The organism is Camelimonas sp. FR25, from assembly GCF_059740505.1.
Map to the genome: position 1 here is coordinate 1 of NZ_JCAWFG010000008.1, position 97,510 is coordinate 97,510.

Consider the following 97,510-nt stretch of genomic DNA (forward strand, 5'->3'; position numbering starts at 1 on the left):
AATCACTCTCCACGATCCTCAACCTTCTCCCACACGCAGGGGAAGGCAGACGATTTAACGAACATCATGGATTATCGCGGGGTGGAGCAGCCGCCCTGTGAAGCGAAGCGGAACAGGTGACCCAACACACCGGGCTGCCGCACAACGTTCCGAAACAAAGTTGACGCGGGGTGGAGCAGCCCGGTAGCTCGTCAGGCTCATAACCTGAAGGTCGTTGGTTCAAATCCAACCCCCGCAACCAGACACAAACCCCGCGCCAAATGGCGGCGGGGTTTTTTGTTGTGTGGGGACGGCCTCACGCGCGCCGGCGCTGCCGCAAGTGCCGTCATTTCCATGGTCGAGCGCCTGTTGGCAGTGCGGCTGCTGGGTTAGAGCCAAAGCGGTGAAGGCGGCGCCCGCCGCCGTAAGACTAGCGGGCGCCGGCGCCGGAACGATCGCCCCGGTCGCCTCCAACGCCAGCGACGAGGGAAGGGCCAAAAACCAGCGATTGGCGATGCTGCAGAGCAATTGCGCTCCGCCGCCGGAGCGCTGGCGTCATGCCGCCTCGCTGTGGGGCTTCTGACCAGGGCGGGCGAACCTGCTATGAGGGGAGACCCTTTGATTCCTCAGTAGCTGGTGATGAACGCGACCGCCCTCGACATTCTCAAGACCGTATATGGTTATGACGCGTTCAGAGGGCCGCAGGAGCGGATCGTTGATCATGTCATGGCTGGCCACAACGCCTTCGTGCTGATGCCGACGGGCGGCGGCAAGTCGCTGTGCTACCAGATCCCTGCGCTGGCCCGGCCCGGCATGGGCGTGGTGGTGTCGCCGCTGCTGGCGCTGATGGCGGACCAGGTCAACGCCCTGCGTCAGGCAGGCGTGCGGGCGGCGGCGCTGAACTCCGATCTGGATTTCGACGCCCGCCGCGCCCTGTGGCGCGACGTCCGCTCCGGCGCGCTTGATCTGCTCTATGCGGCGCCTGAGACGCTGCTGAAGCCGGACGTGCTGGAACTGCTCTCCAGCGTCAAGCTGTCGCTGATCGCCATTGATGAGGCGCACTGTCTGTCGCAGTGGGGGCATGATTTCCGCCCGTCCTACCGGCAGCTTGACGCCATTGTTGATCGTTTCCCCGATACGCCGCGCATGGCGCTGACCGCCACCGCCGACGCGCCGACGCGGGAGGAAATCCTCGCCCATCTCGCCATCGATGACGCGGATGCTTTTGTCGCAGGCTTCGACCGGCCGAACATTCGCTATGCCATCGAAGAAAAGGATAACCCGCGCGCCCAGCTCAAGGCGTTCCTCGCCCGCCATCCGGGCGAAAGCGGCATTGTGTATTGCCTGTCGAAGCGCCGCACCGAAGAGACCGCGGCCTGGCTGCAGGGGCTGGGGTATGACGCGCTGGCCTATCACGCCGGCATGGACAAGGCGGCGCGCGAGGAGAACCAGTCGCGCTTTCAGTTGGGCGAGGCGGTGATCATGGTCGCCACCGTGGCCTTCGGCATGGGCATCGACAAGCCAGACGTGCGCTTCGTCGCCCATATCGATCTGCCGGGCAGCATCGAGGCCTATTACCAGGAAACCGGACGCGCCGGGCGCGATGGCCTGCCTTCAGAAGCGCTGATGCTCTATGGCCATGAAGATATCGCCCTGCGCAGCCGCTTTATCGAAGGCTCGGATGCGCCCGAGCAGCGCAAGCGTATGGAGCGGCAAAAGCTTGACGCGCTGCTTGGGCTGGCCGAGGCGCCCAATTGCCGGCGCCAGGTGCTGCTGTCCTATTTCGGTGATCACTGCGCCCCGTGCGGCAATTGCGACACCTGCGCCGAGCCGCCTGTGCTGTTCGATGGGCTGGTGGCGGCGCAAAAGGCGCTGTCGTGCATCTATCGCACCGGCGAACGCTTCGGGCAGGCCTATATCGTCGACGTGCTGCTCGGTGTCGACAGCGACCGCATCCGGCAGTTCGGCCATGACAGGCTGTCGACCTTTGGCATTGGCGGTGAATTCGACAACCGCACCTGGCGGGCCATCCTGCGCCAGCTGATCGCGCTGCGACTGGTCGACGTGGACCTCGCGGGCCATGGCGGGCTGTCGATCTCGGCGGCGGGTCGCACGTTCTTGCGCGAGAAGCCGGCGCTGATGCTGCGGCGCCCGCCGCCGCCACGCGGCCGGCGCATGAAGGCCACAGGCGCCGCCACGCAGGCCGCGGTCGCCGATGCGGACAATGAGCTGTTCCAGGCGCTGCGCCGCAAGCGCGCCGCCATCGCCCGCGAGCAGAATGTGCCGCCCTATGTGATCTTCCACGACAGGACGCTGATCGAACTGGCCTCGTCGCGCCCCGCCTCGCTGGCCGCCATGGGCAAAACGCCGGGCATTGGCGAGGCCAAGCTGGAGCGCTATGGCGCAGAGTTTCTGGCGGTGATCGCTGAAGTGGGGTGAGCGATGGCGTGGCGGTGGTGCAGTGGGGCAAGGATGCGTTGATCGCACAGCCTGCCTTGACCAGGCGCATGCGCCGCGCCAACGGTGAGTCGGGCGATATGCGGCGCAGCCGCCGGATGGGATTGCGGGGCATGGGCACGGACGACGGCGACACCACTGCAATGACGACGCAGCAGGCCGGGGCCGCCACGCAACTGGCGGCCGGAATCGTGCTGTTTGGTCCGCAGCGTGAGCGGCTGCTGCCGTTGATCGCCGCCATCAGCCCTGATGTCGGCAGGGTGTATCTGTTCGTCAATGGCCGGCTCGACGCCGGGTTGCGGCGTGAACTCGCGGCGCTGGATGGGTCGATTGAGCTCATCGATTCCCCGGTTAATTTTGGCATCGCCACGGCGCTGAATATGCTGACCCTGGCGGCGGCGCTGGCGGGGTTTGAGGCGCTGTTTCTGTTCGACCAGGATTCGCGGCCGTCGCCGGGCATGGCGTGTGGGCTGGCCGAGACGCGGCGGCGGCTGGGGCTGGCGGGGGCGTTTCCTGCCATCGTCGGCCCGCTGATGGTGTCGCCGCAGGGCGAGGCCTATAAGGCGCCGCGGCTGTTCGCCCGCAAGGGTGAGGATGTGACCGCCGGCGCCGTGCCGGTGGATTTTCTCGCCACCTCCGGCTCCCTGCTCGATATCGCGGTGTTCCGCCAGGTCGGGTCCTTCCGCGACGATTATTTTATCGACGCGGTGGATGTGGAGTGGTGCTTTCGCGCCTGGGCGGCGGGGTTCTCGGTGTGGCTCGATCCGCAGCAGACCATGCCGCACACGGTGGGTGAGGGCGAGATCCGGCTCGGCCCGGTGAGCATGCCGCGGCAGAAGTTGTTTCGCATGGCGTCTTACGTGCGCAACAGCGTCTATGGCTTGCGGCTGCGGCATCTGCCGCGCGCCTTTCGGGCGCGCCAGGCGCTGTATCTGCCGGCGCAATGCCTGCTGTACTGGCGCGACCAGGGGTATCGTCTGGCGGTGGCGCGGCGGCTGGCGCAGGCGGCGCTCGATGGGGCCCGCGGCCGGCTCGGGCCGCCCGGCGACGCGCCGGAGCGCTGATCGCTTGCAGCGCCGCGCCGGCGGGGCGTGATGCCTGAGCGCGGCGGAGACGGGACCCTGTCCTGGACGCCTCGGCATCCTGGCGGCCGGGGCCGGCGGCTCAGCGTTTACGGCGGGTGGCTGCAGCGGCAGCGATCTTGCCGCGCAATTCGGCCACGGCGCCGAGCAATATGCGGGCTGCCCCAAGCGGCTGCTTCCACTCGCCCTTTTGACCGCGCAGCGCGGTTTGCGCCACGCGCAGCGGCGTCTGCGCCAGGATAAAGGCGGCGAACAGCGTCCAGGCGGTGGCGGCGCCGAAATGTTTGGCGGCGAAAATGATCTCGCTGCGCCAGAAATAGAATAGCCGCCGGTCCTTGATCTGCGCCGTGGTGCCCTGGGTCTGGTGCCACAGGCGCGCCCCTGCGTAATGCACCACGGGGCGCCCGGCGGCGATGATCCGGCAGCACAGGTCGAGGTCTTCGTAATAGACGAAGAACCGCTCATCGAAGCCGCCAAGGGCGCTGAACAGCGGCCGGTCGATCAGGACGAAGGCGCCCATCACCTGGGCGACGGCGCGGGTGTCGCGATGGTCCCAGTCATGCATGAACAGCGGCGTCACCAGCGAAGGCGCGAGCTTGTCCAGCGCCAGCGCCCGGCCCAGCAGACGTCCGGCTGTCGGCGTAGTGGCGCAGGTGCGCTGCACGGCGCCGCTGTCATCAATCTGCGCAACGCCAACGGCCCCAGGACGCACGCCATCGAACGGCTGCGCGGCAAAGGCCAGCGCCGCCTCTAACGTATCGGGCAGGACGCGGGTGTCGGGGTTGAGGAACAGGAGGTATGGCGCCTCGCCCGCCGCCGCGCCCTGGTTGCAGGCGGCGCCGAAGCCTCGGTTGTCGGCGTTGCGCAGCAAGGTGACGCGCAGCGCCGCCACCGCCTCACAGGCCTGCCATGACCCATCGTGCGAGGCGTTGTCGACCACGATGACATGCAGGGCGTGGGCGATGGAGCTCTGCGCCAGCGCCGCCAGACATTTGCCCAGCAGGGCGCCGGAATTCCAGTTGACGATCACCACATCGAGCTGCGGCTGGCTGGCTGGGCTGGACATGGTTGACCTTTGTGGATGGGCGCAGACGCTGCACGACTTGAAGGCGGCGTCCTGGCTGCATGTGCGTGCGTTCAGGCCCCGGGGGCTGAGCGCATGATGATGCTCTAGCAGATCGGACAAGGGTTGGGCACTTGCCCGTGTTGCTGGGGGCTGACGGTTTTCCTGGGGGCTGACGGTGTTCGTTGGCGGAGGGGGGCGGTAGGTCGGCTTACGGGGCGTGGGTTTTGGACGCGGTGTGGCGAAGACGTGGATGCCCGTGACAAGCACGGGCATGACGGCGAGGGGGGGAGACGGCGGGCGGTGAAGCGGCGGTCAGTGGGGGGCTACGGCGTTGCGTTCGCCTCGATAGCGTCGCCCATCTCCTCCGTCATGCCCGTGCTTGTCACGGGCATCCACGTCTTGCTGCAACCGTTCGCGGGCGACATCGTCGTGCGTCGTGCGTCGTGTGTCGCGCGTCGCCTGGCGCGGGCGTCAAACGAAACTGGCGTCGCAGGGCGCGACGCCAGATGAGCGGACAGACGAGGGCAGAGGCATTGGCGCCCTCAACCGGACGCCCTCGCCGCCACAACCTCAGCGGTTACCGACGACGCCGCGCGCTTTCATGTCGGCGATGCGTTCGGCGGAGAAGCCCCATTCGGCCAGCGCCGCCTCGGTGCCGGCGCCGGGCAGTTCCGGGCCCGTGGGCTTGGCCGGCACGGTCTTGCTGAAGCGCGGGGCGGGGCCGGGCTGGAGGACGCCGTCGATCTCGATGAAGGTGCCGCGCGCCGCCACATGGGGATGAGTGGGCGCTTCGTCCATGCTGAGCACAGGCGAGACGCAGGCGTCGGAGCCTTCGAAGGCTTTTTCCCATTCGGCGCGGGTCTTCTCCTTGATCTTCGCCGTCAGTACGGCGCGCACCGCCGGCCAATTGGCCTTGTCGTCGTCGTCGCCGAGGCTGGCGCGATCGATGCCGAGGATCTGGTAGAATTCGTCGCGGAATTTCTGCTCGATCGGGGCGACGGCGATCAGGCCGCCATCGGCGCATTCATAGACATCATACCAGGGCGCGCCCGAGTCGAGGATATTGTCGCCGCGCTTGTCCGAGTACAGGCCAGCCGCATGCAGGCCGTAGGCCGACAGCATCAGCGAGGCTGCGCCGTCGACCATGGCGGTGTCGACCACCTGGCCTTCGCCGGTGTTTTTGGCCGAGAGGATGGCCGAGACCACGCCAAACGCCAGATACAGCGCGCCGCCGCCATAATCAGCCACCAGGTTCAACGGCGGCGACGGCAGCTGGTCCTTGCGGCCAATGGCGGCCAGCGCGCCGGTCAGGCCGAGGTAGTTCATGTCATGGCCGGCGATTTTCGCTAGCGGGCCTTCCTGGCCCCAGCCGGTCATGCGGCCATAGACCAGCTTCGGGTTGCGGGCGAGGCAGACGTCCGGGCCCAGGCCCAGCCGCTCCATCGTGCCGGGGCGGAAGCCCTCGATCAGCGCGTCGGCCTGTTCGATCAGCTCCAGCGTCGCCTCAATGCCTTCCTTGCTCTTCAGATCGAACGAGGCCGAGTGACGGTTGCGGTTCAGCAGATTGTACTTCGGCGGGCGCGGCACGCCGAGGCCGGTCGGGGCCTGTCGTTCAATGCGAATGACCGTGGCGCCAAGGTCGGCCAGCAGCATCGCCGCCATCGGGGCCGGGCCGATGCCAGCCATTTCCACAACGCGCAAGCCGGCGAGAGGTCCGCTCATGATCTCATATCCTGTGGTTTGGTCCGGAACGCGCCGTCGCGCGGCGGTCCTGGTTTTTTCTCAAGGTCCGGGCGCCCCCATGTCGCCAGCCATGCTGGTCTGGGTGGGGGGCGCCTAAGCGAATGATCAGGCCTCAGCCTGTAAGGCATCGGGCGGACGGTTTGAAGCAGCGCCCGGCGATGGCGTCAGCTGCGCAGCAGCGGCTGCGCCGCCGCGCTCAGAGCGTCGCGCAAATCGGGATGGGCGATGGCGATCATCCGCCGCGCCCGCTCGGCCAGCGACTGGCCTCGCAGTTCGGCGACGCCAAACTCGGTGACGAAGGTGTCGGCGTCGCCGCGCGCTGTGGTCACTGGCCCTGACAGGCTGGGCACAATGCGGCTGACAGCGCCGCCTTTGGCCGTGGCCGGCAGCGCGATGATCGAGCGGCCGCCTGGCGAAGCCATGGCGCCGCGCACGAAATCTACCTGGCCGCCAATGGCGCCGACATAGGCGTCGCCCACCACCTCGGCGTTGACCTGGCCGGTCAAATCGACCTCGACCGCCGAATTGAGCGCCGTGAAATGCGGCAGGCGGGCGAGGGCGGCGAAGCCGTGGGTGTAATCCGGCGTGCGCATCTGCAGCAGCGGATTGTCATGGGCGAAGTCGAACAGGCGGCGCCCGCCGAACAGGCAGCCGGCGATGGAGACGCCCGCATCGAACGGCTTCAGCGCATTGGTGATCACCCCTGCCTCAATCAGATCGACCGTGCGGTCGCTGATCATGCCGGAGTGGAAGCCGAGGTCGCGATGGCCACTGAGCGCCGACAGAATGGCGTCGGGCATGGCGCCGATGCCAATCTCGATCACCGCGCCATCGGGCACGAGGCCAGCGACATGGCCGGCGATGGCCTCTTCGGTCGGCCCGACCCTGGCGGGCGGCAGGATCACCGGCGCCCGGTCATCCGCCACCACCACATCGATGCGCAGATCATCGGGGATCTCGCCGCCATGGGTCCACGGGGCGCTGGCGTTGAGCTGGGCGATCACCACCCTGGCCTGGCGGGCGGCGGCGAGGAGGTAATCGGTGATCATGCCCAGCGACGGGGCGCGGCCCTCTGGCCCCGGCGACAGCTGCAGCAGCACCACATCGGCGCGCTGGTAGCCGCTGGTGAACAGGCCGGGCAGCTGGCTGTAATGGGTGGTCACCGGGTCGAGCCGGCCAACCCGGGCCAGCGCCCCGGCCTGCTGGATGCCGCCATAGCCGGTGAAGCTGAGATTGGGCGCGGCCTCGGGCGCGAAGGTGTGGGAGAACAGCGCCCCCAGAAACACTGTCACCGGGCCAATATCGTCCGATTGCGCGACCAGCGCCTCGCTCAGCGCCGCCGGCTCGCCAGTGCCCTGGCCGACGACCACCACGTCGCCGGGTCGGATCAGCCCCCTGAGGTCAAGTTCGGCGGCGGAGATCGGCGTGGGCAAGGGCATGAACAGGTCCAGACGGCTGGTGTAACGGGTGGGGGCGGAAGGCCGGCGTCAGAGAAGCCGGGCGTTAACGGCGGCGGCGCGGGCGCGGGCCGGGCGCTCGCCGGTGCGCTGCAGATAGGCGTCAATGTCCGGCGTCTTCTCAATGAGACCGAACATGGTCATGACCCCGAGGGCCGATGACCAGATGACATCGGCGGTGGTGTAGCGGTCGCCGAGGATGAACGGGCCCCGTCCGAGCTGGGCCCGCACGGTGGCGACCACCAGATCGGCGTCGCCATAGGGCGACGACATTTTCGCCGTGGGTTCACGCTTCTCCGCCCTGTCCTGCATCGCCGGTTCGAAGCAGGCGGCGTAATAAGTCAGCCAGCGTAGCCATGGGCCGCGAAGCGGATCATGCAGCGCCGGCGTCAGCCCGGCCTCAGCGAACAGATCCGACAGATAGATGCAGATGGCGATCTGTTCGGTGACCACCACGCCGTCCACCGTGATGGTCGGCAATTTGCCCATCGGATTGATGGCGAGAAACGACGGCGCATTCTGCGCGCCCTGGGTGATGTCGATCACCTCAAGCCGATAGGGCGCGCCCAGCTCCTCCAGCAGCTCCAGCGTGGTGGCGGAGCGCGAATGCGGCCAGTGATACAGGACGATCTGCGGCGTGCTGGTCATGGTGAGCCTCCTGATGCTGGGCCTGGTCTGGCTGGGTCATGTTCCGGTCTGGCTGATCGGCGCATGCTCCGGTTTGGCGACACAATGAATGACGTCTGATCAACCGGATGGCCCGCCAATGTGGGGCCACGGGTTCAGTAGGATTTCGGCAATCCAAGCACCTTTTCGGCGATGAAGCACAGGATCAGTTGCGGGCTGATCGGGGCGATGCGCGGGATCATCACCTCGCGCAGATAGCGCTCCACGTGGAAGTCGCGAGCGTAGCCGAAGCCGCCATGGGTCATCACCGCGGTCTGGCAGGCCTTGAAGCCGGCTTCGGCGCCAAGATACTTGGCGCTATTGGCCTCGGCCCCGCAGCTGAGGCCGTTATCATAGCGCCAGGCGGCGTTCATGGTCATCAGCCGCGCCGCCTCCAGCTGCATCCAGCTCTCGGCCAATGGATGCTGGATGGCCTGGTTCTGGCCGATGGGCCGGTCGAACACCACGCGGTCTTTGGCGTAAGCGGTGGCCTTCTCCAGCGCGACAAAGCCCAGGCCAATGGCCTCGGACGCGATCAGGATACGCTCCGGGTTGAGCCCGTGCAGGATATAGTCGAAGCCCTTGCCTTCCTCGCCGATCAGATCATCGGCTGGGACCGGCAGCGCATCGAGGAACACCTGGTTTGAATCGATGGCCTTGCGGCCCATCTTGTCGATCTCGCGGATCTCGATGAAGTCGCGGTTGACGTCGGTGTAAAACAGGCTGAGGCCGTCGGTGGGGCGGCGCACCTCCTCCAGCGGGGTGGTGCGGGCGAGGATCAGCGCCTTCTCCGCCACCTGGGCGGTGGAGATCCAGATTTTCTTGCCCGACAGCAGATAATGGTCGCCCCGTCGCTCGGCGCGGGTTTTCAGCCGCGTGGTGTTGAGGCCGGCGTCGGGCTCGGTCACCATGAAGCAGGCTTTTTCCTCGCCGCGCACCAGCGGCGGCAGCATGCGGCGCTTCTGCGCATCCGTGCCGAACACCACCACCGGGTTGAGGCCGAAGATGTTCATGTGCACCGCCGAAGCGCCGGACATGCCGGCGCCCGACTGGCTGATCGCCTGCATCATGATCGCCGCCTCGGTGATGCCGAGGCCGGAGCCGCCATATTCCTCCGGGATGCAGATGCCCAAAAAGCCCTCATCGGCGAAGGCCTTGTGCAATTCGAACGGGAAGCCGCCGCTGCGGTCCTTCTCCAGCCAGTAGGCGTCATCGAAGCGGGCGGCGATGTCGGTGACCGCGTCGCGGATGGCTTCCTGTTCCGGGGTGAGGGCGAAATCCATTGGCGTCTCCTGTCTGGCGGCGGCGTCGCTTTCTGTACAGGGCCGCCGGACCCCGCGCCCGGCTTGCCGACATCACCTCCGCCTGTCTCGCCACAAGGGCAGGGGCAGAGCCAGGGGTAGGAGTAAGAGCAGGAGGGCTGCTTCAAGTCAGGCGGCGACGCTGACGCATCCGCCGCCTGCAAGGCTCAGGCCCCTCCGGTCAGACCTCGGAGAAGCGGGCCTTGCGCTTTTCCAGAAACGCGGCGACGCCCTCGGCGAATTCCTTGCTGTCGAAGGCGATGGCCTGGGCCATGGCTTCAAAGGCCAGATAATCGTCGACATGCTGATAGGCGTTGTTGAGCATGGTTTTGGTCAGGCCCAGCGACACGGAGGGGCCTTCGGCCAGCTCTTCTGCGAGCCTGATGGCTTCTTCCAGCACCTTGCCATCGGGGATGATGCGCGAGACCAGGCCCATCGACAACGCCTCTTCCGGCTCGACGCGGCGGTTGGTCAGCAGCAGATCGCGGGCGCGGGCCTGGCCGATGGCGCGCGGCAACGTCATGGCCAGCGCCAGATCCGGCACGGCGCCGAGGCCGGGGAAGCCGGCCTTGAAGAACGCCTTGTCAGACGACAGGACGATGTCGCACATCATGGCCAGCGACAGGCCGGCGCCGGCGGCGGCGCCGTTGACAGCGGCTATGACTGGCTTTTCACCCATGAGGATCTTGTCGGTCCAGGAATGCGAGCGCTGCAGGCGGGCGCGAATGGCCGGGCCGCCGCGCTCCTGCATGTCGCGGATGTCGCCGCCGGCGCAGAACGCCTTGCCCGTGCCGGTGATCACCACGGCGCGCACGGCGGGATCGGCCATCACCGCCGGAATATGGGTCTGCAGGCCAGCCTTGATGGCGGGCTGCAGCGCGTTGCGGCTGTCTTCACGATTGAGCCGCACGATGGCGACATGCCCCTTGCGCTCGAGCAGAACCGCGTCGTCCATGGCCTTCCTCCCTCGCTCCGTCGCCGGAGATATCCCTTTTCCGCGTCAGCTACGCCGGCGGGCGCGGGCTATGACCTGAGGTCATTGGCGGCGCCTGAAATCGCCACTGCACAAGCAGGTGAGATTGGCTAGATTGCGCGACTGACTTTGCGAAACTTTATTTCGCATTGGCGCATAAAGCGCAAGCGACCGGCGTGCCCTCGACCCCCATGGGCGATGGGATGGCGACCGCTGGATCACACGGCGCAGACGAGACGACGGGAGCGGACGAGCATCATGACAGGGCTGACCCATGGCATTGTAAGCGGCGCCATCATCCACGACGCCGCCACCTTCGATGAGCGCTTGCGCCGGGCCGCCAGCGCCTTCGCCGCGCTGGGCGTCGGTCGCGACGATTGCGTCGCGGTGATGATGCGCAACGACACGCCGTTTCTGGAGGCCAGCCTCGGGGCCCAGCGGCTCGGGGCCTACGCCGTGCCGGTCAACTGGCACTTCAAGGGCGATGAGGTGCGCTACATTCTCAATGATTGCGGCGCCAAAATCCTCGTCATCCATTCCGATTTGCTGCGGCGTCGGCGACGCGGTTCCGGCCGGCGTCACGGTGATCGAGGTTCCGACATCGCGTGAGATCGCCGAGGCCTGCCGCGTGCCCGCCGACCAGCTGGCGCCGCAGCCAGGGGCCTTGCTGTGGGATGAGGTGCTGGCCCAGCATGCGCCGCAGGAGGGCCCGCCGGCGGCCGCCGCCGACAGCATGATTTACACCTCCGGCACAACCGGCAATCCCAAGGGGGTGCGCCGCCGCCCGGCCAGCGCCGAAGACCGCGTCCAGGTCGAGAAAATGCGCGACCTGGTCTATGGCTTGCAACAGGGCATGCGCACCGCCATCGCCGCGCCGATGTATCACAGCGCCCCCAACGCCTTCTCGCTGCGCGCCTCGCGCCTCGCCGATCTGTTCATCTGCCTGCCGAAGTTCGACCCGGAAGGGCTGCTGGCGCTGATCGACCGCGAGAAGCTGACGCATCTGTGGCTGGTGCCGACCATGTTCGTGCGCATGCTGAAGCTGCCGGAGGCGGTGCGGGTCAAATATGACGTGTCATCGCTAAAATTCGTCATCCACGCCGGCGCGCCATGCCCGCCGGACGTGAAGGAGGCGGTGATCGGCTGGTTCGGCCCGATCATCCATGAATATTACGGCGGCACGGAATCTGGTCCGGTGGTGTTCTGTGACAGCCATGAATGGCTGGCGCACAAGGGCACGGTCGGCAAGCCGATCGACGGCTCGCGGGTTGAGGTGCAGGATGAGCATGGCCGCGCGCTGCCGGCTGGCGAGCGCGGCGAGATCTTCATGCGCATCGGCTTTTATCCGGATTTCACCTATCACAATCTGCCGGAAAAGCGGGCCGAGATCGACCGTGACGGCCTGATCACCTGCGGCGACGTCGGTTATTTCGATGCGGATGGCTTCCTATACATCTGTGATCGCGTGCGCGACATGGTGATCTCCGGCGGCGTCAACATCTATCCGGCGGAGATTGAATCGGTGCTGGCGGCCTTGCCAGGGGTGCGGGATTGCGTGGTGTTCGGCGTGCCGGACGCCGAGATGGGCGAGGCGCTTTTGGCCCTGGTGCAGCCGCTGGATGGGGTGGAGCTGGACCCTGTGGCGCTGCGGGCGGAGCTGAAGCAGCACATCGCCGACTATAAGGTGCCAAAGACCATCGAGATCCGCGCCGAGCTACCGCGCGAGGACAGCGGCAAGATCTTCAAGCGCAAGCTGCGCGAGCCCTATTGGCAGGACGCGGGCCGGGCGGTGTGAGGCAGGTTATGTAGCTGACGCCCGGCGAGGGAGAGATTGCGTGAAAGAAACCATTCTGTGGCAGCGCGTCGAGGGCGCGTTGCTGTTTGCCGCCGCGCTGGCGCTGTATTATCTGGCCGGCTCCGCGATCCCCTGGTGGGCGGCGCTGCTGGTGTTTTTCGCGCCGGATCTCAGCTTCGCCGGCTTTCTCGCCGGTCCAAAGCCGGGGGCCTTCCTCTACAATCTGGTGCATGTCTACGCGCTCGGCGCGGTGATCTATGTCGCCGGGCTGCTGCTGGCCTCGCCTGAGACGGCGGCGGTGGGCGCGCTGCTGCTCGGCCACACTGGCTTCGACCGCATGCTCGGCTATGGCCTCAAGACCCATGCGGGGTTCAAATTCACCCATCTGGGGCGGATCGGGAAGTGATACGGAGAAAAGCGACGGTCAGGTAAGTGATGCGGTTCCGTCGCGAACGACGCCACGGCGTAACCGCATAATCCTGCGATCGCCGATCGTGTATTCGTCCCCGTTGCGCTTGATCGTTACACAGAAAGTTGTGCGGGCTTGGGTCAGTTCGGTGAGAGTCAAGCGAGGCACCTCAACCAAGTGTATTTTATTCTTCTCGGCGGGAACCCCTACCAGAAATAAAACGCTCTTTTCGATGTGTTTGGCGTCAAATTGTGCTGTAAACGTATCACGGAACTTAGTCGGTATTCCGGCAGCTATGTATAAATCTCTTGGTTGCTCCATTTGCTCCGCGTTGCAGATGCCATGCTGTATATATGCCGGCGTCGTGTGGAGAAAACGCGCGAGTCCGATGAGGTTCTTCCCGCGGGGCTGCGCAGTTCCGTCTACCCAACGCTGGATTGATTGGTTGGAAAGTTCAAGGTCGCGCGCCAGGTTGGCCCGGGATTCCTCATATCGAGGGTGCTGCGAAATAAGGACGTTGATACGCGAAGCGACGGCCGCCTTGTCCGAACCAGCCAGCGGCATGTCTGCTGGTCTGTGACCCCCGCGCAGGTAGTCGACATCCATGCCCAGCGCGGTCGCGATTGATTCGAACTGCTTGGCACTCGGTCGCTGCTTTACGTCCTTATCAATCCAACGGCGGACGGTATTTTCATCTGCATTGGCTGCCTTGCTGAGAAAGCTAATAATGGCGGCCTCGCCCTCAATCCCCATTCCTTCGAGGTGCGACACCAAGCGGTCTATGAAGTTGCGGCGCTTTTGATGGTCCATGCGATTTGTTTTTCGTGGTTTGTATAGATAGTGTTAAATTTAATCGACAAGGGCATTGCTTTGTCAACTTATAGAATTGTATTGGTAAGGTATAATTTTTATGCGCCAATTTGATTGACATGTTGCCTGTGCCCCCTCATTTCACTTGTGCGTTGCAAGGCCGACGTCATTGGGGCTGGATGAGCAGAACGATCACTCTGCGATTCCTCATGAAAAAGCCCGCCGGCGTGGCGGGCTTTTCAATTGTTGAGGCAGCTTGCGCTCAGCGACCGCCGAGGGCGCGATAGACCTTTGTGCCGGCGCGGCCGGTTTCCGGCATGCCGAGCTGGCGTTCGACCTGGGCGATGGCGGCGCGGGAGGCGGGGCCGATCTTGCCGTCGGGGGCGCCGCCGATGTCAAAACCCTTGGCGGCCAGCAGCTGCTGCAGGTGCAGGCGCTGGGCGCGCGACAGGCCCGGGTCGTCGGTCGGCCACTTGCCGACGAGGCGCGGGCCGCCGGCCATGCGCTGGGCCAGATAAGAGATGGCCAGCGCGTAGGATTCGGCGCGATTGTAGGCGTAGATGGCGTCGAAGTTGCGATAGACGAGGAAGGCTGGGCCGTTGCGGCCGGCGGGCAGCAGCAGGCCAGCCGGCAGATTGCCGCTGATGGCGCGGCCGTCGGCGCGCTTGACGCCGAGCGCGGCGAATTGCGACACCGGGACGCGATTGGTGCGGCCGGTGGGGCCGGAATAGCCCGACGGCAGGATGACTTCCTGCATCACAGGCTCGCCGCTGCGCCATTTATGGGCGTGCAGATAATTGGCGGTGGAGCCAAGCGCGTCGGCGGTGGACTTGACCAGGTCGCGGCGGCCATCGCCATCCATGTCGACAGCGAGGCGCTGGTAGGTGGTGGGGATGAACTGGGTCTGGCCGAAGGCGCCGGCCCATGAGCCGTAGAGCTCATTCAGCTCCAGATCGCCGCGCTGCACCAGTTTGAGAGCGGCGGTGAGCTCGGACCGCCAGAAGTTGGTGCGGCGACCGCCTTCGCACACCAGCGTCGCCAGAGCGTGCGGCAGATAGCTGGAGCCGGTCTCCCGGCCGAAATCGGTCTCAACGCCCCAGACGCCGGCGATGTAATATCTGTCGACGCCAAAGCGGCGCTCGGCGGCGGCGAGGGCGGAGGCGTGCTTGCGCATCATCGCCTTGCCTTCCTCAACCCGCTGTTCGTCGACGAGGAAGCCGAGATAGTCCCAGATCGGCGTCTTGAACTCGGGCTGCACCTTGGACAGGCGCAGCACCTTCTCATCCGGCGCGCTCTGGTTGAGGGCGGCGTTGACCAGGGCGCTGTTGACGCCCGAGGACACCAGATGGCTCTTCAGCCCGGCCACGCACGACTGGTAATTGGCCTGAGCGCTTCCAACGCCTGCAAGGGCCGTCGCGGCGAATGTCGTGGCCAACAGGGCGGCGGCGCGCTTCATCATGGTCTCCGTATCGTGTGCGAATCAGGTGCTGGCGCCAGTGTGACGGCGAGGGGTTTCCAGAACCTTTCGCACATAAGGCGCGTCAGGGCGCCAGGCGGGCCATTGTCATTCCGAACATGCGCAAACTGTGGTGGCGCGGTAAGCCGGCTCCCGTACCGTTGTCCCGGTAATGGTCGATGGCGTGGCGTAGGTCACGGCGCCGGGCGCAACGTGTCCCTGGTCACCAGCCGGTCCTGCACAGGCGCCTGACCGTTCGCTGCTGCGCTTCGGCGCGCCTGGCCGCGGGCGCCGCAGCGGCGTGGTCGCCGCGGTCCCGTGCTTCACGCAAACGTTACGCCGTGATGTCGCGCTCTGCGCCGTGACGGCGTGTGGCGAAAACGTGGCGTCATATAGGCCGCGCCCAATACAGAGCGGGATCATATGCGTATAAAGCGAAAGCTGAACCATATGATTTGATTGTCTTTTGTGTGCGTTGGGATATCGCGAAAAGTACATGGAAGTTGTTTAAGGATTTTCGCGTGTTTCGTGCAGTGTTTGTCGCGGCGTTCGCCCTGCTGATGGCAGGTTGCGTTACGGTCAATAACAATCTGTCGCCGCAGCAGGTGGCGACGTTCCGGCTGACGGGGGTCGATGTCAGCTATGCCCCGGACGCGGTGATCTGGTGGGGGGACGGTGAGCGCGAGTTCGCTGCAACCAGGGGCGTGGCGCCGCATGACTCTGACAAATTGGCGAAAACGCCGGAGGCCATCGCATATGTGCGGGCGCGGCTGACGGAGAAGATCCACGACGCCGTGCAGCGCAATCTGGCTGGCTATCTTGTGGGCCATACCCCCGTGCGCGTGCATGTGCTGGTGCGCGCCGTGCACATCTCTTCGCCGATCCAGCGCATTCTGGTTGGCGGCGGCCATTTCGTGAAGGGAGACGTAACGGTGGTCGACGCCAGGACCGGGCAGCCGCTGCTGACCTATCCCAATCTCATCGGCAGCGTCATGGCCGGCCAGGGCGTGCTCGGCGCGATGGTCGAGCACGCCGTCGCCGACAAGCCGGTGGACCGGATCACCGAGAGCTTCGGCCTTGGCTATCGCAAATGGCTGTTGCGCCAGTGAGCAGCGTCCGGATTGACGACGGCTTCTGATGACAGGTCGTGAATAGAGCCAGACGGGCGGATCAGTGATCCGCCCGTTGGCGTTTGCGCCCAGGGCCTGGACGCGCCGACCACGCCCGCCTCACGCCGCCTGCCCAGCGCACCAGCCCGAGGCCCAGGCCCATTGGAAATTGTAGCCGCCGAGCCAGCCGGTGACGTCGACGGCTTCACCGATGACAAACAGGCCCGGCACGGCCTTTGCCTGCATGGTCTTCTGGTCGAGGTCGCGGGTGTCGACGCCGCCGAGCATCACCTCCGCCGTGCGATAGCCTTCCGTGCCGTTGGGACGGATCACCCAGGCGTTGACGGCGGCGTCCAGGGCGCGCAGATGCCGGTCGTTGCAATCGGCAAGGCGCTCGGGGCCGGGGTGCAGCTCGATGATGGCCTGGGCGAGACGCTTCGGCAGCAGGGCGGCCAGCGCCGTCTGCGGCGCCTGGCGGCCATTGGCGGCGCGGGCCGCCTTCAGCCCGGCGAAGACATCGACATCGGGCGCCAGCGCCAGGGTGATGCTGTCGCCCTCGCGCCAAAAAGACGATATCTGCAGGATCGCCGGGCCGCTGAGGCCGCGATGGGTGAACAGCAGCGCCTCGCGGAAGCTGGTGGTGCGCGCCCCCTTGCCGCCAGCCGCAGGCGTGTGGCTGACCACCGCCTCCACCGCCACCCCGGCCAGCGGCGCCAGTAATTGCAGCTGCTCCGGCGCAAGCGTGAACGGCACGAGGCCCGGACGCGGCTCGACCACGCCGAGGCCAAAGCGGGCGGCGACGTCGAGGGCAAAGCCGGTGGCGCCCATCTTCGGGATCGGCTTGCCGCCGCTGGCCAGCACCAGCGAGGCGCAGTGCACGGTGATGGCGCCGGTGTCTGGCGCGCGGGGTGCGCCCTTCGCCGCCTTGCCGGCCTGGGCCGGGGTCAGGGTGACGATGAAGCCATCGGCGCTCCGGTCGATCTGGCTCGCGGCCAAGCCGGTGAGTAATTGCGCGCCGTGGCGGCTGAGGCTGCCGGTGAGCATGTCGACGATCTGGCTGGCCGAGCCGTCGCAGAACAATTGCCCCAGGGTCTTTTCATGCCAGGTGATGCCGGCGGCGTCGACCATGGCGACAAAATCGCGCCAGCCATAACGGCGCAGCGCCGAGATGCAGAAGGCCGGATTCTGCGACAGATAGTTTTTGGGCCCGGCGTGCACATTGGTGAAATTGCAGCGCCCGCCGCCGGAAATGCGGATCTTCTCGCCAGGCCGCGCCGCATGGTCGATGACCAGCGTGGCGCGGCCGCGCTTCGCGGTTTCAATGGCGCACATCATGCCCGCGGCGCCGGCGCCGATGACCAGCACATCGACGCGGCGCGGCGCGCCCGCCGGGGTCGGGGCAGGGCGCGTATCGGCGGGCGCTGTGGCGGCGGGACCGGGCAGGCTCACGACATCTTCCTCATCTGGCCCGGCGCCGGCTTGCGGCGTGTGGCGCATGGTGATCTTGCCGATGCGCTCTAGCACGCGCGCCCAGGAAAATCAGGCGCGGCCTGCAGGCGTGGGCGCCGTGGCTGGCATGGGGCGCCGCTCCCGGCATTGTGTTGCGAAAGGCGCGGGGATTGGCGGCATGCTCACGCCGGCGCCAGCTTGAGCGCTGTCGCGCCATCGGCGCAGCCGTTTGGCCGTGGCCGCCGCGCGGCCTGTGAAATTGCGAAACTCTATTTCGCATCCGTTGACCTAGATTTTCGCCCATGCCAATGAATGGGCAAGGTCTGCGCCGTCTGGCAATTGCGCGGCGCCTCATACAGGCGTGGCGCCAGCGGCGGTGATGCAGGCGCAGCATATTGTTTCCCAAGGAGAAACGCTCATGGGTTGTCTTGAGGGTAAGGTCGTTCTGGTCACCGGCGCCGGCCGTGGCATCGGTCGCGAAATCGCCATCCTCGCCGCAAAAGAGGGCGCCAAGGTCGTGGTCAATGACCTCGGCGGCGACTCCGAAGGCGCAGGCGCCGACCTGACCCCGGCCCAGGAAGTGGTGGATGTCATCCGCTCTGCGGGCGGTGAGGCCATCGTCAATGGCGGCTCGGTCGCCAGCGCCGCCGACGCCCAGAAGATGGTGCAGGACGCCGTCGACAAATGGGGCCGCATCGATACCGTCGTGAACAACGCCGGCATTCTGCGCGACCGCATCTTCCACAAGATGAGCGCCGTCGACTTCGAGATGGTGATCCAGGTCCATCTGATGGGCTCGTTCTACACCTCGCACGCCGCCGCCCAGTATTTCCGCCAGCAGAACTCCGGCAGCTTCGTTCACTTCACCTCGACCTCGGGCCTCATCGGCAATTTCGGTCAGGCGAATTATTCGGCCGCCAAGCTCGGCATCGTCGGCCTGTCCAAGTCGATCGCCCTCGACATGGCCCGCTACAATGTCCGCTCCAACTGCATCTCGCCCTTCGCCTGGAGCCGCATGATCGGCACCATTCCGGCGGAAACCGACGCCGAGCGCGAGCGCGTCGAGCGCATGAAGCAGATGGGCCCGGAGAAGGTGGCGCCGCTCGCCGTGTTCCTCGCGTCCGATCTGGCCAAGGACGTCACCGGCCAGATCTTCGCCGTGCGCATGAACGAAGTGTTCCTGATGGGCCAGTCGCGCCCGCTGCGCGGCATGCAGCGCTCGGAAGGCTGGACCCCGCAGTCGCTGGCCGATCACGCCCTGCCGGCGCTGAAGTCCGCCTTCTACCCGCTCGACCGCTCGGCCGACATCTTCGGCTACGACCCGGTCTGATCTGGTTGTCCGATGGCGGCGCAGGCGCTGCCCGCCGCCATCGACGCCCCGGACACGCGGCGGCGACGCGAGCTTAGCTTGCGCCGCGCCTTGATGGGGTCGCCAGGCGGCGGTCGTGCCGCAGCCTGACCAGCCCCGTATCTACATGGGCTTGACCAGAACCCGATGAGCCATGCTCAACTGGTTCTGTAACGCCCACCCAGAGCGCGGGCGGCCCACGCCGCCACAAGCGCCGGCCATAATCGACAGTCATGGGCGTCGCCCGTCGGCGTGCATGACGCCACAGGAGACGCCATGACATCGGAGCCGACTTTCGGGATCCTGTCCTACGGGGCCTATATTCCGCGCCTGCGCCTGCAGCGTAAGGCGATTGCGGAAGCCAATTCCTGGTTCAACGCCGCCCTCAAGGGCCTCGGCAAGGGCGAACGCGCCATGGCCAACTGGGACGAGGACCCGGTGACCATGGCGGTGGAAGCCGCCCGTGACGCCCTGCTTGGCCACGACCGCGCCGCCATCACCGCGGTGACGCTGGCCTCGACCACCTTTCCGTTCCTCGACCGGCTCAACGCCGGCGTGGTGACCGGCGCGCTCAATCTCGACGACAGCACCGCCTCTAACGACGTATCCGGCACGCAGCGCGCCGGCACGACTGCGCTGTTGCAGGCGCTGAACAGCCGGGGCCAGACCCTGGTCGCCGCAGCCGAAAAGCGCGGCGCCAACGCCGCCAGCCCGCTGGAGATGCAGACCGGCGACGGCGCCGCCGCCTTGCTGATCGGCGAGGGCGAGCCGGTGGCGGTGCTGCTGGCGTCCGCCACCCGCTCGGCGGACTTCGTTGACCATTTCCGCACCATCGATTCCGGCACGGATTATGGCTGGGAAGAGCGCTGGGTGCGCGACGCCGGCTACATGACCATCGTGCCGCCCGCCATCAAGGCGGCGCTCGACAAGGCCGGCCTTGGCGGGGCTGACGTCAATCATTTCGTCATGCCGGCGGTGCTGCCCAAGCTGGCCAACGCCATGGCGAAGAAACTCGGCATCGCCGACGCCGCCGTGCGCGACAATCTGGCGGCCAATTGCGGCGACACCGGCTCGGCCCATGCGCTGGTCATGCTGGCCCATGCGCTGGAGCAGGCGAGGGCAGGCGAGCGCATTCTGGTGGTTGGCTTCGGCCAGGGCGTCGACGTGCTGTTGTTTGAGGTGACCGCCGCCAATGACCGCCCGACTGGCCGCCTCGGCGTCAGCGGCGCGCTGGCCCGTCGCCGCGAGGAGAGCAATTACAGCAAGTTCCTCGCCTTCAACGATGTGGTTGAGCTGGAGCGCGGCATGCGCGCCGAGGCCGACAAGCTCACGGCGCTGTCGGCCATGTGGCGTAACCGCGGCGCGGTGACCAGCTTCACCGGCGGCAAATGCGAGACCTGCGGCACGCTGCAATATCCGATCAGCCGCATCTGCGTGAACCCGAACTGCGGCGCGGTGGACACCCAGAAGCCTGAGCCCTTCGCCGAGAAGGCGGGCAGGATCAACTCTTATACCGCAGACCGCCTGACCTATTCGCCCGATCCGCCGGCCTGCTACGGCATGATCCAGTTCGAAGAGGGCGGCCGCTGGATGTTGGATTTCACCGACGTCGACGAGAAGGATCTCGAGGTCGGTCGCAGCATGCGCATGATGTTCCGCGTAAAAGACATTGATAACCAGCGCGGCTTCCGCCGATACTTCTGGAAAGCGGCGCCCGTCGTCGCGGGGAGGACCTGATCATGGCCAAGGGTATTCGCGACAAGGTCGCCATTCTGGGCATGGGCTGCTCGAATTTTGGCGAGCGCTGGGACATGAACGCCGAGGACCTGATGGTCGAGGCCTATGTCGAGGCGCTGGCTGACGCGGGCATCGAGACCAAACAGATCGACGCCGCCTGGCTGGGCACTGGCATTGAGGAGCAGCACGTCGGCAAGTCCGCCGTGCCGCTGGCGGTGGCCTTGCGCCTGCCGTTCATCCCGGTGACCCGCGTCGAAAACTTCTGCGCCTCGGGCACCGAAGCCTTCCGTGGCGCGGTTTACGCCGTCGCCTCGGGCGCCGCCGACATTGCTCTGGCGCTGGGCGTCGAGAAGCTGAAGGACACCGGCTATGGCGGCCTGCCGCAGCGCGGGCGCGGCACGGTCAACAACATGACCTGGCCGAATCTGTCGGCGCCGGGTTCCTTCGCCCAGCTCGCCGCCGCCTATCGCGCCAAGCACGGCTGCACGCCGGAAGACCTGAAGCGCGCCATGGCGCATATTTCGGTGAAGAGCCACGACAATGGTTCGAAGAATCCGAAGGCGCATCTGCGCAACAGGATCGACATCGACACCGTGCTCAACGCGCCGATGATCGCCGAGCCGCTGGGGCTGTACGACTGCTGCGGCGTCTCTGACGGCTCGGCCTGCGCCATCGTCACCACGCCGGAGATCGCCCGCAGCCTCGGCAAGACCGACCTGATCACCGTCAAGGCGCTGCAGCTGTCGGTGTCGAACGGCTCGGAGGCCCAGCACAATTCCTGGGACGGCAGCCACTTCGCCACCACCCGCATCGCCGCCAAGCGCGCCTATGCGGAGGCGGGGATTGAGAAGCCGCGCGAGGAAGTCAGCCTGGTGGAGGTGCATGACTGCTTCTCGATCACCGAGTTGGTGACCATGGAGGATCTGTATCTGTCGCCGGAGGGCGGGGCGATCCGCGATATTCTGGATGGCTTCTATGACGCCAATGGCCAGATCCCCTGCCAGATCGACGGCGGCCTCAAATGCTTCGGCCACCCCATCGGCGCCTCTGGCCTCAGGATGATCTACGAGATGTATCTGCAGATGCTGGGCCGCGCCGGCGAACGCCAGCGTCAGGAAGTCCCGCGCATCGGCATGACCCACAACCTCGGCGGCTTCCCGCACCAGAACGTCTGCTCGATCTCGATCGTCGGTCGTTACGAGGGCTGAGGGGCGGCTCCAGATTCAAGCGAGCAAAAAGGCGGCCAGATGGTCGCCTTTTTTCGTTTGAGCTGGCAACGCGAGGGTCGCTGAGCATCATAGGGCGCTGAAAATAAATGTGCCGCTGATGCGAACCGCCTGCTGGCGAAACAGCCACGCCCGTGCATGATGCCTGAAAGCTTGGGCGGAGCAGGGGGGGCGTATGGCGCCAGAGGACAGAGCGGCGACGGCAGGCGGCTATCTCGCTGATCATGACGCTGCGCAGCATTGCGTTTCAGGTCTGGGAGCAACTGAGGCCTGCGACGTCCTGATCATCGGCGCGGGACCCGCCGGGCTGTTCGCGGCCTGTGAGCTGGTGCGGCATGGGGTGACGCCGCGGATTGTGGAGATGCGAAAGGCGCCGCATCGTGAGGCGCGGGGGACGGCGATCCAGCCGGCGACGCTGGAGCTGTTGCACCGCGCCGGGGTTTTGGAGCGGTTTCTGGAGCGCGGCGCGCCGATCCGGGTGATTGAGGCGCTGGAGCGGGCGCAGGGTCCTGACAGCGATTTTCGGGTCATCGCCAGCTCTTTCCTCGATGACCTCGGCTGTCCGTGGCCGTTCCAAATCAGCCTGCCGCAATATCACACCGAAGAAATCTTGCGCGCCCATCTCGCCAGCCATGGCGTGGCGGTGGAGTTTGGCGTGGAGGTCGACGCCATCACGCCGCAGGACGACGGCCTGCTGGTCAGCGTGCGTCGTGATGGGGCGGCCTCGGTGATCCGAGCGGCGCATGTGCTGGGCGCTGGCGGCGCTCACAGCATCACCCGCCGCTCCATGGCGCAGCCGCTGCAGGGGGCGACCTATGACGGCGCCTATGTGGTCGCCGACGTGCGGCTTGATCTGGCGCGCCCTACGGCCACGGGCGGCATTGTGCTGGGTCCCGATGGGCTGGCGCTGCTGTCGCCGCTGCCTGAGGGACGCTGGCTGATTTTCCTCAATCTGCCTGACGATGAAGCCCGCGCGGCGGCCCTGCCAGACGCAGGCCTCGGCGGCGTCGCGCCATCCAGCGCTGAGCTCGCGGCGCTGCTCGACGCGCGGCTTGGCCGCCCGGGCGGTCTCTCTGACCTGCGCTGGGCCTCGTGCTTCCGCATGCACCGCCGGGTGGCGCCGCGCCTGTCCGACCGGCGACGTTTTCTGCTTGGCGACGCCGGGCATCTGTCCAGCCCGCTCGGCGGCGAGGGCGTTAACGCCGCGCTGATGGACGCCGCCGACATCGCCTGGAAGCTGGCGCTGGTGCTGGGTGGCGAGGCTGATCCGCGCCTGCTCGACAGCTATGCGGTAGAGCGCGGCATGGCCGACGCCCATGTGCTGGCGGTGTCGGACGAGATTCATGACGCGGTGATGGGCCTGATCGCGGCCTTCGCCGCCGGGGAGCGCCCGGAGGTGCCGCCGGAGCCTGCCGATGTCGCCCTGGCCGTGGCGCGCCGCCGCTCCATGCTCGACATCTCACTGGCGGGTAGCCCGCTGATCGCCGCCGCCGATGACTGGCCTGGCCCAAAGCCTGGCGAACGCTTCGCCCAGCGGGAGCGGCTGCAAGGGCGCGCGCATCATGTGCTCGCCTTCGGCCCCCACGCTGGTCTCGCCGCCTTCGCCGATCGCTGGCAGGGGCTGGTGGAGGTGGTCGACGCCGACGCCGGGGGCTTTGACCGCGCCGGGCTTGGCTTGGAGCCAGAGGCCGCGGCGCTGCTCTTGTTGCGGCCAGACGGCTTTATTGGCTTCGCCGCCGCCGGCCAGAGCCTAGCCGCGCTGGAGGCGCACCTGGCCAGCTATCTGATACCGGCGCGGCAGCCCGCGCTGGCCTGATACTGGCCCGTGCGGCGCCTGAGCATGTCTGAATGCGGATGCGTCAGCATGGTCGCATCCTGGTATGAGGCTGCGGAATTAGCCGACTGCCGGCGCTGGAGGGGCGTTGGCTATCGCTGGGGGGGCGATGATGATGGGTTTCTTCAACGCAAATGCGCAGATGCCTGGCCGGCAGGTCAGAACCCCACGGAGATGGCGGCGCCTCGCAGGCGCCTTCGCCGGATGGGCCATACTGGCGCTGGCTTCGCCCGCCCAGGCGCTGGACGGCGTGGTGGTGACGCCGCTGGTTGAGCGCAACCAGACCGCCTCCGGCCAACCCATTGTGCTGCCGCAAAAGGATGTGCGCGTGGTGGTCTCCACCTTTGACATCGCGCCTGGCGCCGTGTTGCCGGTGCACAAGCATCTTTACGCCCGTTATGCGGTGGTGCAGGCTGGCTCGCTGATGGTCACCAACAATCAGACCAATCTCCCGACCATCTATAAGGCGGGGGATTTTGTCGTCGAAATGATCGACGAATGGCACCATGCCCGCAACGTCGGCCCTGATCCGGTGAAACTGCTGGTGATCGACCAGATTGAGGGACAAGGCGGCAACACCATCCTGCATCCATGAGCCTGTGATGTCGAACGTCACGGGCCCGCTTCGGCGTCGATGGCGGGCAGGCTGGCGGCGAGGGATGCAAAGCGAGGCGCGCACAGGCGTGAGGACGGGCCGCAGGCTATCCCCGCGGCTTCAGCTGTGCTGTATGCTCTTCCGGGGCTTGAGCACCGGGGGAACAGGATGACGAGTGTGCAGGGCAGGCTGACAGCCGCAGCCCAGATTTTTATTGCTTCGATGCTGCTGATCACCGTGATGGCGGTGGGCAGCGCGGTGATTGCGCCATTGGCCTTTGCGCTGGTGGTGCTGGCCCTGGTGTGGCCGCTGCAGGCCTTGCTGCAGCGTTTCATGCCCGCCGCGCTGGCGCTGGTGGTGTGCTTCGTCGCCATCGCCCTGGCCTTCACCGCCTTTGGCTATCTGATCGGCTGGGCCTTCAGCCAGGTGGGACGCTGGGTGATCGCCGACGCCGCGCGCTATCAGATGCTGTATGATGACTGGCGCATGTGGCTTGAGGGCCATGGCATCGCAATCGGCATGCTCTCCGCCGACCAGTTCAGCGCCAACCGCCTGATTGGCGTGGTGCGGATGATCGGGGCGCGCCTGAACAGCGCCTTCACCTTCTGGCTGGTCACCTTGCTCTATGTGTTGCTTGGCCTGCTTGAAGTGGAGCCGTTCCGCAGCCGCATTCAGGCGCTGCGCAATCGCGTCGCTGGCCAGGTGCTGCTCGACGGCGTCTCGCAGACCGCCGCCAAATTGCGCCGCTACATGCTGATCCGCACCATTATGAGCGTGGCCACCGGCGTGCTTGTCTGGGCGCTGGCCCGGCTCACCGGCCTGCCGCTGGCGGCGGAATGGGGCTTTATCGCCTTTGCGCTCAACTACATCCCGGTGATCGGCCCGCTGATCGCCACCTGCTTCCCCACCTTCTTCGCCATGACGCATTTCGACACCTGGCAGGGCGTGTTCGGGTTGTTTATCGCGCTCAATCTGATCCAGTTCGTCGTCGGCAGCTATATCGAGCCGCGCGTCTCCGGCTCGGCGCTGGCGGTGTCGCCGGTGCTGGTGCTGTTCTCGGTGTTCCTGTGGGGCGCCTTGTGGGGCATTGTCGGGGCGTTCATGGGCGTGCCGATCACTATCGCCGTCCTGACCTTCTGCGCCGCCCATCCGGCCACGCGCTGGCTGGCCGAGCTGTTTGGCGCAGCGGAAGCGGACAAGGCGGCGCCCGCCGCCTGATCCGCGTGTGACTGTCACGCAGATCGCCAGCCGGACCGCACCCGGCGCGGCTTATACCAGAACCCGATGAGCGTGATAGATCGGGTTCTGGCCAAGCCCGTGCGGCGCTTGAGCATTGCAGGATGCGGATGCGTCAGCATCTTCGCATCCTGGTATTATTGGCTTGTGCCTGACAGAGGCCAGGCGCCGACGGCAGGCCGCCATGGCCGATCAATTGCTCGCCTGGCGGTCGAAGTGATCGGGCAGACGGAAGCCGTCATAGAACCGGTCGGCGCGAATGGTTTGCTGGAATTCCGCCGAGCGATAGGCCTCGGCGATGTCCTTCGCCCAGGGCGCCTCCACGTTCCGCGCCTTCACCGCCACCACATTAACGTAAGGCAGCGTCATCTTTTCCAGCGCCAGCGCGTCGGTCAGCTTCAGGTCGCTGTAAATGGCGAAATTGCCCTGAATGGCGGCCAGTTCGACATCCGCCAGGGCGCGCGGCGCCTAGGCGGCTTCCAGCGGCACAATTTTGACGCCCTTGCTGTTGCGGATGACGTCGAGTTCGGTGACGTCGATGGGGCTGCCAGAGGGCTTGAGCTCGATCCAGCCGAGATCGCGCAGGATCTTGAGCGCCCGCTCCAGATTGACCGGATCACTGGGAACCGCCACCCGGGCGCCGGCCTTCACGGCGTCGGCCGATGTATAGGGCCGCGAATACAGCCCCATGGGCGGCGTCGGCACATGCACGATGCCGGCCAGATCGGTCTTCTGCCGCGCATTATAGGCGTTCAGATAGACAGAGTGCTGCATGACATTGGCGTGGATGTCGCCGGTGAATACGGCGTTATTGGCCTCAAGCCCGGCGCTGAAATTGACGTAAGTAATGCTGTAGCCCTTACGCTTGAGGATGGGCTCGACACCCTTGCGGAAGGTGTCCTCATAGGGTCCGGGCACGAAGCCGATTTTCAGTGTCTTTTCCGGCGTCGCCGGCGAGGGCTGGGCGCGCGCTGCGTCCGGCGGGCTGGCGAGTGAAAGGCCGGCGAGCGTGAGCAGGGTCAGGGCGGCGCGACGAGACATAGGGGTCATGATCTGAAGGTTCCGCTGGTTGCTGGGAGACGCTTCAGTGTAGGCGGCGCAGCGCGGCCAATATTTCCGAAGATCCTGCGCATTTGATTTGCTGATTGCTTTTATCGGGCGCGGCCGGTGGGTTTGTTTCGCGGCGCGCTGCTGTGGCGCCGGCGGATAGGGGCTGCAGGCGCGGCGTAATACCGACGCCTGATCCGCATGAGTATCGGGCGCGGGGCAAGCCCGTGCGGCGATCCGGCATTTCAGGTCGCGGAAAGTCAGCACGCTTGCGGCCTCGCAAAACATCATAAGCGTGGCCGCAAGCACATTATCGTTACATGCGAAACTAATTATTCCCTTTTGTCATGGCTGCGCCAGGCTGTGGTGGGGCTGGCGCGCAGGCGTCGGGCTTCCGCAGTGCATGGGTCGCGCGAGGGCCGGCCCGCTACCACGGAGTTGGCCATGAGGGGAAAACTGGCTGTGGCCGTCTGCGGCCTGTCGTTGGCGCTGGTTCTGGGCGGCTGCGTGTCGCCGGAGCAGCAGCGGGCGCGCGATCAGGGCGATTGCGCCAGCTATGGCTTCCAGCCTGGCTCCGACGCCTACGCCAATTGCATGATGCAGACGCGGATGGTGCGCGATGAGCGTCAGCGTGAGGATATGGCGCGCTGGCGGGCGGAGCAGGATCGCAAATGGGAGCGCATGAAAAACCGCTCCACTATGGGCTCCGGCGCGTCGACGCCACGGCCGGCGCCGTCGCCAGCAAGGCCTTCCGGCGCCGTGCGGCAGACGCCAGCTGGCCCAATCTTCAGCAACACCCAGGCGCAGACCCGCTGTCCGGAAGTGTGCGGCGGCCGCGAGCGCTGGGATGGCAACTGGCGCACCGATCGCATGAGCGGAACCTCGACCTGCGATTGCCGCTAGCTCCACGGGCAGCAACGCCCCCTGGCAGCGCCGGGAACCGGCGGGCCAGGAGGGCGGCCAAGGCATGGCATGCCGTGGCGGTCTGCGCCATAGCGCCTCTACCCGCCTCCACCCATGGCAATGACCGCCGCGATGTTAGCGACTGGCGCCACGCGGCCAGCGCTGACATTTGCGCAATGCAGTATTTGTGACGTCATCCGGCGTCGGGCGCACAGTATTGCGCGTCATTTATCAGATACTGCGGCCCCAGTCCTTAATTGGGTATTTCCAGCACGATAGATCGGCGCGACGTGTCTGCTGGACATGGCGCGGGATGGGCGGTGGCGCATGCGGCGCGCCGCCACCGCCACGCGTTATCGCGCGTGCTGCGGCGGCGCGTGGTGATCGCGGCCAGGTCGTCCAGCCTCTGCCGGGAGAAACAAGATGAAAACTCTATCCGTAGCGCTGGCCTTTTGCCTGATCGGCCTGGCGATGGCCGGCTGCGTCAGCCAGGACATATCGACGGACGCGCGCGTGCACTGCTCTGGTTTCGGACATGCCAGCGGTAGCTCTAACGAAGGATACTGCCTTGAACGCGGCCTCGCCAAGCAGGGCGGGAGCAGTGTGGCGCCCAGGCTGCCGGATATGGGCATGCCGGCCCAGCCTCGCGGCTAGGCGCCGTCTGGCGCAGATGATTGTGCCTGTCGCGTCGGGTCTTGCCCCCGCAGGGGGCGGACCGTGCTGCGCGGGCAGCCCATGAGCGGAGGCGGCGCCACACGGTGACCAGGGGCCCTGGCGCGATAGCGGGCGCCGGAGCCCTCCTGGGCGTGCGGGCGCCTAGCCAGCGTGCAGGCCGGGCGCTTCCTGTCCGGTGGCCGCCACATATTCGGTGTAGCCGCCGCCATACTGGTTCACGCCGCCGTTGGGCGACACTTCGAGCACCCGGTTGGAGAGCGCGGCGAGGAAGCGACGGTCGTGCGACACGATCAGCATGGCGCCGTCATACTCGGCCAGCGCCTCGATCAGCATTTCCTTGGTGGCGAGGTCGAGGTGGTTGGTCGGCTCGTCGAGCACCAGGAAGTTCGGCGGATCATACAGCATGCGCGCCATGGCGAGGCGGGCCTTTTCGCCGCCCGACAGCACGCGGCACTTCTTCTCCACATCGCCGCCAGAAAAGCCGAAGCAGCCGGCCAACGTGCGCAGCGAGCCCTGGCCCGCCTGGGGGAAGGCGTCCTCCAGCGTTTCGAACACGGTGCGCTCGCCATCCAGCACATCCATGGCGTGCTGGGCGAAATAGCCCATCTTCACCGCGCTGCCGAGGCTGGCCTGGCCGGCGTCTGGCGCGGTCTCGCCCGCGACGATCTTCAGCAGCGTTGATTTGCCGGCGCCGTTGACGCCGAGCACGCACCAGCGCTCCTTGCGGCGGACGACGAAGTCGAGCTTGTCGTAAATTGTCCGCGGGCCATAGGCCTTGTCGACGCGGCGCAGCGATGCGACTTCCTCACCAGAGCGCGGCGCGGCCGGAAACTCGAACCGCACCGTCTGGCGACGCAGCGGCGGCTCGACGCGCTCGATCTTGTCGAGCTTCTTGACGCGGCTCTGCACCTGGGCGGCGTGCGAGGCGCGGGCCTTGAAGCGCTCGATGAACTTGATTTCCTTGGCCAGCATCGCCTGCTGGCGCTCAAACTGCGCCTGCTGCTGCTTTTCCTTCATGGCGCGCTGCTGTTCATAGAACTCGTAGTCGCCGGAGTAAGAGGTGAGGGCGCCGCCGTCGATTTCGATGATCTTGTTGATGACGCGGTTCATGAACTCGCGGTCATGCGAGGTCATCAGCAGGGCGCCGTCGAAATTCTTCAGGAAGCTTTCGAGCCAGATCAGACTTTCGAGGTCGAGGTGGTTGGACGGCTCGTCGAGCAGCATCACATCCGGGTTCATCAGCAGGATGCGGGCCAGCGCCACGCGCATCTTCCAGCCGCCAGAGAGCGCGCCGACATCGCCATCCATCATGGCCTGGGTGAAGCTGAGCCCCGCCAGCACCTCACGCGCCCGGGCGTCGAGGGCGTAGCCATCAAGCTCCTCAAACCGCGCCTGCACCTCGCCATAGCGCTCGATGATGGCGTCCATCTCATCCATGCGCTCGGGGGCGCCCATGGCGGCCTCCAGTTCGCGCATTTCGGCGGCGACGGCGCTGACGGGACCTGCGCCATCCATCACCTCGGCCACGGCGGACCGGCCGGCCATCTCGCCGACGTCCTGGTTAAAATAGCCGATGGAGACGCCCTTATCGACCGACACCGTGCCTTCGTCCGGCGGCTCCTGGCCGGTGATCATGCGGAACAGCGTGGTCTTGCCGGCGCCATTCGGCCCCACCAGGCCAATGCGCTCCCCCCGGTTCAGCGCCGCCGACGCCTCCACATAGAGCAGGCGCTCGCCGTTCTGCTTGGAGATGTTATCGAGACGAATCATGGGGCTCACGCAGGCAGGGAAAAGCCGCGTGTTAGAGCATTGGAGGGCTTGTGGGAATGCGGCGTGGGCGATAAGCGCCAGTCAGCTCCGGTCGCCCTCCCGATCCCATGTTCCCGCAACCACCCCCATGCGGCGCAGTTCGGTCTTTCTCACCTTCTCTGTCGGCGTCTTGGGCAGGGCGTCGACGAGGGCGATGAAGCGGGGGCGGGCGAAGCGGGGGACTTCGCGGTCGGTGTGGGCGGCGATCTGGTGTGGGGTGAGCTGGGCGCCGGGAGCGGGGACGATGGCGAGCATCACTTCATCCTCGCCGCCGGCGAGGTCGGCGGGCACGGCGTAAGCGGCGACTTCGGCCACGCCAGGCAGGCGCAGCACCGCCTGCTCCACCTCCCACGACGAGATGTTTTCGCCGCGCCGGCGGATGCAATCCTTGATGCGGTCGACGAAGAACAGATAGCCGTCCGCGTCGATGTAGCCGGCGTCGCCAGAGTGAAACCAGAAATTGCGCCACGCCTCGATGGTCTTGTCGGGCATGTCGTGATAGGCGGCCATCATCGTCCAGGGCAGTTTTGGCCGCGTCATGATCTCTCCGGTCTGGCCGGGGGGAAGCTCCTCGTCAGTATCCGGATCGCGGATGCTGAGCTCGTAGAACCGCTCATAGGGCCTGCCGGCGGAGCCTGGCTTCGTGCCGTCGGCCTCGCCCCAGGCGACAATGTTGATCTCGGTCATGCCATAGCCGGAGGTGACGGCGGGCACGCCGAAGCGCTCATGCCACACCGGCACGTGCTCGGCTGGGTTGGGCGCGCACAGGATCAGCCGCAGCTTGTGGTCGCGATCATCGGGACGCGGCGGAGTGTCGACGACAAAGGCGCTGACCACGCCAAGCGAGTTGGTGATGGTGGCGCCATGTTCGCGCACGTCGTCGAGCCAGGCGTTGGCGCTAAACCTGCGGCGCACCACCGCCGTGGCCCCGGTCATCAGGCAGCAGTACAGCTGCATCAGCAGGCCATTGGCGTGGAACAGCGGCAGCACGATGTAATAGGTGTCGTCTGCGGTCACCCGGAATTTGTCCGCCGTGCCAAAGCCAAACAGATAGCAATGGGCGTGCGGCATCAGCACGCCCTTGGCCGGGCCCGTGGTGCCAGAGGTGTACATGATGGCGGCGATGTCGCGGGCGCGCGGCATGGCGCCCTGCCACGGCTCCGCCGCCCGCCAGCCGGCGAAATCGATGACGCGCCAGCCCGTGGCCGCCATGTCAGGCGCGGGGGCACCGCCGAGGCTGGCCTGATCCGCCACCACCACTGTTTTCAGCCGCGGCAGGCGGGCGGCGATGTCGATGACCACCGGCAAGAGGTCCGCGCCGATAATGGCGACCTCGGCGCCGCAGTTAACGATCTGATGCTCAAGGAAACTGCCGGTGAGTTCGGTGTTGAGCACGACAAAGGCCGCGCCCAGCCGCCCCAGCCCGAGCCAGGCGCGGACAATGTCGGCGCAATTGCGCACCATCACCGCCACCCGGTCGCCGGGATCGACGCCGAGATGGTGCAGGAAGCTGGCCGCGCGTTCGCCCGCGTCATGCGCCTCGGCGAAACTGATGGCCTCGCCGCCAATAAAGCGCGCGAAGATCTTGTCCGGGTGGTGACGCGCCTGGAAGGCGGCGACCTCGGGCAGTATCCAGCGCTCTGGCTCGGTCGGGTACATCATGGCCAGCGTCCCTCCTGCGCGCTGGCCCGGGCGCTTCTGTCCCTTGCGTCGCCTGCGTCACGCCGCCGAGGATGCGTCAGCGCCCGCGACCGATGCAAGGCGCGCAACGCGCTGGGCGCATTGGCAATAAGGATGAGAATGGCCGAAGGCGTGCTGCACCCGGCGAGGGGCCGTGCTTGCGGAATACGTCCGACGGGGCCGCGCCGTCAGCCTTGCGGGCGCGTCACGCCGCCGAGCTGCTCGGCGATGGCCCGGGCGGTGCGGGCCAGCATGGGGCCATAGCGCTCATGGATCTCCTGCTCGCCGAGCAGATAGGCCGGGCCGCCCAGGCCCAGGGCATAGACGCCACGGCCATTGGGCAGAATGATCGGCACGCCGGCGCCATTGATGTCGCGCTGCCATTCGCCGATCGAGGTGCAATAGCCCTTCTCGCGCACTTCACTGACGGCGGCGTCGATGGCGGCTTTCACCTTCGGGTAGTCATCGGGCTTCTGCCGACGGAACTCCTCGAGCACGCTGGCGCGTTCTTCGGCCGTGGCGCCCGTCAGCCAGGCCTTGCCCGTGGATGTGGTGGCGATGGGCATGCGCGCGCCGACCGGCAGGCGCAGGCCGATCAGCGCCGAGCCTTCGCAGGTCTCGATACAGATCACCGACTGGCGCTCGCGCACGGTGAGCGAGATGTTCATATTGCCGCTATTGGCCAGCTCCTGCATCAGCGGGCGGGCGATGCGGCGGATGTCGAGCCGCTCCAGCGCGGTGAAGGCCAGCTTCAGCGTGCGGCCGCCGAGCTCGTAATTGGCGAGCCGTGGGTTGTAACTGAGATAGCCCATTTCCATCAGCGTGTGAGTGATGCGCGACACCGTCGGCTTGGGCAGGCCGGTGCGCTCGGCCAGCTCCTGATTGCCGAGCGCCCCATCTGACACCCGGAAAGCTGACAACACGTCGAGGCCACGGGCCAGCGCCGTGACAAACTGCCGGCCGCTGTCGGCGCCGTCGCTCTCGCGCGGGCGACGGCTGGCGCTGCCGCGCTTGCGCGCCGCCGCAGGGGATGTTGCGGAGGCCGCCGATGTGGGCGCTGCTGACGCGTTGGCGTCATGATCCGCGCCCGGGCTGGCGTCGGCGTCGCTGGAGGTCGTCGGTGAGGGCTCGGACAAGACGGTCTCCGGTGACAGGGGCGGCCGTGCGGCTTGCGCCCGTCGCTGATCGCGCGCGGCGCCGCGCAGGCGGAAAACCGGGGTTTACCTGCGTCGGCGCAAATCTGCAAAATCCATTTTCGCAGATTGCTTGACACGGATGGCTATGACAAGTTCCTGGCCCAGGGATGCTGGCGCGACGGCGCCGCCTGCACATGAGACAACGTGAGGGAAACGCTTATGGCCATTGACCCGCAACGCCTGCTGAACTGGCCGTTCGAGGAGCTCGAACACACCTATACGGCGAAGGACACCATCCTGTATGCGCTGGGTCTTGGCCTGGGCTCGGACCCGCTCGACGAGAACCAGCTGCGCTTCGTCTATGAGGAGAATTTGCAGGCGCTGCCGACCATGGCGGTGGTGCTGGGCTATCCTGGCTTCTGGCTGAAAAACCCGGAGACCGGCGCCGACTGGACCAAGGTGCTGCATGGCGAGCAGGGGCTGCAGGTGTTCAGGCCGCTGCCGGCGTCTGGCACGGTGCTGGGCCGCACCCGCGTCACCGATCTGATCGACAAGGGCGAGGGTAAGGGCGCGATCCTGTATCTGGAGCGCGACATCATCGACAAGGCCACCGGCGAGCTGTTGTGCAAGGTCACCGGCTCCAGCTTCCTGCGCGGCGACGGCGGTTTTGGCGGCAAGTCAGGCCCGACGCCCAAAACCCATCAGGTGCCGGAGCGCGCCCCCGACATCACCCTGGCGCTGCCGACCCTGCCGCAGGCGGCGCTGATCTATCGTTTGTCCGGTGACTACAACCCGCTGCATGCCGATCCGAAGGTGGCGACGGGGGCTGGTTTCAAGGCGCCAATCTTGCATGGTCTGTGCACCTATGGCGTGGTCGGCCGGGCGCTGATCCAGGCGGTGGGCGATTCCGACCCGACCCGCCTGCGCCGCATGGACGTGCGCTTCACCTCGCCGGTCTATCCAGGCGAGACGGTGGTCACCGAGATCTGGCGGGAGGACGGCGGCGCCGTTTCGTTCCGCGCCCGCGTGCAAGAGCGCGATGTGGTGGTGATCAATAACGGCTACGCTGAGTTCGTCTGAGCTTTTGGCGGCGTCCTGTGCGCCGATGGTCTGCTTGAGCAATGCCCGCGCTGGTCGCGGGCATTGTCATGTCTGGTGTGCCTGGGAGGTGGGCGGCGCTGGGTGAAGACGTGGATGCCCGCGACAGGCGCGGGCATGACGGTGGGTGTGATGGGATGGGGGCGGGGAATATTGGCCTGGCCGCGCGGCCGTGCGTCATACCAGGATGCGAAGATGCTGACGCATCCGCATCCTGAAGTGCTCAGGCGCCGCACGGTCTTGGCCAGAACCCGATCTATCAAGCTCATCGGGTTCTGACATCAGTCGTTGGCGGCGGCGCGGCTTGGGACCAGCGGCGTGTCGGCTGGCGCATCCACGGCGGGCAGCGGCCCCGCATCGCCGAGCCCCCATGGCGGCGGCGGGATGTTCATATGCGCCGCCCGCAACGCCCCTGACCAGCGCTCGCTCAGATCGTGGAAATACGGGTCGCCGGACTCGATGCGGCGGGTGACGGCGATCTCCAGCGCGTCGCGGCGGATGATCGCCATGTCGAGCGGCAGCCCCACGCCGAGATTGGAGCGCAGGGTGGAATCCATCGACAGCAGGCTAAGCTTGATGCCGTCGTCGAGCGAGGTGTCCCATTTGACTGAGCGGTCGAGGATCGGCTTGCCGTATTTGTGCTCGCCGATCTGCAAAAATGGCGTGTCGCGCGAGCATTCGATGAAATTGCCAGCGGCGTAGATCATATACAGCCGCAGCTTGCCGCCACGGATCTGGCCGGCGAGCAGGAACGACACGTCGAAGGGCAGGCCAGCTTCCTCCAGCGCCTCGCCGAACTGCCTGCGCATCTGGCGCACGGCGTTGCCCACCAGCTGCGCGGCGCGGAACATGCTGGGCGCATCGGTGATGCGCTCGACCTCGCCGGTCTCCGGATTGGGCACGCCCTCGCTGATCAGCGACAGCACCGATTGCGAGATCGACAGATTGCCGGCGCAGGCCAGGGCAATGGCGCGCTCGCCCGCCTTCTCATAGACATGCAGCTTGCGGAAGGTGGAGATGTTGTCGATGCCGGCGTTGGTGCGCGTATCGGCCAGCAGCACCACGCCGCTCTGGACAAGGATACCGACGCAATAGGTCATGACTGGGTCTCGCTGCGAACGCAGGGCAGGGGGCCTGGAATGGTCTTGAGCGCCATCATGCCTGGTTCTGCCTGCTGGCCTGCGCGACAGTGAGCGCTACGTCAAGGCTCTCGGCGCCGCCGCCAGCGCGACTGCCGCGCACCGGCGCTGCGCCGTGGTAATCGAGACCGGCCGCCACACGCACATGCGCGTCTGTCGGGCAGATGCAATTGGCCGCGTCAAAGCCAATCCAGCCGATGTCCGGCGCATAGGCCTCAGCCCAGGCGTGCGCCGCCTCCTGCTCGGTGACGCCGTCGTTACGCACAAAATATCCCGAGACATAGCGCGCCGGAATGTCGAGCACCCGGCATGCGGTGATGAAGACATGGCTGAGGTCCTGACACACCCCCTTGCCCAGGGCGAATGATTCTGCCGCCGTGGTGGCGGCATGGGTGTGGTCGGTGTCGAAGGTCATGCGGGCGTGGATCGCCCCCATCAGGTCATGCAGGACATCGAGGCGGTTGCGTTGCAGGTCGCCCGCCGCCGTGTGGGCGAATTCGACCAGGGCGCCGTCGGGCTGGGTCAGCTGGGTTTCGCGCAGGTAAAGCGCTGGCGGGAAGCGCTCGGCGGCGCCGCGCAGGATGCCGTGGGTGTCGCTGGTCTGCACCTCGCCGCTGACCTCGATGCGCATCTCCTGGGTCGGGCCTTCGAGGCACAGGCGCAGCACGTGATTGCCGAGCATGTCCTCGTCCTGGCGCAGCCGCACGTCGGGGCGGACGATGACCCGCCATGAGCGCACGTGCTGGCTGTCGTGCGAGCGCGGCGTCAGCCGCAGCGCCTGGTGCAGGCGTCGCGCCGGCTGGTCGTAGCGGTAGGTGGTGGTGTGGGCGATGCGGATGCGCATGGCGTCCCTCCCGTGACATCAAACTGCAAAGGCAAACAGGCGGGCCTGTTTCACCGGGCTGTGGCTGCCGTCGCCGCGTCGGCCTGCTTGCCAGGCCGGCTGGCGCGCCGTGGCCAGACGCGGCGGCCCCTCGCGTCAGGACAACAGATACTGGCTCGACAAGGACGCGCCCAGACGGTTGTTGTCCTTGATGAAGCCGGTGATGAATTCGTGCAGGCCGTTCTGGAAGATGTCGCCGATGCGCAGGCTGTCGAGCCGGGCGAGAGTCGAATTGGCCTGCTCCTGGCCGGGACCATATTGGCCATAGGCCTCGGCGATCTGGTCGAGAATGCGGGCCATGGAGCCATAGCAACTGGCCAAAGAGCGCGGCATCTGCCGGTTGAGGATCAACAGATCAGCCACCAGCCACGGGCGGACGCTTTCGCGATACACCCAGTGATAGGCGGTGAGCGCCGACACCTGACGCAGGATGGCGGTCCACTGGAAATAGTCGAGGCTGCCGCCGACCCGCTCCGAGGCGGGCAGCAGCAGATGATACTTGACGTCGAGAATGCGGGCGGTGTTGTCGGCGCGCTCGATGGCCTCGCCGAGTTGCACGAACCAATAAGCGTCGTTGCGCAGCATGGTGTGGTGCGCCGCGCCTTCGACGCCGCGCGGCACGCGCTTGACCCATTCGAGAAATCGCAGGGTTTCCTCGCGGCCCATGTCGCGGTCGCTGATGGTCTTCAGCTCCAGCCAGGCTTCATTGATCGCCTCCCACACCTCGCTGGTCAGCGCCGTGCGCACCGAACGGGCGTTGGCGCGGGCGATGGCGATGCAATTGCGGATGGAGGAGGGGTTCTCCTTGCTGAAGATGATGAAGTGCCGGGCGGTCTCCTCGCTCAGCACGTCATAAAATTGCGAGAACAGAGCCATGCCGCCCGAGGAGGCGATGGCGCTCTCCCATTCATTGCCAGGCCCATTGGTCGAGGGCAGGCTGGCGAGGCGCAGGCCGGTTTCGAGAATGCGCGCCTGGAAGTCGGCGCGCTCCAGATAGCGGGCGGACCAGTAGAGACTGTCAGCGGTGCGGGACAGCATGCGCGTCCTCCGGAAGGGGGCGGCCAGCGGCGCAGGCGCTGCGCTGGCCCGAAAAGTGAAGGGATGGCGACGACGGGACGCTCAGGCTTCCAGCACCCAGGTGTCCTTGGTGCCGCCGCCCTGGCTGGAATTGACCACCAGCGAGCCCTGCTTCAGCGCCACGCGCGTCAGCCCGCCAGGCGCCACCTGGATCTCGTCGGCGCCGCACAGCACGAAGGGACGCAGATCAACGTGACGGGGGGCGACGCCGCTCTCGACGCAGGTCGGGCAGGTCGACAGCGCCAGCGTCGGCTGGGCGATGAAGCCTGCCGGAGCGTGGCGCAATTTGGCGCGGAAGCTGTCGATCTCGGCGCGCGTGGCGTGCGGTCCCACCAGCATGCCATAGCCGCCGGAGCCATTGACCTCCTTGACCACGAGGCTCTCCAGATTATCGAGCACATGGGCCAGGGCGTCCGGCTCGCGGCAGCGCCAGGTCGGCACATTCTTCAGCAATGGCTCCTCGCCAGTGAAGAAGCGGATGATCTCCGGCATATAGCTGTAGATCGCCTTGTCATCGGCGATGCCGGTGCCGACGGCATTGGTCAAAGTGACGTTGCCGGCCAGATAGGCGTCCATCAGCCCCGGCACGCCGAGCATGGAATCCGGGCGGAACACCAGAGGATCAATGAAATCGTCGTCGACGCGGCGATACAGCACGTCGACGCGCTTCGGCCCCTCGGTGGTGCGCATGTACAGCGTGCTGTCGCGGACAATGAGGTCAGAGCCCTCCACCAGTTCGATGCCGAGCTTGTCGGCGAGGAACGAGTGCTCATAGAAGGCCGAATTGTGCTGGCCGGGGGTGAGCAGCGCCACGGTGGGATTGTGCCGCGCCCCCAGAGGGGCCACCGAGCGCAGGGTCTCCAGCAGCATGCTGGGATAGTTTTCGACCGGGGCGATCGGCATGCGCGAGAACAGATCCGGGAACAGGCGCATCATCGCCTCCCGGTTCTCCAGCATGTAGGACACGCCAGACGGCGTGCGAACATTGTCCTCCAGCACATAGAAATTGTCGGCGTCGACGCGCACCACGTCGATCCCGGCGATCTGCACCCGCAGGTCATGCGGCACAGGCCGACCGGCCATCTCCGGGCAATAGGCCGGATTGCGCCAGATCAGCTCCTCGGGGAGCACGCCGGCGCGCAGGCATTCGCGCCGGCCATAAATGTCCGAGAGAAAGGCGTTGATGGCGCGGACGCGCTGCCTGAGGCCGCGCTCCAGCTGGGTCCATTCTGACTTTTGCAGCACACGCGGGATGATGTCGAAGGGGATCAGCCGCTCGCTGGCCTGCTCATCGCCATAAACGGCGAAGGTGATGCCGAGCCGGCGAAAAAACAGCTCGGCCTGACTGCGGCGGGTGTCGAGGAGATCGGGGGGGACCGAGCGCAGCCAGGCGTCGATGGCCACATAGGCCTGCCGCACCGCCTCGGGGGCGCTATCGGCGCCGCGCACGAAACCATACATCTCGTCGAAGATGGCCGGGGCTTCCATGACGTCGGACATGGCGTCTCCTAGGGCTCGGCAGGCTGGCCAGACCTGCGTGGCGCGGGCATCCGGGCGATCGTTGCGGAGCCCCGGCGCGCCGCTGAATGGTCATGTCAGCATCATGGCGAGCGGTTCTGCCACTGAAAAGGCTCAAAATGACCATTGACCGGGCTGATTGTCTGTTTTTCGGGCCAGTTTGTCGGGTGTAACGATGATATTTGCGTCATAGGGGGTCGCCCGGCCCACGACACGCTCACGCTGAAGCCATCCGGCCTCACGCGGCTGGTCGCGCGTCCCGCAAGGGCAGGGTGATGGAACCCGGTGGAGTATCAAACGTGACCGATCGGCCTGCGATCCTGCTGCTGTCAACGGGCGGCACCATCACCATGACGGCGCGCCCGGACGGGGCTGGCGTGACGCCGACGCTGCAGGCGGCGGACCTCGCCGCCTCCGTGCCAGGGCTTTCAGCTGTGGCGCAGGTGACGCCAGTGTCCGTGGCGCGCAAGCCGTCGGCGTCGCTGACGCTCGCCGATCTGGTCGCCCTGGCGCGACAGATTGCGGCGAGCGAGGCCGAAGGGGCGCGCGGGGCGGTGGTGGTGCAGGGCACCGACACCATTGAAGAGACGGCGTTCGTGCTGTCGCTCCTGCTGCCGCCGCGTTTGCCGGTGGTGGTCACCGGGGCGATGCGCGCTCCGACCATGGCGGGCGCCGACGGGCCGGCCAATCTGCTCGCCGCCGTCACCGTGGCCTCCGCCCCTGAGACGGTTGGCCTTGGCCCGGTGGTGGTGCTCAATGATGAGGTCCATGCGGCGCAGCATGTGCAGAAGGCGCATACATCGCTGACCTCTGCCTTCGCCTCGCCCGGATATGGGCCGCTCGGCGTGGTGGCGGAGGGCAGGCTACGGCTGGCGCTGCGACCCGCCGAGGCGCCGGACACGCTGGCGGACCTGCTTGGCATGTCGACGGAGGCGGTGTTGCAGCAATTGGCGGCGTGGGACGCGAGGGCGCTGGGCGAGGGTGATAGCGATGCAGCTGCGGGGGAGCCAGGCCAGCGCGCCGTGCTCGCCGGGCCCGGGCAGGCGACGTGCCCGCCGGTGGCGTTGCTGCGTATCGGCCTGGGCGATGACGGCCGCCTGCTGGCCGCAGCGCCAGAGCTCGGTTTCGCCGCCGTGGTGATCGAGGGCGCTGGGGCAGGGCATGTGCCCGAGGACGTCGCCGCCATCGTCTCCGAGGTGGCCGCGCGCGTGCCGGTGGCGCTGGCCAGCCGCGTCGCGGCGGGACCAGCGTTTTCGCGCACCTATGGCTATGCCGGATCGGAGATCGACCTGCTGCAACGCGGCGCCATCAGCGCCGGCCGCCTCTCCGGTCTCAAGACGCGCCTCGCCCTGCAATTGTTGCTGCAACTCAACGTCAGCGGCGAGCGGCTCCGGGCGAGCATGGCGCGCCTGGCGGCCTGAGGGGCGGTCGACGCCGCGCATGGCTCGCCGCCCCGCATGGCCCGCCGCCCCGTCATGCCCGTGCTTGTCACGGGCATCCACGCGCTTCTGCCATAGGTGGCAGGGCGCGCGGTAGAATTGTGCAGGCGGCGCTGAGGCGTGACCATTCTGACTGGCAAGACGTGGATGCCCGTGACGAGCACGGGCATGACGGCGGCGGTGGGGGCCGGGATGGGGGATGCCCAGGCTGACAGTTGACCTGTCAGCCCAGTGACCAGGACGCCGCCCCGCGTGCCACAGGCACTGCCTGCGACGACGCACTGCCCGTCACCGCGCAACGCCCGCCGTCTTCCGCCGCCGCTTTCCGCCCCCGCTATCCGCTGCGTCATGCCCGTGCTTGTCACGGGCATCCACGCGCTTCTGCCATTCGTGGCAGGGCGCGCGGTTGAATTGTGCAAGCGGTGGGGAGGCGTGACCATTCTGACAGGCAAGACGTGGATGCCCGTGACGAGCACGGGCACGACGGCGAGGGTGGGGGCGTGACGGGGGAACGTCTGGCCGTGCGGCGCCTTTGGCCGCCCGTGCATCGCAAGCCTTGCGCCAGGCGCATGGCCGGGATGGATGTTGTTGACAGTAATTTGGAGGCTTTCTAGCATTTGCGGGATAAAAGGCGGTTATGGCTGGGAGATTCCCGCGGGCCGGAAAATATTCGTCGGGTCATGACGGGAGGAATTCGTGCTGTGGCGCCGCCCTGAAGCGGGGTGAAGCACATGTCCACAGACGTAGTGACGGGTCCGGCTGCTGTCGCGGCCAATGATGACAACCTGCGTAAGGTCACGCTCGACGACAAATATCTGCTGCCCTCCGGCCGCGTGTATCTGTCTGGCATCCAGGCATTGGTGCGGCTGCCGATGATGCAGCGCCAGCGCGATCTGGCCCAGGGCCGGAATACCGCGGGCTTTATCTCCGGCTATCGTGGTTCGCCGCTTGGCGTCTATGACAATGCGCTGTGGCAGGCCAAGAAGCTGCTGCAGGCGGAGAACATCACTTTTCAGAGCGGGCTGAACGAGGATCTGGCCGCCACCGCCGTGTGGGGCAGCCAGCAGGTCGGGCTGTTTCCGGGCGCCAAATTCGATGGCGTGTTCGGCATCTGGTACGGCAAGGGGCCGGGCGTCGACCGCTCGATGGACGCGCTGAAACACGCCAATTCCGCCGGAACCTCGCCCTATGGCGGCGTCCTCGCCATCGCAGGCGATGACCATGGCTGCCAGTCGTCGACCCTCGCCCACCAGAGCGAGCAGGTCTACATGGCGGCGATGATGCCGATCCTCAATCCAGCCAATGTGCAGGAATATCTGGATTTCGGCCTGCGCGGCTATGCGCTGTCGCGTTACAGCGGCTGCTGGGTCGGCTTCAAGGCGATCTCCGAGGCGGTGGAGAGTTCGGCCTCGGTCTGGGTGGATCCCGAGCGCATCCGTATCATTACCCCCGACGATTTCGCCATGCCGGTGGGCGGCCTCAACATCCGCTGGCCTGATCCGCCGCTGGAGGCCGAGGCGCGGCTGCACGGCCCGCGCATGGAGGCGGTGGCGGCCTTTGCCCGCGCCAATCCGTTCGACGAGATCGTGCTCGACAGTCGCGACGCCGGCGTGCCGGGCCGGCTGGGGCTGATGACTACCGGCAAGGCGCATCTCGACGCCCGCCAGGCCCTGGCTGATCTGGGGATTTCCGATGATCAGGCCCGCGCACTGGGTCTGCGCATCTACAAGGTCGGCCTGACCTGGCCGCTGGAGCGGCAGGGCGCCCTGCGCTTCGCCGAGGGGCTGGAAGAGGTGCTGGTGCTGGAGGAGAAGCGCGGCTTCATCGAAGACCAGCTGATGCGCTACCTCTACAATATGCCGACGGACCGGCGCCCCAATGTGGTCGGCAAGCGTGATGAGAACGGCGGCTTTCTGCTGCCGAGCGAGGGCGAGTTCAGCCCGACCATGGTGGCGAAGGCCATCGTGGCGCGGCTGAAGCGGCGCGGCCACAACGATCCGGCGCTGGAGCAGCGGCTGTCCCGGCTTGAATCCTTCGAGCAGATGGCGGCGACGCCGGCGACCAAAATGGCGCGGACGCCGTTCTTCTGCTCCGGCTGCCCGCACAACACCTCCACCAATGTGCCGGAGGGCTCGCGCGCCATGGCCGGCATCGGCTGCCATGGCATGGCCAGCTACATTCCGGCCCGGCGCACCGCGACTATTACCCATATGGGCGCGGAGGGGACCAACTGGATCGGCCAGGCGCCGTTCACCAATGAGCCGCACATCTTCCAGAATCTGGGCGACGGCACCTACACCCATTCCGGCATTCTGGCGATCCGGGCCGCCGTCGCGGCTGGCGTCAACATCACCTACAAGATCCTCTACAATGACGCCGTCGCCATGACCGGCGGCCAGCACGCCGAGGGCGGCTATTCGGTGGGCGAGATCGCCGCCCAGGTGGCGGCGGAGCGTATCGGCCGGCTGGTGGTGGTGTCAGACGAGCCGGACAAATATCCGCCAAACGGTTATTTCCCCTCGGGGACCACGGTGTTCCACCGCGACGACCTCGACCGGGTGCAGCGCGAGCTGCGCGAGACCGAAGGCGTGACGGTGCTGATCTATGACCAGACCTGCGCCGCCGAGAAACGCCGCCGGCGCAAACGCGGCCTGTTCCCCGATCCGCAGAAGCGGGTGTTCATCAATGACCTGGTCTGCGAGGGCTGTGGCGATTGCTCGGTGAAGTCGAATTGCGTCTCGGTGAAGCCGCTGGAGACCGAGTTTGGACGCAAACGGCAGATCGACCAGTCAAATTGCAACAAGGATTATTCCTGCCTCAACGGCTTCTGCCCAAGCTTCGTCACCGTGCACGGCGGCAGCCTGCGCAAGCTGAAAAAATCCGCGGCGAACGTGGCCCAGGGCGCGGATGATCCCTTCGCCGCGCTGCCGGAGCCGCAGCTCAAGGCGCTGGTCGAGCCCTATGGCGTGCTGATCACCGGCATTGGCGGCACGGGCGTCATCACCGTCGGGGCCTTGCTTGGCATGGCGGCGCATCTGGAGGGCAAGGGCTGCACGGTGCTGGATTTCACCGGCCTGTCGCAGAAGAATGGCGCGGTGATGAGCCATGTGCGTCTCGCCGCCCAGCCCGAGGATCTGGCGGCGGTGCGCATCGCCCCTGGCGGCGCCGATCTGGTGCTGGGCTGCGACATGGTGGTGGCGGCGAGCGCGCCGGCGCTGTCGCGCATGGAGAGCGGGGTCACCCGCGCCGTGGTCAACGATTTCCTGCAGCCGACCGCCGGTTTCGTCATCAACCCCGACGTCGATTTCGAATACGCCCAGATGAAGCGGGCCATGCGTCAGGCGGTGGGCGACAGGGGCATCGATTTCGTCAAGGCCAGTGATCTGGCCACGGCGCTGATGGGCGACGCCATCGCCACCAATCTGTTCATGCTCGGCTATGCCTGGCAGCGCGGCCTGCTGCCGCTATCGCTGGCCTCGATCGAGAAGGCGGTGGAGCTGAATGGCGCGGCGGTGGAGATGAATCTGCGCGCCTTCGCCTGGGGGCGACTGACCGCCCACGACCCCGCGGCGGTGGAGCGGATCGCCCGGCCACTACTGGCGCCGCCCGCGCCGGAGGCGCCGCAGATCGATGAGATCATCGCGCGGCGCAGCGCCTTCCTCGCCGACTATCAGGACGCCGCCTGGGCCGCGCGCTATGTGGCGCTGGTCGAGGCCGCCCGACAGGCAGAGCAGGCGCGGACCCCCGGGCGCAGCGCGTTGGCCGAGGCTGTGGCGCAGAATTTCTTCAAACTGATGGCCTATAAGGATGAGTATGAGGTGGCGCGGCTGTACGCCGACAGCGCCTTCCGCGACAAGCTGGCCCGCCAGTTCGACGGCGACTACAGCCTGCGCTTCCATCTGGCGCCGCCGCTGATCTCGCGCCGCGATCCGGAGACGGGCGAACTGAAGAAGCGCTCCTTCGGGCCGTGGCTGCTGCCGGTGTTGCGGGTGCTGGCGCGAATGAAGGGCCTGCGCGGCGGCGCCTTCGACATCTTCGGCTACAGCCACGAGCGGCGCACCGAACGGCAGCTGATCACCGATTACGAGACGCTGATGCATGAGCTGTTCGCCGATCTCAGCCACGCCAATCATGGCGTCGCCGTCGATCTGGCCCGGATCCCCGAGCAGATCCGTGGCTATGGCCATATCAAGGAGCGCAATTTGAAGGCCGCCAAAACCAATGAGGCCATGCTGCGGGCGGCGTTCAGAAGCCCGCCGCCGCTGGCTCAGGCGGCGGAGTGAGGCCCAGCAGGCAGTCATGCCAGACCCCGATGAGCATGGTTCGTCGGGGTCTGCTTATGCCCGTGCGGCGCCTGAGCATGGCAGGAGGCGCATGCGTTAGCATTTGCGCATCCGGGCATCAGGCAGGCTGTGTTCAGCCTGGCGACGACAGGCGGGATGCCGGCCCGCGTCGGATGTGCGCCGGCGCTCCCGCGGGGGGCGTCCGCCCCCCCCAGCAACGACGTGACCGCCGGTCGTTTGAGGTCGATTGGCGCCGTGGTCGTAACGGTAACTTGATCGACGCAAGCAATGAAGCGCAACGCTGCGCGGGGTTGCTTTGGGAACTACCGCCCAGCTCAGACGTTTATCCTCTACAAAACGCCAGTCGCGCGGCGATGCGTGACGCGAGTATGAGGGTACGTTCATGTTTGGCTGGGCCATTACTTTTCTGATCATCGCCTTGATCGCCGCCGTTCTGGGATTTGGCGGCATCGCCGGCACCGCTGTCGGCATCGCCAAGCTGATCTTCGTGGTGGCGCTTATCCTGTTCGCCATCTCGGCAGTGGCGGGCATCATTCGCGGCCGTAGCCCAGGCGTCTGAGGACGTGGGCCACCAATCTGGCGCTGTTTGCGTCAGCGTGGCGTTGACACGCAGCCCCTTAAATTTTGCCGGTCGCCCTTCGGGGCGGCCGGCTTTGTTTTGGCCGGCGTCCAGACGCCGAATGTTTCGGGCGCCGCCTTGCTGCCTGGTCAATCCCGTACGGCGCCGGAGCATTTCATGATCATGATGCGGATGCATGAGTATACGCGCATCCCGGCATGAGCATGTGGTTGCAATGCGCTGCCGGCCAGCGTCCGGTTCAGGCGACGTGGCGGTCGTTGAGCACCGGGATCGAGATGGCCAGCACAACCCTGCCTGGTGCTGTGGGGGCCGCGCAAATTTCCTGGATGCAATCAGCGTCAAGCGGCGTGGCGTCGAGCTGACTGATGAACGCCTGGCGCAAGCGGCCGCTCATGCGCTGCGCCTGGGCCATGCCCGGACGCGGCGCTGTCTCCGCATTCATGTCGCGCAGCACTAGATCCATGCGGTCGCCGTTGCGACGGAAATCGAGCCGCGCGCGCATGAGCGGGCCGTGATCGTCGTCGAGCAACGGCCACATGACCTCAACCAGCAACAGCGCCATGGGAATGGCCCGGTCGAGTTCAAGGAAGCTGTTTTCGCCGCCATTCTCCGGCAGACGACACACGATGGCGCTGGCGGAGACATCCGCCGCCTGCTGCACATAGGCCAGGACTTCGGTCACCAACGGCCCGAGCGCCGCGTGGCTGATATCGCCATCAGCAAGCGCCAGCTTGTAGGCGGTGGCCATGGCGTGCACCCGGCACTCGGACAGGGCCAGCGCCTCATAGGCTTCGCCGGTCTTTTGCCGCTTGGTCAGGTTGAGGAAGCTGGCGATCACCTGGAAATTGTTTTTGACCCGGTGATGCAATTCCTTGAGCAAAGCGCTGCGCTGGTTGGCGACCGTGGCCAGTTCGCGGGTGCGCGCCGCCAGCACCTCGGTCATCTGGTCGAAGGCGTCAGCATATTGGCGCAATTCGAGCGGGGCGTTGGGCGGCAACGCGGCGCGGACGTTGAAATCGCCGAACGATAGCCGGTTGGCGGTGCGGGCGAGGCGGCGCATCCATTGCAGGAATAGCCGGTCAATCGCCAGCCAGGCCACCGCCATGACAATGGCGAAGATCAGCAGCGGCACCGCGAGGCCGATGGCCAGCTGCTGTTCGGCGTTACCGAAGCGAACCTGGCGAACGCCGGACATGATATGGGCGACGCCAGGCGCCACCTCCGTCGAGACATACGCGTATTCGTCGCCATTGCGGGCGATCCCCGTCAGGGGCTTTCCCCGGCTGTCGACATAGGCCGCCGGATCACGCGGCAGCCAGCTGGATTTCGCCGCATCGCCGTTGTCGCTGATCGGTTGGTGATTTTCGGTGAGCAAGCTGACAACGCCGCCCCGCTGGCGCGCCGAACGATTGATCAGGCGGTCTAGATATTCCTGCGACATCACTGTCAGCAGCACATCCGAGCCGCCCCGGAACGATGCGGTCCCCAGCCGGTGCGGCCCGGCGTCGCTAACGGTGACCGCCGCCAGATGTGGCTCCGGATTGAACGAGCCGGGCTGTGATGGTCTGGCCGCCCTGAGCAGACCGTCATAGGTGAAGGCCCTGACATCGCTGGCGTCGCCGGCCACGCAGAGCAGCGCGCCATTGCGGAAATAGCCATAGGCCGCGACGCGGACGTCGCGCTGCACATGCGCCTTGAGCGCGTCGCAGAACCGATCAGGGCCGACGTCGGCGCCGGTCGCCAGCAAGGTGTAGCCGACCAGATTGGCGCCGGCGACGGCGCTCTGCACCTGGTTGGCGATGGTCGCAGTGGTCTGGCGCTGATAAAGGTCGGTTGTGTGGCGAATGGCGCGATAGCCGTGCCAGGTCAGGCCAGCTGACAGCACCACCGCCGGCAAGACGGCCAGACCAAACAGGGCCAAAAGTTGTGATCTGACGCTGGCTGAACGCAGCATGGCGACGCCTCCGCTCAGTCGCGCTTGCCGCTGCCTGCACTGGCCATCGCTGCAAAGGCGTCGGCGTCCGGACCAAACTCGGCGCTGGAGGAGACGGCGAGCATGTCGCCCAACCGCGCCCGCGCGCGGTTGATGCGGCTCTTGATGGTGCCCAGCGCGCAACCACAGATTTCAGCCGCCTCTTCATAAGAGAAGCCTGAGGCGCCGACGAGGATCAGCGCCTCGCGCTGGTCGTCGGGCAGGGTGGCCAGGGCGCGGCGGAAATCTTCCAGATCCATGTGGCCATGCTGCGGCGCGTGCACCGACAGGCGCGCGGCGTAGCTGCCATCATCCTCGACCTCACGCGAGCGCTTGCGGAAATCGGAGTAAAAGGTGTTGCGCAGGATGGTGAACAGCCAGGCGCGAATATTGGTGCCCTCAGTATAGCCGTTCATATTGGTCCAGGCCTTGACGACGGTGTCCTGCACCAGATCGTCGGCGCGTTCGACATTGCCGGTGATGGAAATGGCGAAAGCGCGCAGGCTCTGCAGCTCGGCCAGCAGGGCTTCCTTGAAGCGGTCAGGATCTGTCACGATTCTTTATCCAGGTCAGACCCTGAGCGGGAGGCGGTTTTCCCGTCGAGGCTGGAGAGCAGGGCCAGGAACTTGTCCGGCACCGGCATGTTGACGACTTCATCGTACACGGCGCGCAGCTGTGAGCCGATCGCCCGTTGCACCGCGTCCTCAGCGCCAGAAGCAAGATCGCCAGCGTCGTTGGCGTCGTTCACCGCGTCACGTTCGCGATCATGCGACGTAGCGTTGGGGTTCGACGGCTTGAACTGGGTCATAGTCACGGCTTTCCTCGGAGGCGTCGCGGCGTGGGGTGCGCAGCATGGCGCACGGGCCCGGGAGCAGATCGTCGCGACGGCGGAAACAGGGATAAGGGCGAGGGTGCTTGTCTACCTGCGCCAGAACTGGCGCCTGCCTGGGCCAACGGGCGAAATGTCTCCCATCCGCCAAGCTTGAGCAAGACGTTTTCGCATGGCCTGGCCTTCGGGAACAATTGCGATGGGCCGCCGGGCGACCAGCCTGTCGAGCCATACATCGTCGCGCGCCAGGCGCGGCCGCCGCCGCCCTGTCGCCCATCCTGCCCATGCGCCCGCAGCGGGCCATGGCCCTCTCGCTCGATCAAATTGAAAATCTCCCGGGCGCCCCCGGCGTCAGCGCCGCCAGATGCGTGATGACGGAACAGCTGCGAAGCCGCCCAGGCGCGACGCCCGCTCACGGGCGATCAACAGTCATGGCGGGCTTGCAGGGCGATCCAGTTCAGACAACGCCGGGGGTGGGTTCTTGTTCCGAAAAAAATGTGGAACTATCAACTTGGCCGTTCGTTATTCCGACACTGACCGCAACAGCGTGCTGATCGCCCGGGCCGGCGGAAGATTTCCTGGAGCATTCGATGTCATTATCGCAAGAAATTGCGCCGCACCTCCCTTATCTGAGACGTTTTGCCCGTGCGCTAACGGGTAGCCAGAAGGCCGGCGACGCCTATGTGGTCGCAGCGCTCGAGGCGATTGTCGCCGACCCAGAGGTTTTGCGGCCTGGCGCCCAGCTCCGGGCGTCGCTGTATCAGGTGTTCCTCAAGATCTGGTCGTCGGTTGGCCCTGGGCTGGAAGACGCCGATGCAGGCGATGCGCAAGGCGGCGTCGCCGAGCGCCGGGTGACGGCGTTGACGCCGCGCCCGCGCCAGGCCTTCCTGTTGCGCGCCATTGAGGGCTTTTCCATCGAGGAAGTCGCAGACATTCTTGGCGTCAGCGCCAGGGAGGCCAACGAGCTGGTCACCGAGGCAGGCCGCGAGATCGCAGCCCAGGTCGCCACCGACGTGCTGATCATTGAAGACGAGCCGATCATCGCCATGGACCTGGAAGGGCTGGTCGAGGATATGGGCCACCGCGTCGTCGGCGTCGCCCGCACCCATCGCGAGGCCATCGAGAAAGCCAATGAGCGCCGTCCTGGCCTCGTGCTCGCTGACATCCAGCTCGCCGACGGCAGCTCTGGCCTTGACGCGGTGAATGAGATGATCGGCGGCTTCTCGGTGCCGGTGGTATTCATCACCGCATACCCGGAGCGGCTGCTCACCGGCGAGCGGCCGGAGCCAGCGTTCCTGATCACCAAGCCGTTCCACATCGATACGGTGCGGGCCGCCATTTCCCAGGCGCTGTTCTTCGATCGTCGCGCTGGCGCCGAACCGGTGGGCTGATGCCAGGATGCGCGGATGCTGACGCATCCGCATCCTGAAATGCTCAGGCGCCGCACGGGCTTGGCCAGAACCCGATGAGTGAAGCTCATCGGGTTCTGGTATGAGCCTACCGCCCAGGACCTGGGTCATCCCAGATGCAAGAAAGCCCGGAGTTGATCCGGGCTTTCTTTTGTCGGGTTGTTCTGGCTGACGCATCCTGTGGTGGAAGGCGGCGTCAGTCGTCGCTACGCGAGCTGCCGACCAGCAGGCCAACCAGGAAACCGACGCCCGCGGCGACGGCGATCGAGGTGGCCGGATTCTGCTGCACGGCGACGCGGGCATCGCGCACACCGCCGCGCACTTCGGCGCCGGCCTGGTCGAGGTAATGCCGGCCCTGATCGATGGCCGAATTGGCGGCGCGCGACAGCTGGTTGCTGTCAGGAATGGCCGAGCGCAACTGGGCGACGTTGTCTCGAAGCGCTTCGCCTGTGGTTCCAGCGATGCCCGAGACCCGCTTGGCGATCGCGGCCACCTCATTGCGCAGGGCGTCCAGCTCGTCAGTGACGGTCTTCGGCTTGCTGCTTCCCAGCCAGGAACTCATCTGCGTTCTCCTTGTCATCAGCGCCAGAGCATGACGCCTGCCAATCTGTGCTGGCGGCGGGAGGGCCGCGGGAGCGGAGCCCCGGCACGAGGCGCCACTCCACAAGACAGCCCGTCCGGCAGGCGACGGGTCGCGCGAAGGGCTTCCCGTCCAGCGCCATCAGGCGCGCGCCGGCCATCCGGCGAGCGGTATGCAAGGACAACGCGCCGGCGGCGCGCTGGTTCCCGTTCGCCGCCGGGTCGGCTGGAGATGGGTGGGGCGCTGTGCCGGCTGCGCGGGATTAGAGCAGAGGCGCTTTGACGTGTGACGGTTTCTCCAGCCACGCGGGGGTCGGCAGGCCCTTTTCCCGGAGGAAGGCCGGGTTGAACAGCTTGGACTGATAACGATTGCCGTAGTCAGCGAGGATGGTGACGATGGTGTGCCCCGGTCCCAGCTCTTTGCCCAGGCGGATGGCGCCGGCGACATTGACGCCGGAGGAGCCGCCGAGGCACAGGCCCTCGTGCTCCAGCAGGTCAAAGATCACCGGCAGCGCTTCTTCGTCGGGGATCTGATAAGCGAGGTCGATCGGCGCATCTTCCAGATTGGCGGTGATGCGGCCCTGGCCGATGCCTTCGGTGATCGAAGAGCCCGCCGATTTCAGCACGCCATTGGTGTAATATTCATAGAGCGCCGCGCCCATCGGGTCGGCGAGGGCGATGCGGATGTTGGGATTGCGCTGCTTCAGCGCGATGGCGATGCCGGCGAGCGTGCCGCCGCTGCCGACGGCGCAGGTGAAGCCGTCGATCTTGCCGCCGGTCTGCTCCCAGATCTCCGGGCCCGTGGTTTCGATATGCGCCTGGCGGTTGGCGACATTGTCGAACTGATTTGCCCACACCGCGCCATTGGCTTCGGTGGCGGCGAGCTGTTCGGCGAGGCGGCCCGACAGCTTCACGTAATTGTTAGGGTCGGCGTAAGGCACGGCTGGCACCTGCACCAGCTCGGCGCCGAGCAGGGTGAGGGCGTCCTTTTTTTCCTGGGCCTGGGTCTCAGGAATCACGATGACGCTACGGTAGCCGAGCGCGTTGCCAACGGTGGCGAGGCCGATGCCAGTGTTGCCGGCCGTGCCCTCGACGATGACGCCGCCAGGCCGCAGCAGGCCGCGCTTCTCGGCGTCGCGGATAATGTACAGCGCCGCGCGGTCCTTGACGGACTGCCCCGGGTTCAGGAACTCTGCCTTGCCGTAAATGTTGCAGCCGGTGAGTTCCGAGGCATGCCGCAGACGGATCAGCGGCGTGTCGCCAATGGCGTCGAGAACGCTGTCAAAGCGCTTCATGAGCTAGTCCTAAATCCTGGCCGGCCCGGACCGCATCGCTGGCGGCGATGGATCAAGGCCCGACACTGTCAATCCCTGGGCGCTGGCGCCGTCCCTTTGTTTAGAACTGGTAGTTGCAGATTTAAAGCGGATTCATCCGATAAACACATACCAATCTGTGAAATTGGATATTTCACAGATTTCCCGTTGCAATCTGAAAAAACATCGCGATTATAAGTGAAAATTTCAGGAGGCTTCCATGGCCACTCGGGGGCGTCACTTTTCCGGATTGTTCACCAGGGCGCTGACGGGCGTGGCGGCGCAGGATGATGCGCCGGTGGGCGGTCGCGTCGCCGCGCCCTCGCGTCGGGCCGGCATGAAGCTCGCCGCCGCCGCTGGCGTCGCCGTGCTCGGGCTGGCCGCCGCCGGCGTGCTCGCCGGGCTGCCGCGCGAGGCGCACGCCGCCCAGGCCTTGCTCAACGTGTCGTATGATCCCACCCGCGAATTGTATCGCGAGCTCAACGCCGCCTTCAGCAAGGCCTATGCCGGGCAGGGCGGCGAGCAGGTGCAGGTGCGCACCTCGCATGGCGGCTCCGGCTCGCAGGCGCGTACGGTCATCGATGGCGCGCCAGCCGATGTGGTGACGCTGGGCATTCCCTCGGACATCGACGCCATCGCGAGACTCAGCGGCAAGATTCCGGCTGACTGGCGCAGCAAGCTGCCCAACAATGGTCTGCCCTACACCTCCACCGTGGTGTTCGTGGTGCGCAAGGGCAATCCCAAGGCGATCAAGGATTGGGACGATCTGGTGCGCGCCGATGTCGGGGTCATCACGCCCAACCCCAAGACCTCGGCGGGCGGACGCTGGAACTTCCTCGGCGCCTGGGGCTATGCCTCGGAGAAGTTCAGCAAGGATGAGGCGAAGGTTCGCGACTTCGTTGGCGCGCTGTACAAGAACGTCAAATCGCTCGACACCGGCGCCCGTGGCTCAACCATCACCTTCGCCCAGCGCAATTTTGGCGACGTGCTGCCTGCGTGGGAGAATGAGGCGCATCTGATCACCAGTGAGTTCGGCAAGGACAAGTTCGACATTGTCGTGCCCAAAACCTCGATCCTCGCCGAGCCGCCGGTGGCGCTGGTCGAAGGCAATGTCGACCGCAACGGCACGCGCAAGGCAGCGGAAGCCTATCTCAAATTCCTGTATTCGCCCGAGGCGCAGCGCATCATCGCCAAACACCATTATCGCCCGTCGGACGTGTCGGTGCTGAAGCCAGAGGACAAGCCGGTCGAGGTCAAGCTGTTCCGCATTGAGGATCTGCTCGGCAATTGGGACGTGATCCAGAAGTCCTATTTCGACAATGGCGGCGTGTTCGACCAGCTGACGGCCCGCAAATAATACCAGGATGCGCAGATGCTGACGCATCCGCATCCTGCAATGCTCAGGCGCCGCACGGGCTTGGCCAGAACCCGATGAATCACGCTCATCGGATTCTGGAATCCGCGCTGAACCGCCAGCCCAGATTTCAGGCTGGCGCCGCATGTTCGCGCCGCCAATCGGGGCCGCCGCCAAGGGCGGCCCACGCCATTGTGTGGCAGGCTCCCCTGCGAGCCATCTGGGACAAAACTGGAGCCATCGCGCCAGCGGCGGCCCATGTCGCGATCACCCGAGAGAACAAGCAATGACTGTGGCCCCTGCGCCGACACGGCCGCCACCCTTGTGGCGCTTTCGCAAAACCGGCGCCCTGCCAGGCTTCGGCCTGGCGCTCGGCTATGCGCTCACATGGCTGGGGCTGATCGTGTTGCTGCCGCTGGCGGCGTTGTTCATCAAGGCCTCGGAATCAGGCGTCGCCGGCTTCGCCTCGACTTTGGCCGACCCGCGCGTGCAGCACGCCCTGCTGATCAGTTTCGGCATCTCCGCCATCGCCTCGGTGGTGGCGACGGTGGCGGGCGTGATCATCGCCTGGGCGCTGACGCGCTACAGCTTCCCTGGCCGGCGTATCGTCGACGCCATGGTCGATCTGCCCTTCGCGCTGCCCACGGCGGTGGCCGGCATCGCGCTGGCGGCGCTCTATGCGCCAGACGGCTGGCTCGGCGCGCCGCTGGCGGCGCTCGGCTGGCAGGTGATCTACAATCCCATCGGCATTTTCATTGCGCTGGTGTTCATCGGGCTGCCCTATGCGGTGCGCACGGTGCAACCGCTGATCGCCGAGATTGACCGCGAACTGGAGGAGGCGTCGGCCACCCTGGGGGCGCGGCGCTGGCAGACCGTGTTCCAGGTGATCGCCCCGCCACTGATCCCGGCGGCGCTGACCGGGCTGGCGCTGGCCTTCGCCCGGGCGCTCGGCGAATATGGCTCGGTGATCTTCATCGCCGGCAATCTGCCGGGCGTCTCGGAGATCGCGCCGCTGCTCATCGTCATCAAGCTCAGCGAGTTCGACTACACCGGCGCCACCGTGATCGCCGTGATCATGCTGCTGATGGCCTTTGTCATGTTGCTGGTGATCAATCTGATCCAGGCATGGAGCCGGCGGAGGATGGGCCATGGCTGACGTCGACTTTGTCCAGCGTGAGCGCACCTATCCGGCCCCGGTAGGCACGGAGCCGCGCTGGGCCAGATACAGCGTCATCGCTTTTGCGGTGATCTTCCTCGCCATGTTCCTGCTGTTGCCGCTGGCGCTGATCTTCCAGCAGGCGCTGGCCAAGGGCTTCGCCGCTTATTGGGAGGCGCTGACCGACCCGGACGCGCTGTCGGCCATCCGCCTCACTTTGCTGGTGGCGGCCATCGCCGTGCCGCTTAATCTGGTGTTTGGCGTCGCCGCCTCCTGGGCCATCGCCAAATTCGAGTTTCCCGGCAAAAGCTTCCTGATCACCCTCGTCGATCTGCCGTTCTCGGTGTCGCCGGTGGTGGCGGGCCTTGTCTATGTGTTGCTGTTCGGCGCCCAGGGTCTGCTGGGGCCTTACCTGCAGGACTACAATATCCAGATTGTGTTCGCCCTGCCGGGCATCGTGCTGGCCACGGTGTTCGTCACCTTTCCCTTCGTTGCGCGCGAGCTGATCCCGCTGATGCAGGACCAGGGCACGGCGGATGAGGAGGCGGCCCTGACCCTTGGGGCCAGCGGCCTGCGCGCCTTTATGACCGTCACCTTGCCGAATATCCGCTGGGCGCTGCTCTATGGCGTCCTGCTGTGCAACGCCCGCGCCATGGGCGAATTCGGGGCCGTCTCCGTAGTGTCCGGGCACATTCGCGGCCTGACCAACACCATGCCGCTGCACGTTGAGATCCTTTACAATGAGTACAATTTCGTCGCAGCCTTCGCTGTCGCCTCGCTTCTTGCGATCCTCGCCCTCATCACCCTCCTGGGGAAATCCATCCTCGAGTGGCGCTATGGCGACGGCATCTCCGGCCATGGGCGGAGCTGAGCGGCAGATGGAGCGCAGCAAGCCAGTGGATATCCGCGTCACCGACCTCGCCAAGGAATTTGGCGGCGCCCGCGCGCTGCGCGGCGTCTCGCTGCACATTCGCGAGGGCGAATTGATGGCGCTGCTGGGCCCCTCCGGCTCCGGCAAGACCACGCTGTTGCGGGTCATCGCCGGCCTTGAGACGGCGGAGCACGGCACGGTGCATTTTGGTGACGTCGACGCCACCCGCCTCTCGGTGCAGGAGCGGCATGTCGGCTTCGTGTTCCAGCATTACGCTCTGTTCCGTCACATGACCGTCGCCGACAATATCTCTTATGGCCTCAGGGTGCGGCCGCGCAGCCAGCGGCCGTCGAAGGCGCAGATCAGCGCCAGGGTGGAGGAATTGCTGGCGCTGATGCAGCTGGAAGGACTGGGCGGTCGCCATCCGGCGCAATTGTCCGGCGGCCAGAAGCAGCGGGTGGCGCTGGCGCGGGCGCTGGCGGTCGATCCGCGCGTGCTTCTGCTGGATGAGCCGTTCGGCGCGCTCGACGCCAAGGTGCGCAAGGATCTGCGGGCGTGGCTGCGCCAGATTCACCGCCAGACCGGCCATACCACGGTGTTCGTCACCCATGATCAGGACGAGGCGCTGGAGCTGGCCGACCGGGTGGCCATCCTCAATCGCGGTAAGGTCGAGCAGGTCGGCGCCCCCGACGAGATTCACGACCACCCGGTCTCGGCCTTCATCGCCGCTTTCGTCGGCGACGCCGCCCGGGCGCCGGTAAGCGTGCGCGGCGGCAAGGCGGCGCTGGGCGAGCGCGTTCTGCACGCGCCCAAGACCTCAATTGGCGATGGCGACGGCTGGCTGTGGCTGAGGCCCTATGATCTGCGGCTGGTGGCCGACGGGCAGGGCGATCTCGGCGGCGACATCATCGGCATGCGCCGCACCGCCAATGGCCGCCGGGCCGAGGTGCGGCTGCATGGCTGCGATGCAGTGGTGGAGGTGGACGCCACCGCCGAATTCGCTTGGGAGATCGGCCAGCGCGTCGCCCTTGAGGTGCTGGGCGGGCGGGTGTTCGCCGAGGGCGATGTCTGACGAGAGTCTGACGGCGATGGCTGATGGCTGGCTCGTGACGGATTATTTACATTACTTGAATGTGTAATAATTGATTGTTACGGAAGATGTCGTAAAATATATTTCCATCGGCCTTGCTATCGGCTATTTGCAGGTCCAGATTGGAATGGCTTCAGCATGGTGCGACGCATGGCGGCGGTCATCGCTGGCGCTGTCCGGGGCGTGGCAAGCTCGCGCGGTGCGGGACATGCGTTAACAGCATCTCCCTGGACAGGCACACAGGCTGGCGCGCGCTTACCCAAGGTCGCCGCGTGGCCAGGCAGAGGACGGGAATATGAAAAGGGCAGCCAAGGGGCATGCGCTTCAGGTCGCCACCGCTAATGCGCTGACCAGCGGGTCGGTGGTGTTTCGTACGGTTTCTGGCGGGTGGTCGGTCGACATCGCCGACGCTGTCGTCGCTGAAACCGCCGAACAGGGCGAAGTCCTGCTGGCCGACGCCCTCGCGGATGTGGCGCGTGATCTGGTGGTCGAGGTCTATCTCGTCGATGTGGAGCGCGACGGGGAGGGGCTACGGCCGCTGCTGCTGCGTGAACGCATTAGGGCGCTGCGTGGACCGACCATCACCGAGAACCGCACGCTGCCGGAAGCTGCCGCAGCTGGCTGAGGCCGCAGCCGCCCCGCCCGGGGGCTGGCGTCATCTTTGAACGCTGGAGCCGCGCCCAGGTGCGCGCCGCCCCAGCCCGCAGAACCTGCGTCGCCCCCACGGCATCCGCCGCCTGCGCCGCGACGCATTTTCAGGACGTTGTCCAGGACGAAGCCATGTACCGTTATGACGAATTTGACCGCCGCTTCGTGACGGGCCGCGTGGAGCAGTTCCGCGACCAGGTCGCCCGCCGGCTCTCCGGCGAACTGACCGAAGACCAGTTCAAGCCGCTGCGGCTGATGAACGGCGTCTATCTGCAGTTACACGCCTATATGCTGCGCATCGCCATCCCCTATGGCGGACTGAATGCTGCGCGGCTGCGGGTGCTCGCCGATATCGCCATGAAGTATGACCGTGGGTTCGGCCACTTCACCACGCGGCAAAATTTGCAGTTCCACTGGATCGAGCTGAAGGACGTGCCGCAGATCCTCACCGATCTGGCGGCGGTCGAGATGCACGCCATCCAGACCTCGGGCAATTGCATTCGCAACGTCTCGGCGGATCATTTCTCCGGCGCCGCCGTGGATGAGATCGCCGACCCGCGTCCCTATGCCGAGATCCTGCGGCAATGGTCGTCGCTGCATCCCGAATTCACTTACCTGCCGCGCAAGTTCAAGATCGCCGTCTCCGGCGCCGCCCATGACCGCGCCGCCATCCAGGTGCATGACATTGGCCTGCAGATCGTGCGCAACGAGGCGGGCGAGACTGGCTTCACTGTCTATGTCGGCGGTGGCCTCGGCCGCACGCCGTTCATCGGCAAAAAGGTGCGCGATTTCCTGCCGGAAGCGGAGCTGCTGAGCTATTGCGAGGCGATCCTGCGCGTCTACAACATTTTTGGTCGCCGCGATAACAAGTACAAGGCGCGCATCAAGATCCTGATCCATGAGGCGGGCGTCGATGAGATCCGCCGCCGGGTCGAGGAAGAATATGAGCAGCTGCGCGGCAGTCGCCTGACCCTGCCCAAGGCCGAGCTTGACCGTATCGCCGCGTATTTCGCCGCGCCTGACCTCGCCGAGCTGCCCGATCATGCGCCGGCGCATGAACAGGCGCTGGCCGCCGACCCGGCCTATCGCGGCTGGGTCGAGCGCAATGTCGTCGCCCACAAGCAGCCCGGCCACGCCATCGCCACCATCACGCTGAAGGCGGTGGGCGAGGTGCCTGGCGACATTTCCGCCGCCCAGATGCGTGTTGTCGCCGACATCGCCGAGCGCTTCGGCCATGACGATGTTCGCGTCAGCCATGAGCAGAATTTGGTGCTGCCGCACCTGCGCAAGAATGACCTGCCGCAGGTGTTCGCCATCCTGCAGCAGGCGGGGCTCGCCTCGCCGCACGCCGGGCTGATCACCGACATTATCGCTTGCCCGGGCCTGGATTATTGCTCTTTGGCCAACGCCCGCTCGATCCCGGTGGCGCAACGCATCCAGCAGCGCTTCGCCGATCTGCAGCGCCAGCGTGAGGTTGGCGACCTCAAGCTGAAGATCTCTGGCTGCATCAACGCCTGCGGCCATCACCACGTCGGCCACATCGGCATTCTCGGCGTCGACCGCAAGGGCGAGGAATTCTACCAGATCACCCTGGGCGGTTCGGGCGACGAGAATTCGTCGATCGGCGGCATCGTCGGCAAGGGCTTCTCTTCCGACGAGATCGTCGACGCCATCGAAAAGATTGTGGACACCTATATCGGGCTCAGGACCAGCCCGTCTGAAAGCTTCCTCGAAGCTTTCCGGCGGGTGGGCGAGGCCCCCTTCCGTGAGGCGCTTTATGCAGAGGCAGCCTGACATCGCTGGCGGCTTGACCAGGCCTGCGTCTGCTACCGCGCCTTTGAGCGACGTCGCCGAGAGCCTTGCCCGCGAGGCGCAGGCGCTCGACGCCCGGCTCGCCGGCGCTTCGGCGCAGGATATCCTGCGCGCCGCCCTGCGCGACGATCTGGTCGGGCCGGTGGCGCTGGTGTCGAGCTTTGGCGCTGAATCGGCGGCGCTGCTGCATCTGGCCGCGCAGATCGACCCGCATGCGCCGGTGCTGTTCGTAGACACCGGGAGGCTGTTTCCCGAAACCCTGGCCTATCGCGACCGGCTGGTGGCGCAACTGGGCCTGACCAATGTGCAGACCATCGGGCCTGACGCTGCGACCGAGCAGCGGCTTGACCCGATCGGCGCCTTGTTCGCCCGCGATACCGACGCCTGCTGCGGCTTCCGCAAGGTGGAGCCGCTGGCCGCCGCCCTCACGCCCTATCGGGCGTGGATCAGCGGTCGCAAGCGCTACCAGGCCAGCAGCCGCCACGACATTCCGGCGGTCGAGGCCACCGCGACCCATCTCAAGGTCAATCCCATCGCCGCCTGGTCGATGGCCGATGTCGCCGCTTATATGGCCGCCCATCATCTGCCGGCGCATCCGCTGGTGGCGCAGGGTTATCCGTCGATCGGCTGCGCGCCCTGCACCTCGCAGGTGGCGCCGGGCGAGGACCCGCGCGCCGGGCGCTGGCGCGGCCAGGACAAGACCGAGTGCGGCATTCACGTCAGCAGCAGCGGCGCAATAACAAGGAAACAGCCATGAGCAGTCAGCCCGCTGACGCCGTCGCCGGCGACGCGCCAGTCGCAACCCTCGTCAAGGACGGCGCCGCCATCGCCGAGCAGTGGAGCCGCCCGGCGGACGATGAGTCGCTGCCAGGCGATGGGCCGGTGCTGGTCAGCAAGCAACGCTTCATCGCCGAGGCGCAGGAGGTGCGTGGCCGCAATACGCCGCTCGGCCTGCGGCTGACGTCGAACGAGACGCTGGATGGGCTGGAGGCTGACCTCGGTCGCTTTGCGCTGATCGTGCTGGATTTTCCTGCCTATACCGATGGTCGCGCCTATTCGCTGGCCCGGCTGCTGCGCGAGCGCCATGGCTATCGCGGCGAGCTGCGCGCCGAGGGCGACGTGCTGTGGGACCAGATCCCGCTGATGCAGCGCTGCGGCTTCGACCAGTTCCTGATCCGCGACCCGCGCATCGCCAGGGCGCTGATCGAGGGGCGGATCCGCGACGTGCCGCAGCATTACCAGCCGGCGGCCCGCGATGATTTGGAGTTGCAGCCGCCAGGCGCCCGGCCGTGGCTGCGGCTCGACCCCTGATACCAAAGTGCGGTGAGCACGACTCATCGCACTTTGGTCAAGCCCGTGCGGCGCCTGAGCAATCTTGGATGCGGATGCGTTAGCATCTTCGCATCCTGGTATGAGGCGGTTGCAACAGGCCTGACATTCTGGGGGAGCACCCAAAGCTCCATGCCCGACCTTCGCTGCTTAAGCCGCCCCCAGGCGGCGCGGCGGATGGCCGGGGAGCTCACCACAACGCCAGACGGCGAAGTCATGCAGCGGCGGGGGCGTCGCCGCAGGCGCGCCGGACTGGACCACGCGCAGGTGCCCCGATTGGCCGCGCCCTGGCGCGCATTACCGACGAAAGGCCGTCGCCCGGGGGGAGGGACGACGCGGGAATTGAGACATGTCAGTGCAGTTGCAGGCTGCCGTCGCAGCATCCGCCAGCGCCCTCCAGCGTCCGGCGCTCTCGCCACATCTGGCGCGCCTTGAGGCGGAATCGATCCACATCATCCGGGAAGTGGCGGCGGAATTCGCCAATCCGGTGATGCTGTATTCCATCGGCAAGGATTCAGCCGTGATGCTGCATCTGGCCCGCAAGGCGTTTTTCCCCGGGCCGCTGCCGTTTCCGCTGCTGCACGTCGATACGCGCTGGAAGTTTCGCGAGATGATAAGCTTCCGCGACGGCATCGCCGCCCGCTATGGCTTCGAGTTGCTGGTGCACGTCAATCCGGAGGGCGCGGAGCGCGGCGTCGACCCCTTCACCTCTGGCTCCGCCCTGCACACCCAGGTGATGAAGACCGAGGGGCTGAAGCAGGCGCTGGACAAATGGCAGTTCGACGCCGCCTTCGGCGGCGCCCGGCGCGACGAGGAGAAGAGCCGCGCCAAGGAGCGGGTGTTCTCGCACCGCACCAGCGCCCACGCCTGGGAGCCGCGCAACCAGCGCCCGGAATTGTGGAGCCTGTTCAACACGCGCATCGCCAAAGGCGAATCCATGCGGGTGTTCCCACTGTCCAACTGGACCGAGCTCGACATCTGGCAATACATCAAGGCTGAGGACATTCCGGTGGTGCCGCTGTATTTCGCCGCCCAGCGTCCGGTGGTCGAGCGGGACGGCGCGCTGATCATGGTCGACGATGAGCGCATGCCGCTCAATCCCGGCGAGACCCCACAAATGCGGCTTGTCCGCTTCCGCACCCTCGGTTGCTATCCGCTCACTGGCGCGGTGGAATCGGCGGCGACGACGCTCGATGACATTATCGACGAGCTCACCGCCTCCCGCGCCTCCGAGCGCCAGGGCCGGGTGATCGACCATGACGACCAGGCGTCGATGGAACGCAAGAAACGCGAGGGCTATTTCTGATGAGCGCCCCGGACATCGCCCCCGTGACAGCCAGCGCGGACCTCGCCGCCCATCCCGCCGCAACGGAGCGTGGGCTCTTGCGCTTTCTCACCTGCGGTTCCGTCGATGACGGCAAGTCGACGCTGATCGGCCGGCTGCTGCATGAAACCAAATCCATCCTCGAAGACCAGCTGTCGGCGCTGGAGAAAGACTCGCGCCGCCACGGCACCACCGGCGAGGATCTGGATCTGGCCCTGCTGGTCGATGGGCTTGAGGCCGAGCGCGAGCAGGGCATCACCATCGATGTGGCCTACCGCTTCTTCGCCACGCCGCGCCGCTCGTTCATCGTCGCCGACACCCCTGGCCATGAACAATACACCCGCAACATGGCCACCGGCGCCTCCAACAGCGAGCTGGCCATCCTGCTGGTCGACGCGCGCAAGGGCCTGCTGACCCAGACCCGCCGCCACGCGGTGATCGCCTCGCTGCTCGGCATCCGCCATGTGGTGCTGGCGGTGAACAAGATCGACCTGGTCGCGTTCGACCAGCACGTGTTCGACGCCATCGTCGCGGATTTTCAGACTTTCGCCGCGCCTTTGGGCTTCGCAGACTTCACCGCCATTCCGCTGTCGGCCCGCTTTGGCGACAATGTCGCTGCGCCCAGCCCGTCGATGGCCTGGTATACGGGCCCGACGCTGGTGGCGCATCTGGAGACGGTGGAGGTGGGGCGCGACGCAGCCACCGCGCCGTTCCGCATGCCGGTGCAATGGGTCAACCGGCCCAATCTGGATTTCCGCGGCCTGTCAGGGACCATCGCCAGCGGCGCCATCGGCGTCGGCGATGAGGTGATCGTGGCGTCGTCCGGCCATGGCAGCCGCGTCGCCCGCATCGTCACCTTCGACGGCGACCGCACCGAGGCGCGGGCCGGCGACGCCGTGACCATCGTGTTGGCCGACGAGATTGACGCGCCGCGCGGCGAGGTGCTGGCTGCGCCAAAAGCCCGCCCGGCGCTGTCGACGCGGTTTCTCGCCCGCCTTGTGTGGATGTCCGAGGATGCGCTCAAGCCCGGCCGCAGCTTCCTGCTGAAGAGCGGGGCCCGCACCGTCCCGGCCACGGTGACGCGGCTGGCCAGCGCGCTCGACGTCGACAATTACGTCGAGAACAGCGCCGAGCAATTGCCGCTCAACGGCATTGGCCTGGTGGAGGTGCAGACCTCGGCGCAAATGGCGATCGACCCCTATGCCGACAATCGCGTCACTGGGGCGTTTATCCTGATCGACCGGTTCACCAATGGCACGGTGGCGGCGGGCATGATCACCGAGCCGCTGGGCGGCCCCAATGTGCATCTGCATGGCTTCGACGTGGATCGCGGCGTGCGCGCGTCGCAGAAGAACCAGCGCCCGCTGGTGGTGTGGTTCACCGGCCTGCCTGGCTCGGGGAAATCGACCATCGCCAATCTGGTCGAGCGCCGGCTGGTGGCGGCGGGACGCCACACCATGCTGCTCGACGGCGACAGTCTGCGCATCGGCCTCAACGCCGATCTCGGCTTCGACGCCGCCAGTCGCGCCGAGAATATCCGCCGGGCCGGCGAGGTGGCGCGGCTGATGATGGAGGCTGGCCTCGTGGTGCTGTGCGCCTTCGTCTCGCCGTTCCGCAGCGACCGCGACAGGTTGCGCGAGGTGGTCGGCGAGGCCTTTGTCGAGGTGTTCGTCGATACGCCGGTGGAGATCTGCGCCGAGCGTGACCCCAAGGGCCTGTATGCCCGGGCGCGGGCCGGCGGCATCAGCGATTTCACCGGCATTGGCCAGGACTATGAGCCGCCAGTGCAGGCTGAGGTGGTGCTGCGCCCGTCGGAAGGGAGCGCCGATGCGCTGGCCGACCGGGTGCTGGCGCTGATCGAGCCGCGCATCGCCGGCGATGGCTGGACTTCGGAGGATTCGGCGGCGCTTTGATATCGCGCGTCCATTGAAGCCATGGCGACGGCGCGGGGGCAGGCTCCCGCGCCGTTGTTGTGTGTTGTCATCGCATTCGGCGGCCAATCAACGCGGCTCATTCATCGCCACATTGTGTGACGCGGCGGATTGATCGCACACTGGTTAGGTCTTCAATTAGAGCCGTGCCTCAGACAGGCGGGCCACGCAGGTTGGGCAGGGCGCCATGAGGCGAAGGCGTCAAAAGTGCACGGCGTAAGGCCGGTTGGCGCCAAACCCGATGCGCGTGACACATCGGGTTCTGGTTAAGCCCGAGCGGCGCTTGAGCTCGCAGGTCGCGGATGCGTCGGCATTCTGGCGACCTGGCATGAAGACGCGGAACCCCGGCCCGCGTCGCGCGTTAGTTTCCGCATGTGGTTTCATCGTCGCTGGCGTCCGGATGGCGTTGTGCCGCCGCCGTCGGTCCACACACAGGAGCACCAGATGGGTTTGTTCAGCTTTATCAAGGAAGCAGGCGCCAAGATTTTCGGCGTCGGCGAGGCCCAGGCCGCTGACGGCGGGCTGTCGCCCGATAGCCTGAAGAAGCACGTCGCCGACGCCGGTCTGAGCGCCGATGGCCTGAATTTTGCGATCGATGGCGACAAGGTCACCGTCTCCGGCTCCGTGCCCACCACCGAAGCGGCTGAGAAGATCGTGCTGACCATTGGCAATAGCCAGGGCGTCGCCTCGGTCGACAACCAGCTGTCAGTGGCGACGCCGTCCGCGGATTCGCAGACCTATACGGTGCAGAAGGGCGACACCCTGTGGAAGATCGCCGAGCAGTTCTACGGCAAGGGCAAAGGCGACAAATATCCTGAGATCGTCAAGGCCAATACGCCGCCGGTCAAGAACCCTGACCTGATCCAGCCCGGCTGGGTGCTGCGCATTCCGCCGCTGGGCTGAGCCAGCGCGCGCCAAAGCATTGCAACAGTGTGGGCCGCCGGCGCACGCCGGCGGCCTTTTTGCGTCGCCATCAACTCTGTTGCGAGGACCTTGCCGCTGTGGGCAGGCGGGAAGTTATCTGCAGCCCGCAAGGACCGCGCACGTCGCTGGCCAAAAGGCCAGCCATGGCGGCTGCGGCCCGGCCGCCACTGCTCCAGCGCAAATTTTTTGAACAGGCGCCAGTTTTCGTGCTTGAGCGGCAGGGCTGGTCATAGCAGAGTTGCACGCTGAACGGTCGGAGGACGGCGGAGCTTCATCTGACGTCTTGCGTAATACTGGCGCTGATGGACGCCTCAACCAGGCGCCGACGACCAGCCTTGATCTTGCCCACCGTGGTCGCCCTGTGGCGCGGTGGTGGGCCCAATGAAGAGTGTCCGGGGGCGGTTGCAGTCGCAGGGCTGCGACCGTCTGCGCGCTTGCGCAAATGGCCCCCGGATCTGGAGAGCGAACCATGTCAGGGGACTTGCCCGAAATCATTCATCTCGACCGCGACGCCATCAAGCAGGGGCTGGCCGATGGCAGCATGCTGCTGGTCGATGTGCGCGAAGTCGATGAATATGAAGCCGGGCACATTCCCGGCGCGGTGCTGTTCCCGCTGTCGCAGTTCGACGCCAGCCAGCTGCCAGAGGCGGATGGCAGGCGTCTGGTGTTCTCCTGCCGCTCGGGCAAGCGCTCGCAGACGGCGATCCATCATGCCGCCGCCGCCGGCCTGCCGTGGCGTGAGCATTATGCTGGCGGCATTCTCGACTGGGTCGGCGCCGGTGAGCCGGTGAGCCAGGACTGACCCTGGCCTGGTGCGCGCTGCTGCACCTCGCCATGCTGTCGCCCATGACTGGCGCGATGGTCAGAGGTGAAGCGGGCAAGGCGCGCGGACAAGATTGAGGCTCACGGCGACAACGTCGGGGCCTGGCGCCAAAGGCGCCGCAGAATGAGGCGCGCAGGCGCCCGCAACGCAAGCAAGCCAGATGGGGGGACGGGGCGCATGGCGCCTCACAGCGGGCCGGTGGCCGGCGCCAGCCCCTTTGCGGCGCAACGGTCCGGTCTCGCACATGAACACCACGCGGCTTCTGAATATCCCGCAGCGCCTGATCGCCAGGCGCAGGCGCCGGTCTGGCCTGTTGCTCGCCCTCGGCGTGTCCTTTGGCGCGGCGCTGGCGCTGGCTGGCTGCAAGGACAATAGCGCCCAAAAGGCGGCCGCGCCCCCGCCGCCGCAGGTCACCGTGGCGAAGCCCGTGGTGCGCCCGGTGGTCGAATATGATGATTACACTGGCCGCTTCGAGGCCAAGGCGGCGGTCGATGTGCGAGCGCGCGTGTCCAGCGTGCTCGAAAAGGCGGCGTTCACCGAGGGCAGCGCGGTCAAGGAAGGCGACCTTCTGTTCGTCATCGATCCGCGCCCCTATCAGGCGGCGGTGGATCAGGCGGCGGCGGCGCTGAAATCCGCCAAGGCGCGGGTGGATTTTTCGGCGTCCGATCTTGATCGCGCCCGGAGCCTGAGCAAGACCGGCAATATTTCCGAACAATTGCTGGAAACCCGCAGCCAGACCGCCAAGGTCGCCCAGGCCGATGTCGCCGGGGCGGAAGCCAATCTCGAGGCCGCCAAGCTCAATCTGGAGTTCACCCAGATCAGGGCGCCGATCTCGGGGCGCATTGGCCGCAAGGAATTGACCACGGGCAATCTGGTGGTGGCCAACTCCACCTTGCTGACCAATATTGTCTCGGTCGATCCGATTTATTTCTATTTCGACATCGATGAGCGGTCCTATCTGGCCTATGCGCGTATGCGCGACGCCGACGGGGCGAAGCCAGGCGTCAACGTCAAGGTGGCGCTGTCCGATGAGGCGGAGCCGAGCATGCCAGGCAAGCTCGACTTCCTCAGCAACCGGCTGGACATTGGCAGCGGCACCATGCGCGCCCGCGCCGTGCTGCCCAATTCCAATGGTTTCCTGCAGCCAGGCATGTTCGGCACGATCCGCATTCCGGGCTCGCCCTCCTATGAGGGCGTGCTGGTGCCGGATGACGCGGTGGTCACCGACCAGAGCCGCCGTCTCGTCTGGGTGGTGGGCCCTGACAATGTCGCCACCGCCCGCATCGTGCGCCCTGGCCCGAAGATCGATGGCTACCGGCTGATCCGCACCGGCCTGAAGGGCGATGAGACCATCGTCATCAACGGTCTGCCGCGCGTGCGGCCTGGACTGAAGCTGGCGCCAAAGCTGGTTGAGCTGCCGCCAAAGGCCGGCGCCGCCCAGCAGGCGGCCCAGGCTCCGGCCAAAACAGACGCCAGCAAACCCGACGCCGCCAAGCAGGATGGGGTGAAGCCAGCAGCGGCCAACTCTGCGACCGAGAAGAAGTGAGCGCGCCATGAAATTCGCCCACTTCTTTGTCGACAGGCCGATCTTCGCCTCGGTGCTGTCGATCGTCGTCGTGCTGGTTGGTTACATCGCCTATCTCGGCCTGCCGGTGGCGCAATATCCTGAGATCGCCCCGCCCACCATCGTGGTGCGCGCGTCCTATCCTGGCGCCAACGCCCAGACGGTGGCGGCGACGGTGGCGACGCCGCTGGAGCAGGAGATCAACGGCGTCGAGGACATGCTCTACATGCTGTCGAACTCGTCCAATGACGGTTCGATGCAGCTGACCATCACCTTCAAGCTCGGCACCGATCTCGACGCCGCCAATGTGCTGGTGCAGAACCGCGTCGCCGTGGCGCTGCCGCGTCTGCCCACCGAGGTGCGCACGCTCGGCGTCACCACCCGCAAGAGCTCGCCCGACCTGATGATGGTCGTGCACATGTTCTCGCCGGACGAGAGCTTCGACGACATCTACATTTCCAACTATTCGCTCATCCGCATTCGCGACCAGCTGTTGCGGCTGGAGGGCGTCGGCGACATCACCCTGTTCGGCGTGCGCGAATATTCCTTGCGCGTCTGGCTCAATCCCGACCGGCTGACCTATTTCGGCCTGACCACCACCGATGTGGTGCAGGCCATGCAGGAGCAGAACGTCCAGATCGCCGGCGGCGCCATCGGCGCCCAGCCGATGAAGCAGGGCTCGGATTTCCAGCTGACGGTGCAGGCCCAGGGCCGCTTCAACGATGTGAAGCAGTTTGAGGACATCATCGTCAAATCCGCTGACGGCGGGCGGCTGGTGCGGCTGAAGGATGTGGCGCGCATCGAGCTGGCCGGACGTGATTACACCAGCAATTCCTATCTGAACGGCAAGCCGGCCATCGGCATCGGCGTCTACCAGCGCCCCGGCACCAATGCGCTGGAAGCGTCTGGCGCGGTGATGGCCAAGATGGAGGAGCTGAAGAAGTCGTTCCCGGTCGGCCTCGATTACCGCATCGCCTATAATCCGACCATCTTCATCGCCCAGTCGGTGAAGGAGGTTTACAAGACGCTGTTTGAGGCGGTGATCCTTGTGGTTCTGGTGGTGCTGGTGTTCCTGCAGAGCTGGCGCACCGCCATTATTCCGGTCATCGCCATTCCGGTGTCGCTGATCGGCACCTTCGCCGCCATGGCGGCCTTTGGCTTCTCGCTCAATAATCTGACGTTGTTTGGTCTGGTGCTGGCCATCGGCATCGTCGTCGACGACGCCATCGTCGTGGTGGAGAATGTCGAGCGCAATATCGCCGATGGCCTGTCGCCCAGCGAGGCGGCGCATCGCACCATGGATGAGGTGGGCGGGGCGCTGATCGCCATCGCGCTGGTGCTGTCAGCGGTGTTCGTGCCCACGGCGTTCATCTCGGGCATCACCGGCCAGTTCTACCAGCAGTTCGCCCTGACCATCGCCGTGGCGACAATCATCTCGGCGTTCAATTCGCTGACCCTGTCGCCGGCGCTGTGCGCGCTGCTGCTGAAGGCGCATGACCCGCACCACAAGCCCAAGGGCCTGTTGGGCCGGCTCGGGCGCGGCTTCGCCAATGGCTTCAATCGCGGCTTCGACGGCATGTCCAATGGCTACGCCCGCACGGTGCGCGGCGTGGTTTCGCGCAAGGTTCCGATGATCGGCGCGCTGATCGTCTATTGCGGCTTGCTGTTTGGCGCAGGCTGGCTCGGCGACAGGGTGCCGACGGGCTTCATTCCGCGACAGGACCAAGGCTATCTGATCGCTATCGTGCAATTGCCTGACGGCGCCTCGCTCAACCGCACGGATGCGGTGATGCGGCGGGCCTCGGAGATCGTCAAGGACACCCCTGGCGTCGCCGACGCCATCGGTATTGTCGGCATCTCGGGCTCGACGTTCACGCCCTCATCGAGCCAAGGCATCATGTTTGCGCCGCTGAAGCCGCATGAGGAGCGCACCGGGCCAGGCATGAAGGACTTCGAGATCGCCGGTGAGGTGATCAGGCGGCTCGGCGCCATTCAGGAGGCCTTCACCATCGCCGTGCCGCCGCCGCCAGTGCGCGGCCTCGGCACCTCCGGCGGCTTCAAGCTGATGGTGCAGGATCGCGGCGGGGCCGGCATCGACGGGCTGCTGGCGGCGACGCGCGGCATGATCGGCGAGGCCAACAAGGACCCCAATCTGGCGCGGGTTTACACCACCTATGGCGTCAACACCCCGCAGATCTATCTCGACATCGACCGCACCAAGGCGCGCATGCTCAACGTGCCGCTGTCGAACGTTTTCCAGACGCTGCAGGTCAATCTCGGCGGCGCCTATGTCAATGACTTCAACGCCTTCGAGCGCGTCTACCAGGTGCGCGCCCAGGCTGATGACAAGTTCCGCGCGGATCGCGAACGTATCCTGCGGCTGAAGGTGCGCACCGCCGACGGCCAGCAGGTGCCGCTCGGCACCCTGGTGAGCATCCGCGACGTGGCGGGGCCTGATCTGGTGCAGCGCTACAATATGTACACGGCCATCGCCGTGCAGGGCGAAACCCCGCCCACCGTCGCCTCCGGCACCGGCCTCGACGCCATGCAGGCGGTGGCGGAGCGCACGCTGCCCTCCGACATGGGCTTTGAATGGACGGATCTCGCCTTCCAGCAGAAGCTGGCCGGCAATACGGCGGTGTTCATCTTCGCGCTGTCGGTGCTGTTCGTCTTCCTCGTGCTGGCGGCGCAATATGAGAGCTGGTCGCTGCCGCTGGCCATCATCCTGATCGTGCCGCTGGCGGTGCTTTCGGCGCTGACGGGCGTCGCCTTGCGCGGCATGGACAACAACATCCTGACACAGATCGGCCTTGTGGTGCTGATTGGCCTCGCCGCCAAGAACGCCATTCTGATCGTCGAATTCGCGCGTCAGCTGGAGGATGAGGGCAAGGGCATTGTCGAGGCGGTGGTCGAGGCGGTGCGCTTGCGTCTGCGGCCGATCCTGATGACCTCCTTCGCCTTCATCCTCGGCGTCGTGCCGCTGGTGACGGCGCGCGGGCCCGGCGCGGAGATGCGTCAGGCGCTGGGCACGGCGGTGTTCTTCGGCATGATCGGCGTGACCATCTTCGGCCTGTTCCTGACGCCGGTGTTCTATGTGGTGATCCGCAAACTCTCCGACGCGCTGGGCCGGCTGTTCCGCCGCAAGCCTGTGCCCGCGCCGCACTGACACGGACCGCGATGCGCATGACGCATCGTGTTCTGGTCAGGCCCGCGCGGCGGCGCGGCCGCCGCTCGGCGCCTACCTGCCAGAACGACATGCCCGCCTCGCGCGGGCATTGTTGTTTGTGGGGGCGACTGGCGCACTTTCGGCTGGCGTCGCGAGATGCAATCTGGAAATATTCAAATATAGCGCCGCCCAAACATCAGGCGCCTGACCAGGAGCGACAGATGACCGGATCAAAGGCCATTGGCACGACTGAGAAGCGGTGGGGCAGAGGTGTGCTGGGCGCCATGCTGGCGGTGGCTGTGCTGGGCGGCGGCGTCAGCGTGGCCATGGCCCAGGGCGATCCGGTGGCCGAGCGCAAGGCGTTGTTCAAGCAGATGGCCGGCGCGCTGCGGGCGCCAGGTCAGATGCTGAAGGGCGAAGCCCCGTTTGATGCAGCTGCGGTCAAGGCGGCGCTGGAGACGGTGGCGGCCAATTCGGCCAAGCTGCCGGCGCTGTTCCCTGAAGGCTCCGGAAGCGGCGACACCGCCACCCTCGCCAAGGTCTGGGAAGACAAGGCCGATTTCACCGCCCGTTTCGGCGCCCTGAACAAGGACGCCACTGCGGCGCTGGCCTCGGTCAAGGATCTGGACAGCTTCCGCGCCGCCATGCCCAAGGTGCTCGGCAATTGCGGCGCTTGCCACAAGATTTACCGCAAGCCGTCCTGACGGGCGCTGGCCGTGAGCAGCGCTCAGGCGGTGGGGGCCGACAGCACGGGGAGCGCAGGGGTGATCCGCGCGTGGGATGGGCCGACGCGGCTCTACCACTGGGCGCAGCTTTTGCTGGTCTGCGGCGCTTATTACACCCAATGGTATATGAGCCCGACGCTTGATCCGACGATGCGTTGGCATCGCTGGTGCGGCTACGGCATCCTCATCCTGCTGGTTTTTCGCCTGCTCTGGGGCTTTGTCGGCAGTCCGACGGCGCGTTTTGGGCGGTTTATCCGCTCACCGGCCACGGTGCTGGGCTATCTCGGCGCCCAGCTGCGCGGCGGCGGGGCAAAATTTCTGGGCCACAATCCGCTCGGGGCGGTGATGGTGCTGGCCTTGCTGCTGGCGCTGGCCGCCCAAGGTGTATCAGGCCTGTTCACCGCCGATTCCAACGCGATCTTCGGCGGCCCCTTCGGCCATTTCGACATGCTGGAGGAGGCGCCGGCCTGGAAAGCGCGGCTGCAAAGCTTGCACCATCTCGGCGCCAATCTGCTGCTGGCGCTGGTCGCCCTGCATGTGCTGGTCAATCTGTTCTATCAATATGTCAGGCGCGAGCGGCTGATCACCGCCATGATCAGCGGCGACAAACCTGCTGGCGACTATGTCGACGCCGCTGATGCGCCGCGCGGCGGCGTCGCCCTGCGGGCGCTGATCTGCCTCGCCATAGCGGCGGCGGTGGTGCTCGGAGGCGTCAGACTTGCCGGCGGGGTGCTGTAGCGCCGCCAGGGCGGATCAGCATGGTCCCGTGGTCAGTCGCCAGCGGTCGATGGGGGCGCAACGGAGCGCCCGCGTCTGCGCCCCGTCCGCGTCCCTTGTGGGCCCAAGGGGCTCAGCGCCACCAGTCGGTGAAATGGTGCACCGGGCCGTGGCCAGCGCCAATCTGCAGCTGGTGTGAGGCGGCGAGGGCGCGGGTGAGATAGGCCTTGGCCTCGCCGACCGCCGCATCCAGCGCAAGGCCCCGGGCCAGTTGCGCGGCGATGGCTGACGACAGGGTGCAGCCAGTGCCATGGGTGTTGTTGGTGTGGATGCGCGCGGCGCTGAAGCGGCGCACGCCATCGGCGCTGACCAGGATGTCGGTGCTTTCCGGGCCATGGCCGTGGCCGCCCTTGACCAGCACCGCTTGGGGGCCGAGCGCCAGGATGCGGCGACCCTGGGCCTCCAGCGCGTCATCATCATGGGCGACTTCTTCGCCGAGCAGCGCGGCGGCTTCCGGCATATTGGGCGTCACCAGCGTCGCCAGAGGCAGCAGCTCGGCCCGCAGCGTCTGGATGGCGTCCTCATTGATCAGCCGGTCGCCGCTGGTCGCCACCATCACCGGATCGATCACCAGCGGCAGCGGCGCATGGCGGCGCAGGCCCGCCGCGACGGCGCGGATGGTGTCAGCCTGGGAGAGCATGCCGATCTTGATGGCGTTGACCTTGAGATCACCGAACACCGAATCGATCTGCGCCCCGACGAAGTCCGCCGGCACGTCGCACACCCCCTGCACCCCGAGGGTGTTCTGGGCGGTGAGGGCGGTGATGACGCTGGCGCCGAAGACGCCCAGCGCCGAGAAGGTCTTGAGGTCGGCCTGGATGCCGGCGCCCCCGCCTGAATCAGAGCCCGCAATGGTTACGGCGATGGCGGTCAAGTCATGCTCCCTGGACAGTGCGCAGGGCCCGGCCCTGGCTCAGAACGCGGCCCGGAAGGCGCCGCCGTCGATGAGAAAGTTCTGGCCGGTGATGTAACCCGCGTGGGCGCTGCAAAGGAAGGCGCAAAGCTTGCCGAACTCGTCAGGATCGCCAAAGCGTCCAACGGGAATGGCGGCGGCGCGCTGGCGGGCGAGGGCGTCCGGGTCATGGCCCGCAGCTTCAGCCGCGCCACGCATGATCGACGTCAGCCGGTCGGTGGCGAAGGCGCCGGGCAGAATGTGGTTGATGGTGACGCCCTTTGGCGCCAGCTGGCGCGCCACGCCGGCCAGAAATGCGGTGAGGCCAGCCCGGGCGCCGGAGGACAGGTCGAGCCCTTCGAGCGGCGTCAGCACCGAGGCGGAGGTAATGTTGACGATGCGGCCAAAGCCGCGCGCCGCCATGCCGGGGGCCAGCGCCTGCACCAGCTCGATCGGCGTCACCATGTTCTGCGACACGCCGCGCAGGATCGCCTCGCGCGACAGGGCCGTGTAATCGGCGGGCGGCGGGCCGGCGTTATTATTGACGAGGATGTCCGCGTCCGGGCAGGCGGCGAGCAGCAATTGCTGGCCTTCATGACTGCCCACATCGGCGATCACCGCCACGGCGCGGCCAGCCCCAAGGGCGTTGATCGCCGCGGTCGTGGCCTCCACCGCCGCCGCATCGCGGCCATTGACGATGACGTCGCAGCCAGCTTCGGCCAGCGCCATGGCGCAGGCGCGGCCAAGGCCGCGACTGGATGCGCAGACGATGGCCTTGCGGCCTGAAATTCCCAGATCCATGTGCGTGCTCCCTTTAGCGCTGGTTGACGGCGCGCCCCCGTCAGTGCGCCACATTCCCACCTGCGACGCCAGTTCAAATCGCTGGCCAGGCGATGCTGTCGCCGCGCAGGCGCGCCCGCCATGGCGGGAAGGGCGCTGTCATCCGCCTGACACCGCACACTGTCACACATGACGGCATGACCGGATTGTCTGCGACAGGAGGCGCGTCGCGCCCATGACCCAACCCGCAAAGCCCCCGGCGGACGTCATTCGCGTGCGCGCCATGTTCATCTCCGACGCCCATCTCGGCACACGCGGCTGCCAGGCTGGCATGCTGCTGGATTTCCTGCGCCACTACGACGCCGACACCATCTATCTGGTGGGCGACATGATTGACGGCTGGCGCCTGCGCTCTGGCTGGTACTGGCCGCAGCAGCACAATGACGTGGTGCAGAAACTGCTGCGCAAGGTGCGCAAGGGCGCGCGGCTGATCTATGTGCCGGGCAACCACGACGAGTTTCTGCGCGATTACGTGGGCAGCAATTTCGGCGACATCGAAATCGTCGACAGGGTGGTGCACGAATCGGCGGATGGCGGCCGCATGCTGGTGATCCATGGCGACCAGTTCGACATCGTCATGCGCCACGCGCGCTGGCTGGCGTTCCTCGGCGATGGCGCCTACGCCACGGCCCTGGCCGCCAACACCTGGGTCAATGTCATCCGCCGCAAGCTGGGGCTGACCTATTGGTCGCTGTCGGCCTGGGCCAAGCTCAAGGTCAAGGATGCGGTGAACTTCATCGGCAGCTTTGAGGAATTGCTGGCCTCGGAAGCGCGGCGGCACGAGGTCGACGGGGTGATCTGCGGCCACATCCACCACGCCGCCATGCACGACCGTTTCGGCGTGCGCTACATGAATACGGGCGACTGGGTCGAGAGCTGCACCGCTTTGGTCGAGCATTATGACGGCCGCTACGAGTTGCTGCGCTGGGTCGATGAGGTCAGGGCCCGCGAGCAACGCGCCGCCGAGCTGGCGACCACGCCCCCCGCCGCTACGCGGCAGGCGGCGTGATGCAGACGTCTGACGTCGCCGTGGAACGGGCGTTGTCGCCAGCGGCTATCGCCGCCAGCGCTGCGCCAGAAGGGCGGGGCGTGCGCCTGCCTGCGGCGAACGCCGCTCAGCCTTACCGGCTGGTGATCGCCACCGACGCCTGGCGACCCCAGGTCAATGGCGTGGTGCGCTCGCTGGAGAACATGCTGGACCATGCGGCGGCGTGCGGCTTTGAGGTGCAGATCATTGCGCCGAACCAGTTCCGCTCGGCGCCCATGCCTGGCTATCCGGAAATTCGTCTCGCCATGCCCGGGCGTCGCGCCCTGGCCAATCTGTTCGCCGCCTGGCAGCCGCATTATGTGCACATCGCCACCGAAGGACCGATTGGCTGGGCGACGCGGGCCCTGTGTCTCGCCCAGCAGCGGCCGTTCACCACCTCCTATCACACCCGGTTTCCGGAATATCTGGCGGCGCGCCTGCCAGTACCCCAGGCCCTGAGCTATGCGGTGTTGCGGCGCTTCCACAACGCCGGGGCCGGGGTGATGGTCAGCACCGCCAACCTGGCCGATGAGCTGGGCGAGCGCGGCTTCCAGAGCGTGCTGCGCTGGTCGCGCGGCGTCGATGGCGCCGTGTTCCAGCCGCATCCGCAGGGGCGGGCGGCGGCGCGGGCGCTGGCTGGCGTCGCGCATCTGCCGCAGCCGCTGCTGCTCTACGTCGGACGGGTGGCGGTCGAGAAAAATTTGCCGGCGTTCCTGAGCCTCGACACGCCCGGAACCAAGGTCATTGTCGGCGATGGGCCGGCGCGGGCGGCGTTGCAGCAGGCCTATCCGCAGGCGGTGTTTACCGGCGTGCGGTCCGGGGCCGATCTGGCCGCCATCTACGCCGCCTGCGACGTCTTCGTGTTCCCCAGCCTGACGGACACCTTCGGCATCGTGTTGCTGGAGGCGCTGGCGTCAGGTCTGCCGGTGGCGGCCTATCCGTCGCCGGGGCCATCTGACGTTCTGGAGGGCTCCGCCGCAGGGGCGCTTGACCAAGACCTCGGCGCCGCCATCCGCCGCGCCCTGCAGATTGATCCCGCGCATTGCCGCAGCCATGGCGCCCGCTTCACCTGGCGGGCCAGCGCCGGGCAATTCTTCAATAATATCATCGAGGCGCACGCGCTGGCGGAATCGCATACACAACATCTTTCCGACGCCAGCTGAGCCCGCCGCGCGCGGCGCAGCGTGGTGGCCGACATGGTTAATTGTCGTTAATTGTTAGCCTCTTACGCAGCGAGGCGGACTCAATTTCGCAGGCGCGGTGTGCCGTTGCGCCCGCTGTGCTGTGACGTGTGGGCTTGCGTCGGGGTCTGGCGCGGCGACGGTGACAGGCTACAAGCCCTGGAGACGCGCCCAGGGCGCAACTACCTGGCCTAACTGGAGACTTCGCCAGACAACACGCCTCGCAGGCAAAAACGGGCCTTATGTCAGCGGCTTGCGGCTATCCCCGGAATCACCGTCGCATCTGCGCATATGCGCATATGCGCGTGGCACATCACTGCGCCCCGGCGGCGGCAGGCTTTCGCCGGCGGCGTCACGGGCCCCACTTAACGGCGACCGCCAAAAATCTTGGAGGATCAGGCCTGTCGCTGCGGCGCCTGAATCAATCTCACAACCAGGGGCATGGCGCCTTATCCCGGCTCAGTCGGCGCCGTTTTGCTGCTTGTGCAGCAACCTTGCAGCGATCTCCTGAATCAATTGCTGAACCGCAGGGCCATTGCCATTGCCGATACCATTACCTTGCGCCGCTGCGACGGTGAGCGGATGCGACGCGGGTTCTGGCGCCGTGTACGCGGCTTCCGGCGCCGCCTGCTCCTGGCCTTGCGCCGCGTCGAGGCCCGTAGCCTTGCTCAATCGGCTGAAGGCGGCGTCGGCATGGCTGAGGGCTATGCGTTGGGCGGCGACGATTTCGCTAATGTCGCCGATCTGGGCGTCGAGCGTGTCACAGGCGCGGCGGGCTGGCTCGCTCTCGCGCGGGTGCAGGCGCAGGGTGAGCTGGCGCACGCTGACGAGGGCGTTGTTCATGGCCTCCGCCGCCAGGGCGAGATCATTGAGGGCGCCGGCGTTGATGCGTCCGGCGTAGGCCAGCTCGGGCAGCGCCCCGGCCACAGCCTCGGCGAGGCGGCTGTCGTTGTGCGCTGCGGGCGCAGGGCTGGGCTCAGGGCTGGGCGCCGCCGCCGCGTCGGCGGCCGTGCGCGCCACGACCAGCGCATTCTCCAGCTTGGTGATCGAGTCGAGCAGGGTGCGGGGTTCGGCGGCGCGGGTGCGCCGGGCGAACTCGCTGAGGAAGCGGCGGCCGCGCGATGTCTCCATCAGGGCGGTCCAGATCGGCAGATAGTCCTCATCCGCCAACTGCATCGATGTGGCGATGTCGGAAAGCTTCATGGAACATCCCGTCCGTTACGCGCTCAGGGCCAGTCGTCAGCGCCACATTCACGCCGGAACCGCCACGCCAACAGTGCGGCGAGATGGCTAATAACTGGTTAACATTACGCCTGAAACCGTGGATGTGTATAGGTTTTGCCTTACCCAAAGGCAGGGAGGGCGTCGTCAGGCGTAGCCTCGCCCGTCACCCCCACAGCGCCCGTTCCGGCGGCCACACCACGGCGCCGTCATAGCGCAGGCCGGGCTGGCGATCGGCGGCGAGCAGCAGCGGGCCGTCGAGATCGACGAAGCGGGCGCGCGGCGTCAGCAGCATCGCCGGGGCCATGGCCAGCGAGGTGCCGACCATGCAGCCGACCATCACGCCGAAGCCGAGCTGGATCGCCGCGTCCACGGTGAGCAGCGCTTCGGTGAGGCCGCCGGTTTTGTCGAGCTTGATATTGACCGCGTCATAGCGGTCGCGCAGCGCCTTAAGGCCGTCGCGGGTGTGCATGCTCTCATCGGCGCACACCGGCACGGAGCGGGCGATGCTGGCGAGCAGGGCGTCATCGCCTGCCGGCAGCGGCTGCTCGACCAGCGCGACCTCGGCCCTGGCGCAGGCCTCGAGCAGCCCCTCGAGCGCCTCTGCGCGCCAGCCCTCATTGGCGTCGACCAGGAGGGCGGCGCCGGGGGCCGCATCGCGCACCGCCTTGAGGCGGCTGGCGTCGCCCTCTTCGGCGCCGAGCTTAATCTTGAGCAGCGGCTTGCCCGCGTCAAACGCCGCGCCAGCCTGGCGCGCCATCACGTCGGCGTCGCCGAGCGAGATGGTGAAGGCCGTGGTGGCGGGTCGCAGCCGGTCAAGCCCGGCCAGCACATGCGCCGGGGCGCCGCTCAGCCTGGCTTCCAGATCCCAAAGGGCGCAGTCGAGGGCGTTGCGCGCCGCGCCCGCAGGCAGCAAGGCGAGCAGTCCGGCGCGGGTGACGCCAGATTCAATGGCCGGGCGCACGCTGTCGATGGCGGCGCAGACGCTGTCGATGCTCTCGCCATAGCGGGCATAGGGCACGCATTCGCCCCTGCCAGCAGCGCCATCGCCGCTGATCTGGGCCACCACCACCACCGCCTCGGTGCGCGAGCCCCGCGCGATGGTGAAACTGCCTGCGATGGCGAAGCGCTCGACCGTGACGCTGAGCGTACGACGGGCGTCGGGAGGGCGGGGAGCGGGAGTCAATTGCGACATGAGCTTAACCGGCCTGTTACCCAAGTGCGGAGGGCGCGCGGCGACGCGCCCAAATCTATCAAGTCTATGCAGTATGGCGCCTCGGGATGTCAGGGCGCCGCTGCGCCGCAGCAATGACAGGCAGAGGTTAATATCTCGCCAGTTGCAGGCCGTTGGGTTGCATGCGGCCAGCTGGTGAGAGATGCGCGCGAGGGGCCGAGCCGTGGCCTGCCTGGGCCAAAATGCAGGCGCCGCCCGGATTCTCGCCGGCATGTGGCGGCGCCGCGCTCGACAGCCACTGGCTTCGCGGCTATTCCTGCAATCGTAGGGAATGCCGATGGTCGACGCCGCCTGTAGCTGGCGACGGGCAGGTTAGTCCCATGGTCGCAGGCAGGACCTGCCAAAGAGGGACGCGCCATCTGTGTCGGTTGATGAGCCCCTGGCGGATATCGAGCAGCGCGGCGGCGATTTGCGCGTCAGACTGTCCGGCGACTGGGACGCGTCGCATGCTGCTGCGGTGGAAGAAGCCGTGGCGGCCATTGGCGCCCAGGCTCACGCCGGCGGCGCGGTTCTCATCGACATGTCGCGCGTCAGACGCCTCGATACGCTCGGGGCCTGGGTCCTCGACCGCACCCGGCATGAGCTGGGCCAGAATGGCCTGAAAGCCGATTTCGTCGAGCCGCGCCCCGAGCATCTCGTGCTGCTCAATGAGGTGGCCTATCGCGGCTTCCAGGAGACGCCGCCGCCGCCGAAACGCTCGCGGGTGATGGATTTTCTCGTCCAGGTCGGCGAGGGCGTGGTGCAATCTGGCCGCGATCTGCTCAGCGGCGTGAGTTTTCTCGGCGAGGTGGTGGCGGCGCTGGCGCGCGTTATCGTCAATCCCCGCCGCTTCCGTGGCACGGCCGTGGTCCACCACATGGAGATGGTGGGGTTTCGCGGCGTGCCGATCGTGGCGCTGATATCGTTTCTTGTCGGCTGCATCGTCGCCCAGCAGGGGCTGTTCCAGCTGCAGCGCTTCGGCGCCCAGGCCTTCGTGGTCAATCTGGTCGGCATCCTTACCTTGCGCGAATTGTGCGTGCTGCTGACCTCGATCATGGTGGCGGGCCGCTCTGGCTCTGCCTTCACCGCCGAGCTCGGGTCGATGAAAATGCGCGAGGAGGTCGACGCGCTACGGGTGATGGGGCTTGATCCTATTGAGGTTCTGGTGCTGCCGCGCATCATCGCCATCATCATCGTGTTGCCGCTGCTGACCTTAATCTCGTCCATGGCCGGCCTGTTTGGCGGCGGCCTTGTGGCCTGGCTGTATGGCGGCATCACGCCGGAAATTTACCTCGTGCGCCTGCAACAGGCGGTGGGCATGAGCACCTTCCTGGTCGGGTTGATCAAGGCGCCGTTCATGGCGCTGGTCATCGGCGTCATCGCCACCCAGGAGGGCCTGCAGGTGCAGGGCTCGGCGGAATCGCTGGGGCGGCAGGTGACCTCCTCGGTGGTGAAAGCCATCTTCATGGTGATCGTGGTGGACGGGCTGTTCGCCATGTTCTTCGCGGCCATCAATTACTGAGGAGGCCGGATGAGCGCGCCCTATACCGACCCGGCCCCGCAGCCCCCGGCTTCAGCGATCGCGCGGGGGCACCACGCCCCCGGCGCCGACGCCGAAGTGGTGATCCGGGTCAGTGACCTGGAGGTCGGGTTCGGAACCAAGACCATCATGAAGGGCCTCAACCTCGACGTGCGGCGTGGCGAGGTGCTGGGCTTCGTCGGCGCCTCCGGCACCGGCAAATCGGTGCTGACCCGCGCCATTCTCGGGCTGGTGCCCAAGCGCGCCGGCAAGATCGAGGTGTTTGGCGAGGATCTCGATCAGCTGTCGCGGGCGTCGCGCAAGGCGATCGAGCAGCGCTGGGGCGTTCTGTTCCAGCACGGCGCGCTGTTTTCGTCGCTGACGGTCAAGCAGAATATCCAGGTGCCGATGCGCGAATATCTGCACCTGTCGGACCGGCTGCTCGACGAACTGGCGATGCTGAAGATCGAGATGGTCGGGCTCAACCCGGACGCCGCCGACAAATTTCCATCGGACCTGTCGGGCGGCATGATCAAGCGCGCCGCTTTGGCCCGCGCTCTGGCGCTCGACCCGGATATCGTCTTTCTCGACGAGCCGACCTCGGGGCTTGATCCGATTGGCGCTGGTGAATTTGATGAGCTGATCTCGACCTTGCAGCAAACTTTGGGGCTGACTGTTTTCATGGTAACCCACGATCTCGACAGTCTGCATTCCATCTGCGATCGCATCGCTGCGTTAGGTGAGGGCAAGATTATCGCTGAAGGGACAATCGAGACCATGCTGGCGTCGACACATCCGTGGCTCAGGTCCTATTTCCACGGCAAACGCGCCCGTGCGGCGTTCAGCGCAGGCAATTAACGCATGGAAACGCGCGCGAATTACGCCCTGATCGGCCTGTTCACCCTCGCGGTGATCACCGCCGGCTTCCTGTTCGTGTTCTGGTTCAGCGGCGGCCAGGGCGCCAACACCCGCGCCACCTACAAGGTGGTGTTCACCGGCTCGGTGTCCGGTCTGGGCGCAGGCTCGCTGGTGACCTTCAACGGCATCCGGGTTGGCGAGGTGAAGGGGGTGTCGTTTGACCCCAACGACCCCAGCCGGGTGATCGCCAATATCGACATCAGCCGCGACGTGCATCTGCGCACCGATACGCGGGCGTTGCTCGACGTGCAGATCGTCTCGGGCGTAGGCTCGGTGGCGCTGGTTGGCGGTTCGGCCGACGCTGGCATTCTTGAGCCGTGCCCGGCCCCCAGCTGCACCATTCTGGCCGAGCGTTCTGACTTTCAGGACATTGTCGAAAGCGCCCGCAATGTCGCCAAGCGCGCCAATGAGGTGGCTGAGAAGCTGGCGGTGATCATCGATCAGAACCAGGCCTCGATCGACGACACCATCAGCAATATCAACAAATTCTCCAGGGCGCTGGGCGAGAACGCCGATAACGTCAACACCTTCCTCGCCAAGGTGGGGCCAGCCGCCGAGCAGGTGAAGGCGCTGGCCGCCACCATCGACGGCATCGCCCGCGATATTGACCCCAAGCAGGTCAGCTCGATCATCGCCAATGTCGACAAATTCTCGACGGCGCTCGGCAATTCCAGCGCCAATGTGCAGAGCACCGTCGACAATGTGGCGGGCATCACCGGCAAGATTAACCAGGCGGCGGATCAGGTCGAAGGCGTGCTGAAATCGGTGCAGAGCTTCCTCGGCTCCACCAATGGCCAGGGCGCGGTCGACGCCATCCAGCAGGCGGCCAGCTCCATCCGCAAGCTCGCCGACAATCTTGATCGCCGCACGGCGGAAATCGCCGTGGGCATCAACCGCTTCACCGGTTCAGGCCTGGGTGAGGTGAAGAACCTGGCGGTTGACAGCCAGCGTACGCTCGGTGAGATCAATCGCACCCTGCGCGGCATCAACCAGAATCCGCAGCAGTTCATCTTCGGCGCCAAGCCGCCCCTGCCGCAATTTAACGGACGTCAATGATGCCGAACGCCAGCTTCTCGCGCACCGTGGCGCTTGCCCTGACGCTGGGCGCGGCCGCCGCCCTCGCGGGCTGCGGCGGCGGCCCGGCCCCGGCGACCTTTGACCTGTCGGCGGCGCGGGACTTCGGCCGCATCGGCGGCGGCTCGCAGCTGGCGGTGACCGAGCCGGTGGCGCTGCAGCCGCTGAACAGCGAGCGCATCATCGTCCGCCAGGGCCCTTCGGTGAGCTTTGTCGGCGGCGGCCAGTGGTCGGACAAATTGCCTGCACTGGTGCAGGCGCGGCTGTTGCAGACCTTCGAAAACGGCAGCCGCATCGCCACCGTGGGCCGGCCCTCGACCCTCGCCAACGCCGGCGCGATGCTGGCCAGTGAATTGCGCGCTTTCGAGATCGACGCCACGCGCAATGTGGCCGTGGTGGAGATCACCGCCCGCATCGTTCAGGCCAGCGGCCCGGTGTCGGCGGCGCGCATCTTCCGGGCCGAGGTTCCGGTCAGCGGCGCCATCGACGCCGGCAACGCCTCGCAGGCGCTGGATCAGGCGCTGCAGCAGGTGATGGTGCAAATCGTGCGCTGGGCCTCCGGTCGCGGCTAAGCCGCGCCTTGTGCCGATGCAGGTTGGGGCGGCGTAGCGCGGCTGGTTGAGCGGGCGCTGGTTGGGCCTGATTTGGCCACGCGGTAAGGCACACCTTCAACCGCGCCGGCCAGCGCGACGCGTCGCTCGCTTGCGGTGCGCGCTGCGGCAAATAATTTTCACGCAGCTGACAACACGCCCTTCGCCGTCATGCCCGTGCTCGTCACTGGCATCCACGTCTTTGGCTCATGCGCGCCGAACGTCAGTCCGCGGAAAAGCGAATGGGCTCGCTCCGCCGTTTTCTCCTTGCAGAGCCAACCCGTAAGCGCCTGAGCGTTGGCCTTGCCGTCACAACGCGTGGATGCCCGTGACGAGCACGGGCATGACGGGCGAGGGGATGGTGAGGGACGAGTTCACCTTGTGCGCCTTTGTGCAGCCCTGGGCAGGGGCAACGCAGCTCAAGCGCGACAGGTGAGAGGCGCGCGCATTCCCCTAACTGATATTCGTATCCTGACCACCGACACCCCTCGACCGCGTCATGCCCGTGCTTGTCACGGGCATCCACGTCTTCGGCTGACGCGCGCCACACGTGAAGCCGCGCCAGGAGCCGATGGGCCCGCTCCGCCGCCTTCTCCTTGCAGAGCCAACCCGTAAGCGCCTGAGCGTTGGTTTCGCCGACACAACGCGTGGATGCCCGTGACGAGCACGGGCATGACGGGCAAGGGGTTGGCGCGGGATCAGAGTGTGCCTGGTCGCGGGAGAGAGCGCCTGGAAGCCAAGGGCGGCCAGCACCAGTCGCATTCCAGCCGCCCGTGCCTCAGCGCCATGAAAAACCCCCGGCTTGTGGGCCGGGGGTGAAGTTGTGAGTGATGATGAATGTCGAAGCGACCCAGTCTGGCCTGGGCGCGCCGACAGGGGCGGGCCCCGGGCGGCTGTGGCCTGCCTCAAACGCGGTCGAGACGACCGGAGGCGTGGGCGAGGATGGTGTAGACCTTGCCCGTATCAGAGGTCAGGTAATTGCGCGCCATGGCGCCGTCCCTGTCGCTCTTGCGCACTTCCGCCAGCAGGCGGTCGAACTCTTCCACATAACGGTCCGCCGTCTGGCGGAACTCCGGGTCGATGCGGTAGCGGGCGCGGGCGTCATCGAAGATGCGCTGGCCGCGGGCCGTGTACAGGTCGAGGCCGAAGGCCTGGGCTTCTCCGCGATTGCGCCGGCTCCATGAGGCCTCAAGCGCCGCCACATTAATCAGCTGGCCAATGTCGATCGACAGGGTGTCGAGCAACTCGGCGGCGCTCATCGTCGGCTGCGGCAGTGTCTCGGGCTCGTCGTCAGACGCGCGGGTCAGCAGGTTGGACAACCAGCCGCCTGTCGCCGTCTCGCTACGCGACGCCGCTGGCGCCGCCTGCACGGGGGCAGTGGTAGGGGCAGGAGCAGCGACCGGCGGTTGGGCCGGCGGTTGGGCCGATGACGGGGCAGGCGCCCTGGCCGGGGCTGCCGGCGGCTGGGCGACCGGACGGGCGGCTTCGCGGCGCGCCGGCTGGGCCGCCTGACGGTTGGCGGCGGCCGGCGGCCATGCCAGCGGCGCATCCGGCGCCGGCTGGGCGGCGACGCTGGTCGGGGCAGGGGCCGCCACAGGAGCTGCGGCGGCGACCGGCTGACGCGGCGCAGCCACGGCGTCACGCGGACGACCAGCGCGGTTGACGATGTCGTTGAGCTCGTTCAGCGCGCGGATCTGTTCGGCGACCACACGGCGCATGGCGGCGGTGGACTGCTGGGTGTCGCGCGGCAGCTCGAACACACCGCGCGAGATCTCCGAACGGGTCAGCTCGAGGTCGCGGGTGATCTCGGCGGCCATCGACCGCACGTCTTCAGCCACACCGCGGAACTTCGCGGTGGTCTGCTCGATCGCCTTGCCGGCCTCGCTGACAGCCTCGTCATAGACCGAGCGCATGGCGCCGGCGGTCTCGTCGCGCTGCTTCTCGGCCGCCTCACGCAGGGCGTTGAGCTGGCTGGCGAGGGTGGTCGACGCCTGCTCCGAGGTGGCGCGCAGCAGATTGGTGATCTGGCTGGCGCGGGTCTCGGCGCTGCGAATGGCGTTCTCCATCAGGCCGACAAAGGCGCCCGACAGATTCTCCACATCGGTGGTGCGATCGGCGATGGCCTTGGCCATTTCGTCGAGATGCTCACGCTTGCTGTCGAGGCCGCTGGCGAGGCGCTTCTCGGCCTCGTCCAGCCGCTCGGCGCCGTCGCGCAGGGCGGCGATGCGCTCACCTGCCAGGGTGGTCAGGGCGCGGCCTTCCTCACCGAAGCGGGTGGCCACGGCGGCGGCTTCCGCCAGCGTGGTTTCGCCCACCGCCTTCATGGTCGCGATCTGGGTGGCGAGGTCGCGATTGGCCCCGCCAGCGCCTTCGGTGACCAGCTTCAGCGCTTCGGTCAGCTCGCCGATGCGGTCGTTGAGATTGGACTCGATGGTCGCCAGATTGCGGCCGGCGCTGATCGCCACGTCCTGCAGCTGGCGGTTGGCCATGGCGAGGCGCTCGATCAGCTCCGGCACGTCGGCGGTCAACCTGTCGCTCACCGAGCCGATGACGCTGACGGCGCTGCTGGCGGCGGTCTCCACCGCATTGCGCATGGCGCTGGCGGCGGCGTCGACGGCTTCACGCATGCCGGCGGTGCTGGCGGTTAGGCTGGTCCTGGTGGCGTCAGTCGTCTCGACGATGCTGCGCGTCGCGGCGGCGGCGCCTTCACGCATCGCATCCGAGATGGCGCCGCTGCTGGCGTCGATCTTCTGGGCGGCGGCGTCGCTGATGCGCGTCACCTCGGTTTCGAGCTGGCTGGCGCTGCGGTCGACGGCGCCGATCAGGCGCTCGCCCTGCTGGGTCAGCGTGGCCTCGATACGATCGATGCTGCTGACCAGCGACTCGCCGATCCGGCCAGCGTGCATGCCGAGCAGGTGGTCGAGCAGGCGGGCGCGACCGTCGATGCTCTCGACCAGGCCCGAGCTGGAGGCGTCCAGCGTCGTGCTGACAGCGGTGATGCGGTCATTGACCACGGCCGAGATGGTCTGGCCGTAGCTCTGGAACACATTGTCCAGGCGCATGATCTGGCTGCCGACGCGCGATTCCAGATGGCTGGCGCTGCGGGCGATGGCGTCGGCGATGGTGTCGCCGTGCTCGCCCAGCGCCGAGACCAGCTCGGCCCCACGGTCATTGAACAGGCCGGACAGCCGGTCGATCTGGCCGGTGAGTTCACCGGTGACAGACTGGCCACGGCTCGCGACCACGTCGGACAGTCGCACGATCTGGGCGTCCAGCGCCGCCACGGCGCGGGCCGTGGTCTGCTCCAGCGCGCCGGCGACTTCGCCGCCACGACCCGACAGCAGGCCGATGAACCGCGCGCCCTTCTCCTCGAACGCGTCGCTGAGGGCGTCGATCCTTGCGCCGAGCGCCGCCGCTGCGGCGCCGCCCTTGGCGTCGAACAGATGCGACAGGCGGTCCGTCGATGTGGACAGCTGGTCGCTGAGGGCCGAGGAGCGATCGTCGATGGCGCTGGCCAGCGACTGGGTCTGGGCGTCGAGCGCCGCGACCAGGCGGGCGCTGCGGCTCTCGAAATCGCCGGCGGCGGCTTCGAGGCGGGTGACGATGACATTGGCGGCCTGCTGGCCACGGCTGTCGAAGGCGGTGGCGACACGCTCCGCCGATGCCTCGAGGGCCGTCTCCAGCGCCTCGGTCTTCTGCTCGATCAGCACGGCGAGGTCACGGCCGCGATTGTCGAGGGTCATGGCCAGACGCTGGCCGCGACGGTCGAGGTCGCCGATCAGCGCGTCGATGCGCGAGCCGAGCGAGGCCACGGCCGAGCCGCCATGCGACTGCAGCGCCGTGGTGATGCGCTCGAGCGAGCCGTCGACCGCGGTTTCGATGACATTGGTCTGGGCGTCGATGCCTTCGGCCAGGCGACCATCACGCTCATCAAGCGCGCTGAGCAGCGCCTTGCCGTTGTCCTCGAGGCGCGCCAGCATGCCGCTGATGCGCGCGCCAAGCGTCGCTGCGACGGCCCCGCCATGTTCGGCGAAGGAGCCGGCGATGCGGGCCATCGAGGCGTCGAGCGCCGCATCAACCTTGCCGGCGTGCTGGTCGAGCGTCTCGGTGAGCGCGGTGTGGCGCTGGTCGAGGTCGTCGACGAGGCGACGGGCCGAGGTATCGAAGCCGCCTGCCAAATCGTTGATGCGGGCGCCGAGGCTGGCGACGGCCGCGCCAGTGCGGCTGGCGAAGCCATTGGCGATGCGGTCGATCGAGCTGGCGACGGCCTCTTCCAGACGGGCGGTCTGGGCGTCGAGCAGCGTCGAGGCCTCCTTGCCGCGCCCTTCGAGCGACAGCACCAGCTTCTCGCCCTTGTTGTCCAGTTCGCCGATCAGGCTCTCCAGACGCGCGGTGATGTCGCCGCCCATGCGATCGGCGTGCTCGCCGAAGGTGGTCTGCAGGCGGGCGATCTGGTTGCCCATGAAGCGCTGGAAGCTGCTGGTGCGGCTGTCGAGCAAATTGGCCATGTCGACGCCGCGGGCGTCGAGGTCGCCCACCAGCTTGCCGCCCTTCTGGTCGAGCACGTTGGAGATGGTCTCCAGACGCTGGTCGAGGGCGTTGACCAGATTGTCGCTGCGCGCGGCGAGGGCGCCGTTGACGCTGTCGAGGCGGCTGACGACCGCGCTCTCGAAGCTGTCGACGTGCTTGCCCAGCGCCTCGCTGATCTCCGCCGCACGGGCGCCGAGCGTGACATTGATGCTGTCGGCGCGGCCCACCAGCAGGCTGGCGAGATTGGCGGTGTGGCGCAGGATGGCGTCGTTGATCTCGTCCGCCTTCGAGGTGAGGGCGCCGGCGACCTCGCTGCCGCCGCTGGCCAGCACACGGGCGATCTCGGTCGAACGGGTCTCCAGCGAGCGGCTGATCGCCGAGGCGCGGGCCTCCAGATTGCGATCGAGCAGCTCGATGGCGCCGTCCAGGGCGCGCGACAGCTCGCTGCTGCGGGTGGCGGCGCGCTCTTCGAAGGTGTTGACGCGGTTGTCGATGATCTCGGCGGCGCGGGCCGCCTCGCTCGCCAGCTTGTCGGCGAGGCCAGAGCCACGGCCAACCACCACGGTCTCAATGCGCTCGATGCTGCCTTCGATCCGCTTGCTGAGATCGTCGGTGGCGGTGGCCAGCGTCTCGATCATCTTGCCAGCAGGGGCGATGACGCGCTCGTCGAGGCTGTTGAACTGGCTCGACAGCGCCTTCTCGGCCTCCTGGGCGCGGGTGTGCAGATTATCGGTGAGGGCGGTGGCGTTGCTGGTCAGCGCCTCATTGACGCGGGCCGCCTGACGGGCGAGGGCGACGATGACCTCGCGACCGCTGTTGGCCATGCTCTCATGGGTTTCCGACGCCTGGCGGGCGAGCAGCGCCTGCATTTCGGCGCTGCTGGCGCGGAAGCTCTCGGACACCTTGCCCAGGCTGCCGTCGATGGCCTCGACGGTCGCCTTTGCATGGGTGTCGAGGGTGGCGCTGAACTTGCCCGAGGTCTCGCCGAAGGTGTCACGCAACCGGGTGACATAGGTCTCGACGTCCGCGCCAAGGCGGCCGAAGGTCTCGTCGAAGGTGGCGCGCAGGCGGGCGCTCTCGCCGGTGGCGAGACCGCTGAAGCGCTCGCCAGACGTGGTGATGGTCTTCTCGATTTCTGCGGCCACCGAGCGGGCCTGTTCGCCCATGCGGTTGACGCCAGTGTCGATGACGTTGCGCAGGGTTTCGCCCCGGGCGTCGAGCACGCTGGCGAAGGTGTCGGTGGAGCGCGCCAGCATGGTCTCGAGCTGGTCGGCGTGGCTGGTGACATCCTTGCCGAGCTTGCCCACCGTCTGCTCGAAGGTGGCGCGCAGGGCGCTGGTGCGGGCGTCGAACAGCGTGGCCAGCTGCTGGCCGGACGAGGCCAGCGCCTTCTGCAGCGTGACGCTCTGCTGCTCGAAGCTGCCGGACAGCTGGCTGACGCTGGTCTCGAACACCTTGCGGGCGGCGGCGCTATGCGTGTCCAGCTGCGAGGTGAAGCGGTCGCCCGAGGCGGCCAGCGTGTCTTCCAGCTTCTGGCTGTTATCGCGCAGGGTCGAGCCGAGGCTCTCGATGGTGTCGACCAGGCGGTCGGCAAGGGCGCCGCCGCGATTGCCGATCATGTCGACCACGACCTTGCCGGCGCCTTCAATCTTCTGGCGCAGGTCTTCGCTGCCGGCGGCGAGCGAGGTGGTCAGCTCCTTGCCGGAGTTCAGCAGGCCCTGATTGACCTCCTGGGCGCGTTCAACCAGCGCCTTGTTGACGGTGTCGCCGGTGGCGGCCAGCTGGCGCGACACATCGGCTGCGGCGGCGCTGAGGCCAGCCGACATCTTGTCGCCAGCGGCGCCAAGGGTCTTCTCAATAGCCTCCGACTTCTCGGTCAGGGTCTTCGAGACGGTCACCGAGGTGGCGCTCATGCGCTCGACCAAATCGCCGCCGCGCGAGGTCAGCTCGTCGACCATCTGGTCGCCAGCCTTGCCAAGCGCCTCGGTGATCTGGGCGCCGCGCGCCGCCAGTGAATCCGTCACCTGGCCGCCGGCGGCGGCCACCGCCTCAGCGATGCTGCGGCTGGCGGTGAGCAAATCGGTAGTGATGTGCTGGTGCGCGCCTTCGATGGCGGTGCGCACGCGCTCGGCGTTGGAGATAATGCCGTCGCGCTGTTCGCTCAGCTCCTCGACGAGGGCGCGGATGCGCACCTCATTGTCGGCGTAGGAACGCTCGAGCGTGGAAATTTCGCTGCGCACCAGCGTCTCAAGCTCGCTGGCGCGGGCGAGGGCGCGCTCGACGCCATCGCCCATGGCGGCCATTTCGCGGCGCACGGCCTGCGACAGCGACACCACCGATTCCATGGCCAGCGATTCCGGCTGGGCCATGCGCACGGCGGCGCCCATCAGGGCGCGGGAGGCTTGGTGCATCTGCGCGGCGCGCACCGCCATGGCGGCGATCAGGAAGAACAGCAGCACCGGCGCCAGCAGTGCGACGCCAGCCAGCAGGCTGCGCACCGGGCCGAGCTGATTGAAGATCTGCTGCGGGGCGATGGTGGCGAGGCCAAGCATATCCGAGGCCACCAGCGCGCCGCCGGCCAGCCAGACCAGCGAGGCGACGGCGGCGACCAGCCAGGGCAGACGCGAGGCGCGCGCCCGGCTGAAGCCGGCGAGACTCTCCAGATTGAACCGGTCGTCATTGGCGACGCGGCTGGTGTCAGGCGACACCACGCGCCGTTCGCCAGCCGACCGGGTGGTCTGCTCTGCAGGCGCAGCGGCCGGGGAGGGCTGGGCGATTTTGGCCTGGGCAGCGCCTGGCTGGGCCGCGCCGGTCGCCCGGGCGTCCTGCGCCCCGGGGGCGCTCCTGTTGGCGCCGCTGGCACCGGGCTCATTCGCCTTCGCGTCAGTCTTGCTGGCCGGCTGGGGAGCCGCCGACAGCGTTGGCTGGATGGCCAGCGCCGTTGCGCCGGCAGTCATCGATGCCGTGGACACCGCGCCGGACGGCAGGCCGCCCGATGTAAGGCCAGCGGGCCGCGCTGCGGCAGCCGCAGGCGTCGCCGCGACCTGGCCCGGACGTGGGGTGGCGCTGGCCTGGGCGCCAGCCAGCGAGGCGGCGGCGGGCATTTGCGGGCCAGGGGTGGGGCCATGCGAAGGGCGAGGCGTGAAGGCAGGCGCGTCGGCGCGCGGCGAACGGATGCTGTCGTCGCCGCCGCGCGCGGCGGCTGGCATGCTGGCGCCAGGCATACTGGCGCCAGGCATGGCCGCGCCTACCTTGCGTGCGCCAGGCAATGGCGCTGGGGCGCGCGCAGGTGTGGGCGCGGGCGCACGACCAGATTCCGGAGCGGCCTTGCTTACGTTCGCCGACTTCGGAGAATCGGACGATTTCGCGTCGGACTTTTGAGCATCGGCTTTGGCAGTATCGGAAGCGGGCGAGCTGGTCCTGGCCGCGTCAGGCTTGGCTGCGTCGGGCTTGGCCGCATCGGGCTTGGGCGCGTCGGGATTGGGCGCGTCGCCGCTGGCGGCCGCATGTGCAGCGGCAGCTGCGGCGCGTGGGCCGGCGTTGGCGGCGCCAGGGGTGTTGGCGTCAGCCACCGGCCTGGCGTCCTGGGAATTCATACCCCGGCGTTCGCCGTCCAGGGGCTTGCCGGCGCCAGCCTTGGCTGGCTCCGGCGCAGCTGCAGACGCGGCGTCGTTGGTGGTCTCGGTCTTCAGCGTGCCAGCGGCGCCAATGCGGGTGCCGCCCACTTCGGGCGCAGCATCGCGCGCGGTCTCGACGCGGGCCGTGGCGGACGGACCAGGAGCGCTGGGGCGCACGGCGACGCCTGGCGTCAGCGTCGGACGCACGGCCTGCGACTTCTGGGATTCGTCTGGAGTGGCGGCGGCCTTCGCGCCAGGGGCTGCGGGCGTCTGGTCTGGCCGTGCCGGCGCGCCGGCGCTGGTCGCCATGTCCTTCGCTGCATCGCCTGGGCTGGCCTTGCCGCCAGACTGGCTAACAGACTGGCCGTTTGGCTGGCTATTCGGCTGACCAGCCGGTGCGCCAGCCTGGGCAGCTGGCTTGCTGGTCCCGGCCTCACCGGTCGCGGCGGCGGCTGAGGCGGTGGAGCCTGGCGCGCCGGTGGCGGATGTCTTTACAGACGAGGCTACGCCGCCAGCCGCCTTCACCGGAGTCAGTCGCTCAAGATCATCAAGCCCCGCGCCCAGCAGCTCCTTTTCGAGGGCTGAAAGCACCGCAGCTGCAGGATCAATTAGCTTCTTGTCCTTGGACATTCTGCCGCCTCTTGCGCCTGGCGAGGCCAGGACTTGTGGAGGCTGGGTCGCAAATGCGGCGTGCGCACTGCTCCACAGACTCCTCACCCATCTTTACTGGCTTCAGTCTAGAGGGGGGCTGAAGCCAATGAAACCCTTGCCCAGCCTCGATCTGCGAACGTCGTTAACGACTTTTTTACCAGATATTCCAGCATGTTAACAGCTTGTTTACGTTTGTGGCCACGCCCCGCTCGCCTGCAACCCTGGTCGGCGCTGCTTATACCGGGTCGCGAAGCTGCTGACGTAACCGCGCCCTTATTGGCTCAAGCGCCTATCGGGCTTGACCATCGCCTGATGAACCATGCCCCCGATCGAACAGGCGCATCGGCAATCGCTGTTAATGAGACAATTATCCCGTACCTGCGAAAGGAGGGGTAGCGCCCCGTCGCGCCGCGCCTGATAACATGCAGCGTCAAACACGCTCCGGCCCGCCGGACGATCGCCATCAGGAGAGGGTATGCCCAGGATCACTTATATCGATGCCGATGGCGCCAGCCGCACCATCGACGCCGCCGACAACGCCACCGTGATGGAAGTGGCGCTGAAGCACGATATACCCGGCATTCTCGGCGAATGCGGCGGCGCCTGCGCCTGCGCCACCTGCCATGTCTATGTCGATGACGAATGGATCGACCGGGTCGGCAAGGCCGAAGACATGGAGCAGGGCATGCTCGATTTCGCCTTCGACGTGCGCGAGAACTCCCGCCTGTCCTGTCAGATTTTCATGACGCCCGAGCTCGACGGCCTGGTGGTGCACACGCCGGTGCGGCAGGGCTGACGCCAGAACCCGATGAGCATGGCTCATTGGGCTCTGGATGAGCCCGTGCGGCGCCTGAGCATGTCAGGATGCGGATGCGTCAGCGACTTCGCATCCTGGATTGACGCCAGAACCCGCTGGGCGCCGCAGGTTGAGCCGTGCGCGACGGCTGCGCCTGAGCTTTGCAGGGCGCGCCTCAGGTCGCGCGCGGGGCAGGGGCCAGGCTCTGGATGACGCTGGTCCCGCGCGGCGGAACGTTTAGCCGCCAGCGTCGGTACAGGGCGCAGGGACGCTGCGCTCAACCACAACGCCCAGAGCCTCGCGCAAGGCGGAGGCCGACGCCCCGTGCCGCGAAAGTTCGGCCTCGACCTGCGCATGGATGGCGCGCCATACCGGCAGGGCCTCGGCGAGCAGCGCCAGCCCGGCTGGCGTTAGCCACAATCGTCGGCTGCGGCGGTCGGCAGGGTCCGCCAGGCTGTCGATCAGGCCGCGTCGTTGCAATGGCTTGAGCGCCGCCGTCAGCGTGGTGCGGTCGCTGGCCAATATGCTGGCCAGCACGCCGATGCCCGGCGGCTGCGGCTGGTTGATGGCCATCAAAAGCGAAAATTGCCCATTGGTCAGGCCAAAAGGCCGGAATGCCGCGTCAAAGCGCCGGGCCAGCGCCCGGGCGGCGCGCTGCGCGTGCAGGCACAGGCAGGCGTCGCGCACCAGCAGCGTGTCGGCGAAGCCAGGCTCGACGCCGGCGGCGTGCGCTCCATTCGTGTCCTGCTGGGGCATGTCCACACCCTCACTCCATGCTCGCTGGCCGCTCCCGGTCGGGCAGCGCCTGCTTAAGCGGCGCGCGCGCCCGCGTCCAGGTCAAGTCCAGGTCCTGGTCCAATTCCAGGTTTAGTGGGCCCGCCGCAGAAGGGAGCGAGGCGTTACGCTTCAGCAAACTGTGACCAGTGTCGCAGCTTGATATGTTGATATCAACATAAATCGGTCTATGCTGGCGATGATCACAACGGGGAGAACGCCATGAACGACGCCAGCATCACCACCACCACCGCTGCCGCCGCCGCCGTTACGGGCATGTGCCCGGTGGTGCATTTTGAAATGCCCGCCCATGACCGGGCGCGGGTCGCCGCCTTTTACGCAGGGGCGTTCGGCTGGAAGATGGATCAGCTGGGCGCCGATATGGGCCATTATCTGCTGGCCACGACAGCCGACGCCGATGTGCCCGGCCCGACCCATCGCGGCGCCATTGGCGGCGGATTTTATTCGCCAGGCTGCGCTGCCGAAGCGAACGGGCAGGAGATGATGGGCGTCCCTGGGACGTCGATTGTCATCGCTGTCACCGAGCTGGAGCCGGCGATGGACCGGGTGCGGCAGTTCGGCGGCAGGATCATCGGCGAGGCAATGGGCATTCCAGGCGTCGGCCGCTTCATCGCCTTTGAGGACACCGAAGGCAATCAGAACAGCATGTTGCAGCCGCTGATGAACGGAGATTGCCCTGCAGGCTGAGTTTGGCTAGCCGTCGGCAGAGAAGGGCGACCAATGGGCGCCATATGCGCAAATGCAAAACGCCGGGCCATGAGCCCGGCGTTCGCTTGCAATGTAAAGGTTTTCCAGCCTCGCGCACTCATTGATGCGGGCCACTGGCCGCCGATTTGGCGTGGTCAGCCAGATCAGGCCCTGATCAGCGCGACAGCTCGCGCATCGCCTTGTCCAGACCCTCGAGGGTCAGCGGGAACATGCGGTGGCCAAAGATGTCGCGGATCAGGGCGATCGACTGGGTGTAGTTCCAGTGCTCTTCCTTCACCGGATTGAGCCAGATCGACTTGGGGAAGTGCTCCAGCATGCGCGCCAGCCAGACCTTGCCCGGCTCGTCGTTCCAGTGCTCGACCGAGCCGCCCGGCATGGTGACCTCATAGGGGCTCATGGAGGCGTCGCCGACGAACACCACGCGGTAATCCGACGGGAAGGTGCGGATAATGTCCTGGGTGGAGGTGACCTCCTGGAACCGGCGGCTGTTCTGCTTCCACACGCGCTCATACAGGCAATTGTGGAAATAGAAGTGGTCGAAATGCTTGAACTCGGTGCGCGCCGCCGAGAACAGCTCCTCGGCCTTCTCCACGTGCCAGTCCATTGAGCCGCCGACGTCAAGGAACAGCAGCACCTTGATGGCGTTGCGCCGCTCAGGCCGCAGCTGCACGTCGAGATAGCCCTTGTTGGCGGTCTCATGGATGGTGCCGTCGAGGTCGAGTTCTTCGGCCGCGCCGGTGCGGGCGAATTTGCGCAGGCGGCGCAGGGCGACCTTGATGTTGCGGGTGCCGAGCTCGACGTCGTCGTCGAGATCCTTGAACTCGCGCTTGTCCCACACCTTCACCGCCGAGAAATTGCGGTTCTTGTCCTGGCCGATGCGGATGCCTTCAGGGTTATAGCCATAGGCGCCGAAGGGCGAGGTACCGGCGGTGCCGATCCATTTGTTGCCGCCCTGGTGGCGCTCCTTCTGCTCCTTCATCCGCTCCTTGAGCGTCTCCCAGAGCTTGTCCCAGCCAAGCGCCTCAATTTCTTTCTTCTCATCCTCGGTGAGGTAACGCTCCGCCATCTTGCGGATCCACTCCTCCGGGATCTCCTCCGCCTCAATGGCGTCGCCGACCTTCTCAAGCCCCTTGAACACACGGCCGAACACCATGTCGAACTTGTCGAGATTGCGCTCGTCCTTCACCAGGCAGGTGCGGGCCAGGTAATAGAAATCGTCGACCTTTTTCTCGGCGAGATCCTGCTCGAGCGCGCCGATCAGCGCGAGATATTCGCGCAGCGAGACCGGCACCTTGGCGCCGCGCAATTCGGTGAAGAATTTAAGAAACATGCTGCTCCCTCGCCGGCGGGCGCGCCCTGGAGCCGCCTGCATTTACCAGGATGCGCCGCAACGCCTCCGGGTAAATGCAGTCAGCGGCCCCCCATGTCGTAAGGCCGCGCCACGCGCAGATCGCTGCGGCTGACGCGTCTTCGGACAATGGCCCATCTTGTTCGGCCCATCTTGTTCATTGTCGCGCCGACCCCGGCTGCTTAACGCGCGCAGGGCGCGCCGCAGCCGGCGACCGGCCAGCGACCATGTCTATCATGGCATTAGGGAGGGATAGCAAGCCCCAGTCAAACCAGGCCAACGTCGCAAGCCATGTTGCGGAACCTGTCCAGCGCCAGTCGGCGCAGCCCTGGCGCAACCCGGCCCTGGTCGTTGCGGCGGCGTCGCGCGCCAAGGCGACGTCGTTGGGTCACCGCGTCATCGACATGGAGCGCTTGATAGGATGGGCGCAAGGGCAAGGCCTGCTGCGCCGTCCGGGGGCGGAGCGCCACGACCAGCATCGGGGGAGACTGGTCGTGGCATGGGCCGTGGACGCCGATGGGGGGGCTAGCGTCCGTCGGCCTGCTCCGGCCCCTTCCGGGATCGCCGTGAGGCGATCCTGGGGAAGGGACGCCATCTACGCCGCAGCGACGACATGGGGGATTCGCCGCATCGATGAAGTTGACCCCGCCACATCATCCCAGGATTGTGGCGAGGTCAGGTGCAGCAAAACGCAAGCTGGTGATCTTAAGGCGGCAAGATGCCGCGACAGGCGTCGCGCGTGTTCATCGTGGCGCGAACGGACAGGCCGGGCTTGCAAAACAAAAGCGCCCCTCGCAGGGCGCTTCCGTAGCAGGCGTTGGTCGCATCAGTGGGATGCGCCAGTGCAAGCCTTAGTGGCGCGGGCCGCCCTTGTGGTCCTTGTGCGGGCCGCGGTGATCGCCCTTCGGGCCGTCCATCTTCAGCAGCACCGCGAGGCGACGCTTCTGGGCGTCGTCGAGGCTCTTGTACAGCGGCTCAACGGCGTCGGCGAGCTTGCGCATCTCGGTGGCGCGCTCGGTCGCCATGTCGGCGCCAGCGCGCAGGCGCTGGATGTAGTCAGGCTTCTTGCCCTCTTCGCGTGCTTCCTTGCGCTCTTCACGGAACTTGGCCATGCGCTCGGCGCGCTCCTTGGCCTGGCCACGCAGGGCGGTCTCAACGCCCGGCCACAACTTCTCCTGCTCAGCGTTCAGCTTCAGGCCAGCCTTGAGACCCGCGAGGCGGGCGTCGAGCAGGGCGGCCTTGTCATCGGCGCTGATGCGATGATGTTTGGCCGGGCCTGCGCCATCGGCCTTCGCGCCGTCCGCCTGCTGGGCGAATGCGGCGCCCGACAGGGCGAGAGCAGCGCTGAGGGTGAGAGCGGCGATCGATTTGTTCATGTTCATCAGTCCTCCAGAACAGTGATGGCAATGTGGGGCGCCTGCCGCGGCGTTTCAAATTAATGTTCTGTAATGAAGCGGACAGGTTGATCAAATTCAGGCGATCTGTCCGCGAAATGCGCCGCCATGATTTCAACACAGGGATTAATATGGTCTGCATCACTGTATTGTCGTCGTTAACTGCCAGGTAATGCTCGGGTCTTGTCCGGACAAATGGCCGTTACGGTGCGCGCATGACTAGCGCCGCGCGCCACATCACTGCGGGACCGGCAGCATTGCCGTATCGTCTTCTTGTGCCGGGGCCAGGCCGTCTGGGGCTGGCGGGTCGACAGCCCGGCGGAGATGGCGTAACGCCTCAGAGAATATATGGCGGCTACCGCCACGGCGCGGTATGAACAGCGCGGAAAACAGGGAGAGGTGACGGCATGCGTGAGAGCATCAGGGACAAATTTGTGGTGTGCGGCATTGATGAGCTGCCCGACCAGCGCGTCCGCTCCGTCACCCATGTGCTGTCGATTCTCGATCCGGACCGCGAAGACCCTGACGCTTTCGACGATTACGGCGACCACCGCCGCCTGACGCTGCGCTTCCATGACATCATTGCCCCTACGGCAGGCATGATCATGCCGGAGCGAAAGGACGTGCTGAAGCTGCTGGAGTTCGGCGAGACCATCGATCTAGTGCCGGAAAAGCAGGATCATCTGCTGGTGCACTGCCACATGGGCGTGTCGCGCTCGACCGCCGCCATGGCGACGCTGCTGCTGCAGGATCACCCTGAGGCCACCGAGGACGCCATCTTCGCCCGCATCCTCAAGGTGCGGCCGCAGATGTGGCCGAACTCGCGGATGATCGCCTTCGCCGATGAGATTCTCGGACGCGGCGGCCGCTTCAGCGAAGCGCTTCGCCGGCTCTATGGCCACCAGTGCAAGGTGCGGCCAGACATTCCGGAGATGATCCGCTTCTATAATCGCGGCGCTGAAGTCGACAGCGCCATCCACGACTGACTGGACTGCGGCGCGCCCAGGCGATGGCCGAAATAATCGATCAAGCACTTGCTTGATACGCCTGTCTGCGCCTACTGTCCGCCCGGCAACGATTGAATAAAAATGGAAAGCAGCATGCGATTTCAGGGTACCGATTCCTACGTCGCAACGGAGGATCTGAAGGTCGCCGTCAACGCGGCGATTGTTCTCGAACGTCCGCTTCTGGTGAAGGGCGAGCCTGGCACCGGCAAGACCGTGCTGGCCGAGGAGATTGCGCGTGCGCTGGGCGCCCCGCTGCTGACCTGGCACGTCAAGTCGACCACCAAGGCGCAGCAGGGCCTGTACGAGTATGACGCCGTCAGCCGCCTGCGCGACAGCCAGCTCGGCGACGAGCGCGTGCATGACATCCGCAACTACCTCAAGAAGGGCAAGCTCTGGGAGGCTTTCGAATCCGAAGGCCGCGTCGTGCTGCTCATCGACGAGGTGGACAAGGCGGACATCGAGTTCCCCAACGACCTGCTGCAGGAACTCGACCGTATGGAGTTCCACGTCTACGAGACTGGCGAGACCATCAAGGCCAAACAGCGCCCGGTGGTGATCATCACCTCAAACAATGAGAAGGAACTGCCGGACGCCTTCCTGCGCCGCTGCTTCTTCCACTACATCCGCTTCCCCGACGAAGACACCATGAAGCAGATCGTCGAGGTGCATTACCCCGGCATCCACCACCGTCTGGTGGAAGAGGCGCTGCAGCTGTTCTTCGACGTGCGCGACGTGCCTGGCATCAAGAAGAAGCCGTCGACCTCTGAGCTGCTCGACTGGCTCAAGCTGCTGATGGCCGAAGACATTGGCCCCGACGCGCTGCGCGAGCGTGACCCGCGCAAGGCGATCCCGCCGCTGCACGGCGCGCTGCTGAAGAACGAGCAGGACGTCAGCCTGTTCGAAAAGCTCGCCTTCATGGCGCGCCGCGAGCAGCGCTAAGCACAGGCGCCGCCGGCGCTGGCCGGCGTGCACAGGTGATTGCGAACGCCCCCGGAGACGGGGGCGTTTTGCGTTTGCGCGCATGAAGCGCTGCGTAAGGGAAGGAGCATGGCGGGCGAGCGCCGCGCGTTGTGCACCTGCCGCTCCCCGCCACATCCCGCCATCTCCGCTCATGGCCCCACCCGCCGTCATGCCCGTGCTCGTCACGGGCATCCACGTCTTGCGCCGCGTGGAGCAAGGTGTGGCGGTTCGGGCGTGTGGCGTTTTGTGGGGCGCGGCGTGCCTGCGATGGATGCGAAGAGAAGAGCGTGGATGCCCGTGACGAGCACGGGCATGACGGGCAGGGGGCGCGCGATGTGTAGGGGCGCTGTTGCGGGGGCGAGGGGCCTTGCGCCATGGCGCATCGCCAGTCGCGTTTGTCGCGGCGGGCGGCAGGAGGCGGGCGGCGGGCTATGGGCGGCGGCGCTCAGGTCTCGTCGGCGCCGTCGAGCAGATGGCCGGCGACCTCGGTGAAGCCTGGTGCGGGCAAAGCGTTGGAGGGCATGTGGCGGCAGACGCCGAGAGGGGCCAAGCTGAGGCCTATTGCCTGCTGGATGACGCCATCCGCATGTCACATCTGCCCCCACTGCCGTCATGCC

At 66.6% G+C, this 97,510-nt stretch carries 71 protein-coding genes, 1 tRNA gene and 2 pseudogenes; 44 read left to right on the plus strand and 30 right to left on the minus strand.

All coding sequences use genetic code 11. The features are described 5' to 3' along the window. Nucleotides 1-164 precede the first annotated feature (164 nt). The 3 genes from AC6A67_RS00425 (at nucleotide 165) to AC6A67_RS00435 (ending at nucleotide 3,500) form a co-directional block, all read left to right on the plus strand. A tRNA-Met gene (locus AC6A67_RS00425) sits at nucleotides 165-241 on the plus strand. A 377-nt stretch (nucleotides 242-618) separates the two neighbouring features. Further along, nucleotides 619-2,418 (plus strand): DNA helicase RecQ, encoded by a 1,800-nt coding sequence (gene recQ, locus AC6A67_RS00430; protein ID WP_498034544.1) that lies wholly within the window; start codon nucleotides 619-621, stop codon nucleotides 2,416-2,418. Nucleotides 2,419-2,549: 131 nt separating this feature from the next. Continuing rightward, nucleotides 2,550-3,500 (plus strand): glycosyltransferase family protein, encoded by a 951-nt coding sequence (locus AC6A67_RS00435; protein WP_498034545.1) that lies wholly within the window; start codon nucleotides 2,550-2,552, stop codon nucleotides 3,498-3,500. Nucleotides 3,501-3,600: 100 nt separating this feature from the next. On the opposite strand, the gene AC6A67_RS00440 is transcribed toward AC6A67_RS00435, so the two are convergent. From AC6A67_RS00440 to AC6A67_RS00465, 6 genes are all read right to left on the minus strand, one after another. Beyond that, on the minus strand, nucleotides 3,601-4,584 hold the full coding sequence (locus AC6A67_RS00440; RefSeq protein ID WP_498034546.1) for a glycosyltransferase family 2 protein: 984 nt from the start codon (nucleotides 4,582-4,584) through the stop codon (nucleotides 3,601-3,603). Between the two features lie 570 nt (nucleotides 4,585-5,154). After that, on the minus strand, nucleotides 5,155-6,306 hold the full coding sequence (locus tag AC6A67_RS00445; RefSeq protein ID WP_498034547.1) for a CaiB/BaiF CoA transferase family protein: 1,152 nt from the start codon (nucleotides 6,304-6,306) through the stop codon (nucleotides 5,155-5,157). Nucleotides 6,307-6,491: 185 nt separating this feature from the next. Further along, entirely contained in the window at nucleotides 6,492-7,766 is a 1,275-nt protein-coding gene (locus AC6A67_RS00450; RefSeq protein ID WP_498034548.1) for an acetyl-CoA hydrolase/transferase family protein, read from the minus strand. A 48-nt stretch (nucleotides 7,767-7,814) separates the two neighbouring features. Then, a complete protein-coding gene (locus tag AC6A67_RS00455) occupies nucleotides 7,815-8,432 on the minus strand; it encodes a glutathione S-transferase family protein (RefSeq protein WP_498034549.1) in 618 nt (205 codons plus the stop codon). Between the two features lie 134 nt (nucleotides 8,433-8,566). Further along, nucleotides 8,567-9,733, minus strand: a complete 1,167-nt coding sequence (locus AC6A67_RS00460; RefSeq protein WP_498034550.1) for an acyl-CoA dehydrogenase family protein — start codon at nucleotides 9,731-9,733, stop codon at nucleotides 8,567-8,569. 199 nt (nucleotides 9,734-9,932) lie between these two features. After that, a complete protein-coding gene (locus tag AC6A67_RS00465) occupies nucleotides 9,933-10,706 on the minus strand; it encodes an enoyl-CoA hydratase/isomerase family protein (RefSeq protein WP_498034551.1) in 774 nt (257 codons plus the stop codon). Nucleotides 10,707-10,982: 276 nt separating this feature from the next. Here AC6A67_RS00465 and AC6A67_RS00470 point away from each other — a divergent pair. Together AC6A67_RS00470 and AC6A67_RS00475 are read left to right on the plus strand one after the other, a co-directional pair. Then, nucleotides 10,983-12,519, plus strand: a pseudogene (locus AC6A67_RS00470) (acyl-CoA synthetase). Nucleotides 12,520-12,559: 40 nt separating this feature from the next. Then, nucleotides 12,560-12,925 carry a DUF4260 domain-containing protein gene (locus tag AC6A67_RS00475; RefSeq protein WP_498034552.1) on the plus strand — a complete coding sequence of 122 codons (366 nt, stop codon included), beginning with the start codon at nucleotides 12,560-12,562 and terminating at the stop codon, nucleotides 12,923-12,925. A gap of 18 nt (nucleotides 12,926-12,943) precedes the next feature. On the opposite strand, the gene AC6A67_RS00480 is transcribed toward AC6A67_RS00475, so the two are convergent. Both AC6A67_RS00480 and AC6A67_RS00485 read right to left on the minus strand, forming a co-directional pair. Further along, entirely contained in the window at nucleotides 12,944-13,738 is a 795-nt protein-coding gene (locus AC6A67_RS00480; protein WP_498034553.1) for a hypothetical protein, read from the minus strand. A gap of 262 nt (nucleotides 13,739-14,000) precedes the next feature. After that, complete coding sequence (locus AC6A67_RS00485) at nucleotides 14,001-15,197, minus strand: lytic murein transglycosylase (protein ID WP_498034554.1); 1,197 nt, start codon at nucleotides 15,195-15,197, stop codon at nucleotides 14,001-14,003. Between the two features lie 518 nt (nucleotides 15,198-15,715). Here AC6A67_RS00485 and AC6A67_RS00490 point away from each other — a divergent pair. Beyond that, nucleotides 15,716-16,303, plus strand: coding sequence for a DUF6778 family protein (locus tag AC6A67_RS00490; RefSeq protein WP_498034555.1), 588 nt, complete (start codon nucleotides 15,716-15,718; stop codon nucleotides 16,301-16,303). A gap of 120 nt (nucleotides 16,304-16,423) precedes the next feature. Here AC6A67_RS00490 and AC6A67_RS00495 read toward each other — a convergent pair whose 3' ends face one another. Then, nucleotides 16,424-17,827: a BaiN/RdsA family NAD(P)/FAD-dependent oxidoreductase gene (locus AC6A67_RS00495; protein WP_498034556.1), complete on the minus strand. Its 1,404-nt coding sequence runs from the start codon at nucleotides 17,825-17,827 to the stop codon at nucleotides 16,424-16,426. Nucleotides 17,828-18,170: 343 nt separating this feature from the next. Here AC6A67_RS00495 and AC6A67_RS00500 point away from each other — a divergent pair, with 343 nt between their 5' ends. From AC6A67_RS00500 to AC6A67_RS00525, 6 genes are all read left to right on the plus strand, one after another. Then, a complete protein-coding gene (locus AC6A67_RS00500; RefSeq protein WP_498034557.1) occupies nucleotides 18,171-19,082 on the plus strand; it encodes an SDR family oxidoreductase in 912 nt (303 codons plus the stop codon). Between the two features lie 294 nt (nucleotides 19,083-19,376). Continuing rightward, nucleotides 19,377-20,837, plus strand: coding sequence for a hydroxymethylglutaryl-CoA synthase family protein (locus AC6A67_RS00505; protein WP_498034558.1), 1,461 nt, complete (start codon nucleotides 19,377-19,379; stop codon nucleotides 20,835-20,837). A gap of 2 nt (nucleotides 20,838-20,839) precedes the next feature. After that, nucleotides 20,840-22,045 carry an acetyl-CoA acetyltransferase gene (locus tag AC6A67_RS00510; protein WP_498034559.1) on the plus strand — a complete coding sequence of 402 codons (1,206 nt, stop codon included), beginning with the start codon at nucleotides 20,840-20,842 and terminating at the stop codon, nucleotides 22,043-22,045. Nucleotides 22,046-22,238: 193 nt separating this feature from the next. Beyond that, the gene (locus AC6A67_RS00515) at nucleotides 22,239-23,879 is read left to right on the plus strand and encodes an FAD-dependent monooxygenase (RefSeq protein WP_498034560.1); all 1,641 of its coding nucleotides are present in this window, start codon (nucleotides 22,239-22,241) and stop codon (nucleotides 23,877-23,879) included. Nucleotides 23,880-23,985: 106 nt separating this feature from the next. Beyond that, nucleotides 23,986-24,492, plus strand: coding sequence for a cupin domain-containing protein (locus tag AC6A67_RS00520; protein WP_498034561.1), 507 nt, complete (start codon nucleotides 23,986-23,988; stop codon nucleotides 24,490-24,492). 168 nt (nucleotides 24,493-24,660) lie between these two features. Beyond that, nucleotides 24,661-25,710, plus strand: a complete 1,050-nt coding sequence (locus AC6A67_RS00525; RefSeq protein WP_498034562.1) for an AI-2E family transporter — start codon at nucleotides 24,661-24,663, stop codon at nucleotides 25,708-25,710. Between the two features lie 210 nt (nucleotides 25,711-25,920). Here AC6A67_RS00525 and AC6A67_RS00530 read toward each other — a convergent pair. After that, nucleotides 25,921-27,066, minus strand: a pseudogene (locus tag AC6A67_RS00530) (MetQ/NlpA family ABC transporter substrate-binding protein). A 153-nt stretch (nucleotides 27,067-27,219) separates the two neighbouring features. On the opposite strand from AC6A67_RS00530, the gene AC6A67_RS00535 reads away from it, so the two are divergent. Beyond that, on the plus strand, nucleotides 27,220-27,678 hold the full coding sequence (locus AC6A67_RS00535; protein ID WP_498034563.1) for a hypothetical protein: 459 nt from the start codon (nucleotides 27,220-27,222) through the stop codon (nucleotides 27,676-27,678). 816 nt (nucleotides 27,679-28,494) lie between these two features. Here AC6A67_RS00535 and AC6A67_RS00540 read toward each other — a convergent pair. The 3 genes from AC6A67_RS00540 to AC6A67_RS00550 all read right to left on the minus strand — a co-directional run bounded on the left by AC6A67_RS00540 (nucleotide 28,495) and on the right by AC6A67_RS00550 (nucleotide 32,978). Further along, nucleotides 28,495-30,123: an ABC-F family ATP-binding cassette domain-containing protein gene (locus AC6A67_RS00540; protein ID WP_498034564.1), complete on the minus strand. Its 1,629-nt coding sequence runs from the start codon at nucleotides 30,121-30,123 to the stop codon at nucleotides 28,495-28,497. A gap of 81 nt (nucleotides 30,124-30,204) precedes the next feature. Then, nucleotides 30,205-31,824, minus strand: coding sequence for an AMP-binding protein (locus tag AC6A67_RS00545; protein WP_498034566.1), 1,620 nt, complete (start codon nucleotides 31,822-31,824; stop codon nucleotides 30,205-30,207). Between the two features lie 206 nt (nucleotides 31,825-32,030). Further along, entirely contained in the window at nucleotides 32,031-32,978 is a 948-nt protein-coding gene (locus AC6A67_RS00550; RefSeq protein ID WP_498034567.1) for an IclR family transcriptional regulator, read from the minus strand. A 219-nt stretch (nucleotides 32,979-33,197) separates the two neighbouring features. On the opposite strand from AC6A67_RS00550, the gene AC6A67_RS00555 reads away from it, so the two are divergent. Next, nucleotides 33,198-34,058 carry a MaoC/PaaZ C-terminal domain-containing protein gene (locus tag AC6A67_RS00555; RefSeq protein ID WP_498034568.1) on the plus strand — a complete coding sequence of 287 codons (861 nt, stop codon included), beginning with the start codon at nucleotides 33,198-33,200 and terminating at the stop codon, nucleotides 34,056-34,058. 299 nt (nucleotides 34,059-34,357) lie between these two features. On the opposite strand, the gene AC6A67_RS00560 is transcribed toward AC6A67_RS00555, so the two are convergent. From AC6A67_RS00560 to AC6A67_RS00575, 4 genes are all read right to left on the minus strand, one after another. Then, the gene (locus AC6A67_RS00560) at nucleotides 34,358-35,176 is read right to left on the minus strand and encodes a proteasome-type protease (RefSeq protein WP_498034569.1); all 819 of its coding nucleotides are present in this window, start codon (nucleotides 35,174-35,176) and stop codon (nucleotides 34,358-34,360) included. Between the two features lie 55 nt (nucleotides 35,177-35,231). Next, on the minus strand, nucleotides 35,232-36,059 hold the full coding sequence (locus AC6A67_RS00565; RefSeq protein WP_498034570.1) for a transglutaminase family protein: 828 nt from the start codon (nucleotides 36,057-36,059) through the stop codon (nucleotides 35,232-35,234). Nucleotides 36,060-36,194: 135 nt separating this feature from the next. After that, the gene (locus AC6A67_RS00570; protein ID WP_498034571.1) at nucleotides 36,195-37,136 is read right to left on the minus strand and encodes an alpha-E domain-containing protein; all 942 of its coding nucleotides are present in this window, start codon (nucleotides 37,134-37,136) and stop codon (nucleotides 36,195-36,197) included. 81 nt (nucleotides 37,137-37,217) lie between these two features. Next, on the minus strand, nucleotides 37,218-38,675 hold the full coding sequence (locus AC6A67_RS00575) for a circularly permuted type 2 ATP-grasp protein (RefSeq protein ID WP_498034572.1): 1,458 nt from the start codon (nucleotides 38,673-38,675) through the stop codon (nucleotides 37,218-37,220). 317 nt (nucleotides 38,676-38,992) lie between these two features. Between AC6A67_RS00575 and AC6A67_RS00580 the strand changes: the two genes are divergently transcribed. The 3 genes from AC6A67_RS00580 (at nucleotide 38,993) to AC6A67_RS00590 (ending at nucleotide 44,995) form a co-directional block, all read left to right on the plus strand. Continuing rightward, nucleotides 38,993-40,114, plus strand: coding sequence for an asparaginase (locus AC6A67_RS00580; RefSeq protein WP_498034573.1), 1,122 nt, complete (start codon nucleotides 38,993-38,995; stop codon nucleotides 40,112-40,114). Nucleotides 40,115-40,863: 749 nt separating this feature from the next. Continuing rightward, entirely contained in the window at nucleotides 40,864-44,415 is a 3,552-nt protein-coding gene (locus tag AC6A67_RS00585) for an indolepyruvate ferredoxin oxidoreductase family protein (RefSeq protein ID WP_498034574.1), read from the plus strand. Nucleotides 44,416-44,818: 403 nt separating this feature from the next. Next, nucleotides 44,819-44,995: a DUF1328 domain-containing protein gene (locus tag AC6A67_RS00590; RefSeq protein WP_498034575.1), complete on the plus strand. Its 177-nt coding sequence runs from the start codon at nucleotides 44,819-44,821 to the stop codon at nucleotides 44,993-44,995. 259 nt (nucleotides 44,996-45,254) lie between these two features. Here the strand turns inward: AC6A67_RS00590 and AC6A67_RS00595 are convergent, their stop codons facing one another. Genes AC6A67_RS00595 through AC6A67_RS00605 form a run of 3 tightly spaced genes read right to left on the minus strand, consistent with a single transcriptional unit; the run spans nucleotide 45,255 to nucleotide 47,796 of the window. Further along, nucleotides 45,255-46,970 carry a sensor histidine kinase gene (locus AC6A67_RS00595; RefSeq protein WP_498034576.1) on the minus strand — a complete coding sequence of 572 codons (1,716 nt, stop codon included), beginning with the start codon at nucleotides 46,968-46,970 and terminating at the stop codon, nucleotides 45,255-45,257. A 14-nt stretch (nucleotides 46,971-46,984) separates the two neighbouring features. Continuing rightward, complete coding sequence (locus AC6A67_RS00600; RefSeq protein ID WP_498034577.1) at nucleotides 46,985-47,542, minus strand: sigma-70 family RNA polymerase sigma factor; 558 nt, start codon at nucleotides 47,540-47,542, stop codon at nucleotides 46,985-46,987. After that, nucleotides 47,539-47,796: a NepR family anti-sigma factor gene (locus tag AC6A67_RS00605; protein WP_498034578.1), complete on the minus strand. Its 258-nt coding sequence runs from the start codon at nucleotides 47,794-47,796 to the stop codon at nucleotides 47,539-47,541. Before AC6A67_RS00605 ends, AC6A67_RS00600 begins: the two co-directional genes overlap by 4 nt. 611 nt (nucleotides 47,797-48,407) lie before the next feature. Between AC6A67_RS00605 and AC6A67_RS00610 the strand changes: the two genes are divergently transcribed. Next, nucleotides 48,408-49,208, plus strand: coding sequence for a response regulator (locus AC6A67_RS00610; RefSeq protein WP_498034579.1), 801 nt, complete (start codon nucleotides 48,408-48,410; stop codon nucleotides 49,206-49,208). 214 nt (nucleotides 49,209-49,422) lie between these two features. On the opposite strand, the gene AC6A67_RS00615 is transcribed toward AC6A67_RS00610, so the two are convergent. Both AC6A67_RS00615 and AC6A67_RS00620 read right to left on the minus strand, forming a co-directional pair. Continuing rightward, complete coding sequence (locus tag AC6A67_RS00615) at nucleotides 49,423-49,788, minus strand: ElaB/YgaM/YqjD family protein (protein WP_498034580.1); 366 nt, start codon at nucleotides 49,786-49,788, stop codon at nucleotides 49,423-49,425. A gap of 280 nt (nucleotides 49,789-50,068) precedes the next feature. Next, nucleotides 50,069-51,100 (minus strand): cysteine synthase A, encoded by a 1,032-nt coding sequence (locus AC6A67_RS00620; RefSeq protein ID WP_498034581.1) that lies wholly within the window; start codon nucleotides 51,098-51,100, stop codon nucleotides 50,069-50,071. Between the two features lie 355 nt (nucleotides 51,101-51,455). On the opposite strand from AC6A67_RS00620, the gene AC6A67_RS00625 reads away from it, so the two are divergent. The 16 genes from AC6A67_RS00625 to AC6A67_RS00700 all read left to right on the plus strand — a co-directional run bounded on the left by AC6A67_RS00625 (nucleotide 51,456) and on the right by AC6A67_RS00700 (nucleotide 70,573). Beyond that, entirely contained in the window at nucleotides 51,456-52,475 is a 1,020-nt protein-coding gene (locus AC6A67_RS00625; protein ID WP_498034615.1) for a sulfate ABC transporter substrate-binding protein, read from the plus strand. A gap of 283 nt (nucleotides 52,476-52,758) precedes the next feature. Continuing rightward, nucleotides 52,759-53,628 (plus strand): sulfate ABC transporter permease subunit CysT, encoded by an 870-nt coding sequence (cysT, locus tag AC6A67_RS00630; RefSeq protein WP_498034582.1) that lies wholly within the window; start codon nucleotides 52,759-52,761, stop codon nucleotides 53,626-53,628. After that, nucleotides 53,621-54,499: a sulfate ABC transporter permease subunit CysW gene (cysW, locus tag AC6A67_RS00635; protein ID WP_498034583.1), complete on the plus strand. Its 879-nt coding sequence runs from the start codon at nucleotides 53,621-53,623 to the stop codon at nucleotides 54,497-54,499. Before cysT ends, cysW begins: the two co-directional genes overlap by 8 nt. Next, complete coding sequence (locus AC6A67_RS00640; protein ID WP_498034584.1) at nucleotides 54,465-55,571, plus strand: sulfate/molybdate ABC transporter ATP-binding protein; 1,107 nt, start codon at nucleotides 54,465-54,467, stop codon at nucleotides 55,569-55,571. The genes cysW and AC6A67_RS00640 overlap by 35 nt, the downstream gene beginning before the upstream one ends. 313 nt (nucleotides 55,572-55,884) lie before the next feature. Further along, the gene (locus AC6A67_RS00645) at nucleotides 55,885-56,214 is read left to right on the plus strand and encodes a DUF2849 domain-containing protein (RefSeq protein WP_498034585.1); all 330 of its coding nucleotides are present in this window, start codon (nucleotides 55,885-55,887) and stop codon (nucleotides 56,212-56,214) included. Between the two features lie 155 nt (nucleotides 56,215-56,369). After that, on the plus strand, nucleotides 56,370-58,031 hold the full coding sequence (locus tag AC6A67_RS00650; protein WP_498034586.1) for a nitrite/sulfite reductase: 1,662 nt from the start codon (nucleotides 56,370-56,372) through the stop codon (nucleotides 58,029-58,031). Continuing rightward, on the plus strand, nucleotides 58,015-58,806 hold the full coding sequence (locus tag AC6A67_RS00655) for a phosphoadenylyl-sulfate reductase (protein WP_498034587.1): 792 nt from the start codon (nucleotides 58,015-58,017) through the stop codon (nucleotides 58,804-58,806). The genes AC6A67_RS00650 and AC6A67_RS00655 overlap by 17 nt, the downstream gene beginning before the upstream one ends. Then, entirely contained in the window at nucleotides 58,803-59,360 is a 558-nt protein-coding gene (locus tag AC6A67_RS00660; RefSeq protein ID WP_498034588.1) for a DUF934 domain-containing protein, read from the plus strand. Before AC6A67_RS00655 ends, AC6A67_RS00660 begins: the two co-directional genes overlap by 4 nt. 367 nt (nucleotides 59,361-59,727) lie before the next feature. Further along, nucleotides 59,728-60,684, plus strand: coding sequence for a sulfate adenylyltransferase subunit CysD (gene cysD, locus AC6A67_RS00665; RefSeq protein WP_498034589.1), 957 nt, complete (start codon nucleotides 59,728-59,730; stop codon nucleotides 60,682-60,684). Then, on the plus strand, nucleotides 60,684-62,615 hold the full coding sequence (gene cysN, locus AC6A67_RS00670) for a sulfate adenylyltransferase subunit CysN (RefSeq protein WP_498034590.1): 1,932 nt from the start codon (nucleotides 60,684-60,686) through the stop codon (nucleotides 62,613-62,615). Before cysD ends, cysN begins: the two co-directional genes overlap by 1 nt. Before the next feature lie 462 nt (nucleotides 62,616-63,077). Further along, nucleotides 63,078-63,536, plus strand: coding sequence for a peptidoglycan-binding protein LysM (lysM, locus tag AC6A67_RS00675; protein ID WP_498034591.1), 459 nt, complete (start codon nucleotides 63,078-63,080; stop codon nucleotides 63,534-63,536). Between the two features lie 490 nt (nucleotides 63,537-64,026). Beyond that, nucleotides 64,027-64,359: a rhodanese-like domain-containing protein gene (locus AC6A67_RS00680; protein ID WP_498034592.1), complete on the plus strand. Its 333-nt coding sequence runs from the start codon at nucleotides 64,027-64,029 to the stop codon at nucleotides 64,357-64,359. Nucleotides 64,360-64,624: 265 nt separating this feature from the next. Further along, nucleotides 64,625-65,926 carry an efflux RND transporter periplasmic adaptor subunit gene (locus AC6A67_RS00685; protein WP_498034593.1) on the plus strand — a complete coding sequence of 434 codons (1,302 nt, stop codon included), beginning with the start codon at nucleotides 64,625-64,627 and terminating at the stop codon, nucleotides 65,924-65,926. A 7-nt stretch (nucleotides 65,927-65,933) separates the two neighbouring features. Further along, nucleotides 65,934-69,110 (plus strand): efflux RND transporter permease subunit, encoded by a 3,177-nt coding sequence (locus AC6A67_RS00690; protein ID WP_498034594.1) that lies wholly within the window; start codon nucleotides 65,934-65,936, stop codon nucleotides 69,108-69,110. 221 nt (nucleotides 69,111-69,331) lie between these two features. Next, nucleotides 69,332-69,814, plus strand: coding sequence for a c-type cytochrome (locus AC6A67_RS00695; protein ID WP_498034595.1), 483 nt, complete (start codon nucleotides 69,332-69,334; stop codon nucleotides 69,812-69,814). Between the two features lie 12 nt (nucleotides 69,815-69,826). Next, the gene (locus tag AC6A67_RS00700; protein WP_498034596.1) at nucleotides 69,827-70,573 is read left to right on the plus strand and encodes a cytochrome b/b6 domain-containing protein; all 747 of its coding nucleotides are present in this window, start codon (nucleotides 69,827-69,829) and stop codon (nucleotides 70,571-70,573) included. 112 nt (nucleotides 70,574-70,685) lie between these two features. Here AC6A67_RS00700 and thiD read toward each other — a convergent pair whose 3' ends face one another. Together thiD and AC6A67_RS00710 are read right to left on the minus strand one after the other, a co-directional pair. Continuing rightward, nucleotides 70,686-71,486, minus strand: a complete 801-nt coding sequence (gene thiD, locus AC6A67_RS00705; protein WP_498034597.1) for a bifunctional hydroxymethylpyrimidine kinase/phosphomethylpyrimidine kinase — start codon at nucleotides 71,484-71,486, stop codon at nucleotides 70,686-70,688. Between the two features lie 39 nt (nucleotides 71,487-71,525). Continuing rightward, nucleotides 71,526-72,305 carry an SDR family oxidoreductase gene (locus tag AC6A67_RS00710; RefSeq protein WP_498034598.1) on the minus strand — a complete coding sequence of 260 codons (780 nt, stop codon included), beginning with the start codon at nucleotides 72,303-72,305 and terminating at the stop codon, nucleotides 71,526-71,528. Nucleotides 72,306-72,519: 214 nt separating this feature from the next. Between AC6A67_RS00710 and AC6A67_RS00715 the strand changes: the two genes are divergently transcribed. After that, the gene (locus AC6A67_RS00715) at nucleotides 72,520-73,353 is read left to right on the plus strand and encodes a UDP-2,3-diacylglucosamine diphosphatase (protein ID WP_498034599.1); all 834 of its coding nucleotides are present in this window, start codon (nucleotides 72,520-72,522) and stop codon (nucleotides 73,351-73,353) included. Further along, nucleotides 73,353-74,534 carry a glycosyltransferase family 4 protein gene (locus AC6A67_RS00720; RefSeq protein ID WP_498034600.1) on the plus strand — a complete coding sequence of 394 codons (1,182 nt, stop codon included), beginning with the start codon at nucleotides 73,353-73,355 and terminating at the stop codon, nucleotides 74,532-74,534. Before AC6A67_RS00715 ends, AC6A67_RS00720 begins: the two co-directional genes overlap by 1 nt. Nucleotides 74,535-75,011: 477 nt before the next feature. On the opposite strand, the gene AC6A67_RS00725 is transcribed toward AC6A67_RS00720, so the two are convergent. Continuing rightward, the gene (locus tag AC6A67_RS00725; RefSeq protein WP_498034601.1) at nucleotides 75,012-75,755 is read right to left on the minus strand and encodes a hypothetical protein; all 744 of its coding nucleotides are present in this window, start codon (nucleotides 75,753-75,755) and stop codon (nucleotides 75,012-75,014) included. 184 nt (nucleotides 75,756-75,939) lie between these two features. Next, the gene (gene dgcA / locus AC6A67_RS00730) at nucleotides 75,940-76,968 is read right to left on the minus strand and encodes an N-acetyl-D-Glu racemase DgcA (protein WP_498034602.1); all 1,029 of its coding nucleotides are present in this window, start codon (nucleotides 76,966-76,968) and stop codon (nucleotides 75,940-75,942) included. Nucleotides 76,969-77,368: 400 nt separating this feature from the next. Between dgcA and AC6A67_RS00735 the strand changes: the two genes are divergently transcribed. The 4 genes from AC6A67_RS00735 to AC6A67_RS00750 are packed head-to-tail and all read left to right on the plus strand — an operon-like array spanning nucleotide 77,369 to nucleotide 81,069. Beyond that, nucleotides 77,369-78,508 (plus strand): ABC transporter permease, encoded by a 1,140-nt coding sequence (locus AC6A67_RS00735; RefSeq protein ID WP_498034603.1) that lies wholly within the window; start codon nucleotides 77,369-77,371, stop codon nucleotides 78,506-78,508. A gap of 9 nt (nucleotides 78,509-78,517) precedes the next feature. Further along, nucleotides 78,518-79,363, plus strand: coding sequence for an ABC transporter ATP-binding protein (locus AC6A67_RS00740; protein WP_498034604.1), 846 nt, complete (start codon nucleotides 78,518-78,520; stop codon nucleotides 79,361-79,363). Nucleotides 79,364-79,366: 3 nt separating this feature from the next. Further along, complete coding sequence (locus AC6A67_RS00745; protein ID WP_498034605.1) at nucleotides 79,367-80,479, plus strand: MlaD family protein; 1,113 nt, start codon at nucleotides 79,367-79,369, stop codon at nucleotides 80,477-80,479. Next, nucleotides 80,479-81,069: an ABC-type transport auxiliary lipoprotein family protein gene (locus AC6A67_RS00750; RefSeq protein WP_498034606.1), complete on the plus strand. Its 591-nt coding sequence runs from the start codon at nucleotides 80,479-80,481 to the stop codon at nucleotides 81,067-81,069. Before AC6A67_RS00745 ends, AC6A67_RS00750 begins: the two co-directional genes overlap by 1 nt. Nucleotides 81,070-81,992: 923 nt before the next feature. On the opposite strand, the gene AC6A67_RS00755 is transcribed toward AC6A67_RS00750, so the two are convergent. Next, nucleotides 81,993-89,864, minus strand: coding sequence for an apolipoprotein A-IV repeat region-like domain-containing protein (locus tag AC6A67_RS00755; protein ID WP_498034607.1), 7,872 nt, complete (start codon nucleotides 89,862-89,864; stop codon nucleotides 81,993-81,995). Between the two features lie 496 nt (nucleotides 89,865-90,360). On the opposite strand from AC6A67_RS00755, the gene AC6A67_RS00760 reads away from it, so the two are divergent. Next, complete coding sequence (locus AC6A67_RS00760) at nucleotides 90,361-90,681, plus strand: 2Fe-2S iron-sulfur cluster-binding protein (RefSeq protein WP_498034608.1); 321 nt, start codon at nucleotides 90,361-90,363, stop codon at nucleotides 90,679-90,681. 237 nt (nucleotides 90,682-90,918) lie between these two features. Here the strand turns inward: AC6A67_RS00760 and AC6A67_RS00765 are convergent, their stop codons facing one another. Beyond that, the gene (locus AC6A67_RS00765; protein ID WP_498034609.1) at nucleotides 90,919-91,437 is read right to left on the minus strand and encodes a MarR family winged helix-turn-helix transcriptional regulator; all 519 of its coding nucleotides are present in this window, start codon (nucleotides 91,435-91,437) and stop codon (nucleotides 90,919-90,921) included. Nucleotides 91,438-91,677: 240 nt separating this feature from the next. Between AC6A67_RS00765 and AC6A67_RS00770 the strand changes: the two genes are divergently transcribed. Continuing rightward, entirely contained in the window at nucleotides 91,678-92,163 is a 486-nt protein-coding gene (locus tag AC6A67_RS00770; protein WP_498034610.1) for a VOC family protein, read from the plus strand. 175 nt (nucleotides 92,164-92,338) lie between these two features. Here AC6A67_RS00770 and AC6A67_RS00775 read toward each other — a convergent pair whose 3' ends face one another. Together AC6A67_RS00775 and AC6A67_RS00780 are read right to left on the minus strand one after the other, a co-directional pair. Then, the gene (locus AC6A67_RS00775) at nucleotides 92,339-93,514 is read right to left on the minus strand and encodes a vWA domain-containing protein (RefSeq protein ID WP_498034611.1); all 1,176 of its coding nucleotides are present in this window, start codon (nucleotides 93,512-93,514) and stop codon (nucleotides 92,339-92,341) included. An 869-nt stretch (nucleotides 93,515-94,383) separates the two neighbouring features. Further along, the gene (locus tag AC6A67_RS00780; protein WP_498034612.1) at nucleotides 94,384-94,914 is read right to left on the minus strand and encodes a Spy/CpxP family protein refolding chaperone; all 531 of its coding nucleotides are present in this window, start codon (nucleotides 94,912-94,914) and stop codon (nucleotides 94,384-94,386) included. A gap of 419 nt (nucleotides 94,915-95,333) precedes the next feature. Between AC6A67_RS00780 and AC6A67_RS00785 the strand changes: the two genes are divergently transcribed. Together AC6A67_RS00785 and AC6A67_RS00790 are read left to right on the plus strand one after the other, a co-directional pair. Next, nucleotides 95,334-95,912, plus strand: coding sequence for a tyrosine phosphatase family protein (locus tag AC6A67_RS00785; protein WP_498034613.1), 579 nt, complete (start codon nucleotides 95,334-95,336; stop codon nucleotides 95,910-95,912). A 114-nt stretch (nucleotides 95,913-96,026) separates the two neighbouring features. Next, complete coding sequence (locus tag AC6A67_RS00790) at nucleotides 96,027-96,872, plus strand: AAA family ATPase (protein WP_498034614.1); 846 nt, start codon at nucleotides 96,027-96,029, stop codon at nucleotides 96,870-96,872. Nucleotides 96,873-97,510: the final 638 nt, after the last annotated feature.

Bases quoted from the DNA above. Each gene is read 5' to 3' on its own strand.
- recQ (WP_498034544.1), top strand. From the start codon at position 619: ATGAACGCGACCGCCCTCGACATTCTCAAGACCGTATATGGTTATGAC.
- AC6A67_RS00435 (WP_498034545.1), top strand. From the start codon at position 2,550: ATGGGCACGGACGACGGCGACACCACTGCAATGACGACGCAGCAGGCC.
- AC6A67_RS00440 (WP_498034546.1), bottom strand. From the start codon at position 4,584: ATGTCCAGCCCAGCCAGCCAGCCGCAGCTCGATGTGGTGATCGTCAAC.
- AC6A67_RS00445 (WP_498034547.1), bottom strand. From the start codon at position 6,306: ATGAGCGGACCTCTCGCCGGCTTGCGCGTTGTGGAAATGGCTGGCATC.
- AC6A67_RS00450 (WP_498034548.1), bottom strand. From the start codon at position 7,766: ATGCCCTTGCCCACGCCGATCTCCGCCGCCGAACTTGACCTCAGGGGG.
- AC6A67_RS00455 (WP_498034549.1), bottom strand. From the start codon at position 8,432: ATGACCAGCACGCCGCAGATCGTCCTGTATCACTGGCCGCATTCGCGC.
- AC6A67_RS00460 (WP_498034550.1), bottom strand. From the start codon at position 9,733: ATGGATTTCGCCCTCACCCCGGAACAGGAAGCCATCCGCGACGCGGTC.
- AC6A67_RS00465 (WP_498034551.1), bottom strand. From the start codon at position 10,706: ATGGACGACGCGGTTCTGCTCGAGCGCAAGGGGCATGTCGCCATCGTG.
- AC6A67_RS00480 (WP_498034553.1), bottom strand. From the start codon at position 13,738: ATGGACCATCAAAAGCGCCGCAACTTCATAGACCGCTTGGTGTCGCAC.
- AC6A67_RS00485 (WP_498034554.1), bottom strand. From the start codon at position 15,197: ATGATGAAGCGCGCCGCCGCCCTGTTGGCCACGACATTCGCCGCGACG.
- AC6A67_RS00500 (WP_498034557.1), top strand. From the start codon at position 18,171: ATGGGTTGTCTTGAGGGTAAGGTCGTTCTGGTCACCGGCGCCGGCCGT.
- AC6A67_RS00505 (WP_498034558.1), top strand. From the start codon at position 19,377: ATGACATCGGAGCCGACTTTCGGGATCCTGTCCTACGGGGCCTATATT.
- AC6A67_RS00510 (WP_498034559.1), top strand. From the start codon at position 20,840: ATGGCCAAGGGTATTCGCGACAAGGTCGCCATTCTGGGCATGGGCTGC.
- AC6A67_RS00515 (WP_498034560.1), top strand. From the start codon at position 22,239: ATGGCGCCAGAGGACAGAGCGGCGACGGCAGGCGGCTATCTCGCTGAT.
- AC6A67_RS00525 (WP_498034562.1), top strand. From the start codon at position 24,661: ATGACGAGTGTGCAGGGCAGGCTGACAGCCGCAGCCCAGATTTTTATT.
- AC6A67_RS00535 (WP_498034563.1), top strand. From the start codon at position 27,220: ATGAGGGGAAAACTGGCTGTGGCCGTCTGCGGCCTGTCGTTGGCGCTG.
- AC6A67_RS00540 (WP_498034564.1), bottom strand. From the start codon at position 30,123: ATGATTCGTCTCGATAACATCTCCAAGCAGAACGGCGAGCGCCTGCTC.
- AC6A67_RS00545 (WP_498034566.1), bottom strand. From the start codon at position 31,824: ATGATGTACCCGACCGAGCCAGAGCGCTGGATACTGCCCGAGGTCGCC.
- AC6A67_RS00555 (WP_498034568.1), top strand. From the start codon at position 33,198: ATGGCCATTGACCCGCAACGCCTGCTGAACTGGCCGTTCGAGGAGCTC.
- AC6A67_RS00560 (WP_498034569.1), bottom strand. From the start codon at position 35,176: ATGACCTATTGCGTCGGTATCCTTGTCCAGAGCGGCGTGGTGCTGCTG.
- AC6A67_RS00565 (WP_498034570.1), bottom strand. From the start codon at position 36,059: ATGCGCATCCGCATCGCCCACACCACCACCTACCGCTACGACCAGCCG.
- AC6A67_RS00570 (WP_498034571.1), bottom strand. From the start codon at position 37,136: ATGCTGTCCCGCACCGCTGACAGTCTCTACTGGTCCGCCCGCTATCTG.
- AC6A67_RS00575 (WP_498034572.1), bottom strand. From the start codon at position 38,675: ATGTCCGACGTCATGGAAGCCCCGGCCATCTTCGACGAGATGTATGGT.
- AC6A67_RS00585 (WP_498034574.1), top strand. From the start codon at position 40,864: ATGTCCACAGACGTAGTGACGGGTCCGGCTGCTGTCGCGGCCAATGAT.
- AC6A67_RS00590 (WP_498034575.1), top strand. From the start codon at position 44,819: ATGTTTGGCTGGGCCATTACTTTTCTGATCATCGCCTTGATCGCCGCC.
- AC6A67_RS00595 (WP_498034576.1), bottom strand. From the start codon at position 46,970: ATGCTGCGTTCAGCCAGCGTCAGATCACAACTTTTGGCCCTGTTTGGT.
- AC6A67_RS00605 (WP_498034578.1), bottom strand. From the start codon at position 47,796: ATGACCCAGTTCAAGCCGTCGAACCCCAACGCTACGTCGCATGATCGC.
- AC6A67_RS00610 (WP_498034579.1), top strand. From the start codon at position 48,408: ATGTCATTATCGCAAGAAATTGCGCCGCACCTCCCTTATCTGAGACGT.
- AC6A67_RS00615 (WP_498034580.1), bottom strand. From the start codon at position 49,788: ATGAGTTCCTGGCTGGGAAGCAGCAAGCCGAAGACCGTCACTGACGAG.
- AC6A67_RS00620 (WP_498034581.1), bottom strand. From the start codon at position 51,100: ATGAAGCGCTTTGACAGCGTTCTCGACGCCATTGGCGACACGCCGCTG.
- AC6A67_RS00625 (WP_498034615.1), top strand. From the start codon at position 51,456: ATGAAGCTCGCCGCCGCCGCTGGCGTCGCCGTGCTCGGGCTGGCCGCC.
- cysT (WP_498034582.1), top strand. From the start codon at position 52,759: ATGACTGTGGCCCCTGCGCCGACACGGCCGCCACCCTTGTGGCGCTTT.
- cysW (WP_498034583.1), top strand. From the start codon at position 53,621: ATGGCTGACGTCGACTTTGTCCAGCGTGAGCGCACCTATCCGGCCCCG.
- AC6A67_RS00640 (WP_498034584.1), top strand. From the start codon at position 54,465: ATGGCGACGGCATCTCCGGCCATGGGCGGAGCTGAGCGGCAGATGGAG.
- AC6A67_RS00645 (WP_498034585.1), top strand. From the start codon at position 55,885: ATGAAAAGGGCAGCCAAGGGGCATGCGCTTCAGGTCGCCACCGCTAAT.
- AC6A67_RS00650 (WP_498034586.1), top strand. From the start codon at position 56,370: ATGTACCGTTATGACGAATTTGACCGCCGCTTCGTGACGGGCCGCGTG.
- AC6A67_RS00655 (WP_498034587.1), top strand. From the start codon at position 58,015: ATGCAGAGGCAGCCTGACATCGCTGGCGGCTTGACCAGGCCTGCGTCT.
- AC6A67_RS00660 (WP_498034588.1), top strand. From the start codon at position 58,803: ATGAGCAGTCAGCCCGCTGACGCCGTCGCCGGCGACGCGCCAGTCGCA.
- cysD (WP_498034589.1), top strand. From the start codon at position 59,728: ATGTCAGTGCAGTTGCAGGCTGCCGTCGCAGCATCCGCCAGCGCCCTC.
- cysN (WP_498034590.1), top strand. From the start codon at position 60,684: ATGAGCGCCCCGGACATCGCCCCCGTGACAGCCAGCGCGGACCTCGCC.
- lysM (WP_498034591.1), top strand. From the start codon at position 63,078: ATGGGTTTGTTCAGCTTTATCAAGGAAGCAGGCGCCAAGATTTTCGGC.
- AC6A67_RS00680 (WP_498034592.1), top strand. From the start codon at position 64,027: ATGTCAGGGGACTTGCCCGAAATCATTCATCTCGACCGCGACGCCATC.
- AC6A67_RS00685 (WP_498034593.1), top strand. From the start codon at position 64,625: ATGAACACCACGCGGCTTCTGAATATCCCGCAGCGCCTGATCGCCAGG.
- AC6A67_RS00690 (WP_498034594.1), top strand. From the start codon at position 65,934: ATGAAATTCGCCCACTTCTTTGTCGACAGGCCGATCTTCGCCTCGGTG.
- AC6A67_RS00695 (WP_498034595.1), top strand. From the start codon at position 69,332: ATGACCGGATCAAAGGCCATTGGCACGACTGAGAAGCGGTGGGGCAGA.
- AC6A67_RS00710 (WP_498034598.1), bottom strand. From the start codon at position 72,305: ATGGATCTGGGAATTTCAGGCCGCAAGGCCATCGTCTGCGCATCCAGT.
- AC6A67_RS00715 (WP_498034599.1), top strand. From the start codon at position 72,520: ATGACCCAACCCGCAAAGCCCCCGGCGGACGTCATTCGCGTGCGCGCC.
- AC6A67_RS00720 (WP_498034600.1), top strand. From the start codon at position 73,353: ATGCAGACGTCTGACGTCGCCGTGGAACGGGCGTTGTCGCCAGCGGCT.
- AC6A67_RS00725 (WP_498034601.1), bottom strand. From the start codon at position 75,755: ATGAAGCTTTCCGACATCGCCACATCGATGCAGTTGGCGGATGAGGAC.
- dgcA (WP_498034602.1), bottom strand. From the start codon at position 76,968: ATGTCGCAATTGACTCCCGCTCCCCGCCCTCCCGACGCCCGTCGTACG.
- AC6A67_RS00740 (WP_498034604.1), top strand. From the start codon at position 78,518: ATGAGCGCGCCCTATACCGACCCGGCCCCGCAGCCCCCGGCTTCAGCG.
- AC6A67_RS00745 (WP_498034605.1), top strand. From the start codon at position 79,367: ATGGAAACGCGCGCGAATTACGCCCTGATCGGCCTGTTCACCCTCGCG.
- AC6A67_RS00750 (WP_498034606.1), top strand. From the start codon at position 80,479: ATGCCGAACGCCAGCTTCTCGCGCACCGTGGCGCTTGCCCTGACGCTG.
- AC6A67_RS00755 (WP_498034607.1), bottom strand. From the start codon at position 89,864: ATGTCCAAGGACAAGAAGCTAATTGATCCTGCAGCTGCGGTGCTTTCA.
- AC6A67_RS00760 (WP_498034608.1), top strand. From the start codon at position 90,361: ATGCCCAGGATCACTTATATCGATGCCGATGGCGCCAGCCGCACCATC.
- AC6A67_RS00765 (WP_498034609.1), bottom strand. From the start codon at position 91,437: ATGCCCCAGCAGGACACGAATGGAGCGCACGCCGCCGGCGTCGAGCCT.
- AC6A67_RS00770 (WP_498034610.1), top strand. From the start codon at position 91,678: ATGAACGACGCCAGCATCACCACCACCACCGCTGCCGCCGCCGCCGTT.
- AC6A67_RS00775 (WP_498034611.1), bottom strand. From the start codon at position 93,514: ATGTTTCTTAAATTCTTCACCGAATTGCGCGGCGCCAAGGTGCCGGTC.
- AC6A67_RS00780 (WP_498034612.1), bottom strand. From the start codon at position 94,914: ATGAACATGAACAAATCGATCGCCGCTCTCACCCTCAGCGCTGCTCTC.
- AC6A67_RS00785 (WP_498034613.1), top strand. From the start codon at position 95,334: ATGCGTGAGAGCATCAGGGACAAATTTGTGGTGTGCGGCATTGATGAG.
- AC6A67_RS00790 (WP_498034614.1), top strand. From the start codon at position 96,027: ATGCGATTTCAGGGTACCGATTCCTACGTCGCAACGGAGGATCTGAAG.